The sequence below is a fragment of the Shewanella sp. MF05960 genome, assembly GCF_050849305.1.
Lineage (GTDB): Bacteria > Pseudomonadota > Gammaproteobacteria > Enterobacterales > Shewanellaceae > Shewanella.
In genome coordinates this window covers 57,672-158,108 of sequence record NZ_JBOZPS010000011.1, presented here as the reverse complement: position 1 = coordinate 158,108, position 100,437 = coordinate 57,672, and the positions used below count along the sequence as shown (strand labels likewise).

86 protein-coding genes, 1 pseudogene and 1 riboswitch (1 of these 88 cut by a window edge) are annotated in these 100,437 nt (G+C 42.0%); of the genes and pseudogenes, 39 read left to right on the top strand and 48 right to left on the bottom strand.

Annotated features, from left to right (window positions below; all coding sequences use genetic code 11):
- Nucleotides 1–167: 167 nt before the first annotated feature.
- The 8 genes from cas6f to ACROAE_RS13030 form a co-directional block, all read right to left on the bottom strand.
- Nucleotides 168–788 carry a type I-F CRISPR-associated endoribonuclease Cas6/Csy4 gene (gene cas6f / locus ACROAE_RS13065; protein ID WP_432402409.1) on the bottom strand — a complete coding sequence of 207 codons (621 nt, stop codon included), beginning with the start codon at nt 786–788 and terminating at the stop codon, nt 168–170.
- Complete coding sequence (csy3, locus tag ACROAE_RS13060; protein ID WP_432402407.1) at nt 781–1,830, bottom strand: type I-F CRISPR-associated protein Csy3; 1,050 nt, start codon at nt 1,828–1,830, stop codon at nt 781–783. Before csy3 ends, cas6f begins: the two co-directional genes overlap by 8 nt.
- A gap of 10 nt (nt 1,831–1,840) precedes the next feature.
- Entirely contained in the window at nt 1,841–3,937 is a 2,097-nt protein-coding gene (locus ACROAE_RS13055) for a type I-F CRISPR-associated protein Csy2 (protein WP_432402405.1), read from the bottom strand.
- Nucleotides 3,931–5,157 (bottom strand): TniQ family protein, encoded by a 1,227-nt coding sequence (locus ACROAE_RS13050; protein ID WP_432402403.1) that lies wholly within the window; start codon nt 5,155–5,157, stop codon nt 3,931–3,933. Before ACROAE_RS13050 ends, ACROAE_RS13055 begins: the two co-directional genes overlap by 7 nt.
- A gap of 384 nt (nt 5,158–5,541) precedes the next feature.
- The gene (locus ACROAE_RS13045) at nt 5,542–5,718 is read right to left on the bottom strand and encodes a hypothetical protein (RefSeq protein ID WP_202720841.1); all 177 of its coding nucleotides are present in this window, start codon (nt 5,716–5,718) and stop codon (nt 5,542–5,544) included.
- Between the two features lie 30 nt (nt 5,719–5,748).
- The gene (locus tag ACROAE_RS13040; RefSeq protein ID WP_432402401.1) at nt 5,749–6,795 is read right to left on the bottom strand and encodes a serine/threonine-protein kinase; all 1,047 of its coding nucleotides are present in this window, start codon (nt 6,793–6,795) and stop codon (nt 5,749–5,751) included.
- The gene (locus ACROAE_RS13035) at nt 6,788–7,246 is read right to left on the bottom strand and encodes a hypothetical protein (protein ID WP_432402399.1); all 459 of its coding nucleotides are present in this window, start codon (nt 7,244–7,246) and stop codon (nt 6,788–6,790) included. Before ACROAE_RS13035 ends, ACROAE_RS13040 begins: the two co-directional genes overlap by 8 nt.
- Nucleotides 7,247–7,677: 431 nt before the next feature.
- Entirely contained in the window at nt 7,678–8,487 is an 810-nt protein-coding gene (locus tag ACROAE_RS13030) for a hypothetical protein (protein ID WP_432402397.1), read from the bottom strand.
- Nucleotides 8,488–8,868: 381 nt separating this feature from the next.
- Here ACROAE_RS13030 and ACROAE_RS13025 point away from each other — a divergent pair, with 381 nt between their 5' ends.
- Nucleotides 8,869–9,759, top strand: coding sequence for a hypothetical protein (locus tag ACROAE_RS13025; RefSeq protein ID WP_432402395.1), 891 nt, complete (start codon nt 8,869–8,871; stop codon nt 9,757–9,759).
- Between the two features lie 79 nt (nt 9,760–9,838).
- Here ACROAE_RS13025 and ACROAE_RS13020 read toward each other — a convergent pair whose 3' ends face one another.
- Nucleotides 9,839–10,165, bottom strand: coding sequence for a helix-turn-helix domain-containing protein (locus ACROAE_RS13020; protein WP_432402393.1), 327 nt, complete (start codon nt 10,163–10,165; stop codon nt 9,839–9,841).
- Nucleotides 10,166–10,386: 221 nt separating this feature from the next.
- On the opposite strand from ACROAE_RS13020, the gene ACROAE_RS13015 reads away from it, so the two are divergent.
- Nucleotides 10,387–10,923, top strand: coding sequence for a hypothetical protein (locus ACROAE_RS13015; RefSeq protein WP_432402391.1), 537 nt, complete (start codon nt 10,387–10,389; stop codon nt 10,921–10,923).
- A gap of 13 nt (nt 10,924–10,936) precedes the next feature.
- Here the strand turns inward: ACROAE_RS13015 and ACROAE_RS13010 are convergent, their stop codons facing one another.
- The 4 genes from ACROAE_RS13010 to ACROAE_RS12995 form a co-directional block, all read right to left on the bottom strand.
- On the bottom strand, nt 10,937–11,974 hold the full coding sequence (locus ACROAE_RS13010; RefSeq protein WP_432402389.1) for a TniB family NTP-binding protein: 1,038 nt from the start codon (nt 11,972–11,974) through the stop codon (nt 10,937–10,939).
- Nucleotides 11,971–13,824, bottom strand: coding sequence for a Mu transposase C-terminal domain-containing protein (locus tag ACROAE_RS13005; protein WP_432402387.1), 1,854 nt, complete (start codon nt 13,822–13,824; stop codon nt 11,971–11,973). Before ACROAE_RS13005 ends, ACROAE_RS13010 begins: the two co-directional genes overlap by 4 nt.
- Entirely contained in the window at nt 13,821–14,369 is a 549-nt protein-coding gene (locus tag ACROAE_RS13000; protein ID WP_432402385.1) for a TnsA endonuclease N-terminal domain-containing protein, read from the bottom strand. Before ACROAE_RS13000 ends, ACROAE_RS13005 begins: the two co-directional genes overlap by 4 nt.
- Before the next feature lie 319 nt (nt 14,370–14,688).
- Entirely contained in the window at nt 14,689–15,465 is a 777-nt protein-coding gene (locus tag ACROAE_RS12995; protein WP_432402383.1) for a class I SAM-dependent methyltransferase, read from the bottom strand.
- Between the two features lie 130 nt (nt 15,466–15,595).
- Between ACROAE_RS12995 and ACROAE_RS12990 the strand changes: the two genes are divergently transcribed.
- Entirely contained in the window at nt 15,596–16,441 is an 846-nt protein-coding gene (locus ACROAE_RS12990) for a 23S rRNA (adenine(2030)-N(6))-methyltransferase RlmJ (RefSeq protein ID WP_432402381.1), read from the top strand.
- Nucleotides 16,442–16,564: 123 nt separating this feature from the next.
- On the opposite strand, the gene ACROAE_RS12985 is transcribed toward ACROAE_RS12990, so the two are convergent.
- From ACROAE_RS12985 to ACROAE_RS12960, 6 genes and pseudogenes are all read right to left on the bottom strand, one after another.
- A complete protein-coding gene (locus ACROAE_RS12985; RefSeq protein ID WP_432402417.1) occupies nt 16,565–17,926 on the bottom strand; it encodes a M28 family peptidase in 1,362 nt (453 codons plus the stop codon).
- Nucleotides 17,927–18,016: 90 nt separating this feature from the next.
- A pseudogene (locus ACROAE_RS12980) lies at nt 18,017–18,649 on the bottom strand (lytic transglycosylase domain-containing protein); the annotation flags it as partial.
- A 340-nt stretch (nt 18,650–18,989) separates the two neighbouring features.
- Nucleotides 18,990–19,529 (bottom strand): hypothetical protein, encoded by a 540-nt coding sequence (locus tag ACROAE_RS12975; RefSeq protein WP_432402379.1) that lies wholly within the window; start codon nt 19,527–19,529, stop codon nt 18,990–18,992.
- 437 nt (nt 19,530–19,966) lie between these two features.
- A complete protein-coding gene (locus tag ACROAE_RS12970) occupies nt 19,967–23,122 on the bottom strand; it encodes an efflux RND transporter permease subunit (protein ID WP_432402377.1) in 3,156 nt (1,051 codons plus the stop codon).
- Between the two features lie 9 nt (nt 23,123–23,131).
- Entirely contained in the window at nt 23,132–24,280 is a 1,149-nt protein-coding gene (locus ACROAE_RS12965; RefSeq protein ID WP_432402375.1) for an efflux RND transporter periplasmic adaptor subunit, read from the bottom strand.
- 323 nt (nt 24,281–24,603) lie between these two features.
- Complete coding sequence (locus ACROAE_RS12960; RefSeq protein ID WP_432402373.1) at nt 24,604–25,740, bottom strand: MBL fold metallo-hydrolase; 1,137 nt, start codon at nt 25,738–25,740, stop codon at nt 24,604–24,606.
- A 107-nt stretch (nt 25,741–25,847) separates the two neighbouring features.
- Here ACROAE_RS12960 and ACROAE_RS12955 point away from each other — a divergent pair, with 107 nt between their 5' ends.
- Nucleotides 25,848–26,456, top strand: a complete 609-nt coding sequence (locus tag ACROAE_RS12955; RefSeq protein WP_432402371.1) for a TetR/AcrR family transcriptional regulator — start codon at nt 25,848–25,850, stop codon at nt 26,454–26,456.
- A gap of 16 nt (nt 26,457–26,472) precedes the next feature.
- Here the strand turns inward: ACROAE_RS12955 and ACROAE_RS12950 are convergent, their stop codons facing one another.
- Entirely contained in the window at nt 26,473–27,159 is a 687-nt protein-coding gene (locus ACROAE_RS12950; protein ID WP_432402369.1) for a DNA-3-methyladenine glycosylase I, read from the bottom strand.
- A gap of 89 nt (nt 27,160–27,248) precedes the next feature.
- A complete protein-coding gene (locus ACROAE_RS12945; RefSeq protein ID WP_432402367.1) occupies nt 27,249–27,779 on the bottom strand; it encodes a thioesterase family protein in 531 nt (176 codons plus the stop codon).
- A gap of 280 nt (nt 27,780–28,059) precedes the next feature.
- A riboswitch (FMN riboswitch) is annotated at nt 28,060–28,228 on the top strand.
- A 95-nt stretch (nt 28,229–28,323) separates the two neighbouring features.
- Here ACROAE_RS12945 and ribB point away from each other — a divergent pair.
- Nucleotides 28,324–28,980, top strand: a complete 657-nt coding sequence (ribB, locus tag ACROAE_RS12940) for a 3,4-dihydroxy-2-butanone-4-phosphate synthase (RefSeq protein WP_432402365.1) — start codon at nt 28,324–28,326, stop codon at nt 28,978–28,980.
- Between the two features lie 70 nt (nt 28,981–29,050).
- On the opposite strand, the gene ACROAE_RS12935 is transcribed toward ribB, so the two are convergent.
- The 4 genes from ACROAE_RS12935 to prlC all read right to left on the bottom strand — a co-directional run bounded on the left by ACROAE_RS12935 (nt 29,051) and on the right by prlC (nt 32,934).
- Nucleotides 29,051–29,914 carry an alpha/beta hydrolase family protein gene (locus ACROAE_RS12935; RefSeq protein WP_432402363.1) on the bottom strand — a complete coding sequence of 288 codons (864 nt, stop codon included), beginning with the start codon at nt 29,912–29,914 and terminating at the stop codon, nt 29,051–29,053.
- Nucleotides 29,915–29,928: 14 nt separating this feature from the next.
- Nucleotides 29,929–30,138 carry a helix-turn-helix domain-containing protein gene (locus tag ACROAE_RS12930; protein ID WP_432402361.1) on the bottom strand — a complete coding sequence of 70 codons (210 nt, stop codon included), beginning with the start codon at nt 30,136–30,138 and terminating at the stop codon, nt 29,929–29,931.
- On the bottom strand, nt 30,138–30,713 hold the full coding sequence (locus ACROAE_RS12925) for a DUF2975 domain-containing protein (protein ID WP_432402359.1): 576 nt from the start codon (nt 30,711–30,713) through the stop codon (nt 30,138–30,140). The genes ACROAE_RS12930 and ACROAE_RS12925 overlap by 1 nt, the downstream gene beginning before the upstream one ends.
- 181 nt (nt 30,714–30,894) lie before the next feature.
- Entirely contained in the window at nt 30,895–32,934 is a 2,040-nt protein-coding gene (gene prlC / locus ACROAE_RS12920) for an oligopeptidase A (protein WP_432402357.1), read from the bottom strand.
- A 323-nt stretch (nt 32,935–33,257) separates the two neighbouring features.
- Between prlC and ACROAE_RS12915 the strand changes: the two genes are divergently transcribed.
- The 3 genes from ACROAE_RS12915 (at nt 33,258) to gorA (ending at nt 36,070) form a co-directional block, all read left to right on the top strand.
- Entirely contained in the window at nt 33,258–34,022 is a 765-nt protein-coding gene (locus tag ACROAE_RS12915; protein WP_432402355.1) for a hypothetical protein, read from the top strand.
- 80 nt (nt 34,023–34,102) lie between these two features.
- Nucleotides 34,103–34,627 carry a hypothetical protein gene (locus ACROAE_RS12910; protein WP_432402353.1) on the top strand — a complete coding sequence of 175 codons (525 nt, stop codon included), beginning with the start codon at nt 34,103–34,105 and terminating at the stop codon, nt 34,625–34,627.
- 87 nt (nt 34,628–34,714) lie between these two features.
- Nucleotides 34,715–36,070, top strand: a complete 1,356-nt coding sequence (gene gorA / locus ACROAE_RS12905; RefSeq protein WP_432402351.1) for a glutathione-disulfide reductase — start codon at nt 34,715–34,717, stop codon at nt 36,068–36,070.
- Between the two features lie 100 nt (nt 36,071–36,170).
- Here gorA and ACROAE_RS12900 read toward each other — a convergent pair whose 3' ends face one another.
- The gene (locus ACROAE_RS12900; RefSeq protein ID WP_432402349.1) at nt 36,171–36,803 is read right to left on the bottom strand and encodes a TetR/AcrR family transcriptional regulator; all 633 of its coding nucleotides are present in this window, start codon (nt 36,801–36,803) and stop codon (nt 36,171–36,173) included.
- 109 nt (nt 36,804–36,912) lie between these two features.
- Here ACROAE_RS12900 and ACROAE_RS12895 point away from each other — a divergent pair, with 109 nt between their 5' ends.
- Nucleotides 36,913–37,797 carry a LysR family transcriptional regulator gene (locus tag ACROAE_RS12895; protein ID WP_432402347.1) on the top strand — a complete coding sequence of 295 codons (885 nt, stop codon included), beginning with the start codon at nt 36,913–36,915 and terminating at the stop codon, nt 37,795–37,797.
- A gap of 100 nt (nt 37,798–37,897) precedes the next feature.
- On the opposite strand, the gene ACROAE_RS12890 is transcribed toward ACROAE_RS12895, so the two are convergent.
- The 6 genes from ACROAE_RS12890 to ACROAE_RS12865 form a co-directional block, all read right to left on the bottom strand.
- Complete coding sequence (locus ACROAE_RS12890) at nt 37,898–39,199, bottom strand: anaerobic C4-dicarboxylate transporter (protein ID WP_432402345.1); 1,302 nt, start codon at nt 39,197–39,199, stop codon at nt 37,898–37,900.
- 242 nt (nt 39,200–39,441) lie between these two features.
- Nucleotides 39,442–40,569, bottom strand: a complete 1,128-nt coding sequence (locus ACROAE_RS12885; RefSeq protein ID WP_432402343.1) for a hypothetical protein — start codon at nt 40,567–40,569, stop codon at nt 39,442–39,444.
- Between the two features lie 48 nt (nt 40,570–40,617).
- Complete coding sequence (locus tag ACROAE_RS12880) at nt 40,618–41,862, bottom strand: hypothetical protein (protein ID WP_432402341.1); 1,245 nt, start codon at nt 41,860–41,862, stop codon at nt 40,618–40,620.
- A gap of 262 nt (nt 41,863–42,124) precedes the next feature.
- Nucleotides 42,125–42,478: a cytochrome c3 family protein gene (locus ACROAE_RS12875; RefSeq protein WP_432402339.1), complete on the bottom strand. Its 354-nt coding sequence runs from the start codon at nt 42,476–42,478 to the stop codon at nt 42,125–42,127.
- 28 nt (nt 42,479–42,506) lie between these two features.
- Nucleotides 42,507–44,027 (bottom strand): flavocytochrome c, encoded by a 1,521-nt coding sequence (locus ACROAE_RS12870; RefSeq protein ID WP_432402337.1) that lies wholly within the window; start codon nt 44,025–44,027, stop codon nt 42,507–42,509.
- Nucleotides 44,028–44,375: 348 nt separating this feature from the next.
- Nucleotides 44,376–45,905: a DUF3612 domain-containing protein gene (locus ACROAE_RS12865; RefSeq protein ID WP_432402335.1), complete on the bottom strand. Its 1,530-nt coding sequence runs from the start codon at nt 45,903–45,905 to the stop codon at nt 44,376–44,378.
- Nucleotides 45,906–46,052: 147 nt separating this feature from the next.
- Here ACROAE_RS12865 and ACROAE_RS12860 point away from each other — a divergent pair, with 147 nt between their 5' ends.
- Complete coding sequence (locus ACROAE_RS12860) at nt 46,053–46,571, top strand: malate synthase (protein ID WP_432402333.1); 519 nt, start codon at nt 46,053–46,055, stop codon at nt 46,569–46,571.
- Nucleotides 46,572–46,729: 158 nt separating this feature from the next.
- On the opposite strand, the gene ccoG is transcribed toward ACROAE_RS12860, so the two are convergent.
- Both ccoG and ACROAE_RS12850 read right to left on the bottom strand, forming a co-directional pair.
- On the bottom strand, nt 46,730–48,187 hold the full coding sequence (ccoG, locus tag ACROAE_RS12855; RefSeq protein WP_432402331.1) for a cytochrome c oxidase accessory protein CcoG: 1,458 nt from the start codon (nt 48,185–48,187) through the stop codon (nt 46,730–46,732).
- 231 nt (nt 48,188–48,418) lie between these two features.
- Nucleotides 48,419–49,861 (bottom strand): sigma-54 interaction domain-containing protein, encoded by a 1,443-nt coding sequence (locus tag ACROAE_RS12850; RefSeq protein WP_432402329.1) that lies wholly within the window; start codon nt 49,859–49,861, stop codon nt 48,419–48,421.
- A 353-nt stretch (nt 49,862–50,214) separates the two neighbouring features.
- Between ACROAE_RS12850 and ACROAE_RS12845 the strand changes: the two genes are divergently transcribed.
- The 4 genes from ACROAE_RS12845 to ACROAE_RS12830 are packed head-to-tail and all read left to right on the top strand — an operon-like array spanning nt 50,215 to nt 54,482.
- A complete protein-coding gene (locus tag ACROAE_RS12845; RefSeq protein WP_432402327.1) occupies nt 50,215–50,892 on the top strand; it encodes a methylamine utilization protein in 678 nt (225 codons plus the stop codon).
- Nucleotides 50,882–53,209: an EAL domain-containing protein gene (locus ACROAE_RS12840; RefSeq protein WP_432402325.1), complete on the top strand. Its 2,328-nt coding sequence runs from the start codon at nt 50,882–50,884 to the stop codon at nt 53,207–53,209. Before ACROAE_RS12845 ends, ACROAE_RS12840 begins: the two co-directional genes overlap by 11 nt.
- The gene (locus tag ACROAE_RS12835; protein ID WP_432402323.1) at nt 53,209–54,051 is read left to right on the top strand and encodes a DUF3034 family protein; all 843 of its coding nucleotides are present in this window, start codon (nt 53,209–53,211) and stop codon (nt 54,049–54,051) included. The genes ACROAE_RS12840 and ACROAE_RS12835 overlap by 1 nt, the downstream gene beginning before the upstream one ends.
- Entirely contained in the window at nt 54,051–54,482 is a 432-nt protein-coding gene (locus tag ACROAE_RS12830) for a group I truncated hemoglobin (RefSeq protein WP_432402321.1), read from the top strand. The genes ACROAE_RS12835 and ACROAE_RS12830 overlap by 1 nt, the downstream gene beginning before the upstream one ends.
- A gap of 58 nt (nt 54,483–54,540) precedes the next feature.
- Here the strand turns inward: ACROAE_RS12830 and ACROAE_RS12825 are convergent, their stop codons facing one another.
- Nucleotides 54,541–55,734, bottom strand: coding sequence for an HD-GYP domain-containing protein (locus tag ACROAE_RS12825; protein WP_432402319.1), 1,194 nt, complete (start codon nt 55,732–55,734; stop codon nt 54,541–54,543).
- 408 nt (nt 55,735–56,142) lie between these two features.
- Here ACROAE_RS12825 and ACROAE_RS12820 point away from each other — a divergent pair, with 408 nt between their 5' ends.
- Together ACROAE_RS12820 and ACROAE_RS12815 are read left to right on the top strand one after the other, a co-directional pair.
- Nucleotides 56,143–57,498: an isochorismate synthase gene (locus ACROAE_RS12820; protein ID WP_432402317.1), complete on the top strand. Its 1,356-nt coding sequence runs from the start codon at nt 56,143–56,145 to the stop codon at nt 57,496–57,498.
- 257 nt (nt 57,499–57,755) lie between these two features.
- Nucleotides 57,756–58,436: a 7-cyano-7-deazaguanine/7-aminomethyl-7-deazaguanine transporter gene (locus tag ACROAE_RS12815; protein WP_432402315.1), complete on the top strand. Its 681-nt coding sequence runs from the start codon at nt 57,756–57,758 to the stop codon at nt 58,434–58,436.
- 461 nt (nt 58,437–58,897) lie between these two features.
- Here the strand turns inward: ACROAE_RS12815 and ACROAE_RS12810 are convergent, their stop codons facing one another.
- Together ACROAE_RS12810 and ACROAE_RS12805 are read right to left on the bottom strand one after the other, a co-directional pair.
- Nucleotides 58,898–60,985 carry a sensor histidine kinase gene (locus tag ACROAE_RS12810; RefSeq protein ID WP_432402415.1) on the bottom strand — a complete coding sequence of 696 codons (2,088 nt, stop codon included), beginning with the start codon at nt 60,983–60,985 and terminating at the stop codon, nt 58,898–58,900.
- A 53-nt stretch (nt 60,986–61,038) separates the two neighbouring features.
- Nucleotides 61,039–62,430: a sigma-54-dependent transcriptional regulator gene (locus ACROAE_RS12805; RefSeq protein ID WP_432402313.1), complete on the bottom strand. Its 1,392-nt coding sequence runs from the start codon at nt 62,428–62,430 to the stop codon at nt 61,039–61,041.
- 259 nt (nt 62,431–62,689) lie between these two features.
- Between ACROAE_RS12805 and ACROAE_RS12800 the strand changes: the two genes are divergently transcribed.
- From ACROAE_RS12800 to mutM, 7 genes are all read left to right on the top strand, one after another.
- Nucleotides 62,690–63,514: a substrate-binding domain-containing protein gene (locus ACROAE_RS12800; RefSeq protein WP_432402311.1), complete on the top strand. Its 825-nt coding sequence runs from the start codon at nt 62,690–62,692 to the stop codon at nt 63,512–63,514.
- Complete coding sequence (locus ACROAE_RS12795; RefSeq protein WP_432402309.1) at nt 63,511–64,218, top strand: ABC transporter permease; 708 nt, start codon at nt 63,511–63,513, stop codon at nt 64,216–64,218. The genes ACROAE_RS12800 and ACROAE_RS12795 overlap by 4 nt, the downstream gene beginning before the upstream one ends.
- Before the next feature lies 1 nt (nt 64,219).
- The gene (locus ACROAE_RS12790; RefSeq protein ID WP_432402307.1) at nt 64,220–64,972 is read left to right on the top strand and encodes an energy-coupling factor ABC transporter ATP-binding protein; all 753 of its coding nucleotides are present in this window, start codon (nt 64,220–64,222) and stop codon (nt 64,970–64,972) included.
- Nucleotides 64,956–65,546 (top strand): molybdenum cofactor guanylyltransferase MobA, encoded by a 591-nt coding sequence (gene mobA, locus ACROAE_RS12785; protein ID WP_432402305.1) that lies wholly within the window; start codon nt 64,956–64,958, stop codon nt 65,544–65,546. The genes ACROAE_RS12790 and mobA overlap by 17 nt, the downstream gene beginning before the upstream one ends.
- 18 nt (nt 65,547–65,564) lie before the next feature.
- Nucleotides 65,565–67,379 carry a bifunctional molybdopterin-guanine dinucleotide biosynthesis adaptor protein MobB/molybdopterin molybdotransferase MoeA gene (locus ACROAE_RS12780; protein ID WP_432402303.1) on the top strand — a complete coding sequence of 605 codons (1,815 nt, stop codon included), beginning with the start codon at nt 65,565–65,567 and terminating at the stop codon, nt 67,377–67,379.
- A gap of 311 nt (nt 67,380–67,690) precedes the next feature.
- On the top strand, nt 67,691–68,149 hold the full coding sequence (locus ACROAE_RS12775; RefSeq protein ID WP_432402301.1) for a hypothetical protein: 459 nt from the start codon (nt 67,691–67,693) through the stop codon (nt 68,147–68,149).
- A gap of 9 nt (nt 68,150–68,158) precedes the next feature.
- Nucleotides 68,159–68,974 (top strand): bifunctional DNA-formamidopyrimidine glycosylase/DNA-(apurinic or apyrimidinic site) lyase, encoded by an 816-nt coding sequence (gene mutM / locus ACROAE_RS12770; protein ID WP_432402299.1) that lies wholly within the window; start codon nt 68,159–68,161, stop codon nt 68,972–68,974.
- A 96-nt stretch (nt 68,975–69,070) separates the two neighbouring features.
- Here mutM and ACROAE_RS12765 read toward each other — a convergent pair whose 3' ends face one another.
- Together ACROAE_RS12765 and coaD are read right to left on the bottom strand one after the other, a co-directional pair.
- Nucleotides 69,071–70,549 carry a capsule assembly Wzi family protein gene (locus tag ACROAE_RS12765; RefSeq protein ID WP_432402297.1) on the bottom strand — a complete coding sequence of 493 codons (1,479 nt, stop codon included), beginning with the start codon at nt 70,547–70,549 and terminating at the stop codon, nt 69,071–69,073.
- A gap of 8 nt (nt 70,550–70,557) precedes the next feature.
- Nucleotides 70,558–71,052 (bottom strand): pantetheine-phosphate adenylyltransferase, encoded by a 495-nt coding sequence (coaD, locus tag ACROAE_RS12760; RefSeq protein WP_432402413.1) that lies wholly within the window; start codon nt 71,050–71,052, stop codon nt 70,558–70,560.
- Between the two features lie 246 nt (nt 71,053–71,298).
- On the opposite strand from coaD, the gene ACROAE_RS12755 reads away from it, so the two are divergent.
- From ACROAE_RS12755 to ACROAE_RS12740, 4 genes are all read left to right on the top strand, one after another.
- Nucleotides 71,299–71,607: a hypothetical protein gene (locus tag ACROAE_RS12755; protein WP_432402295.1), complete on the top strand. Its 309-nt coding sequence runs from the start codon at nt 71,299–71,301 to the stop codon at nt 71,605–71,607.
- A gap of 92 nt (nt 71,608–71,699) precedes the next feature.
- Nucleotides 71,700–72,419 carry a YjbF family lipoprotein gene (locus ACROAE_RS12750; protein WP_432402293.1) on the top strand — a complete coding sequence of 240 codons (720 nt, stop codon included), beginning with the start codon at nt 71,700–71,702 and terminating at the stop codon, nt 72,417–72,419.
- Nucleotides 72,416–73,198, top strand: coding sequence for a capsule biosynthesis GfcC family protein (locus tag ACROAE_RS12745; RefSeq protein ID WP_432402291.1), 783 nt, complete (start codon nt 72,416–72,418; stop codon nt 73,196–73,198). Before ACROAE_RS12750 ends, ACROAE_RS12745 begins: the two co-directional genes overlap by 4 nt.
- 2 nt (nt 73,199–73,200) lie before the next feature.
- Nucleotides 73,201–75,390, top strand: coding sequence for a YjbH domain-containing protein (locus ACROAE_RS12740; protein ID WP_432402289.1), 2,190 nt, complete (start codon nt 73,201–73,203; stop codon nt 75,388–75,390).
- A gap of 547 nt (nt 75,391–75,937) precedes the next feature.
- Here the strand turns inward: ACROAE_RS12740 and ACROAE_RS12735 are convergent.
- From ACROAE_RS12735 to ACROAE_RS12725, 3 genes are all read right to left on the bottom strand, one after another.
- A complete protein-coding gene (locus tag ACROAE_RS12735; RefSeq protein ID WP_432402287.1) occupies nt 75,938–77,098 on the bottom strand; it encodes a capsular biosynthesis protein in 1,161 nt (386 codons plus the stop codon).
- A 279-nt stretch (nt 77,099–77,377) separates the two neighbouring features.
- Nucleotides 77,378–78,436 (bottom strand): CDP-glycerol glycerophosphotransferase family protein, encoded by a 1,059-nt coding sequence (locus ACROAE_RS12730; protein ID WP_432402285.1) that lies wholly within the window; start codon nt 78,434–78,436, stop codon nt 77,378–77,380.
- A gap of 127 nt (nt 78,437–78,563) precedes the next feature.
- On the bottom strand, nt 78,564–79,607 hold the full coding sequence (locus tag ACROAE_RS12725) for a glycosyltransferase family 9 protein (protein ID WP_432402283.1): 1,044 nt from the start codon (nt 79,605–79,607) through the stop codon (nt 78,564–78,566).
- A 109-nt stretch (nt 79,608–79,716) separates the two neighbouring features.
- Here ACROAE_RS12725 and ACROAE_RS12720 point away from each other — a divergent pair, with 109 nt between their 5' ends.
- Nucleotides 79,717–80,436 (top strand): 3-deoxy-D-manno-octulosonic acid kinase, encoded by a 720-nt coding sequence (locus tag ACROAE_RS12720; protein WP_432402281.1) that lies wholly within the window; start codon nt 79,717–79,719, stop codon nt 80,434–80,436.
- Here ACROAE_RS12720 and waaA read toward each other — a convergent pair.
- Nucleotides 80,422–81,708: a lipid IV(A) 3-deoxy-D-manno-octulosonic acid transferase gene (gene waaA, locus ACROAE_RS12715; protein ID WP_432402279.1), complete on the bottom strand. Its 1,287-nt coding sequence runs from the start codon at nt 81,706–81,708 to the stop codon at nt 80,422–80,424. The genes ACROAE_RS12720 and waaA overlap by 15 nt on opposite strands.
- 130 nt (nt 81,709–81,838) lie before the next feature.
- On the opposite strand from waaA, the gene ACROAE_RS12710 reads away from it, so the two are divergent.
- The 5 genes from ACROAE_RS12710 (at nt 81,839) to glpG (ending at nt 86,355) form a co-directional block, all read left to right on the top strand.
- The gene (locus ACROAE_RS12710; RefSeq protein WP_432402277.1) at nt 81,839–82,495 is read left to right on the top strand and encodes a TetR/AcrR family transcriptional regulator; all 657 of its coding nucleotides are present in this window, start codon (nt 81,839–81,841) and stop codon (nt 82,493–82,495) included.
- Between the two features lie 335 nt (nt 82,496–82,830).
- Nucleotides 82,831–84,024: a glycine C-acetyltransferase gene (locus tag ACROAE_RS12705; protein ID WP_432402275.1), complete on the top strand. Its 1,194-nt coding sequence runs from the start codon at nt 82,831–82,833 to the stop codon at nt 84,022–84,024.
- 41 nt (nt 84,025–84,065) lie between these two features.
- A complete protein-coding gene (gene tdh, locus ACROAE_RS12700; protein ID WP_188918508.1) occupies nt 84,066–85,091 on the top strand; it encodes an L-threonine 3-dehydrogenase in 1,026 nt (341 codons plus the stop codon).
- Between the two features lie 110 nt (nt 85,092–85,201).
- Entirely contained in the window at nt 85,202–85,510 is a 309-nt protein-coding gene (glpE, locus tag ACROAE_RS12695) for a thiosulfate sulfurtransferase GlpE (RefSeq protein ID WP_432402273.1), read from the top strand.
- On the top strand, nt 85,507–86,355 hold the full coding sequence (glpG, locus tag ACROAE_RS12690; protein ID WP_432402271.1) for a rhomboid family intramembrane serine protease GlpG: 849 nt from the start codon (nt 85,507–85,509) through the stop codon (nt 86,353–86,355). Before glpE ends, glpG begins: the two co-directional genes overlap by 4 nt.
- A gap of 54 nt (nt 86,356–86,409) precedes the next feature.
- On the opposite strand, the gene elbB is transcribed toward glpG, so the two are convergent.
- Complete coding sequence (elbB, locus tag ACROAE_RS12685) at nt 86,410–87,066, bottom strand: isoprenoid biosynthesis glyoxalase ElbB (protein WP_432402269.1); 657 nt, start codon at nt 87,064–87,066, stop codon at nt 86,410–86,412.
- Nucleotides 87,067–87,684: 618 nt separating this feature from the next.
- Between elbB and polA the strand changes: the two genes are divergently transcribed.
- Entirely contained in the window at nt 87,685–90,441 is a 2,757-nt protein-coding gene (polA, locus tag ACROAE_RS12680; RefSeq protein WP_432402267.1) for a DNA polymerase I, read from the top strand.
- A 758-nt stretch (nt 90,442–91,199) separates the two neighbouring features.
- Here polA and yihA read toward each other — a convergent pair.
- The gene (gene yihA, locus ACROAE_RS12675) at nt 91,200–91,865 is read right to left on the bottom strand and encodes a ribosome biogenesis GTP-binding protein YihA/YsxC (RefSeq protein ID WP_432402265.1); all 666 of its coding nucleotides are present in this window, start codon (nt 91,863–91,865) and stop codon (nt 91,200–91,202) included.
- Between the two features lie 265 nt (nt 91,866–92,130).
- On the opposite strand from yihA, the gene ACROAE_RS12670 reads away from it, so the two are divergent.
- The 5 genes from ACROAE_RS12670 to ACROAE_RS12650 all read left to right on the top strand — a co-directional run bounded on the left by ACROAE_RS12670 (nt 92,131) and on the right by ACROAE_RS12650 (nt 96,449).
- Complete coding sequence (locus ACROAE_RS12670; RefSeq protein ID WP_432402263.1) at nt 92,131–92,754, top strand: c-type cytochrome; 624 nt, start codon at nt 92,131–92,133, stop codon at nt 92,752–92,754.
- A 1,108-nt stretch (nt 92,755–93,862) separates the two neighbouring features.
- Nucleotides 93,863–94,525, top strand: a complete 663-nt coding sequence (locus ACROAE_RS12665) for a class I SAM-dependent methyltransferase (protein WP_432402261.1) — start codon at nt 93,863–93,865, stop codon at nt 94,523–94,525.
- A gap of 55 nt (nt 94,526–94,580) precedes the next feature.
- The gene (gene yihI, locus ACROAE_RS12660; RefSeq protein WP_432402259.1) at nt 94,581–95,129 is read left to right on the top strand and encodes a Der GTPase-activating protein YihI; all 549 of its coding nucleotides are present in this window, start codon (nt 94,581–94,583) and stop codon (nt 95,127–95,129) included.
- A 112-nt stretch (nt 95,130–95,241) separates the two neighbouring features.
- Nucleotides 95,242–95,709 (top strand): DUF2489 domain-containing protein, encoded by a 468-nt coding sequence (locus ACROAE_RS12655; RefSeq protein ID WP_432402257.1) that lies wholly within the window; start codon nt 95,242–95,244, stop codon nt 95,707–95,709.
- Between the two features lie 167 nt (nt 95,710–95,876).
- Complete coding sequence (locus tag ACROAE_RS12650) at nt 95,877–96,449, top strand: lysophospholipid acyltransferase family protein (RefSeq protein WP_432402255.1); 573 nt, start codon at nt 95,877–95,879, stop codon at nt 96,447–96,449.
- 5 nt (nt 96,450–96,454) lie between these two features.
- On the opposite strand, the gene ACROAE_RS12645 is transcribed toward ACROAE_RS12650, so the two are convergent.
- The 3 genes from ACROAE_RS12645 to hutH all read right to left on the bottom strand — a co-directional run.
- Nucleotides 96,455–97,900, bottom strand: coding sequence for an alpha/beta fold hydrolase (locus ACROAE_RS12645; RefSeq protein WP_432402253.1), 1,446 nt, complete (start codon nt 97,898–97,900; stop codon nt 96,455–96,457).
- Nucleotides 97,901–97,927: 27 nt separating this feature from the next.
- Entirely contained in the window at nt 97,928–99,196 is a 1,269-nt protein-coding gene (locus ACROAE_RS12640) for a mechanosensitive ion channel family protein (RefSeq protein WP_432402251.1), read from the bottom strand.
- Between the two features lie 523 nt (nt 99,197–99,719).
- On the bottom strand, nt 99,720–100,437 hold the final stretch of the coding sequence (gene hutH, locus ACROAE_RS12635) for a histidine ammonia-lyase (RefSeq protein ID WP_432402249.1). 821 nt of this gene lie beyond the right edge of the window; 718 of the gene's 1,539 nt are visible here — the last part of the coding sequence; the start codon falls outside the window, past its right edge — the gene reads right to left on this strand; the stop codon is at nt 99,720–99,722.

Genomic DNA, 100,437 nt, shown 5'->3' with positions numbered 1-100,437 from the left:
TGACCTGCTGATCAGTGATTCGTGTTCCCGGCACAGTGAACTCCTCCGTTCTGCTGTACCGAACCTTATCAGATCAACCGGCCAAGATAATTGTCGCTAGACCGGCCACCGTAATTGTCGCTTAATACATAAAAATCATATAGTAAAAATAATTTAAAAATAAAGGGTTAAACGTTATCTGTTAAAAATGATAAATCAGGTACGGTCCCATTAAGTAACTTATTGGTGGCAAAACCATAACTATTAAATAATGGCGCATATTGTTTTTCACCCGCAACCTTCTGAATGTGTAGAATATAATCTTGTTTTGTACTTTGACTATTCATTGCAATTCGATGAAAAACATCAATATCTCTTGGCTCAGTATTTTTACTAGGTTCAAAAGCCTCACCTCTCGCTATTGCCCGTTTTTCCAAACGTTTTAATCGTCGCCTTGCTTCGCCAACAAACATCTTAGCGATTGCTTGGTTTCGCTTAAATCTAACTTCAGGACAGTCAACAGGAACAGTTTCAACCTCACTCACTTTAAAATAACCACAATCTTGCATGTCTTGAAAGTAGGACTGTTGTTTAAGCTCATTTAATATTGATGTATCACTGTGAACAAACGCAACGGCATTACCAATTGATGTTTCAGACCAAGCCGGAAAACTCACGCCTAAACTTGCTATGTCATGCCTACTTACATAACCATGTAGAACAGAAATACACCGGCCAGTAAGTAACTCAAGATTGGCTTCTTTAGGTAAAAAACGAATCGTGAAAAAATATCGCTGTGCGTTACTCACCTTTTTTTACCTCTGCTTTTTTCTGAAACATACCGCCCTTAATCAACACAGCAAATAGGTAATAAATATCAGGGTTTATGGCCTGATTATCATTTGCATCAAGCTGATTTAATTCTTCTAGATAGCGCTCTGCATTAATAAATATTGAATAAAAATTTAATGTTGTATTGGGCATTCTTCTAGCGATATTATTCTCTTTGTCTGCACCGTACTCATGCACTCTCAATCGTTTAGAATCGCCCCACCAATCGTCAATTAACTGTAACGCTGCTCCAATTTTTACTGAGTTAAAACTAACAGCGTACCGTCCATCCAAACATTTAACTTTTGAGAAGTTTTTTGTCACATCTACTTTGTCTGCTTTCATATTAAATACTTGGCTAGGAAAGATTTCTTGGCAAAAAGACGTACTAATTTTAGCGGTAATATCAGCGCTCCAATATATCATCGGATCAGTCAAAGCATTTGAGAGTTCAATGCTTAATTGCTCCAGAGTATTCAAGTCATCGTCGTTCCAACGACTTTCCCAGGCTAGTTGGCGAGTATTTGCCACTTGATAAGTATTACCAAGACTCGTTTTAATCAAGATATGGGTATCACCAGAATTTTGATTTCGCCATAACCATGTGCCAAGCATCAGATTTTTACAGTATCGTGTAGCAAGCTCTTTATACCCTCCACAAATATTAAACTGTTTAGACAATAACCTTAAAAGCACCATGACATCATTGTTATTACATGCATTTGGGGTTAAAGAGTTCGCCTGGACACGTAATGAAAAGCGACAATAAATATGTTCAACATTTGGGGGAACATAACATTCTTCAATGGTTATGGGATTGCAATGAGCAAGATCTTGCGGGGCCAAATTTTTAGCTTCAAAACTGATATTAAAACCTTCTGTAAAACCGGCTTTTTGGCCACGAATACGGGTAACATCAGCCTCGAGAGGTATAAACTCTGACTCAGGTGTTTTGTAAAAAAATACGGCTTTACCTGGATGTAGTGAACGCTCATATTTTAAAAAATTACTCAACTCCATCAAAATGTCCTCAGATTCTTTTCATTAACAAGAATTGCTCTTTAGTATCTAGCATCCAAAAAGCTCGCCTGTAAAAATTAGATTTGCCTTGTAACCTTATATCAATAGCAGAGTCGCATGATGCAAGTCCAATTACAGGTTCGCCATAACTATGTAATGGAGCGATTGACCCCGCTCTTGCTTTAGGTTTTTCAAGTAACATGTAGCCAGCCATAACAGAACAAAGTGAAGCATTGTTTTCTAATAGTGCTGTTAATTCTCTAACACTATTAATAGAGTGTTTTGTTGGCATAACCCACTTACCATAGGCAGGAAAGCGACTTAGGATTGAATACAGTAAATCTTCATTTTCATATAACTTACACCATTCATAATCTGCATTAACTGAGGGGCCATGCATTGTTCCTCCGGCAAAGCGAGAAGGAAAACAAGCCTTCAATTTAGTAGTACTGTTATCCAGTTTCGCTAAATCATCTTCATAACCATCAATATGAATGACAAGGTCAAAAACTAAGTCACCATTTCTCTTATCTATAATACCAGGCCGACGAAATTCACTATCTTTGCGCCCTTGCATTGTAAATTCAGGTAATTGGGTGCCTTTTACATAATCAAACTCACGAATGAACCATGCAAAAGAAGTAAGTCGTATCGTGGTGCCTAACATTGCATTTAACTTGCGTTGATAGTTATGCATCATCCCCCAAACAGCGGTAAGTGATGGCAAGCCAAAGCAATAAGGATTTGATAACAACTGAGCGTCATAAACGCTTATATTTTTAAGGTGCAAGTATCGTTGCAATTTTTTAGCATCAACGACTTCAGTAGGACCTCTGGATAATTGCTTTAAAATCCAGAGTAATTGATTTTTTAAGGGCTTCATCAAATCTGGATGATATGCATATTTTCTGGTTTTATTCGAATTTGATAACAGTAAATTCAAATGACTAAACAACAGTGGTAAAAGACTTACCCAATCTGAATATGGGCTATTTAAAAGTTGCCACTCGATACTACCTTGATTCAACAAACCAGCTTTAATATCAACATCGTTTTCTTCTACCGCTTTACGCCCCTCAATTAGCGGTGCAACCCATGTGCTCAGTGACTGTCTAACTTGCTTTAAACTGGCTACTTTTGCTTGCCTTCCCTGTTTGACTGCAAGTTCTGAGTAATTATTAACTAGCTTGTCTAATGCATTGGGAAATTCATTTCTAAGTAAGGCGTATTGATCGAATAAGCTCTGACCATGCTCTAATTTAGTCAGCATAGACTCATGAAGATTTGATTTATTGTCTGATATTTGCGGTGGATAATGTAAACACCTTACCTTGCCACCTAGACCCGCCACTAATTCACTAACAGCTGCCGGTCGAGTAAAGTTTAAATGCGTATAACGCCCTTCTCGCCGAGAGGCCGCTTGTTGAAGCTCTAACTGCAATCCATTACTAACAACAGGTGTGATAGAAGTATAACTATCGTGATATGGCATCAACACTTGAGTTGAATACATATCAACATAAGAAGGTAGCTCACTCTGCGGTAGTCTTTGTTGAACTTGAGCGCTCATCACTTTTAGTGACTTAGCTGAAACACCCAGCACTTTAAATGCCCGTAGCCACTCTTTCGGCATAGCATTACAAAGGATATTAGCAAGACAGGTTAATCGGCCTTGCCAGTAAAAATAACAGACAAGTAATTTAGCGAGATTGATTTTAGCGCTATTGTTAGCCCAGCCCAAGCTAGGTCTACAGTCTGCACTGCTTAGCACTTGTCGTTGGGATTCTATCGGTTTAGCAATTAACCGCTGTTTACTCACACGGATATCGGGATATTTTAAATTATGAGTATGAAACCACTCAACTTGCTTAATGCATTCATTAAGGTGGTATTCATCTTTTAACGTTGCTTTGGCACGCTTTTTATCCAGTACGTCTTTCACTATTTTTTTAGGAAAGGTTAAATTTACTAGAATAATCAGCGCTTCTTTCTCACATCCTGTCACATCGATGCCATCAGTAAATGAGCTAAAGTCACGCCTTATAGCTTCAGTCCGCTCATCAAGCTCTTTAATTTGTAATAACTCACTTAAATGCTTAATTACCATGCTGATACATACATCCTTTGGTCTGTTGAACCAAAGCTATTTTTATATTCAACAACCTGCCTTAAATAAAAAATAGCCGCTTGAGGATCGATTCGATACTTCATTTTATGTCTAAACGAGCTGCTTAATACCCCGTCCTGAAACAAACGATAAATTTGTTCATGGGTTGTTCCCAAAATCACAGCAGCTTCACTAATACTCACCAGCATATCGGCAACATTAGGCTTTTTCGATTTAGGATGCGCAGCAACTAATCGGCTCAAATAATCTAAAATAGCGACTCGAATAAAATGAGTCTCTTGATCTCCACGGTAAATACTGGGTAATGAACTGATTAACTCGCCATAAATAAACCGAACTGGAGTTCGATTAAACAAATCGATCAACTTATTCTCTGCACCATGAGTAAGCTGGTTTAACTCTTCAATGATATTGCCAGGCCATGATTCAAAGTAAGCGACAGATTTAGCTAAATTGAAGTCATCATCTTTATCATAACGAGCCTGATACCACACCAGTGACGCCATACGATGGGATACAGAAACAGATTTAAACAAAGGGTTCGCATCATCTTTGCTACTCATCAGCTTAGTCGCTATATCAAGATCACTTTGGCTACAATCCCCATGCGTAGCCGTCCTAAAATCAAAGCCACAGACACAGTGGCTAATAGACTCATTTTCAATGTAGTTAATGGGAATAGAACATTCGGGACATTCATGCAATAACTGACATTTATGTTTTGCACATGCCTTTATGGGGGTTAGATGCCATATTTGTCGAATGTAAGGTTCATCAGATAAGCAATGGGGGCAAATAGGTATCGCACCAACTCCAATAGTGGAGTTATAACGAATAAAACGAAGTGGAATATCAACACCATTTTTGTGTACAGCAGATAAGCCAATAACAGTTCGGTCTGACTTCAACAAAGCCAACTTCTGAAGTTCAAATTGCGGTAAACCAAGCAAAGACTCAAGTAAACCTAACGCTCGCATCCTAAAGTGGCTATTGTGTTTAGCATGGTAAACATTAAGGCGTTTTAAATCGACAGGGAAAGCACCGTGAGCCTCAAAATCAAGCTCATGAAGCTCTTCACGTATCGCTAGACTGAGTTGCTCATAAGAATCAAAAAAGTTCTCAGCCACTACCCGCAGTAAATAACTTTCAAGCGACTCATCATTAAACGCACGAGATTTAGGTGAAAATAGAAAAGCCATACCACACCAAAACTAAGGAAGTCTTAGTTGTAATCTATATTAATCTAGAACTGTTTTGCAAGGAAAATTAAAGTCTACTTAATAGTTTCTACCCCCAAATGAGCTTGCCATATCTAAGCGAGTAACCATATTTATTGACGTGCTTTATCGATTATATGAAACATCTTGATAAGTTCGAGACTGATACTGAGAAGATAAAGGGAATAGCGCGTTCAATGAAGAACTATGGTGTTCGAAAACTACTAAAAGTTGTCTTTGATTTTGAGTACAAAATGACGCCCTATGAAGCTAAGATCCAGAAGGAAAAGATGACTTAAAGGAGATGCTCAATGATGATTACTGAGTTGCAAGCATTAAAAAGCCGCGATTGCGGCTTTCAAGTTATTAGAGTCGAATATGTCCAGAAGGACTTATTGGCGCGCTAAAATCAACACCTTTATCTTGCTTACTTCTACCAGTTAAAGCTATGCGCTCTTTGTAACTGAGCTTAGAATTAACTGGCTTAGCAAGAGAAGATCGGCTGCAAAAGCTATCTCTAATACTTATTTTATTTTTACTCATGCGACCTCCTATTTAGTCATAAAGTAGTCGTTAGATACTTTGTTTTAAGAACCGCTTTAGCTCCGCGTCAGTTAAGTAATCTTTACTGTAATTAGCAGTTGCAGTTCGCTTATCCGTCGTACCTATTTTGAACGCAGTAGACTTGCGATCCGTATCTATCTGTAGACAGTGTAATACACCTGATGATGATCTTTTAGACCATTTTCGTATATGCTCATCTTGCTCATACTCCCAATCGAGGTAATTCTCGTCCACATCAGATATCGCATTGATAATCTCAAGGGCTGTTTCAAACCTGTTGTCGGGATCAACTTCGAGACACTTTGTTATCGCGTCTTTTACTTTCTTATGGATGTGTGTAGGGATTAGATTTCTGTCAGGGAAAGTCCCATTTCCAAGGTCTTGTACAAACTTACCTTGATCAAAAGCTCCACCTCGTGAGTAAGAATCGAACTGGGAGTTGAAGCAATCACGGCCGACACACATTCGATACATAGTTAGGCCAGCTTGGTATATATCAAAGCTAGTGGAGAATTCCCGTGTGTTGATCGCCTCTGGGGGCACATGCTTACTGTACAATTGTTTTGGTGTTGTAAAACCGTACTCATCCATGTGCATAGCAAGACCAAAATCAGAAAGCATGGCCTCATTACGGTCAGAGAGCAGGATGTTATCTGGCTTTAAATCGAAGTGCAATAGGTTGTTAGAGTGGATATTGTGTAAGCCGCTAATGAATTGGACAGAGTAACGAATTATCTCTCTTAAAGTGAGAAACCTTTGGTTCATCATCCCACTCAAAGATCCATTTTGGTAGTAGGGCATAGTGATGTAAATAAATTCATTATCCTGACAAGCATAGTTGACTTCAACAACATTTGGATGTTTGTTATCGTAGACCTTTCTTGCCTCGTCGAAAAATTGTTCGGCATCGGAAAAGTTAGCTTTATTAATTCTCTTGAGCACCATTTCAGCGTTTAGAGCAGAGTCCAATATCCTATAAACGTCAGAGTTTTTACCTTCTTGTCCGATATCTTCAAGTATCTCAAAGGTAACTTCTGCTACTTGATATCTAGACATTTAAAGCCCCCTTTGCAACTAAAATTGCCTCACGCTCTTTGTCTGAAAATGCCCCCCAGTCATTGACTTCGGCGTACTCTTCCTCATTTTTAATAAGACTTTTAACCTTCGTTTTAGTAATCTGTAACTTTGAGGCAATGGTCGTTATTGCTCCTTGGTAGTGAGCTTTAAGCGTACTTGAAGCGAAAGTTTCTTGAATAACGCCTTCTATTTGTACACGCTCAATGCTAACTTGCCTTGCCGTAGGCTCTGATAACCTAATTCCAGCTTTTTCTACTTTGAATTCTCGTAAAATATCTAAAAGAGTGGCACGAACATATTTTAGTTTCTCAGGGGTCTCTAGGGCATTAGGGATACAGACTTCTTCGACGTTTATAATTCGGTTTTCATCTGAATCAAAAATACAGAATGTAACTTCTGTTGGTGATACTCTTAAGCCTAGTGTTCGCATGATAACTTCCACAGTAGAAAGATAGTTGCCAAGTATAATCATTGGGTTACATTATTCAAGACATACTTATTGCAGACGCTACAACCCTCAGAAAATGTGTCCCCTCGCGTATGTGGCTCCCCTCAGAAACTTTCACAGACGAACGTAGACACATCCAGATAACGGATTCAGGTCTTGTATTTTGCAAGATAAATGTAGTTGCGTATCAAATTAGGGCTTTTGAATAATTTGATTACTTGTACTAATCAAATTATTACTATTTAGAATCATAGATCTAGCTAGTTCTGTCCAAAATGGTTAAATACAAAACAAATATATTCTGTACATCTGTATTTTACAGACTAGTGCAAATGAAAAGACGGTAACAGGGTCAGCCCCAATTTCTTCAACACTGACATCTGTAGTGCTTGTAATCGGTACCAGGCTTCTATTTAGTTCTCGTTGTGACGGTTTCTCACTATTCTTATTGCATCTCCAGTAGCGAGCCTATCTGAAGGGAGATCCAATATCACATTTATAATGTCTGCTAATGCATTATTGCTAAAACGGAAGCCTGATGGTAAATCATTGAAACCATTAAAACTATTATCAAAGGCCAATACGAAGTCCTTAATGTCTGAAGCTCTGCCTTTTAAGACGTTTTCGGGGAGTTCACTGTGATTAGGTGATGGCTGACGACTTTCAAAAGAGGCAATAGACTCTACAACATCAGCTCTTGTTGGCCAATATTTTAGATCAAACTGACCAAGTAAGGACTGTATTTTATCTGAAACATAGTTTTGGTATAAATGATTATCCTCGCTTGCCAGTTCAATCATATCAACAGCTGTTTGATAGTCGCTTTTTTTAAATCCTGATAATTCATAGACTTTATCATGTCTTCTTAGAGCCAAAGCTAGTCGCTCAGAAAGCTCTACTATTTCCTCTTGAAGTGTATTTAACTCTTTTAAATCTAACCTAACTTGTACTACATCTTTTTTACAAAAATTAATACTCATCCAAATACATTCAAGCGTTAACCATATGTATGAATTATTTGGAGGATATCCATCAAATTTATCCGAATATCCAAATTTCCCTATCAGTTCATCAAATACAGGGGTTAGTTCATTAGATCTCTCTATCATTCTCTCCATTACTGGCCAAAAGCTCATCCATATATGTCCTTGTTTATTACTTTTCAGTTCTCGTTCTATAAAAGCTTTACAAAATGCTGTAGGACTACTGGTTGGGAGTACCATTAACTGATTCCTTATTCGTACTTTTCGTTAGTGTGCTTAGAGTACGCTTTATGAGTTTAATCGCCGTATCTAAAGAAAATAAAATGTTAGGGTTTAGATCGCTCATGAAAATCAATATCTAATAGAGCTGTGCATCTCAAAGATGATAACAACATTCACCTTAACCAATGATTATTATGGAAATTAGGTATAACATGGATTTTATACTTGGCAGATTAGAAAAATTGATATGAGAGTCAAAAATTCCGCAATTATTTATACTGGATACGAGTATCAAACCCTACAAGGAGTGAAACTACTTGCCGAGTGGATCCATAGTCCTTGTAGTGGCATAATACTTTTAAATATCTTCCGTCATCAGCGACAACTATTGATTACTTTTTGAGTAGTGATAGACAGAAATCTACTGGTCAATTTTATACGCAAGCAAGTCATCGTGGTCGATCCGCTTATTTGCGAACAATAGAGACTGCAAAACAATTCTTTGGTATGCCTAACTCTTATGCTGCACATTTATCAATACCTGCATTGCCTATCGAGCCAGCATATATAGGGTTAGTACCTAGAAAGCCGACATGGATACCTGAATGGGAAAGTGAAATACTCCCTGACAGAGATAACCTTATTCAATTTGTTAAAGGCATATTATTAAGCTTTGCAGCAGTAAACAAATCCCATGATTTGTTAGCTATTTCAATGCCAATTAAACTTGATAACGATTGTTGGGTTGATTTAACAATGGTTAAAGCAACTACTGGTTCTAAGGAAGTTACAGATACTGTAATCGAAGAACGCTTTGGCTGTTTGACGGTTGGAAATCTCCTGGAATCAAGGCTGTCTTATGAGTTTGATGTTAAAAAACAATCTGAAAATGGGGTTTTAGCTGTAACTCCTGTCCCATTTATGAGATACGGGCATTGGCACTCTGACCTTGAGTCCCGAGGACTTTACGTTCCCAAATGTAATATTTGTGGGATGAAAATAACTGGTTTATCGATTGATGGACTATTTTGTTATTCGGTTGATAACATTGGAATTGGCTTTTCATCATATTGGTATAATGATTGGCAGCCTGCTCATCCTAAAGGTATTCGCTCTTTTTGTGGTTCTTATACTGCTGTACAAAAAGATCGTTATGCCAAATGGTTACAAGTTGATAGTGATAAAAAGAAGAACTTATATTCTTGTAAAGTAAAAATTCTTTCATCTAAAGATACTTTTCGAGAGCACGAGGTTGAAGAGTTAACCTTTACAATTGATTCATCTTCATAGGGAGCTATAAACAATCTAAAATAATATTCATGTTTTAGTGTGAAATTGGACAAAATTTATAATTCACTATCGTCGAAAATTAAAGATCTATAACACTAATTTTCGACAATTGTTTTATTAAAGAATCTTTTTCGTCATCAGTCATTTGATCTAACAGACATAGAAGTTTTGCACTTTTTTCTGACTCACAAAAAAAGTAAGCCACAGGAACACCTAGCTCATCGGCCATCGCCTTTAAGGTGGTGTAGTCAGGGGTATGCTTGCCTTTTTCGTAATGATTCATGCGTGCACTTGCCGTACCTGGTTCCATTCCTAATTGAATGCCAAGTTGCTTTTGGCTGATGCCTTTAGCTGTTCTCGCTTGCTTGAGCCTATGCGGCAGCGGATTAATCTGTTTTTCTGACACGTGTTCATTTTTGTTGATTCCTAGATAACTTAGATTGTCTTAGTTTTTCCCCTTAAGGTATACTAAGTAATCCTTAGTCTTTTAGGTCTTGTTGTCAAGTTATAACCCATGCATTGGCTATAACTTGCGGTTTCCCTGAAGATGAAAGATAAGGTTTTATGACAAGTTAAGTCGTAATTTATTACGTTAACTATTGAAATAACTAACAATTGGTAAGTATTGTGTCTAAATTAATGATCTGTATTAATGAAGTATTGTTTAACATTTTAACCGATGTGAATTTTGAACAAACTACAGTTAATGACCTAAAAAAAAGATATCTAATTTTTTGTCCGCAGGTCAGTAATAGAGATGCGGGACAGTTAATTCATAGAACATTACGTAAACTATGTAAGCAAAATTTTTTACATAGAAATAATCAAGATAAAATAGTGACTTATCATAAAACCTGCTTATTCGATAACTCGCGCCTACAAGCTACAAGTAATAATATTAAATCAATAGGTCGCCCACGGATTGATAGGGTATCAACTCAATCCAATCTGCTGAGCACCGCTCTTAATCAATATCAATTCGATTTAATCAGCTCCACCAGTGAAGCCGAAGAGCTAAAGAAGCTGCTTAACAAACTACCGAGTATGGAACAAGAGATTTACCCCCGATTTGTCGAGGCTCGAAATCAAAGTTATATGTTCATGGGGAAAATTAAGGCAGTAGAAACATGCTTGAATGTACTAAGAAATGGTGCACAGCCTTAATTTATTGAAAGATCTACTTGCTCAGTAACTTAGTGAAGGCCGTTGGGGTTGAAAATATCCTTGTAGACAGCATCTCGTTACTCGCTAATGCGTTTTGATTATAATTGGAATATCGTGTTATTTCAGATATTTTGATTTGCTCTATCGGTAGAGTGAACGGATTTTCTTTCAACTTTATTTGCTCATCAGCTCCGCCATCAAATAAGCATAATTTATTAAATGCTGATACCAAATGTTGATTATCAAGATTGATAGCTTTCTCCATTAAAGCTATTTTTAATGATTCAGTTAATAGGTGCTTTAACGCTCTATTTTCACCTCTGCATGCGGCAAATAATGCTACTGCTGTATGCATAACTTCAAGTTTTGGCGGTTCATTAAATGGCATATATTTCGCCAATCCCATAAGGTATTGGCGGAAATACCTACTGTCTTTTTCAAGACTAAAATATTCAAGTTTTCTGCGTCGTATCAAACGCGATGACCATTGCGGCTCTTCTGCAATTTGTTCGGCCCAAGGCATACCAACTAACACTATAGGAACCTTGGCTTCTTCGCTTATATACTTCAATGCATTCGCAATTAATTGTCGTTCTTGAACGGTTTTAAACTCTATTAACTCTTGAAATTCGTTGATGATAAGCAGTTCAACATCAGCCTTAATCAGGCTATCGACTAGTTTTTTGGTCAAGTCAGTCTTATAACCACGCTTTTTTCTTTGGTGACTACCAAACAACTCAAGATCCATTAATATTTGAGTTAAGGTTGCATCTAACCCTTTTCCGCTGGATATACGGCTCACTAATACAGGAATGGATTGACGACTGTAATTCTGGCTAGCGAATACACGTTTTTTGTAGTGATTTATCAGATGGCTTTTGCCTACACCGGTGTCACCCGTCAATAGCATGCATTGTTGATCAGATTGAAAATGACGATTTAATCTTAACTCATCAAAATCGTTAAAAATGGTTTTAACTTGTGGATGAAGCACAATGCAGTCACTAAATATTTGTAATTGCTCAATCTGAGCAGAACTCAAGGTCCTCATTCAAAAGCCTCTAAATCATCATCCCAATTATCGAAAACATTGATTTGTTTAGTTTCTGATTTATCTGGTAAATATAAGTCTAGTCCTTCTTTCTTTAAACTAATTGTACTTTGGCCCGTATTACTAATATCGGCTAATTGAGCCTGTTTTTTTACTGCTGTAATTTTAGCTTTTGTTTTGAATGCAATAAATGCTTCTTGCTCTTGCTTAACTCGCGCATGAATTGCCATTCGAGCTTTAGCTAGCCCCAAATTATCTTTACCTTCCCTAATCATCTCGCGATTAATTTGCTTAATCACTTTATGCTCATGAAGGCTCAATCCGATGGTATAACCACTATTATCTGTGCAGGGTACTTTGAGGTAACCGCCTAACTCTTCAAGATACACGTGAATATATGATAGATCATCAGGGTCTACTTTTATGATTTTTTTGATAGTATCTTTGCTTTGTGGGTAATGTTTTCTGTAATCAGCCAAGGCAGTAGAGTCATACATTAGATCTTCGTATTTAAAGCCATTTCTGGTTAAAGTACGCTCATATGAAATACCCATCAACACAGTAAATCGTTGTTCGTCCTCTTTACTCATCTTTAATGGGGGGTAAATATCAAAACCACGCTGCCACTGCTTTACAGGAATACGAGTTTCACGTGAATTTGAATCTTGGTGATAAACATCCATAATCCAGCGATGAAATTCTTCAACAAAAACAGAGAAGCGCATAATGGCGTCTTTTTCAGGTTTATAGTCTTCTTTTGCTAGGATATTAGAGAAAGTTTTACCTGGTAATTCAGTTAAAAAGCATTCATTTATCATCCCGAAAAAACGCTCTACAAACGGCTTTAACCAAGGTTTACGAACAGGATTATATTGGATGTTTATACCTGTTTCTTTACAAGCATGCTCTAAGCTTTTAGACCAAAATTCTGCGCCATTATCCACAACTAGATTTTCAAATTTACCAAAACAAGGCCAATCATTTTGAAGCTTGATATCAAGCCCTTCAAATGATTTGGGCTTTATTGCATGTACGATTGCCTTGGCAGCTGAAACATATGAAGGCGACCGGTAACTTAAGTGAAACCCCAAAACACAACCACTAAAAACATCGACGATTAAAGTTAAATATGGCCTGCCTAGCGGGATAGATAACTCATCATCAAGCAGGATTAGATCAAGTGGTGTGTGATCTATTTCCACACGTTCTAATATTCGAGTAGGGGGTATATGTGATGAGCAATAAGCAAACCACTGATCAGCTTTGAATTTACCATGCCGCGCTACTGCAACAGGATAAGGAGGCAGTGACTTTATTCTTTGGTTGAAGCTTTTGTAAGAAATGATAGGAATTTGTCCATCAACAATGCTTTCATTCTCAATGGTGATGGCGTCTTTATAATATTGATATGCTGAAGATACTCTGGGTCTTTTTGTATCTAAAAAACGAGTTAGGGCTTGCTCAAAAAAGGCTTCATCTCCCTGAACTCGACTTGTTCTGTTGCCCATTTTATGTCGCTTAGCGACTAATGATGCAAGATCGCCGTTACTGTCAATGTAGCTTTTACGCCAACGAACTAACGTTCGCCAGTTAGGTCGCTTGTCCATGTTTGCAGTAAAAAGTGTATCAAGAATTGGGTCTAAATTTTTTTGAGTCCACCCTCCAGTGATTGTCTCTTCGATGAAAGCAATGAGCTGGTATTTATCAAGTGCTTTGTCTCTTAAAAATTCAGGAAAGGTATCTAAATCTCGTCTCACTAACCCTGCATCGCCTAATTTCACATATTGAATAGGTGTATCGGGCTTCTTAACTAATTCAGACTCACTGAATTCATCCTCGAAGTCCATCATTCAATACACCATACCGAAGGGTTACAAGTAAGATCATCCTGATTTAAGTTGGTTTTGATTAATCCTTTATGTATCAGAGAATAAAGATATGACCTAGCCTCACCTAATGATAATGACTGTTTGATTGCAACATCATTTACACTTATTTTACCTGATCTTTTTATAAGCTTAAGCAATTCAATTTGAATAGTATTTAAGCCATATATACCAGAATACCGGTGCAGTATTTTAAGGTTGTTTAGAATAGGATTTACGCGGATTTGACGCTCTGTTACCAAGATAAGATCTGCTCCCAAGGACTGGGCTGCCGCTTTCTTAGCTACAAATTTAGCTCTAAAGATTGGATCGAATGTTTTACTATAAGGTTTATATTCATGGAACTTTACCGTCTCATCGATAAAGTGAATTATCGCATCAGGTGTATAGGGCAATTTTTTACCCTCAAAATCGTAATAAAACCCTTCAGGCTGACTGCCAAAAACCTTTATACAGTCATTGTATTCATGATGAAAGCACGCATCAAACTCCAATGAACTTTCACACATTATCGTTTCACTAACTTTTACGCTAGCGAATTTAAATACGTTTTTGTTCGGTGATGGTTTACGTAAGCTTCTTATATACATGAGTTAAATTCGCACAAATACAGTATATTTAGTGTACTAACATGCAAAAATTTGTCAATATATGGGTTATTAACTACTCAAGGTATTGATATTAAAGGAAATGGCTTTTGTAATATAATTACAAAAACCATTTTTATGTCATTGAATGGGTTAATTTTGTCAAACTATGGGTGCATTATGTCAATGTATGGGTTCAGCGACATATCTTTGATGCTTAATCACTGCTATTTCAACACCACTATTTCATCGCGGCTTTCACATATACATCAAAGCGATTCTTTTTCGTTGCGATAACCATGCTTGGTTTTACTCCGTCGAGGTCTTCAGCATAATCGGGGCGTTTTACGACTACGCGTTTGGTGGCGAGTGCCATTGCCGGGGCTAACAATCCATCGGCGTCTAAGTCGGCACCAACTAAGGTTTGAAATACGCGCATTTCTTTTTTAACTAAAGCTGACTTTTCACGGTGCGGGTACATGGGGTCAAGGTAAACCACATCGATTTCGGTGGCCGATGATTGAGCGGCGTTAGCTAATGCTGTCAAACTTGAACCGTGAAATAGGCTCATCAGCTCCTGCATCCATTGGCCGATTTCAGCATCTTCATAAGCGCGGCGTAAGCCATCTTCTAATAGCGCGGCTACCACTGGGTTGCGCTCAACCATAATCACTTTGCAACCTAGGCTTGCCAATACAAACGCATCGCGGCCTAGCCCTGCTGTACCATCGACAACCGTTGGCGTTACGCCTTGCTTTAACCCGACAGCTTTGGCAATCGATTGACCGCGCCCACCGCCAAATTTGCGGCGATGTGCCACAGCACCAGATACAAAATCAACGTTAATACCATCTAATTTAGGTTCATCTCGTTTGTACAAACTCAAACAGTTTTGCTCAAAACGCAATTCAAACGCGGCGTCTTTGTCCCACACTAATTGCCAGCGGCTGGCGATATCAACCAATGTTGGGTACTGCTGATTAAAGAAGATCGGTGTCTGCAACAAGATAAATACCATGCCAATATAAGAAACTACCTCATTATGCCAAAAGCCATCTCCAGTGAATACCTATACCTCACGCTTGAGAAAACTTATAATGGTGCTATTACACAGTTTTTGCTGTCTCATTTAGTTAATGGAAATGCCCATGCTCAGTTATCGCCACGGTTATCATGCTGGCAATTATGCCGATGTGCTTAAACACGCCATGCTTATTCAAGCGTTAAAAGCCATGCAGAAAAAAGAAAAACCTTACGTGTATATCGACACCCATGCAGGTGCTGGCGCGTATTCGTTAACAGATGAGTTTTCGCAAAAAACGGGTGAGTATTTAGAAGGTATAGCGAAGCTTTGGGACCACGATAATTTGCCTATCGCTTTAGCCGATTATGTAGAGTCTGTACGCCATTTTAACGCTGAGCATGATGGTGAATTAGCTGTATACCCTGGCTCACCAGCGTTTGTTGATGTGGAATTACGCCCACAAGACCGCATGGTATTACACGAACTGCACACCACTGACCATGAGTTACTTGAAGATTATTTTGTTCAAGACAAACAAGTGAAAGTGATTAATGGTGATGGGCTGGCGGGTTTAATCGCTGCGGTGCCACCGTTAGAACGTCGTGGCGTAATATTAATTGACCCAAGTTACGAAATAAAAACAGACTACGTTGATGTAGCAGAAACGATTATTAAAGCACATAAGCGTTTTGCGACCGGAATGTTTATGCTGTGGTATCCGGTAGTAAAACGTGAACAAACGGAAGCCATGCTGACATTACTTAAAAATAGCGGCATTAAAAAACAACTGCGTATTGAGCAAGGCTTGAGTGCGGACAGTGACGAGTTTGGCATGACAGCGGCCGGTTTATGGATTATTAATCCACCTTGGCAAATGGACGTTATGGCCAAAGAAGCATTAGATTACTTAGCGCCATTATTGGGCCGAGCTGACGGTTACACGACCGTGAAGTGGGAAGTTGGCGAGTAATCGAAATGTCCCAACTTAGATAATAGTTTGGCTAATAGTGATACCAATAAAAAAGCCCGGCGCATGCATATGAGCCGGGCTTTTACTATTCTATTGTTTAGTTATTAAGGTCGCTTAAAAAGCTTACTTAAAAAACGCGCCTGCTGCCCCTGGGAATACCACTGGGCTGACATTGCCATTGGCGGCCACGCTTGCAACGCCAAATAAGTAATTATCAATCACAAGATTATCCAGAGTAAAGGTATTCACCTTGCCCACATAGCGGCTGTGGGTCCACTCTGGCGCGGTAGTTGAGCGCCAATACACTCGATAACCTACCACGGTTTCATCACTGCTTTTTGCCCAATTCAATGTGGTACTGGGAGACACCTGGCCTTCAATCTTCACTTGTGTTGGCGGTGCAGGTGCCCAGGCTTGTGCGGCTAAACTTAAGGCATTTAATGCGGTAAGCTTGGCGGTAAAGCCAAAATCAACCCCTTCAATCACATCACCATAAGCAATGCCATTTTCAACCCGAATATCCTGATGTTGGCGGTCGTAATGTTCGTTAGTTTCCATAATGCGCACCGCAGGCAAACCAGCTTGGTTAAACGGTAAATGATGCCCACCACGGCCAAATCGGTCGAGGCGATACACTAACATTACGTCTAGATTCGTCATGTATTGGTCGGCCAAGGTTTTTATATTACGGGCTAAATTACGCGAAGCAGAATCGTTCTCACCACCACTAAAATAACGCTCTTTTGCCTCGTCGGCCGTTTCTGCAAAACGTACACCTTCCGAAAATACTCGCACACTGCTGTTATTGACTACGCCATTAATGCCAGAAATATTGCCGATCATGTCGTTGTTTAACACCGCTTGCACTTGCCAGCCTTGCGCTTTTGCGTAGTCGGCTAGAATATTGCCGCCGTACAAACCCTGTTCTTCACCCGACAACGCGGCGTACACTATGGTGCCGTTAAACTGATATTTTGATAACACACGAGCGGCTTCTAACGCGCCAGCTACACCGGAGGCATTATCGTTAGCACCTGGCGAAATGGAGGTAGCATCGAGCACGTCAGTCACCCGCGAATCAATATCACCGCTCATCATCACTACACGCTTAGGGTCTGTTTTACCACGTTGAATAGCAATAACGTTGACCACCTCGGTAGGCTGCGCAATTCGCTTACCCTCTACGGTGTTTGCTACCGTTACCACTTCGAGGCAACCACCACATTCTTTTGAAATCCGCTTAAACTCGGCTTCTATCCAGCGTCTTGCGGCGCCAATGCCTTGGGTGTCAGATTGCGTGTCCGACATAGTATGGCGAGTGCCAAAATTCACCAATGTACGAATATCTTGCTCAATGCGCTGCGCTTGAGGTGCATTAGCAATGTCGTACAAGCGCATGTCTTCTTGCGAAGGGGCTACAAATACGGGTTTGTCCGCGGCAAGTGCTGGCAAGGCCACAGCACCAAAAATTAATAAACCCGCCATGCCTGCTAAGCAATAGCCACTATTACGGCTGAGTTTGACGCGCTTTGGCTGCGCTTTATGAATTAAATGCTTCATGAATAATGACCTTAATTAACTGGCTAATGCTTTTTGATAGCGTTTGAATAATATTTTTACGCGCTTCACATAAGCTTGAGTTTCAGGATATGGCGGAATGCCACGATATTGAGTGACGGTACTCGGGCCGGCATTGTACGCGGCGCACGCTAAGTCTAGATCACCATTAAATTGGGCTAACAGTTGCGCTAAATAGCGGCTACCACCACGAATATTTTGCTGGGCATTTAACGGGTTGTCTACGCCCATGTCACTGGCGGTACCGGGCATTAATTGCATTAGCCCTTTTGCACCGGCTTTTGAAACTGCCCCAGGTTTAAACGCCGATTCGGCATGGATCACGGCTCTGATTAATGCCGGATCTAACTGATATTTGTGTGCTGCTAATGCTACATCGGTGGCAAAGTGCGAGGTAAAGAGTGGAATTTTGTACCAGTCGATAGTTGAATCTGGGCGGCAAGCAAAACATTCGTACAACAGCACTTGATAATCGGCATCTAACGGTTGTTGATCGCTAAACACCATAATTCCGTTGGCTTGCTTGTATTGATACACTTTACGTTTTTCGACGCCTAAATCACTGACAATACCGTTTTCAGAATATTGGGCTTTAACCTTGGGTTTACGTGTTGCAGAGGATGATTGGCTCAGCGGATAATCATTGGTTAACGTTCGCGGTTGTGGCTTATCGCCAACATACCCGCCATTAAGCGATAATTGATCGTTAATGGATTTAGGGCTGTTTGGCGTCAACACGTTAAATGCTTCAAGAGTGGGTTTACTGCTATTCCCCTGCGCATTGTTCTGTGTCGGTTTTAGCTGGAGCTGTTTTTTTTCGGTAGGCTCTTCAACACGGTATTTCGCTTTTATTTGTGGTTTTGTGGTTTCTTCTACTTGAGGATAAACCACTTGTTTAGCGTGTACTTGCGCAGCACAAAAGAGTAATACGATAATCAATAGCGCCAGCTCATTACGCCACAACATCGAGTTACTCCTGCACTTGATCAAATATCGGCATTGGCGCGATACGGGCAAATTTAGCAACGGCAGAACCAGGGAAAATCTTAACCCCACTGTTAAGCTCATCGACCGCTTTACGGTAAAAATCTTCGGCATGTATAAAGTCGAGTTCGAGTTGCAAATACTCAGCCAGTTGCTCGGTGCACAGTTTGTCTTTATTTACCGTAGACAATAGCGACTCTAGACCTTGATCGATTTGCTGCCATGCTGCAATCGATACCGACAACGACCCACCTGCAACATTTGATTCTTCAATCGGTTGCTGCCAATCATGTTCGGGTTGTAGCTGTTTTAGCTGCTCCAACTGAGCTTGCTGGTCATCGGTTAACGGGCGTGGGTAAGAGGGTTTTTCCTGACACAGCTCAGTAAAGAGTGTCAGCCTTCTATCAATTTTTGAGTCGATGACTTTTAGCGCTTCAATGGCTGAAGTGCGTTTTTTAAGTAAACTGGCATACCAAAGATAGGCCAGAATCGCGGCTAAAGTGAGGCTAATAAATAGCGCCTGCATGGTGACATCCTTTATTATTGTTATTCACTATCATAATCATTATTTAATCAAAAGTTCATCTTTATCGGCGATATCTTCGCTAAAAAATAACCACAAAAGTGTTTATCTGTACAAATAGATGTTAAAAAACTGTTTTGATTACGATCTTAATCATAACACAATTATCGAATAAAATCTGGATGATATTTACACAGTTAATTTTTTAATCACCATTTTTTTCAATCACCTAAAGCCTAATTTACCAGAGTGTTTTTTAAACACTTTTTAAGTTTACTCTATTTAAACAAGCCCATTAGTGGCTTTTAAGTATCATTTAATCACTGTTAATCCTCTTTTTACTCGCTATGCGATTTTTAGCTAAATCCAAATATAAATGCATATTGCTACAGGCACAAAAAAGCCCAGTAAAACTGGGCTTTTTTACAACGGGTTACCGATTAAATCGATTTTCTATCGTTATCGACTTTTTCGTCGTCCTCTTCGCTGGGTTTTTCACGCTTACTAAAGATGCGCTCAACCACCACAAAGAATAACGGCACAAAGAAAATACCTAAGAATGTCGATGACATCATCCCGCCCAGTACTGCCGTACCAATAGCGTTTTGACTACCAGAACCTACGCCAGAGCTAATGGCTAATGGTACAACACCTAAACCGAAGGCTAATGATGTCATTAAAATTGGGCGTAAACGGACTCTAACTGCATGCAGTGTTGCCTCAATTAAGCCTGAGCCTTTTTCGTAGTATTCTTTGGCAAACTCAACAATCAAAATGGCATTTTTGGTCGCCAGCCCGACTGTAGTTAATAAGCCTACCTGGAAGAATACGTCGTTAGGTAAACCGCGACCATTCATGGCTATCAATGCACCAATAATCCCTAATGGCACCACAAGAATAACCGATAACGGCACCGACCAGCTCTCGTATAGTGCCGCAAGCACTAAGAACACAATTAAGATAGATAATGCATATAACGCTGGTGCCTGGTTGCCCGACAACCGTTCTTCATATGACAAACCATTCCATTCTATGCCGTAACCAGGTGGAAGCTGTTTGGCCATTTCTTCTAGTGCATCCATCGCTGCACCAGTACTGTAACCAGGTACTGTCGCACCTTGAATGTTAACCGCGGGTACACCGTTAAAACGCTGTAACTGAGGTGAACCAAACTCCCACGATCCAGTCGAAAATGCCGAGAACGGTACCATTTCGCCATTGCTATTACGCACATACCAGGTGTCTAAGTCGCTTGGCTGCATACGATATTTCGCCTCACCTTGCACATACACCTTTTTCACGCGGCCGCGGTCAATAAAGTCATTTACGTATGAGCCACCTAATGCAGTCGCCATTACGCTGTTAACGTTATTGATATCAATATCTAATGCACGCAATTTAGCGTGATCGACGTGAATTTGATACATAGGCGCGTCTTCTTGACCGTTAGGTCTGACGCCTACTAGGTTGGGGTTTTGCGCCGCCATGCCGAGCATTTGATTACGCGCTTCAATTAACTTGGTATGGCCTTGACCATTCAAATCTTTTAAGTACATATCAAAACCATTGGCGGTACCCAGCTCAATGACCGACGGCGGTACAAAGGCGAACACTAAGGCTTCTTTGATTTGCATAAAGCGCCCCATTGCCCTGCCAGCAAGTGACTGAACATCTTCACCTGGCGCTTCGCGAGTTGACCAATCTTTTAAGCCTACAAACGCAATACCCATATTTTGACCTGAACCGGCAAAACTAAAGCCTGCGACGGTAAATACAGATCGAACAATGTCTTTTTCGTCATTGAGGTAATAGTCGTTAACCTGTTTAAGCACTTTTACGGTGCTTTCTTGGGTTGAGTTTGTTGGCAAAATTGCTTGGGTAAATAAGATACCTTGGTCTTCATCTGGCAAGAATGCGGTTGGCATACGCAAAAAAATCCAACCCACCGCAATCACTAAACCAATGTAAATCAGCATCACTCTAAATGAGCGCTTTAAAATACTGCCAACACTAGACTCATAACGTGAGGTCATGGCATCAAACTTGCGGTTAAACCAACCAAAAAATCCTGTGTCCGCTTGAGTATGGCCTTTTTTAATCGGTTTTAGCATGGTGGCACATAATGCCGGTGTTAATACGATTGCGACAAACACAGACAACGCCATTGCCGATACAATCGTAATCGAGAACTGACGATAAATAACCCCAGTAGAGCCAGACATAAATGCCATAGGCACAAATACCGCAGACAAAGTCAAACCAATACCAACTAACGCACTGGTGATTTGATCCATTGACTTACGGGTGGCCTCAAGTGGACTTAAGCCCTCTTCTGACATCACACGCTCAACGTTCTCGACCACAACAATTGCATCGTCCACCAGCAGACCAATCGCCAGTACCATGGCAAACATGGTTAAGGTATTAATGGTAAAGCCTGCTGCCGATAGCACGGCAAACGTACCAAGCAATACAACCGGTACGGCAATCGTTGGGATTAACGTGGCTCTAAAGTTTTGCAGGAACAGATACATAATCAAGAATACCAATACAATGGCTTCTATCAATGTATGCACTACGCCTTCAATCGATTGCTCAACAAATGGCGTAGTATCGTAAGGGTAAACAACTTCAAGTCCTTGCGGGAAAAACGCTTTCATCTCATTAATTTTGGCTTTAACACCTTCTGCGGTGTCGAGCGCGTTGGCACCAGTAGCCAATTTAACCGCTAAACCAGACGCTGGCTTGCCATTGAAATAAGAATCAACGGCATAACTTTCTGCCCCCAGTTCAACTCTAGCCACGTCTTCAAGATACACATTTGCGCCAGATGAGTCAGACTTCAGAATAATCCGTCTAAACTCTTCTGGTGTTTGCAGACGGCTTTGGGCTGATATTGTCGCGTTTAACTCTTGCCCAGCTACCGATGGGGCTCCCCCTAATTGGCCTGCAGAAATCTGTGCGTTTTGTTCACTAATCGCAGCAGTAACATCAATACTGGTTAAGTTGTATTGAGTTAATTTTAGTGGGTCGAGCCAAATACGCATCGCATATTGCGCACCAAAAAGCGTCAGTTCACCCACGCCAGGTACACGGCTCATTGGGTCTTGAACATTGGCTGCGACATAGTCTGAAATGTCACTTTTTCCCATTGAGCCATCTTGTGACACAAAACCCATCACCATCAAAAAGCCTGATGTCGACTTATTCACTTTTACACCCTGCTGCTGAACTTCAGAAGGCAGTAAAGGCGTGGCAGCCTGTAATTTATTTTGCACCTGAACCTGTGCAATATCAGGATCGGCTTCAGCATTAAAGGTTAAGGTGATTTTGGTGTTACCAAAACTGTCACTGGTCGATGAGATATAGCGTAAATGATCCAAGCCGGTCATTTGTTGCTCAATAACCTGTGTTACCGTGTCTTCCATGGTTTTGGCAGACGCACCAGGATAAAAAGCACTGATCACCACTGTTGGCGGGGCAATACTCGGATACTGTGCAATCGGTAAGCCTCTAATGGCCAACACACCTGCAAGCATAATTAAAATTGCGATTACCCAAGCAAAAATAGGGCGATCAATAAAAAAGCGAGCCATAATTTATCCCTACTTTTGTGATTCGTCAGCCGTTAATACTTGTGGTGAAACCGGTGCGCCTGGGCGGATTTTTTGCAGACCTTCGACAATTAATTTGTCGCCCACCGCTAAACCTTCAACAATACGCCATTGGTTGCCAATCACTTCAGCTGTTGTCACTACGCGCATTTCTGCGTGGTTATCTTTGTCGACGACCATTGCAACCGCTTGGCCTTTATTGTTACGAGTTATAGCGCGTTGCGGCACTAAAATCGCATTAGGGTCCTGACCAGCATTTAACTGGGCGCGCACATACATACCGGGCAATAACATACCTTCAGGGTTAGGGAACTCTGCACGCAATGTCACCGAACCGGTCGTTTCGTCTACATTCACCTCAGCAAATTGTAGAGTACCTTGATGGTCATAAGTGCTGCCATCTTCAAGCATTAATGTCACTTCAGCGTTGTCGCTTTTCAGTAACTGGCCTGAACGTAGGTTGGCTTTTAAGCGTAATAGTTGAACACTTGATTGAACGATGTCGATATTAATGGGATCAAGTTGCTGAATGGTCGCGAGCGTTGTGGCCTGATTAGCCGTAACCAATGCCCCTGCCGTCACCGATGATTTACCAATTCGGCCAGCTATCGGCGCTTTAACCTCGGTGTACTCAAGGTTAATGTTAGCAGTATTAATTGCCGCTTTTGCCACTGTGACCGCGGCTTGCGCTTCTTTGTATGCAGCTTCGGTTTCATCAAAATCTTGTTGACTCACTGCATTGGTTTTCACCAATTTAGCGTAACGAGCGGCTTTTGCTTTAGCAGAACCGAATGCGGCATTGGCACTGGCTAAGTCTGCTTCGGCACTGATTAATGCCGCTTTATAGGTTGCTGAATCGATTTGATAAAGTGACTGACCTTGAGTCACTTCGCTGCCTTCGGTAAAGGCACGCTTGGTAACAATACCAGAAACCTGTGGACGCACTTCTGCTTCTAAAAATGCACGACTACGACCAGGTAGCTCAACCATAAGGGTTTGAGATACAGCTTCAACTGTCATTACGCCTACGGGAGAAGGAGGTTGCTGCTGTTGCTGTGCCTGGCCATCCTCAGCCTTGCCACAAGCGGTAATCCATAATGCGGCTGATATAACCGCGGCGATTTTCAATGCTTTATGCATGTGTGCTCCTACTCCGATTTACGTTCAATATGGTTCCTCAGTCTTGAGGCATTCCATCTGAAAATAGCTAAAATTAAACTGTTAAATTTTCTGTGTTCTTTATCGCATAGGTACAAAATTCAAACAACTCAACCTAATACAATAAATTGTAAATAAATAATAAGTTTAGGTTATATATAGCTAATTTGTTAATAACTTGTTGCTTGCAAATGAGCAATCAAACAAATTAGATCCAATCACTTATTTTAGCGCACCTTACGGCAACATGTTGACAATATCAACTTAATTGCATTCGGGTTAGATAGCACTACTATCAACATAGATTAATTATGATCCGTGACAACCTCATTTAATTCATCCATCTTGGTTGAATTAACCTGTTGTTCTGTATCATCCATCGCTGGATTTACCATTATCTCGCGCCACCATAATTGGTTAGCCTGTGGATTTGCCAACATCACTGCCTGGCCAAATTTAGGGGTCAACAAGGTGACGTTATGCTGTTTGGCTAATGTGTTAATACGCTCGAAAGGTTCAAACCAGTCATGTAATGCCAAATCGAAAGTGCCATTATGTACTGGCATCATTGCCTTAGCGTTAACATCGATATGCGCCTGTAGACTTTGCTCTGGCAACATATGGATATCACTCCATAAGTCATTATAGGCACCCGTTTCAATCATGCTCAGATCAAACGGCCCCAAACGCTCACCAATTTCTTTAAAACCTTTAAAATAGCCACTGTCGCCGCTAAAAAACACCTTGTGCTGCGACCCCTGGATAACCCAACTGGCCCATAATGTTTGATTACGGTCTAGCAAACCACGGCCAGAAAAATGCTGCGCTGGCGTAGCGGTGATATGTAAACCATTTAACTCAACAGACTGCCACCACTCAAGCTCGGTCACTTGAATAGGGTCGACACCCCATGATGTTAAGTATTTTCCGACGTTAAGCGGCGTCACAAAATGTTGTACTTTGCCGATTAATTGTTCAATCGCGGCTTTATCGAGATGATCATAATGATCGTGGCTAATAATAACCGTTTTGATGGCCGGTAAATCGGCAATACTAATTGGTGATTGATGAAAACGCTTCGGCCCAGCCCATTGTACAGGTGATGCTCGTTCGCTAAAAACCGGGTCGATTAACACGTATTCACCATCAATACGCATCAGTAACGTTGAGTGGCCTAAGCGATAAACAGCATCTTCTGTCGATTGCGCTAGGATAGTTGGCGTTAGCGCCTCTAACGGCACGGCATTTTGAGGGGCTGGCGCCTGGCGCTGGGTATTCCAATAAGCTTTGGCGATAGGCCATAAACTGCTTAACCCCGCTTGATAAGCTTTTTCACTATTAATGAAAGGCTGGCTTTTATTGGCAGCTGACCATGTTTTAGTGAGCCATATAATCGCAGCTAACACCAAAAACCCGACAATAACACCGGTTAATATTTTCATTTCAACACCAATAAAGTACACTACACGGTGTAGTTTAATAATCTCTCATTGAAAAGTAAACTGCTCAGTGTAAAATATCTTCCATAAAATTGAATACAGTGCTGATCATGACTCAAGAAAAACAAACTCGTAGCCAAATTAAACGTGCGGCCATTATTGAAGCCGCCAGAACGACCTTTAAAGCATTAGGGGTTGCGGCGACGAGTATGGACAAATTAGCAGAAGTGGCTGGAGTGTCTAAACGCACGGTTTACAATCACTTTGCCACCAAAGAAGCCTTAGTGATGATCTTAATGACCGAGTTATGGCAACAGGCATTATCGCAACCTTCTGAGCCTTATAACCCAGGCAAGCCGCTAGCACCGCAATTACAACAGTTAGTACGCTGTGATATTGATCATATTCAGTCAGAAGAACACATTGAAGTGTCGAGAATGGTGATTGGCCACTTGTTTTATGCATCTGAAATGCAACAAGAAATCAAAAAAATAATTAAAGAAGAAACCGCGATTTTACGTTGGATTAAAGCGGCCAACAAAGATGGCCGCATCAATGTAGATGATATTGAACAGGCCCAAGACCAAGTCCAAAATTTAATTAAAGGCCAATGTTTTTGGCCGTTAATTTTTCAAATTATCGAGCCGTTAACTGACGAAGAAAAAGACCAGCACGCGGCAGAAATCGTCAACGTGTTTTTGTGCCGCTATCAGGCGTAATACTTATTAAGTCTGTCTAAACACGGTTATCGCCCACACCCAAAGAAATAACACGGCTTATTTCAGCTAAGCTCATGCCAGACTCTTGCTGCCAATGATTAAACGCCGCTTGGGTTTGGCGCAATGCAGTTTGCGAGGTAAAGCCCGCATCCACTACCTTATGGCCGGTTAAATACGCTTGCACATCTTGGCTCATCAAAAAGGTGTCTTTACCTATTGCGCGTAAAAAATAAGGGCCGGTATTACCACCTAAACGAGTGCCACGTTTTTTAAGCACTTGCCATAAACCCGTTATGTCATCACTTGGCCAATGTGCAATAAATTCAGCAAAGCTGCCGTGTTCAGCATTAATCTGCTGGATCATGTAAGCATTATCAACAATCGCTTGGGTTTTCTTTTGATGACGAATAAGCGCAGGATCGCTGGCACGCTGCTGAATTTGATCTGGCGATAACATCAATACTTTCATTGGTTCAAAGTCAAAGAAGGCTTTTTCGTAAGCTGGCCATTTATTGTCGACCACTCGCCATACAAAACCACTTTGAAAAACACGTTTACTCATCACTGAAAGTAACTGCGCATCGGTATATTCACTGATCTCATCAGCGTCGAGTGTATTGGGTAGCAATGACTTAACGACAGCAGGTCCGCCTTTACGCTCACAAGCTCGCGCCCAAATATCACTGAATTTCTCTAATGCCACCGTGCTACTCCTTTCACCTTATCAACCTAAAATTGCTAATACGACAGAGTCAGATTGATTGATCTAAATATACTAAAAATCAATGATAGTTATGTATTACACTCTTTTTTGAGTTGTAAAAACTGTTTCCATTTTACCACTTCGGCAGGTAATTCAGGCGTACCACCGGTATAACCCGCTGCTTCAATTAAGGTTTCGATAGGCACTTGCTTACCACGGCATACAAATACCCCGCGAACATGCGCAATACAATGCAAACCTCGCGCTGTCACGATACGATGCTCAATATAAAAGTATTTTTCATCCCAACCGACTATCTTGGTTTCAATGGTAAACTTTTCAAACGGTTTAATATCGCGAATATAAGTAAACTCTGCAGCATTGACTATGGGTAACCACTTATTCTTTAAAAATTGCTTCATTAAACCAATTTCAGCAATCAAATAAGTACGCGCTAAATCCATAAAAGCAGGATAGCGAGAGTTGGTTAAATGCATATTGATGTCGCAATCTAACGGCAAAACCCGATAGTTAATTTTACTGGTGCCTAAAAAATCAATACGTTTGCAATGGCCAATTCGCCATAAAAACAATAACGCAAAACGAAAATACAGATTCATTTACCACTACTCCTATTGTTAGCGCGACAGGCTAACAAAGGTCATACCAGCGAGCAAGGAGCTTTGCTGTCTTTGACTTATTTAACACTCAATCATCAACACAAACTCAACAGCGTACCGAAATTTGTTACTCTTTTTGCGACTCATCCCCCTTTTCATCTCAGGCTTAACTGATTACCATAGCAATGCGGTGTTAACTTGTTGGTGTTGTTAAAACACTGACAAGATGAACAACAGCATTTATCGTTATCGACAAATGCTCAACGCAAACAACATTGTTTATAATTCTCAGGGCGGGGCGCAATTCCCCACCGGCGGTAAACTTGAAAAAGTAAGCCCGCGAGCGCTCGATTCGTCGAGGTCAGCAGATCTGGTGACTTAGTATTGCTTAAAGGTAATGTCTAACAGTCCAGAGCCGACGGTTATAGTCCGGATGAGAGAGAATAGAGATACATCAATCAGCCCACGGCTTTTTGATGCAATTTGTTTTGGATTTATATCCCTCTTTACAAGCCCTGATTCTGGTCATTTTAGGAGTACAACCATGAATCAGTTATCACTACTTGCCGAATTTGGCGAACCTATTACACGCGTCGAAAATGCACTTGCAGCGCTTAGAGAAGGCCGCGGTGTATTGTTACTCGATGATGAAGATCGCGAAAACGAAGGCGATATTATTTATTCAGTTGAGCATTTAACCACAGCCCAAATGGCATTGATGATCCGCGAATGCAGCGGCATTGTGTGTTTATGCTTAACCGACGAGCATGCTAATAAGCTTGAATTGCCACCGATGGTTGTTAATAACAATAGCGCCAATCAAACCGCTTTTACCATCTCTATTGAAGCGAAAGTGGGTGTGACTACAGGCGTTTCAGCACAAGACCGTGTTACCACCATAAAAACGGCGGCAAACCGTAATGCTAAAGCATCAGACTTAGCCCATCCTGGACACGTATTTCCGCTACGCGCTCGCGCTGGCGGGGTGATGTCTCGTCGCGGTCACACTGAAGGTACGGTTGATTTAATGCAAATGGCCGGCTTAATGCCTGCTGGCGTGTTATGTGAACTCACCAACGAAGATGGCAGCATGGCGAAAACGCCAGAAATCGTCGCCTTTGGTTTAAAGCACAATATGCCTGTTCTCACCATCGAAGACATGGTGATGTACCGCAACCAGTATGATTTAAAGTTAGCGTAAGTTATTACTCAAAGCGTAACCAAACGAAGAGGCGCGTTGCGCCTCTTTTTTATGTCGATTTTCCGCTCAATCAAAGCTCGGTAATAAAGGCCTGATACTGCTGCATTGTAGTTGCCTCTTCTAGCATGCCTTGATGGCCGACATTAGGTACCATAATGAACTGCTTATTAGCAGACTTGCTCGCAGCAAACAGTTTTTCAGCAAGCGCTGGCGGCACTTCATCATCATCCTCTCCGGCAATCACCAATAATGGGCCTTGGTAATCATGGGTAACCACTTTTTGATTATCGATATTACGAAAGTCTTGGGGCATTTCCAGGCTCATAAACGGTGCCATGTACCAGGGCGTTTTCTCATCGACCCAATCGTCGGCATTAGTGGCCGAACCGTGTAAAACCAATGCATCTATTTTATTATTTCTGGCTAATTCTGCGGCAATAAAACTGCCTAACGAGTAACCATGCAATATGATTTTTTCGGGTTGGTATTGTTGCTGTACATAGTCTAATTGTTGCTGGGCATCCAAGATAATATTGTTAATCAGCGGCTTACCTTCACTAGCGCCAATACCACGGCGATCCATGACTAAGATATCTGTGTTAAGCGCTGATAATGCCGTTAAATCGGCCAAACAATGTGGCTGAATTTTCATGCCATTACCCTGATAAAACACTAGGGTTGTGTTGCTTGCAGGATTATTAATAAAAAAACCATTCAGCTTAACGTGATCACTTGCCTCTAGGTTCAATTGAGTGATTAGATGATTCGGCATGGCTTGTTGTAATGCTTGAGTGAACTCAGTGCTAAAGGCCACGGGCTCTTTATCATTGGCAATAAAACTCTCTTCACTTAAGCGCACCGTACAGCCAGAGATAATGAGCATTGTCGTGCTAATCATTGCCACCGAGATCATTTTTTTTACTGTATTTTGCATATCATTGTCCTTAATTATTCATCTTCCTTGTGGATTAAAATGTCACCTGGCGAGCACTGTAAATGCTGGCAAATGGCGTCGAGTGTTGAAAACCGAATCGCTTTAGCGCGGCCGCTACGTAATACCGACAAATTTTGCGGTGTAATACCCACCAATTCAGCTAGTTCAGTTGACTTCATTTTGCGCTTTGCCAGCATCACGTCTAGCTCAATAATAATGGCCATTAAATGGTTAACTCCGCCTCTTCTTGCAGCTCTGTCGCGTGCTTCATCACCCAGGCCACACAATAAAAAATCATTCCAAACAGCGCATACTTTAGCTCCTGGCTTCCCAAGCTAAAATAAACAGGGACCGCACTGGATGTACCGCTAAAGTGCAGTGAAAAAGCGATGATCATCGGATAGAAAAGGCTGAGTAAAATCCACGTTAAAAAGACCAAAGCAATGTTGCTTAAACAGCGAAAATTACCTGGGGTGAACACCTGCCCCTGTTGATACAAAGTGAATAACTGATATAAAAAATAATAAATAAACAGGTAAGGCAGTATTTCAACACCGCCCAGAATTAACCCAGGATGGAAGCCAGCATCATAAAGGCTTTGCGCAAGGGCCTGCCAGGGGCTACCAAAATCAACGGCAAGGTAACTGCTAAACCAGCCCCACCAGTCAATTGTGAGTACATATTCGCCAGCTTGAAACTCGCCGAGCACCATGGTGCCGCCATAGCTACTGACTTGTAATAAGGCTAAAAAAACGATGAGTAATTTAATCCATTTACTGAGTGAAACAATTCTATCCATGATGATTCTAGGTTGGTTAATGTTAATTTAACGTTAACATAGTTATTTTTATTCGACAATAAATTATCGATAAGCGATAACTTTATTTTATTTATCAACCAAAATATCGCCAGTGAATCAAATCGCAGGCATAAAAAAACCGACAATCAATGTCGGTTTTTAAAGTGTTTACATTAATGATTTACGCGGCAATACCACTGTGACGCAGTAATGCATCTGTGTTGGGTTCGCGGCCCATAAAGCGTTTAAACAGCTCCATTGGCTCTTCACTTCCGCCCATTTCAAGAATGTTATTTAAGAAGCTTTTACCGGTTTCTGGGTTAAAGATGCCTTCGTCTTCAAAACGTGAGAACGCATCAGCCGATAACACTTCAGCCCATTTATAGCTGTAATAACCTGCAGCATATCCACCGGCAAAAATGTGGGCAAAACCGTGTTGAAAGCGGTTAAAGCTTGGTGGGGTTAATACCGCTATTTGGCTGCGTACTTCGTCTAAAATACCTTGAATATCGACGCCTTTTGCTGGGTCAAACTCATGGTGCATTCTAAAATCGAACAACGAGAATTCAAGCTGGCGCACCATCATCATGCCTGACTGGAAGTTCTTTGCCGCTAACATTTTGTCGAGCAATGCTTTTGGTAATGGCTCGCCAGTTTCGTAGTGGCCAGAGATTTCCGCTAAGGCTTCTTCTTGCCAGCACCAGTTTTCCATAAATTGACTTGGTAACTCTACGGCATCCCAAGGCACACCGTTAATGCCCGATACGCCGCCAACATCGACTTTGGTTAGCATGTGGTGGATACCGTGGCCAAACTCGTGGAATAACGTAGTAACTTCGTCGTGGGTAAATAACGCCGGCTTGCCGTCTACTGGGCCATTAAAGTTACAGGTTAAGTAAGCCACTGGTTTTTGCAGACCGGTAGAGGTAATACGACGGCCACGGCAATCGTCCATCCATGCGCCGCCACGTTTACCGCTGCGAGCATATAAATCTAAATAAAAGCTGCCACGATGTACGTTATCGGCGTCAAAAATATCAAAGAAGCGCACGTCTTTGTGCCAGGTATCGATACCTTTTTGTTCGTTAATCGTTAAGCCAAATAGCTTGTTAACGGTAAAGAATAAGCCTGATAAGACTTTGTCTTCTGGGAAGTACGGACGTAAAATTTCTTGCGACACTTCATATTTGTGTTGCTGCAGTTTTTCGGCATAAAAACTTAAATCCCATGAAGCCATTTCGCTAACATCATAGTGTTCTTTAGCAAAGGCGCGTAGTTCAGCTAATTCTGTTGCCGCCTGGCCTTTTGAGCGCTGACCTAATTCATTTAAAAAGCCCAACACCTGCTCTGGTGACTCTGCCATTTTGGTGGCAAGTGATTTATCTGCGTAACTGGCAAAACCCAGTAGATTGGCTAACTCATGACGTAATGCCACGATTTCGTTCATGTTATTAGTGTTATCAAACTCACCGGCATTTGGGCCTTGATCAGAGGCGCGGGTGACAAATGCACGGTAGCATTCTTCGCGTAACTCACGGTTTTCACTGTAGGTCATCACCGGTAAATAGGATGGAAAATCAAGGGTAAACAACCAACCTTTTAGCTCTTTGGCTTCAGCCATTGCTTTAGCTGCGGCCACTGCCGACTCAGGTAAACCCGCTAGATCAGCCTCGTCGATAATCAACTTGGTCCAGGCTTCGGTAGCATCTAGTAACTGATTAGAAAAATTGCTAGTTAACTCAGATAGACGCTTAACAATCTCGCCATAACGCGCTTTTTGACCATCATCTAAGCCAATGCCCGACAATTCAAAATCGAGTAAGCTTTGTTCAATAACTTTTTTCTGCGCTTGAGTTAACTCGGCAAAATCAGCTGATTGATGAATTGATTTATACGCCTCATACAACCCTTGATGCTGGCCAACATAGGTACCGTAATCAGACAATAATGGTAAACACGCATCATGGGCATCACGCAATGCATCGCTGCTCACAACCGAATTCATGTGCGATACCGGTGACCACGCTTTACTTAATTCGTCGTCCACTTCTTCAAGGGGGGCAATCAGGTTGTCCCAGGTATATTGGCTATTTTTAGCCAATAAAACATCAATGGTTTCACGACATTTGGCAATGGCTTGCTCAACCGCAGGCTGAATGTGTTCTGGTTTGATTTTAGAAAACTCGGGTAACGCCGCGCTATTTAGCAATGGATTGCTCATAAAGATTCCTCGAAATAATTCGTGTGACGACTTATATAGGGTCAATTGCTACATATATTGGGTCAATTTACTGCGTTTTCAAGATCTATTATCGCGATGAATGAATTAACGATTGATCTGCTGAGTTCGCGCTAGCGTATTATTCATACAATTAAAGTGACGGCTTCCACAGTTTTAATTTACACTTAATTTACACTTTGATTATTGTTTACTAGGTCTCAAACGAGACTGATTATCATTTAATTTATACATTAAACAGATACCATACTCATTACGAACACATCTATGTACCATCACTCTGCACCATAACCTTGGGCCAACACATGACCTTTGCTTTCTGTACTGTTAGTTTTAAACATGGTGTTACTACTGTTTTTTTACCGGTACTTGCGGTAATTAGCTTAGCACTGTCAACACCTGCATTAGCCCTCGCTGATGCTCAGCCAAGCTTTGGCTTAGATGTGGGTTGGGAGAATCATTACATTACAGAGGGTCGCGACAACCTAGATAAAGGCGGCATTGCCTGGGCAGTTGCCAGCGTTGAACATAATGACATGGTGGTTTTTGCCGTGATTGGCCGAGCAGACCAAGTACATTACACCGAATGGAATGCTGGGTTAGAATACAGCGTATCTCTACACGATGACATTGACGCCACTATAGGCTACCAACGCCTAGAATTTTATGGCGATGATCGCGCATCCGACAATGAATTTTTTAGCTCAATCACCTACAGCGGCATTGATTGGTTGGTCCCCGCCGTCAACTATACTTATGCCACTGAAGCGTCTGGTTACTTTGTTACCCTGAGCGTACACAGTCCTTGGGAAATCAACCCACAACTCACGCTAACACCTTATGTATTGCAAGGGTTTGATTTTGGCTACAGTAGCGAAGACCACGACGGTGCCAACCATGTGCAATTTGGCCTAGAAGCAGAGCATCAATTTAGCGATAATCTTGCGATTGTCGCCCATATTAGCCACAGCATTGCCTTAGAAGACATTAAACAACAAGCCCGGGTTGACGGCCAACAAGGCAGCTTAAACGAAACTTATGCGGGTATATCTGTCAGTTTGGGCTTTTAGCAGACTCATTATAATGGCTCGCGTTTTATCATTGTGCGACTACACTGAATGGTTAATATTTGACCGCGCAAGGAATGCACATGCTAACCCGCCAAGTTCAATACGCTGCTATATGTGGCGTATTGTCGATAACCTCTTTATGGGCTTCCTCGGTAGCCGTTGCCGCTGAGCTCATTCAGTTAAATAAACAACCGTCTAAAAATACCACTGAGCTTAGTAACGACAACGTCAATGATTTACCACCACAATCAGCGATTGATCATCAAGGTAATCGCATCACATTACCCTCAGAAACGAGTTCAGCGTTAGAGTATCGCGCTGACGATATTTACCTCAAACCGAGTTTGCAACAACACATCGATGCCAATCAACCATCTCATTTTTCATCAAGTCAAACGCGGCCAAGCATGGTCGACGACCCTAGCTGTCGTTGGTTAAATAACCGCATAACGCACTTACAAAAAAAGCAGCGCCAAACCCAACACAGTCAATTTAGTCATTATCAAGATGAAATCGATATTAGAGAGGACGAATGGGCTTGCCTTAAGTGTGCAACCAGCGGCCCAGGTAACGTTGACCGTGGTGCATGTCAGCATAAGCGTTAATGCGTTGCGCTAACACAATAAGTAAACGACTAGATTGCAAACACAATCCCCCCTACAATGGGGCAATTAATCGTAGTGGAGATCATCATGGCTCAACATTTTGACTATATCGCGCTTGGCGCAGGCAGTGGCGGTATCGCCTCAGCAAACCGTGCAGCAATGCGTGGCGCAAAAGTTCTTATCATTGAAGCAAAACACGTTGGCGGCACTTGCGTTAACGTGGGTTGTGTTCCTAAAAAAGTCATGTGGTATGGCGCACATGTCGCCGAAGCCTTAAATCTGTACGCTAAAGACTATGGCTTTGATGTCACTGTCAATAAATTTGATTGGAACACTCTGGTTAACAATCGTGAAGCTTATATTAGCCGCATCCATGATTCTTACGGTCGTGGTTTTGCGAATAATAAAGTGACCTTATTAAATGGCTATGGTCGCTTTGTTAATAACAACACCATTGAAGTCAATGGCGAGCACTACACGGCTGACCATATTACTGTTGCCACTGGCGGCGCACCGACTATTCCTGACATCCCGGGTGCAGAATACGGTATTGATTCTGACGGTTTCTTCGCCCTGCGTGAGCAACCAAAACGCGTTGCTGTGGTTGGCGCGGGTTATATTGCTGTTGAAGTTGCTGGCGTATTGCATGCCTTAGGCAGCGAAACCCATTTATTGGTACGTAAGCATGCGCCACTGCGTAACTTTGACCCTATTTTAATGGACGCATTAGTTGACGCGATGGCCACCGATGGCCCAACATTGCACACTCACAGCGTGCCAAAGTCGGTTAATAAAAATGCTGATGGCAGCTTAACCCTAGCGCTTGAAAACGGTGAAAGCTTAACAATTGATTGCCTAATTTGGGCCATTGGCCGTTCACCGTCAACGGGTAATATCGGCTTAGAAAATACCGATGTTAAGTTAGATGCTAAAGGCTATGTGATTACTGACGATCAACAAAATACCACCGCTAAAGGTATTTATTGTGTCGGTGACATTATGGCGGGTGGTGTTGAATTAACCCCAGTTGCCGTTAAAGCGGGTCGCTTGTTGTCAGAGCGCTTATTTGGCAACATGCCAGATGCCAAAATGGATTACAGCTTAATTCCAACCGTAGTATTTAGTCATCCACCTATCGGTACCATGGGTCTAACTGAGCCTGAAGCCGCTGAGCAGTATGGCCAAGACAATATCAAGGTTTACACCTCTACTTTTACCTCAATGTATTCCGCTGTTACTGCGCATCGCCAGGCTTGTAAAATGAAGCTGGTGTGTGCTGGTGATAATGAAGTGGTTGTCGGTATTCACGGTATCGGTTTTGGTATGGACGAAATACTCCAGGGCTTTGGTGTGGCAATGAAAATGGGCGCAACTAAAGCAGACTTTGACTCAGTAGTGGCAATTCACCCTACTGGCGCTGAAGAATTCGTCACCATGAGATAAGCTTTTGATAGTTAGTAGTTAAATATTAATTACAGTCTTCCGACATCAATACAGTCTCAATAATAAAAACCATGGATAGCTGAGCGCTTTCATGGTTTTTTTATGCTTCTTTGTCCGCTAACCATTGCAAAAACACTTTAATCCCGGGAGGGCGTTTCTGTGAGTGGCCCATTAATTGGGTCATGGCAAAACTAAATTGATAGTACATTTCGGCGTCGTTAGGATGCTTTTGCGCATCATCACTGTTAATCATCGCGCCGCGTAAATAATCGCACAGTAACTCACCACGATTAAATCCGCCAATTTCACCAATTTCAGTTAACGTTTGCGCGTTCCATTGCTTATATTGCGAGCTCACACGTTCAAAACGCTCACGATAATAATCGCTGGCATGAGATATAACGGCTTCATTAGGGATGACTCTGGCGATAACAAACGATTGCTCAGACAAGATGTGATACAAGCGCTGACAATGATGGAATATATAGCGTAAATAAGGGTCACTATATTGCAAAGTGTCTTGCTCTGCTTGCGCTAACCAATGACGATAATCGGCACAGGCCACCGCCACAATGAGATCAGCTTCTGAGGTAAAATGATTATAGATGGTGCCTTTCGATATCTGGCTGGCCTCAACTAAATGTGAACGGCACAAATCAAAGGTCTTGTGACCTTTTAAACAACGTTGTGACACCTCTATTAAGTAGTTTCCGCGCTTTTCCCAGCTCGTCATATCCTGCTCCAATATAAATCTTTATCACTTCACATTTACATCATAACAAGCTTTGTTGGTACTCAATATTGAGTAATACTGATACCACTATGAACTTATTCAATGGCCTATGTTAAAGATTGAATTATTAGAGAGTTTTATCGCGGTTGCTGAGTGTGGCAACTTATCAAAAGCTGCAGATAAAATTTGCCGAACCCAATCTACACTGAGCTTACAAGTTAAAAAGCTTGAAGAAAGTGTCGGCCAAACATTGCTGATTAGAGACAACAAAGGTGTCACCTTGACCGAGTCTGGTGACACCTTACTTAGCTATGCCTATAAAATGATCCAGCTAAACTCACAAGCACTCGATGAATTAAAAGAGTGTAACAACCGTGAAGTTATCCGCCTTGGCGTACCAACCGACTTTATAAAGTGCTATTTAAACAGCTGTTTATTAGAGTTTATTCGTGAATTCACCTGTATTGAATTAGTCATCGACACCGATGTCAGCGGTAATTTATACAAGCGGCTACATCAAGGTGAGTTTGACGTGATTGTTGCCACGCATTGGCAATTACCCGTTAATGGCGAACTATTATTTACCCGCCGTTTTAAATGGGTTGCTGCGGCTAACGGTAATGCCCATAAAAACAAAACGATTCCCGTTGGCTTATACCCAGAAAACTGTCCTATTCGAGCACAAGTATTCGCTAATCACCAATTATCTATGCGACCTATTAGAGTGCTACTGTCTACCCCATCACCACAAGCATTGTGCATGGCGGTCGAGAATGATTTAGTGATTGCACCGGTAGCCGAATTTAGAATTAACGATAGAATGCAGGTGTTAGACCCACTAAAACATGGCTTACCACCACTGCCGCTGTTTAATGAGTCGATCTATCTCAATCCTAATACTCAAACCCACGCGACAAAACAGTTAATAGATTTAATTAAGGCCAACGTTGAACACAAAGGCTATCAACTCGACGAGCCTATCGCGGCTATCTAGGTCATGACTCACGGTAGGTCATCTGGCTTACCGATAGGGTTCAATCACATACTCACCATGATTCGCTCTTTGAGATTGCTAGAAAGCACCTTAATATTGCCTATAAAATCATGCTACCAAACAAAAATGCCAGCAACACACTCATGGCAATGGTGACGACTCCAGGAATAAGAAACGGGTGGTTAAACAACGCCTTACCAATCCGCGTTGAACCCGTGTCGTCCATTTCAACTGCCGCTAATAATGTTGGGTAAGTGGGTAATACAAACAAGGCGCTCACCGCAGCAAACGATGCAATAGCCGTTAACGGACTCACGCCAATCGCCAGCGCTGCGGGCATTAATGCTTTTGTTGTCGCCCCTTGTGAATACAACAACATAGAGGCAAAAAATAACGCTACCGACAACAACCAGGGTTGGTTTTGAAGTAAAGTGCCTGCAATGTCTTTAATTTCATCAATATGATTAGATACAAAAGTATCACCCAACCATGCTACTCCAAGTACACAAATACACGCTGACATGCCAGACTTAAACGTCGACGCATTAGAAATTTTGCTGGCATCTAAGCGGCAAAACCACGTAATTGCAGCCGCAGCAGATAGCATAAACAACATAATCGCCACATCGCGCGACAGCACCGGATGCGTAATTAAACCGACTTTGTCAGATATTGCGGTGGCATAAGACATCACCGCAACAATCGCCACTAAAAAAATGGCCACAGACCGCTTAGCACCAGGTAATAATGTGACTTGAGTTTCGCCACGAACCTTCACTAATCCGTCGGCTAAACGTTGTTGATAAATAGCATCTTCTTGCAGTGGTTTACCCAATAACGACGCGACTGCGGCGCCCACTAAACAGGCAATGAAGGTAGAGGGAATACACACGGCTAACAGCACTAAATAATCCACACCAAAAGGCTCTAAAATCCCCGAGAAAAATACCACGGCAGCAGAAATAGGCGATGCCGTAATGGCCACTTGTGAGGCAACAACGGCAATTGATAATGGTCGGGAAGGACGAATCCCCTGCTCTTTAGCCACCTCAGCGATAACCGGTAAGGTCGAAAAAGCCGTATGGCCAGTCCCAGCAAATAATGTCATCAAATAGGTCACTATTGGCGCTAAAAAGGTAATATGCTTTGGGTGTTTTCGCAGTAATTTTTCAGCTATCGACACCAAATAATCCATTCCACCCGCTTCTTGCATTGCAGCAATAGCAGTAATGACCGACATAATAATCAACATCACGTCGATAGGGATCGCGCCAGGCGTTAAGCCTAAACCCACAGTGAGAATTAACACGCCTACGCCACCAGCAAAACCTATCCCTATGCTGCCCATTCTCGCACCGAGGTAAATGGCCCCGAGCACAATTATTATTTCTAGTATCATCATAGTGTGAACTTGTTAATTCCTGAGTATTTGACGGTATAGCAGGGATCACTGCTTTAGAGATTGTGATACTACTCTTTTGCTATTTTACGAATATAGACGTGGATCAATTTACTGAGTGGAAATAAAGCAGAGGGAGTTATCAGCAGAATTATTAAGCAGTATATCGGTAAAAATGGCCTCGAAATTACAATAAAAATGCCAATCAAATGATTGGCATTTAATGGAAGACAAATAGTTAACGCTTAAAAATAGTACCCAAAGTTAACATTGATACGATAATCCCAGCTGTCACCAATCTCAGGAAGACCAACATGACCATTGTCTAATGTCGAAGCATACATATTTTTGCCCGTGATAAAATCTATCATGGTATATGTCGGCCCTGACGATAACGCCACACCGGTGACATTTTGATAGCTATTGTCGTAATCGTCATTGTCTACGTCTGGCGTCACAAGTCCAAAGTCGTTATATACTTTTACACTGCCCCAGCTAGTGGTAAACGTTTTTGCTACGTTGACACTGTAGGCCTGAGCTTTTGAGGCAATCTCGTACTGCCAGGCGTAAGCCGATACGGCAATTTTGTTCTCATCAAGAGAGTCAGCTGCATCATACTCATACTGCATTGCCTGAAGCTGTAAGTTCCAACCGTTATAACTACTGTCTACATGCAGAGCGATTGCATAGCGATCGCCATTATTACCAGTGTTGCTATTGTAAATTTGCCCCACTTCAATCGAGCCACCGAGTACGGTTTTTCCGCCTTCGTATTCCATTGTGTAGGTTTGACGAGCATTTAATTGATTAGTTTCTTCGTTATAATATTCAGTACCGTTAACCGTTCCAGTATACAAATCGGTTGAATAACGTTCATTGCGACTGGCACCATATTCAGCATTTTTATAAAACGCTAATTCAGTCCCCCATCCATTACTCGAATAAACGGTTTTAATACCCGCATCGTAATCGTCTTCAAAACCTAAATAATACGGTACGCCAAACCAAAAACTATTTGAGATGAACCCAGGATTACCAAAAGGGACCTGATTGATACCAAATTGAATTTGCCATTCTGGCGAGTAGTCATAAAAAGCATAACCATATCGTAATGTTTCCCAGCCATCATAAAAACGATATTCAGATGCTAAACCCCAATCATCTAATTTACCGTTAAATTTAATTGATGCCATTTCAAATGCTAAGTCTCCCGACTTATCTTTAGCGCTTTCACTGTATTCTTTATATGAATAATTAGCTCTTAATGTGCCTGATACATTTATGCCATCATCAGTATCTTGTGCGACTGAATAGTTTGCAACAAAACACAGTGACACCAAAGTTGATAATAAAGAAAGTTTAAATAATTTCATTATATATATTCCAATTTAATTGTTAGTATTAATGTATATAAACGATCGTTACCATTTCATTTTGGTTAAATCACATTGAATAACTTCATCTTTATGTGCAGGAGTACCAGGATTTTTAGCTGACTCACACAGTAATGTTGTACCGTAGTCATTTCGTTTGTCGTCGGCATTACTTCTGGCCCAAACGGATACAATTGCACGCTCTTCAGGTTTTGCTTCACAGCTACCATCTACCTCAAATGCGTGAATGGTGTTTTGATGAAAATACATCAGTGGATCCATATCTGCACTGCCAGAAAGCCACATAGTGTGGCCATTATGTTGACCAGCATCAAACTGTACTTGTCGCATTGTGTCGTCTTGCTTTACGGTGGTGAGTAATGGTGAGTCTTCACGAACAGCAAAGCTTTTAAATTCATTAGCACATGCAGGTACTCGCATATTGTAATAAATTTCAGATATTGCATGGTTATGATAAGGGTAAAGCGTATCTACCGACTGAACTGTCATGCCAATTTCGGCACCCACTTTTTGATTATTAATTTCGTCAATGCGCAGTAATCCCCAATGGCCAAAGATTTCGGCGTAAGCATAACCACCACGTATATTGTTGTAGTTTTTGTCATTACGTTTACTTTCTTCGGCATACATTGGGAACCAACCCGCTGCAGCCCATAAGTTAGGTAAAGTATTGGCACTGATGTCGGTTGGAAATGCTGAAGGCATTTTAATTTCGTTACCTGTCACCATTTTGGTAAAGTTTTTTGTAAATTCTTTACCGAGTTTACGGACATCTTTATTGGTGACTTTGGTGTCAAAGAAGGTATCGAATGTGGTGCGTTTAAGCCATTTGGCAACGGGGGACTTTTGCGCTAGCTCTCCACCTGGACTGTAAATCCAATCAACATCTTCGCGAGCACCAAAACACTTTTTCGCTTTGTTTGGATTATTAATCACCTGGTAAATGTTTTTAACAAGAAGCTTCATGTCGCGCCGATCCATGATGCACATATTCTTACCACCTTCGGTAGAATCATACATCGCTTGATCTGAATTTAAGCATGGACCATTTTCGCTATTGGTTAATGCTACAGCGTAAGACTGTAAATATTGCAGTGTTTCATTCCACAGAATATCGACATATTGTTGATCAGTTTTAGAATAAGTTTGCTCGGCGCCTAAACAAGTAAACTCTGCATCATTAATATCGTTAGCATCTAAAAATGCAGGTAACTCATTTGCCATACTAGAACTAGACAACAACATCGCCACTAGTAATATATTATACTTCATACCATCCACCTCATTTTATTATTAGTAATTGAAATGGATTTTACTCGTGGAATTAATTCCAAAAACCAACTTAGTACATATTAATAACAAGTAACTCACATACCTCTAAGATCAATTAAATCTAGTTAGTTATTTAGTTATTTAGTTATTTAGTTATTTAGCAAGATAAAGACTACCGTTAAAATAATAAATATAAATTAGCATTAAAAATAAAGCCGCATATTAATATGCGGCTTTAAATGCTAATAAAGATTAAATTAACTTACCCTTTATGCTTATCAAACTTAAACGTATGACAGCTACTGCATAATGGCTGCTTGGTTTTATGTTCGCTATGACACTCTTGGCAAGGAACATCTTTACCATAGTGAAGGTTGTTATGTGGATTTTGCCACTTGTCTTCTTCACTTCTGGCGGTTTTCTTAGCTAACTCATCAACATCATGACACTGCAAACAGGCTTGATCAGATGGAAACTGCTTAATGCCATTGTCATGACAGGCTTTACAGTCTTTACCGATAACCTCTTTATGGTAGTCACGGATCTCTGCTGACTGTACTGATAAACTGGTTAATCCAAGTAGTACCAGCCCAAGTATAATATTAAAGTTTTTCATTAATGATTCCTCTTGTTCACTGGTCTAATTAAACTTTCATGATGCTGCGAGCGGCTGTCATACCCATCACCATACATTCTGGGATAGAACAACTGCCTAAACGGCTAACGCCATGAATACCACCACACACTTCGCCAGCGGCATAAAGTCCTGGAATAGACTGATCAGTCAAGCTATCTGTGACTTCGGCTTTAGTATTCACTTTTACGCCACCCTGGCAGTAATGTACTTTTGGCCATAAACGCACAACCGTAAATGGTGCTTCAATAATCTTGTTTTTAGCCAAGGTCATATCTTTACCAAATTGCTTATCTACACCGCTATTAACATAGCCGTTATATTCTGCGATCTGCTCTTTTAACGCTTTGAGTGGCACGTTGAAGTGTTTAGCCAACTCTTCTACAGATTCAAATTTCCAACCGACATTGTACTTAATGACTTTTTCGGTATTTGGATGGGCTTTAGAATCTTTAAAGCTGGAGATCAAAATCGGCGGTACAGGATTACCTTTCTCATCACGGTTACTTAATTCAGCATCAGCACGGATTTTACGGTCGGCAATTTCATTCATAAAACGCTTACCGGTGGTACGGCTAACCGCAATTGAATGAGGCATGTTGAAAATGGAATAGTTAGACACATAACCAAAGCCACCTTCATCAGGTGAAGCCCAAGGACCTGATTGAATATGAGCTAAATGCACAGGAATAGCACCTAAACGGAACATTTCGAACATGCCCTCGCCTGTTGCACCTGGGGCGTTGGTACAACCAACATCTGCCGTTAGGGTTGGGTCTTGCGCCATACGTAGATTAACGTTTTGCGCAAAACCACCAGTCGCCATAATCACACCTTTTTTGGCGCGAATATTTAAGACTTTACCTGGCTGGTCTTCACCGAAATGATAATTTTGACGCATTTTAACGCCGACAACTTCACCTTTTTCGCCGACTAAAAAGCCTTCAAATTTTGAACGATTGTGAGTGTTTACACCAATACGTTTACACTCTTTGTACAATGGTTGAGTGATACCTGCGCCACAGCTTACTGACGTTTGGTAAGTACGTGCAACCGAGTGACCACCTAGCTGTTGTAAGTAAGGATGGTATTCAGAACCCGCATCTAAGGTCATTTGTAACGCTTCAACTGCATGCGATGCAACGTGGCGCAACAAAGCTTCATCGGCAATACCACGGCCTGAAGCCAATTGGTCATTAACCATTCGGTCTACCGAATCTTCTACACCTTCTTTCTTTTGCATTGGCGTACCAGGTGCTGCAAATAAGCCACCGTTAATCGCCGAGTTACCACCAAAGTAAGACATCTTTTCAAATATATGGACGTCTTTTGCACCATGTTTAGTCGCTTCAATTGCCGCTGCTAAACCTGCAAAGCCAGAACCAATAATAACGATTTCGACTTCTTTATCCCATTTAACACCGTCAGCCTTTTCAGACACTGCCATTGCTGGTGCTACCATCGCTGCACCAGCAGCAATACCTAGACCTGCAATAAACTTACGGCGCCCTAATAGATCTATATTGCTCATAGGTTATCACCCCTTTTTATATTATTGACGCTTCATCATATCGATGGAATCAATTCCAAAATGGGAACTAATAATAATGTTTGATGAAAATATCGGCGGATATCAACTAATCAATTGTAGGTAGGACTTTTAGGGGGATTTGTTACGGAACATCGATTTTGGAACACAGTCCAACTCATGAAGTATTGGGTGATAATATTTTATGCTGCTTAGTCGTTATCTCAATAAACGCTTTGAAAAAAGACTCTGTGCCATTATCGGTTAATCGTAACAACACTTGGCACAACAGGTCATTAACATGCCATAAGCCGCCTTTGCGCTAGACGGCTTATGCATATTGGTTAACCGCTAATTATCTTCACACAAATTACGCCCTGCGGCATAACAGCTTGGTTGGCGAGGACATACTGCGCCACGAGAGCAAATTAAGCGCGCTTCACTTTTAATCCCGCGTTCAATCCAATTAATATTGAGGATTTTCGCCACGCTGGTGAGGTCTTTTTTAATGTGTTTAGGAATAACAATTGAGCCACCGTTACCAGCGCAAGCTTGTTTTAAATCGTTGGCAATAGATTGCGCGTCTTTGCCTTGCGCCTCAATTGCTGGATTTAAATCGATACCGGCACATAACACATGCGGGTTACCCGCTGAGTCATCGACCTTGACCGACTCACAACAGTAAATTCGCGGTTCATTGCCAACATTTAAAATCGATATTTGCGCCGATGTGCCTTCAACCGGTTCGCTGATCATTCTAAATACAGCCCAGTGCTGACACGGATCTTCCACTAGGCGCATATTGCCCCAAGGCAGTGGAATACCATTGCCTCGATATACCGCTTTAAGCTTACCTGGTGCATAAGCATCAAAGTAATGCCAGTGCGGGTAAGGCGATACCACAGTCATGCGGCGCATGGCCACTGAGGCAGAAACCTGCAATTGTTTATGCACGCTAATTTCATAGCCGTGACGATCAAGCAACTGTCGATACGGCACTTTAGGGCACAGTAACGCGCCGGCAAAAAAGCTTGATTCAAAATCACGCCACGCGTGCAAAATATCTTGCGCGTTTAAGGTATTTGACTGAGGCACAAGTGCATCATCAAAGTCATCACGGCGGCCCGACATCATTACACTCTTTAAGCCGTCTTTATTGTGCAACACGCAGTGGCCGATGTGCACCGCCAAATCATACCTCAATCTACTGGGTCTATTTTTCAACACGTTACTGATATAAATAGTGCCTGGCGGTTCAAAGAACGAGGTGACTAATTGCTTAGAACTCAACCCCATTTCATTGATAACTTCTTTCGGAGCCCGGTCAATCCACTTGATTTTTAACCCCATACCTTTGGCGATATCGATAATATCTTCGGTGGCCAACGGCATGCGTTTTAAGCCCACTTCTTCGGCGGCACGTTCTAAATCTGGAAAATGATTTTGATGATGCTCCTGATGTGCGCGGATCAGCAAATGGGCAAATTGACGACCACTGGTGCCGGTTTGCGACAGCATTTCAGGAATGGCAATTTGCAGAATATCATTAGAAAATAAAAAACTTGGCTCCAGAGGCATGCCACTGATGCCACCTTTGTTGCCTTTTTCGGGCGTAATAGCTTCATCTTCGGGCACGTCATCGAGAAACCAACCCACTTCTTTTTGGAAAACAACCGCAATCACCGCCAACATATCTGCACTAGGAACCCGTTTTCCGCGTTCAATCATCGACAAATATGACACAGATGGCGAATTGCTCGAGTCAACACGTACACAACGTGCCGACAAGTCTTCCATTGTTAAGTTGTTGCGTTTACGCAAGTTTCTTATCTTTGTGCCCAAAAAATGGGTCTTTCGCATTAAGCTTTTTTCATTTCTCATTTTGTATAATTCACACTGTAAAATTTTTATTGTGAAATTGTTTGTAAAAATAGCATAGACTAAAAATCAAGCTGCGAACAAGGCTTAATGATAAACAATAATTAAAATGGTTCTGTGACCTACAACAATACGAAGAGGAATAAGGCGATGAATATGTCTACTCAAGCAAGCTCTACAGCCACCCAAAACCTTAACCGCTTCATTGGTGAGCAATTTGTGGCGACCACTAACCAAAATGACCGCAGCACAAATGCAAAAGAATTTTTGGATGCGCAATTCCCATTAGCCGATGGCTCACATCAAGATGTGTCTAGTTATGTGGTTTACTACAATCACTTACTGGCTTTCTTAAAAGATGGCACCCAGTGTGGCTTACAAAATCCATGTCAATTTGTGGCGTTAACGGGTCACAAAAATGAACCGACTTCTGTGGTATTAAAAAACAACGATACCCATGTTGAAATTTGTTTTGACCGCCTTGGTAAACTAGGTGCTAGTGACGACGCTAATATTGAAGATATTCAGGTGTCTATGCCAATTAAAAACTTACCAACACCTTACAAGCAGTGGATCAGCTTATTACACACTAGCTGCCAGCCTACTGAAGGCAACTGCAAGGTATTTACTGCTAAAGACGGTAGCGATTACGCACTACATCAGCGTTAATACATACTCGAAGTGATGCATTGTGGTAGCAATAGATATTCAACACTGTAAATAGTGACAATAAAACTTCGGCCATTAAACAAAAAAGGCTTCTCCCATTTTATCAATGTGAGAAGCCTTTTTGTTATGGTGTTAGTTGTACATTGATGACTTGGTGATTACGGCCAAAAAAAGCGTGATTGCTGCGCCACGTGATTTTCAGGCTCTACTGGTGTTGGATTTACCGCACTGTAAACTTGGCTCACACTAAATTGCAGTGTTTGCTGACTCGCATCATCGATTCGCTCATTGCGACGAGCGCTAACCGTAATGGGGTAATCTAATTGCTCACCGGGTTTTATCTGCACCACGGTATCGGTCACTATGGTAAACGTTGGCGCTTTTTCACTGAGCACCGTAATCTTATAAACCGCAGCTTGCTGGGTTTTATTGCGAATTTTAAGTTGATAACTGTTTTCGACAGTATCGATACCCACTTCACGGTACAAGGTTTGACGGTCGCGAATCACATTAAGCTGAATATCGCTCAATTGACTTAAATCGATAATAATTAACCCAATCATAATCAGTAAAGCACTGGCATACCCTAAAGCTTTTAACGAAAACAAACTGGCTTTGGGTTGGCCTTTCAACACGTTTTCGCTGGTAAAGCTGATTAAATTGGGTGCATAACCAAATTTGTCCATGGTTTGATTGCACGCATCAACACAGGCCCCACAGTTAATGCATTCGTATTGTAAGCCGTTACGAATATCAATGCCTGTTGGACAAACATCAACGCATAAATTGCAGTCAACACAGTCACCTAAATCTGTTTTTTGTGAGCGTTTACGCGGCCCTCTAGACTCGCCACGCGCAGCATCGTAACTTACCGTTTTGGTATTTGCATCAAACATCACCGCCTGAAAACGTGAATACGGACAACAATGCAAGCACATCATTTCACGCATCCAACCGGCGTTTAAATAAGTACAAATAGCAAAAAACCACACCCAGACACCGGTCCAAAAACCACTACTTGCACTAAATATATCAATATACAGTTCACGCGCAGGCATAAAATAACTGATAAATCCGCATCCCGTAAGCAACGCAAACACTATCCACAGCGCATGCTTAGTGACACGTTTACGCAATTTACTTAACGACCACGGCGCTTTGTCTAACGCTGCCCGGTGATGATGGTTACCCTCAACTTTTGCTTCAACCCACATGTAAATAAATGTCCAAGCGGTTTGCGGACACAAAAACCCGCACCATACTCGGCCCCAATACACGGTCACAAAAAACAGCGCAAAGGCGGCTGCCATAAAAAACCATGCTAATACGGTAAAGTCTTGTGGCCATAAGGTGAGATTAAAGAAAAAGAATTGTTGCTCAGTAACATCAAACAGAATCGCTTGGCGCCCCTGGTAATTAATAAATGGCAGCAGAAAAAATACCGCGATTAATAGGGTATTACTGTACTGACGTAATCGTTGAAATATTCCCTTTTGCTCACGCACATGAATTTTAGTCGACGGCGTGGCAATTTGAACCACCGGAATACGTTGCGACGTGCGGATGTTGGCACTCGGCTCGGCCACTGGCGCGGTGTGATTTGATGAGTTGGGCATAACTGGTTTCCTATAACACGATACTGCCTTGCTATAGCAAAGACTGCGCCAACTACAAATTAAACATAACCATATGATTTAAATTGTTTTTAAATAAACCTCGCTCGCAATGAGTCACGATATAACGCGTAAATGGCGATATATCGTGACTCATTGTAAAACTTAAAGAACGCGTTATTGAGATAATGAGTGAGATAGATGTAAATCGTTGCTGGATAATAAGTGAATAACTTAGCGTGTGATGGCGAGTTTTTTCATGCGCGAACGTAATGTGCTAGCAGGCATATCGAGCATGGCTGCAGCGCCTTGAGGCCCTGAAATACGCCAATGGGTAGCATTTAACACCGCAACAATGTGAGCCGCTTCTGCTTGGGCCATCGTTAAAGTGCTGGTCGCTAGCGGTGACGCCACAACTGCGGGTAAGGTATTAAATGACAATTGGCCATTAGGCGATAAAATAATTTCTCGCTCAATCAAGTTTTGCAGTTCTCGTACATTACCGGGCCAGCTGTACTGTTGTAAGTTTTTTAATCCTTTGGTACTGACTTTAGTGATTTTTTTGCCTAATTTTTTACCCAATGACGCAGCTAAATCGCTCACCAATTGTGGAATATCTTCACGGCGATCTCGTAGCGGCGGTACGGTGATAGGAAATACATTTAAGCGATAATATAAATCCATTCGAAACAAACCCTGCTCAACTCGGGCGGCTAAATCATGGTGAGTCGCGGCAATTAAACGGATGTTTACGCTAATGGTGTCGCTGCTGCCTACCCGCTCAAAACTGTGCTCTTGAATAACGCGTAATAGCTTTGATTGGGCAGACAAACTCAGCTCAGCAATCTCATCTAAAAATAATGTGCCATTATGCGCTAACTCAAACCGACCTTTACGTCTTGCTGTTGCACCGGTAAATGCGCCTTTTTCATGGCCAAACAGCTCGCTTTCTAATAATGCACTGGAAAAAGCCGCACAGTTAACGCTCACCATAGGTTGATCTTTACGATGACTCAAGCGATGTAAACTACGGGCAACTAATTCTTTACCTGTGCCATTTTCACCGCAAATCAAAACGGTACTGTCAGTATTGGCCACGAGGTTAATCTGTTGCACTAACTGTTTAATCGGTTGGCTGTTGCCTGACAACCCAAGCGCACCTTGCTGGCCTTGCAGTTCAGTCAGTAAATATTGGTTTTCTGATGCGAGGCGTTCAGACAATGCCTGCACTTGCGCTAACGCTTGCCTAAGGGAATGTTCTGTATGTTTTTGCATACTAACGTCACGAAATATCGCGATAACGCCCACGAGTTTGTGTTGATGATAAACTGGCGTTGAGCTGTAATACACCGGAAAGCTGCTGCCGTCTTTACGCCAAAAAACATCATCAGAAACTTGCCGCGGTATCGCGTCATGCAAGGTGCGATAAATGGGGCAATCGTGCTGTGGATAATGAGTCCCATCAGCATGGCTGTGATGATGACAATCGTGGATATTTTTGCCGATCAACTCTTCATTTTTCCAGCCAGTCATTTGCTCAGCGGCGGGGTTAATAAATACCGCATTTCCGTCTAAGTCAAAACCGTATACGCCTTCAGTCATGGCATTCAACAATAAGGTGTTTTCAGGTAAAAAATGGTTAGCTGTTACGATTAAATCGGTATCTGAATGAGCCATTTTCGCCACATCTGTTGCAAATCATGGTACCAGTATAACCAAGTCACGAAATATCGCGACTTAATAATCATTTCTGCATGAGATTTATGCCTTTAGCACTCAATTTACTTAACCCTTACGCACGACCTTTTCGATATATAAGCTAAACTGATAGAAACACGGGCTTTATTGTTATAGTGTTGCTTATAATCAATCGGTTACAAACATTTATGTGATTAATGAGTATCGTCCGAAATAAGCGTCCCTAACCCTGATAGGGATGACGTATTTATCAATGTTGTGGGTTATGATGGACAATGCTTACCGGGTTAACTTTTATGTTACATGCATACCAAGAAGGCGAATAAAGACCAATGACTCGACTCACTTACTGTTTATTGTGTTTATCTTATTTAGTGTGTTCCTCGCTGAATGCTGCCTCTTTAACGGTAACCATCACCGATACTCAGGGCGTCGCGTTAGGTGATGCCGTTGTAGAATTAACCCCCATCACGGCAACAGAGTTACCACCCACAACGCCGCAGCATTATGAAATGCGCCAACAAGATCGTATTTTTTCACCGTTTGTACTTGCTGTACCTCAAGGTGCTCAAGTCGATTTCCCTAACTTAGACCGCACTCGCCATCATGTTTATTCTTTTTCTGAAGCCAAGCAATTTGAATTAAAGCTGTATGTTGGCAAAACTGAGTCGCCAATTTTATTTGATCAGCCAGGTTTAGTGGCCATTGGATGTAATATTCACGACTATATGCAAGCCTTTATTTATGTAGCAAAAAGCCCTTATTTTGCGTCAAGCGATGAGAAGGGATTGGCCAACATTACCGATTTATCGGCTGGCGAATATAGCGTGACGCTTTGGCACCCTTGGCAACGAGCAGAAACGGCCCCGACGACAATGATGATTAATAAAGAGATTGATGCTGTCACATTAACATTGGATGTTGATAGACAAGATAAGCCTTCTTCACCGCCTGGCGGATTTGGTGTTAACCTCAATGCAAGTTCACACGTAGGACAACATGCCAAATAGTTTCCGTAGCCGGCTGATTATTGCTTTTTTACTCATATTAACGCTAATGCAGTTAACCACAGCGCTGTTTGTGCTGACCGCAACACAACGAGACTACCGCCAACAGCAAGCTCAAAACCTCAATATTGGATCTAATATTTTTGTTGAAATGTTGTCAAATCGAAGCGACCAGCTCAGTCAGAGTTTGTCATTATTGAGCGCTGACTTTGGCTTTAAACGCGCGGTGGCTACGGGTGAGCAAGACACCATATCATCGGTGTTAGCTAATCACGGTCGACGGATTAACGCCAATGCAGTCATATTATTGTCGCCAAAAGGCACATTACTGTCATCAAGTTTGCCAGGGCTTACGCCAGAAAATATCGATGACCTATTTGCCTTAACCCAAAATCGTTCAAACAGTGTCGATATCTTTAATGTTGACCACAGTAGTTACCAATTTGTGTTACAACCCGTAAAAGCACCCACATTAATTGCTTGGGTGGGCATGGGGTTTACCATGGATAAAGCGGTAGCTGACCAAGCCAAGACCATTACGGGTATTGATATTAGCTTTATTAACCAGTCAGGTAGAGTCGACATAGTGTCAACGTTGCCCGAAGGTTTACAGCAACAAGTGTTGGCAAACATCTCTCAAATAGCACAAAACGTGGATAACTTTAGCGACACGGTTGTCAGCGAGTATTTATCCACTACGATTGCCCTTGATAAAAACAGTGGCCACCAGTGGGCGGTGTTACACCAGTCAAATGAAAAATGGCAACAAAGTTACGATGCGCTGCGTAACAATATGCTGGTGATATTTGGGATCACCTGTTTATTGGCATTCTTAATAGCCGCCTGGTTTGCAGGCGGGCTCACCCAGCCTATTTACGCCCTGGTTAACTTTGCCCGTAAAGTCGGTCAAGGTGAAAATCCGCAACCCATTATGGGTGCGCCAGCAGAACTACAAGTGTTAGCCAATACCTTGTCGGTAATGCGGGAGAATATTGAGTCGCGCGAACACGATTTAGTCTACCAATCACAACATGACAACTTAACCGGTTTGTATAACCGTGTTGCGGCGAAACAACAACTCGGCCAGCTTTTAATGCAAATGCATGGCTGCATCGCGATGATAGACATTAAAAACTTTCGACATTTAAATAATATTATTGGCTTTGCGAATGCCGACAATTTACTCATGCTGTTTGCCAGTCGCTTAGAAAGCTTATCGCCAACGGCTGTATTAATATCACGTTTAGATGGCGACTCATTTTTATTGTTATTTCAACCCGGTATTAGCCGTGAACAACTCGACATTTATTTACAGCAACTGACTAAGCCTTATGATATTGAAGGCTCTAAAATCAGTGTGAATGTGCGTGTTGGGTTAGTTGAGTTAAGTGATGACTATGACCACACTGATATCGACAAGTTAATTCGCCACGCAGAAATAGCATTAAATCAAGCCCGTATTGAATCGTTAGCCATTGCCACTTATTTGCAAGGCGAGGATGAGCGTTATCTGCGCGAGTTAATGATTATTCGCGATTTACCGATTGCCATTAGTCAGGGGCAGCTGCATTTGGTGTTTCAACCTAAAGTGGATATTCACAACAATCGCTGCAATAGCGCCGAGACATTAATTCGTTGGCAGCATCCGCAACTCGGGTTTATTCCGCCAGATGAATTTATTCGTTTAGCTGAAAACTCGGGCAATATTTCGATGATCAGTGACTGGGTGCTTAACGCCACAGTGAAACAATTAGCCCAATGGAAAGCTCAGGGAATTGAGCTAAAAGTTGCGATTAACTTATCGGCTCACGATCTCACTAATGCCCAACTGCCTCATGATATTAAACAGCTGTTAGCTGATCATGATTTACCGATTGAAGCACTGTCGATAGAGGTTACCGAAGGCGCGGTGATGAAGGACGCTCAAACGGTTATCGCGGTATTGCAGCAATTTAAAGGTATTGGCATCGCCATCGCCATTGATGACTTTGGTACCGGGCATTCGTCACTGGCCTACTTAAAGCTGTTACCCGTAAATGAAGTAAAAATTGATCGCAGCTTTATTAAAGATATTCATACAGATGCTACGGATTTAATGATTGTCGACACCAGTATTCGGCTCATTAAAGGGCTTAATTTGTCTGTGGTTGCTGAAGGGGTTGAGTCAACAGAAGGTATCGACATTTTACGTCGACTCGATTGCGATATCGTGCAAGGTTATGTGTATTCAAAACCGCTTAAAGCTGATGATTTTGCAATATGGTTTAGCCAATTTAATCAGGCCGATCTGGCCGCTAAACTCAAAGATACGGTGAGTTAATGTTTCGAAATATATTCATCATCAGCCTATTTATTGTGGCGGGTATAAGCCTGCCAGCACATGCCGATACGAGCAAAGTGATTGCCACTGGTGGTGCCACTACCATTGAAGGTACGGCGGGCGGCGGAATTGTGCCATGGGCAGTCATAAATGGTTATGCCAGCTCAGACCAATGGTCAGTAACCGCAATGAATACCCAGGTTTCAGTTGATGATTTTACTTTACATGCCGTTGGGGCATCGCTGAGTATCAATAATCGATTCGAGTTAAGTTTAGCTAAACAGACTTTCGATCTCGACACTATGGGCGGCAAGCTTGGCCAAGATATTGTTGGTGTTAAATACAAACTTGCAGGCGAATTACTTTACAGTAATCTGCCGCAAATAAGCGTAGGCATGCAATACAAACGCGTTGATGACTTTGCCATTCCACAAGCGGTGGGAGCGCGTAATGATTGGGGGCTAGATGTGTATCTTGCGGCCAGTAAAGTGTATTTTGATGCCATTGCCGGTCGCAACCTAGTAACTAATTTAACCCTCAGAGCCACCAAGGCTAATCAAACCGGATTACTGGGTTTTGGCACCGCTACAGACAACAATTATCACCTGCAAGCAGAAGCTTCTATTGCGTTACTGTTAACCGACAGCTTCGCTGTGGGTTATGAATACAAACAAAAACCCGATCAACTCGGCTTTGCCAAGGAAGATGACTGGCAGGATATCTTTGCTGCCTGGTTTATCAATAAACATGTGTCTCTTGTAGGGGCATATGTCGACTTGGGTAGTATTGCGGGTTTTGAGCAACAAAAAGGCTGGTATTTATCGATTGAGGGGACATTGTAATGCTCACTGCTAAGCACTATTTCATCAGCTTATTCGTTGGCTTACTGCTAGTCGGTTCAGGCTGCGCTAATCAACCGACAACCTTGTATCAACAGTTGGGCGGTAATGCTGGCATTAGCCTAATTACTGATGATTTTTTGGTAAACCTGTCAAAAGATAAACGCATAGTGCATCACTTTGCTCAAACTGACATTGAGATATTTCGCCAACGTTTAATTGAGCATTTATGTGTTGTCAGTGGTGGAGGCTGTGAGTATCAAGGGGCATCTATGTTTGATGCGCATATTGGTTTGCATATTAGTCAGGCAGATTTTGATGCCGTGGTCGGTCATTTGATTAACGCATTAAAACAACAAAATGTGTCTATTGGTACACGTAATGCGTTACTGGCTAAGCTCGCCCCCATGTATCAAGACATTACCTATCATTAAATAGGCCGTCAAAGAAGTTATCCATCGCAGCACTCACTGACTGCGATGTCATTTTGTCTTAATAAAATGGCGTTGGGTCGACTTCTAGCGTCCCTGGCGATACACCACGTTCGATATTCAGCTCTGCTTTAAGTAAATCAACCATAGTCACTTCGGTATAGCGTTTATGCTTTAACGAATAAAAGCATTTTACAATAGGATGTAAAGCATCACGTCCTTTTGAATCCCATACAATACCCACACGTTCATCAGACAGTTGCACAAGCGAACCCACTGGGTAAATACCCACACAGCGGATAAACTCATAAACCAGTTTTTGGTCTAAATGAAACGGCGTCAAACTGAGCAAAATTTTAAATGCTGCCGCCGGACTCATGGCTTCTTTGTAACAGCGAGTTGCGGTTAGCGCATCGAAAATATCAACAATACAGCTCATGCGACCATGTTGAGGAATTTGGTCTTCGGTGAGTCCATGAGGATAGCCTTTACCGTCAAGCTTTTCATGATGCATTAAGCACACATCTTTACTCACTTGCGACAATCCTTCGGTCTCGCGCATAATTTCAGCGGCATACACTTGATGCAACTTCATGTGCTCAAACTCTTCCGGAGTTAGCCTTCCAGGTTTATGTAACACTTCGTTATCGACTTTGATTTTGCCGATATCATGTAAAATACCGCCCACGGCCATTTGCTTAAGCAATTCACGTTCAAGGCCTAGGTGCTTGCCAAAAGTAACCAGTAAGAATGCGACGTTAATTGAGTGCTCAAGAAGGTAGGCATCTTTTGTGCGCAATGCTGAGATACATTTAAACGCGTCGGCATCATCCATCACCGACTCAATCATTTTGTCGGCAACGTCTTCAAATTGACCCACTTCGATAGGTTTACCCTCGAAAGTTTCAGACATCACTTTTTTGATCAAACCTTTGGCTTCGGCAAGTAACTTTTTAGCTTGTGCCTGCTGGCCATCGCGAGTCACCGTTGCTTTACGTGCCAATGGATTAGCGGGTGCGTTAGCGCGGTCACCTTTTTTTAATCCGCAGGTATCTGACGAGCGCTCAACATCGACCCACACCACTGCAATATTGTTCTTTTTGAGCTTAACAATTGCGTCACGATGTTTTATTTGACCAGGATTGCGAATATCGACTTTGCTTTGTTGACGATCGATAGCGGTAACAAACATGCCAAGGGCAAGTCTATCAACAGGGATCTTAATGACATTGCTTGATTCAACTGAATCACCCATGTACATGTACTCCGGGAAGAAAAACTTAATAATGAGACTTAGCTCATAGATTGAACGCTACTATTTTGAACTACTTTACATCATTATTCTATCGATTTTAGTCAGTGTAGCCTTTTGGTCACGGTATTATTGTGAGTTATGTTTATACATTACACATCGAAATAAACAATTCTTATGTTAGTTGTTAGCTGTCGAGTTTAGCAAACAAGTGATAAGCCTCAGTGCAATAGTAAGCGCTTACAAAAATAGTACACGTTTTTTTAAGCATCATGCCACAAAATGCCCCTTTTGAACCCTCACGGTGATTATATTAGTAATTCAGATCACACGATTTAACCTTGCTAATTGACAGTGTTTAATCGCTTTATTACCTTAGCTCTGTAGTGTTTATACGTGAGGTATTTCTTTTTGGGCCACTCCTTTTCATCACAATTTAATGAACTGATTACTAAGCTTAACCAGCTAAGTAAAGTGCCTGCGCGTGAATCTATTATCCAATTGTCGGTAGATGCTCCTGCATTACCCTTACTTTCCTGGTTAGCTGCTCAAAATCAATTCCCGAAAATTTATTGGCACGGTAGAGATCGAGATGAAGATGTCGCCGCGATTGGTGCCTGTAAAAGCTTCTTTTTTGAAGACCAAGTCGACGACAATGCCTTGGCACAGATTTATCAGCAACAACGTAATAAAACCAATCAGCAAGACATTCGCTATTATGGTGGCCTTGCCTTTGACCGCACAGTAGAAAGTTGGCCTGAGTTTGGCCGCGCACATTTTGTATTGCCTAGAATTGAATTACGCCGAACCGGCAATACACTCAGAATACTGGTCAACCTCAATTTTGAGGGCACCGACACTCAACAAGAAATACAAGCTGCATTGACTGCCATTGCGCAAGTGAATAAACCGCAGCCTTTGCCGCCGCCGCACAAAATGACTTTAATGGGGCGCAGTGATTTACCCCGTTATGAACGCTGGAAAGAGCTCGTTGAGCAAGTCACTCAAGAAAAGTTTAATCGCACCACACCTAAAGTGGTGTTGTCACGGCATACTCAAATTGATGTCAGTGATGATATCGATCCGTGGACGGTATTAGCATGTTGGCAAGGCAGAAACCCCAACAGTTTTCAGTTTGGTTTTCAATTTAGTCCGCAACGTGCCTTTATTTCATGTTCGCCTGAGCGTTTATATTTGCGCCGCCAACAAGAGCTATTTACCGAAGCGTTGGCAGGTACGACGGTACGTGGGCTTAACCCAGATGAAGACAATCTGCTGGCGCAAGCTTTATTAGATGATATTAAAAACAGCCATGAAAATCAGCTAGTAAGACAACATATTGTCGATGTGCTAACACCACTAAGCCAATACCTTGGGGCTGATGAACACCCTAAAATTTTTAAGTTAAATCATATTCAGCACTTACATCGCTCAATTAGGGCTCAATTACAACCCGGCGTTAGTGACTTTGAATTATTGCGCGCATTACACCCTACGCCTGCGGTGGGAGGATTACCGCGTGAAGCCGCATTGAGCTTTATTCGTCAACGTGAAGGATATGTTAGAGGCTGGTACGCTGGAGCTTGTGGCTATTTTAATCGCAATGAATCTGAGTTTTCGGTGGCAATCCGTAGCGCATTAATTGAACCACGCAGAATCAATTTATTTGCAGGAGCTGGGATTGTCGCAGGCTCAGACCCGTTGGCAGAATGGCAAGAATTAGAAAATAAATTAGCCACTGTGCTGTCTATTTTAATCGACTTTTAACCGCGCTTAAATCTTTCGCTTGAATATTACCCATGCTATTATCCCGCCCCCGTGTTTGCAGCCCTTTTTCCGCTTAAGTTAACCAGGCTAAAAAGCGCTAAGTAGCAACACAACCATAATGATAATATTCTCTGTAGTAGTCATTTATGAAACCGCTTTATAGCGATATGTCGCTAAACTGACATACATAAATACTGTTAACCGTATCAATAGCGGGTTCCCTCACCCCGCGCTAACCCAATTAAAAAGGCCACAATATGTTGCAGTTATCCCAGGCGAAATATCGCCGAGCACTGATGCTATTAGTCAGTTTTCATATCTTAATTATTTGCGCAAGTAACTACCTTGTTCAATTACCTTTTCAGCTGTTTAGCTACCACACTACGTGGGGCGCATTTAGTTTTCCCTTTGTGTATTTAGCCACTGACTTAACCGTGAGAATTTTTGGTCAGCAAGCTGCCAGAAATATTATTCTCAAAGCCATGATCCCTGCATTATTGGTGTCATATTTGGTGGGCGTGTTATTTCATCAAGGTCAGCTACAAGCATTTTCAGCGTTAGCAGAATGGAACAGCTTTGTATTCAGAATTGCCTTTGCCAGCTTTGTAGCGTATCTGATTGGCCAGTTGATGGATATCACGGTATTTGCTAAGTTACGCCGAGCAAAAGCATGGTGGGTTGCTCCTGCGGCATCGACCTTAATCGGTAATCTAGTCGATACGTTAGTCTTCTTTAGTGTGGCTTTCTACGCATCTAGCGACACGTTTATGGCTACCCATTGGCCCGAAATCGCTACGGTAGATTATGGCTTTAAATTAATCGTCAGTTTAGGCTTATTCTTACCAGCTTATGGCGTGTTACTCAAAGTGCTTCAAGACAAGATTTTGTTCGACAGCCCTATCAATAACGAAAACGTCATTATTGAAGCGAATAAATAATCTGAACTCGAAATAGTCACACATCAAGCTTAGTAGTTGGGATTGCTAAGCTTGATGATTAAATCCCACCCCATCAATTCACATCAAAGCTCAAAGTTCAAAGTTCAAATTAGTCGACTTAAATAAGATGCAAACTAGACATTGAACATGAGTAAACAGCCCTCTGCTACTAAAATCACCCAAACATCGATTCGATTAACGAGATGTCCCCATAATTAAGGCTATTGATTCTGTTAATGATGACAATGTAAAGATGATCATTTTATCGTTTAATGACTTGCAAACACAAATGAGAATGATTACTATTAATGTGCGTTCCAAAACTCAGTTTACTCAATAGAGACTTCATCACCTTTAAACAGTCTACTGAGCTCGCAAGCACGACATTGCTCACACACTCTTTGTGGCCGGGAATTATTCCCGGCTTTTTTTTGCCTGATTTTTAGCATTTATCATTTATATTATATTTTATCGCCAAATTGTAAACCATCGTATGGTCCAAGTTGTTGATCATCTTTTGCTTTATGATACAAACCAATCGTAAAGACGGTACCGACATTAAGCGTTGATTTAACTTCAATGGTACCGCCAAGACGTTTAATAATGCCATAACTTAATGATAAACCTAAGCCTGTACCGTCTTTACGGGTGGTATAAAATGGATCGAATATGCGGCTTAAATCCTCTTTCGAAATACCAACGCCCTCATCTTCAACTTCAATTTTCACCCCAATACTCTGGTCATCTTCAATCCAATCATACGCTCTCACCCAAATGCGACCATTAACCTTAATAGCGTGGGCCGCATTAACCATTAAATTGATCAACACTTGCAATAGTTGTGGTCGATTAACCTCTACCAGTGTGCTGGCGGTTAACTCTTTCACCAATTCCACTTTTTGTTGCTCAATGGAGTGACGCGCCAATAACAGCACTTCTTCTACAATAGGCGTAATCGCTTGAGACTCGATTGGCGCATTAAATTCCCCTGGGCGACTGTATTGTAATAAGCTGCGGATAATCGTGGTGATGCGTCCTACCTGCTGAATAACTAACTCAATTTCTTCTTCGACGACCTTTGCACCATCGCCAAGCTCATATTTTAATAGCTCCATATTGCCCAAAATCACCGCGGTGGGATTATTGATTTCATGAGCTATACCGGCAATCAACTCACCTAATGCGCTGAGTTTTTCATTGGTAACCAATTGCTGGCGAGTGGCATGTAATAAGGCGACGTTTCGTTCAAGCTCTTCTGTTTTATCCTGTAAGCTGCGAGTTCGTTGTTCAACTTTGATTTCGAGTTGCTCTGCTGCAGCTTGAATTTGTGTATTGCGTCGCTGTAATTGGTCGAGCATACGATCAAACTGCTCTGCTAATTGTGCTAATTCGTTATCGCTGGTTAAGTCCAGTTTACCAATGCGGATATTGCGCCCCGATTGCACAGCGGTCACAACCTGGTGAATATATTCAATGGGCTGCAATAAACTATTTGCGCCGCGATACACCAAAAAGCCAGACAGAAATAACACGATCACCAAAATGGTGCCGAGCTCAATAATGTTTAATAAGTAGTTATGTAAAAATGGCGCTTCAGAAAATCCGGCGTAAACCATGCCAACACGTTTACCGCGAATATCATACAAGGGTGAATAGCCCGATATATACCATTCGTTCAATACAAAGGCTCGGTTAATCCAGTTTTCGCCTTCGATTAACACTTGCTGATACACTTCGTCTGATACTAAAGTGCCAATGGCTCTATTTTGTTTGCTCAGATCACTTGGAAACTGTTCGAAAGGCACATTGGTACTAATACGGATATTATCTAAAAATAGTGTCACGGTGCCAATTGAGCGCTCAGGTAACGTCCCCTCACCATAAACCAAGTCCCGAATATGGTCGACAATCAACGTGTTACGATTAAGCAGTACACCACCGTCAATATACCAAAACACATTACCAGACCGGTCGGCTACAGGCATTAGTGTGCGACTTAATAACCCGCGACTTTCCGATTTTTTAGGCGGTTCTGCCGCATGCCTAGTGGCAACAAGCTCAATTTCAGCTTGCTCTGCAAGGGCCAAATTGATCCGCGCGAGTCGAGTGCCGGGCAAAACCATTAGTCCTGATATTGCATGCTGTTGTGTTTGGTGCAGCATTATCCGTAAATCAGGATCGGCGGCGGCATCTGCAAGACTAATGAGACGTAAAAAGTCTAAGCCTAGCGTTTGTTGTTGTTGGGCCAATAAGATATTGAGTGCATTAATCGCGGCGGCATTAGGTTGAGAGTCACTGTGATTAAGCAACTGAAAAGCATGTTGAAAATCCCACGATCCGCTAATGGTACTAAGCTGATGTTGTTGTCGTTGCTGCACCTGTTCCAAGGTACTTTCGGCTACAACAAGATCGGCTTTAACCTTCATAAACAATTGGTTGCCTGTATATATCACGTTCCAATAAATCGTGATAAAAACTAAGCTCACCAGGGTTAATAAGATCGGCAATAAGGTTAGAAATAAAATGCGATAGCGCACCTTTGACTGCATCTGTAGCCAACTAATGCCAAATACTCGAGTGAATAAACCCGATTTTTTAGCCACTACGGCGTTACTCCATCACAGTCATCGTCGTGATGAGCCCACTCTTTGTATTTACGGTCGAGTGTTTTACGCGATACCCCTAAATCTCGTGCTGCTGCTGACTTATTACCATTATGAGCATCAACGACCTGAGTAACATGCTGCTTTTCGACTTCTTTTAGAGGCCATTCAAGCGGGTAACCCATAGCTTCAGGTATCACGGTCACAACAGGCTTTTTCCAATATTCTGCAGGGGGTTTTCCCAATAAAATACAACGTTCAATCATATTGCGTAACTCACGGATATTACCTGGCCAATCATATTGCTGAAGAACCTGCAGGTCTTCATGGCTCCAAATAATATCTTTTATGCCCAGTTCTTGTGATAGCTGCAAGGTAAAGAAATGAGTTAATTCAACGACATCTTCAGGGCGAGAGCGCAAAGAAGGGATCACAATATTGAGTACATTTAGACGGTAAAATAAGTCTCGACGAAAACGCCCCGCTTCGACTTCATCAATCAATAAACGATTGGTTGCGGCAACCACTCGCACATCAATATCGATTTCTTTTTCACTGCCCACGGGTCTAATCGATCGCTCTTCGAGCACACGCAATAATGCAGTTTGCATGTTCATTGGCATTTCGCCAATTTCATCTAAAAAAATGGTCCCACCAGAGGCATAACTAAACAGGCCTTCACGATTGCCTTTAGCACCCGTAAATGCTCCTGCTGTATGGCCAAATAACTCACTGGCCAATAATTCTGGGGCGATAGCACCACAGTTAACAGGCACAAAAGCACCACTGCGGCCACTGAGTTGATGTAATTGCCTTGCAACGAGCTCTTTACCCGTGCCAGATTCTCCTTCAATCAATACCACAGCATTGGTGGGAGCAATACGTTCAATGACTTGTTTAACATCACGGATAGCTTCGCTGTTACCGATAATAGTTGATGACTGCCCATGGGCCAATTCGCGCCTTAGCATAAAGTTTTCGCGTTTTAACAAGCGCTTTTCAATGCAGCGATCAACTGCGGTCATCATTTGTTCAAGGTGAAATGGCTTCATAATAAAGTCAGAAGCACCTGCCCGTAACGCTTTAATCGCCACATCCATATCGGCATAACCCGTCATAAAAATAATGTCGGATTGTCTTTCGCGATCGTTTAATGCTTCATGCCACTCAATGCCAGAACGATCAGGGAGTCTAATGTCGACAATGAGTAAATCAAAATGACCTTGGCTACGGAGCGTTTCTGCTTGAGCGATGGTGGATGCGGTTTCAACTAGGGCGAATTTTTTGGCTAAGGCTTTCATCAAAAAACTGCGCATGCCTGGCTCGTCATCTACGATTAATACCGACATTGTGGTTTGGGCTGCAGGGGTAATCTGTTCGTCTGGACTCATAAATGGACTCTTATTAGGACATTTTGACACGCTTTGAACTTACTCTACCATTGAATCGAAATGACAGGGTCACTATGAACCACAGAAAAGTGATCGTGGGACAATTTGTCTATCATAATTACTTCAAGCTTGGGATCAAGTTCACAATTTCGATTTCAGGCGTGAACTGTATTTGCATTAAAATCATTTGGCATTTAACTTGCTTATGGCTTTGGTAATTAAGAAAAAAATCTGGTCATTAATACTACAAGGAATGGAAATGTTAAAACTTAAAGCAAGTGTCAGCATGTTATTAGCCGCAGCGGTTTTTAGTGGCGCAATGTTCAGCCCAATCGCGTTAGCAGGTGAAGTGATTAAACTCGCCACAACAACCAGTACTGAAAACTCTGGCTTATTAGGGGCTATTTTACCTAAGTTTGAAGCTGAATCTGGCTACAGCGTACAAGTTATTGCGACAGGGACAGGTCAGGCATTAAAGCTAGGCAGCCAGGGTGATGTTGATGTAGTAATGACCCACGCGCCAGAAGCTGAAGCTAAATTTGTTGCCGATGGTTATGGTGTTGAGCCCCGCGGTATTATGGAAAACGATTTTATTATTCTTGGGCCTAAAGATGATCCCGCAGCGGCAAAATCAAGCAAAGATGCAACGGAAGCATTTAGTAAAATTGCGGCTAAACCAAGTCAGTTTATCTCTCGTGGGGATAACTCAGGCACCCACATGAAGGAGCTTGAAATTTGGCAAGCTGCTGGCGTAACACCTGACTTTGCCGGTTATACTTCAGTAGGCCAAGGCATGGGTAAAACCTTGTTAATGGCAAATGAATTACAAGCTTATACGTTAGCAGACCGTGGTACTTTTATTGCTTATAAAGCTAAACTTGATTTAACCATTAGTTTTGAAGGCGGCGCAGCATTAGCCAACCCTTACCAAGTCATATTAATTAACGCAGAAAAGTATCCAGATCTTAATCATAAAGGTGCAAAAGCGTTCAGTGATTGGCTAATTAGCCCAGCGACACAAACTATGATTAATGAATTCACAGTGCAAGGAGAGCAATTGTTCAAGGCAACATATAAAAAATGAGTGACGGCTGGTTAGCCCTATTGCAGCAAGCATTTAGCTTGCTGCTCTCTTTTGACCCAGATGTTTGGGCGATTATTAATATCTCTTTCTCGGTGTCCTTTGCGGCGCTGCTGATCACGATTATTCCCTCGATTATCTTAGGGTTTATTCTGGCATTCAGCCATTTCCGTGGCCGCTGGGTGGTAACCAACCTCATTCAAACTTTGCAATCGATTCCAACGGTTGTCATTGGGCTATTGGTTTATTTATTGCTGACTCGCCAAGGGGTGCTCGGTGATTTAAAGTGGTTGTTTACCCAACAAGGTATGATTTTAGGACAAATGTTAATTTGCGCACCGGTGATGGTTGCACTTTCACAAGCGGCGTTTTCGAGCGTAGATCGTCGCGCCTGGGAAACATCACGTACGCTAGGTGCATCATGGTTACGCGCGGTATGGACATTGTGTCGAGAACTGCGAGTACCACTGCTTTTGGCCATTATTGCCGCCTTTAGTCGCATTCTTACTGAGGTTGGCTGTTCAATGATGGTGGGAGGGAACATTATGAATGTCACACGCAATATTCCTACCGCTATCGCACTGGAAACCAGTAAGGGTGATTTTGCTCAAGCCATTGCATTAGGATTAGTATTATTAATTTTAGCCTTGGTACTAAACTTCATCTTAGGTTCATTGCGAGGTAAAGCCCTCCCAAGGAGTCATTAAGATGGCCTTATTAAATAGCTTATCCACCAGCAACCCGGTACAGATCCATGCTCAGAATGTGCTGATGAAGTTTCAAAAAAACACCTTGTTTAGCGTGGATGAACTGAATTTTAAACAAGGCGATGTGATCTATTTGCAGGGCGATAATGGCTCTGGAAAATCAACCCTAATGAAAATTCTTGCGGGCTTGATTAAGCCAACCGAGGGTGTGGTTTTGGGCCATGGCTTTACGCCTAAACCCTGGTGGCAGGCAGACAGCTTATTAGGCAAAGCGGTGTATTTACATCAACACCCTTATTTGTTTGACGGGTCAGTAAAATACAATTTAACTTATGCACTAAATCAGTTGAAATTAACGCCAAGCGAGCGTAGCAGCAGAATTAAGCAAGCCATTAATATGGCTCAACTGAACGACTTATTAACTCACCATGCGAGTGATTTATCTGGCGGTGAACGCCAACGACTTGCGATTGCCAGAGCGTGGATTACCCAACCCAAACTACTCATGCTCGATGAACCTATTTCGAATATGGATAAACATTCGCAACGTTTAGTGCTGGCGATGATAAATCAATTAAAACAAGACGGCACAGGCCTGTTAATCAGTAGCCACCAAACTTGCGGCCTCACAGCCCTATGCCAACAGCATTGGCATATTAAGCAACGTACCATTCATACCAGCATGCATGTTCCTACAGCAGAGACAGTGCATCAGACTAATACAACGGAATTACATTATGGCACCACAAATTGACGCAGTAATTTTAGCGGGCGGCATGGCAAGACGAATGGGCGGTAACGATAAAGGCTTAGTCGATCTTAACGGCCAAGCAATGATTTGCCATACCATTGACAAGCTCAGCAATCAGGTTGATCGCATTATGATTAATGCCAACCGCAACCAAACTCAATATGAACAATGGGGTTATCGCGTTTTTAGTGATCAAGACAGCGGCTACCTAGGTCCATTAGCTGGCATGGTCACGGCGTTAAAACAAACTCAAGCAGAGTATTTGTTGGTGGTGCCTTGTGATTGCCCGATGTTACCAGACGATTTAGCATCGCGATTATTAGCCGCTCTTATCAAGCAAAATGCCGATATTGCTGTTGCGAGCGATGGTGAACGTGAACAGCCGGTCGTGCTCTTGCTTAAACCCTATTTAGCCGAGTCTATGCAGGCGTTTTTGGATGCCGGTGAGCGTAAAATTGATTTTTGGTATCGCCAACATCAAGTGGCAGTAGAGAGCTTTGCCGATCAGCCCAATGCTTTTGTTAACGTCAATACACCAGAACAAAAACAGCAACTCGCCCAGCAAATTGCCAAGTAATTTATTAAGAGGTCCACGATGACAGTAGTCTTTAGTAACCCATTACCTATTCCCGTTTTAGGGTTTTGTGCATACAGCGGCACCGGTAAAACAACCCTGTTAACCCAGCTTATTCCTGAACTCAATCAACGCGGTATTCGTTTAGCCGTTATCAAACATGCACATCATAATTTTGATGTTGATATTCCTGGTAAAGACAGCTTTGAGATGCGAAAAGCGGGTGCCAAACAAGTATTGGTCGCTTCTCATGTGCGCTGGGCATTAATGACTGAAGATCCTGTCGAGGACGATCCTCAACTACAACATTTGCTGCGCCAAATTGAAGCTGACAAAGTCGATATTGTATTAGTCGAAGGCTTTAAAAAATTAGCATTACCCAAAATTGAATTACACCGTGCTGCTCACAATAAACCATTTATTCATGTGCATGACGAAAATATTGTCGCTATCGCTTGTTGCGAAGACACCCAGGTGCCAGACACCTTGACGCGATTAGATTTAAACAATGTGCAGCAAATTGCTGATTTTGTTCAGCACTACCAACAACATTGGCAGGCTCCTCCCGTTAAATTACCCATTTGTTTTGACGCCGAAGCGTTACGAGACCAACCAGAGTCTGAATATGGTATTAGCGTCTCGCAAGGTATTAGTAAAGTATTAAGCCAAGTGAAAGCGACTAGCCAAACAGAACTGGTTGAACTTATTGATATTGATAACCGCATTCTTGCTCACGACATTATTTCAGAAATTAATGTGCCGCAACAAACCAACTCAGCCATGGACGGTTATGCTTTTGCATTTGACAGTGTGTCGACTGCGCCACTTAAGATTGTGGCAGAAGTGCTTGCTGGGCATAACTACCCAAATTTCCTCCATTCTGGTGAAGCAGTACGCATTATGACTGGGGCAACCGTGCCACAAGGTGCCGACACCATTCAAGCACGCGAGTTAGCTGAAGAAAACGGCCAAAAGGTCACCCTACTTGAGACTGAATACATCGTCAAAGGCCAGCATGTAAGACTTGCCGGTGAAGACATAGCCCAAGGTGAAGTGGCACTATCTGCAGGTTGCAGATTAGGCGCTGCAGAACTGGGCTTAATGGCATCATTGGGTTTTAATCGTTTGCCTCTTTTTAAGCGGCCCGTGATTGCGGTGTTCTCAACAGGTGATGAAGTGAGTCAACCCGGTGATGAGCTAAAGCCCAACTGTATTTTTGATGCTAATCGCTACACCATTTTGTCGATGGCGAAGAAACTCGGTTGTCAGGTGATTGACCTTGGGATTATCGACGATAACGAACAAACCCTAACCAACACATTACGCGACGCCGCGACAAAAGCGGATATTGTCATTAGCTCAGGCGGTGTGTCAGTAGGCAATGCTGATTACATCAAAATGGCACTTGCCAATGTTGGCAACACCCATTTTTGGCGTATCAATATGCGCCCAGGTCGCCCGCTCGCGGTAGGTAAAATCAATCAAAGTCTATTTTTTGGTTTACCAGGCAACCCCGTTGCTGTGATGGTGTCTTTTATGCAATTTGTCCAACCCGCTATTCGTAAATTAGCCGGTGAAAATAATTGGCAACCTCAGTTTATTCCTGCCATTGCAGACCACGCTTTACGCAGTAAAACAGGCAGAACGGAGTTTTTACGTGGCGTTTATAGTATCGGCAGTGACGGACAAATACATGTCAGTACCACTGGTGCACAGGGCTCAGGAATGTTGAATTCGATGGTGAATGCTAACTGCCTTATTGTCATCGCTGACGACACTGCAACTATTCCTGCCGGTGATAGGGTATTTATTCAGCCTTTTGCCGACTTGCTTTAAATATGATTCATTTTAAATAATTTGAATTAAGAAAACAGCATCTCGACATTCACGATCCGCGCAATGATTGTCGAGGCGCTTAATTGTTTAACGTTCATATTATTGCCTCGATGACCTAATCTGCCATCTCTCGGCCCACGCTATTGCTATCTTCATTCTCGGGTAATCTACATCCCAACCTCTTTCGTATAGTTATACCAACCATGTTGGTTAATCCGCTTAAGTCTTGCATCGCTAGATTCGTTTTTTATCGCGTGGGTGATAAACTAAAAAATCAGCATACCGCTGCATCTAATGAAAAGGACTCTTTTATGGCGCTTTCTCGAAAAAATTGGAATTACATTATTATCGGTGCCAGTGTCTTTATGATCGCGGTGTTATCATTTATTGATGACAAAACCGCTAATCTTCCCGATGACGCTGTGGCGCTGTTCGACCCGCAACTGCCGTTAGTGCAACTGCATCTCGATGACATATGGCTAAGTAAAAAAGAAGATAAGTGGTGGTGTCATGAGCAGGTCCTTAACTGTCAACAATGGGCCCAAGCGTGGCAAAATATTAGTGTGTCGCCATTAACAGCTCAACCAGAGCATGGCACCAATGAACAAACGCTGACTATCGCGATAAGCAATATTCACACCGCACAGCAATGGCGTTATTTCCCCGACGATGGCTTATTGCAGTCATCAAATAAAAATTGGTACAAAATACCACCAAGCTTACGCGCTGATTTACAGCCAGTGCTTGCTGAAATGCTTCAATCAAAATAATGAGTTTTTATGCCTGAATTACCAGAAGTTGAAGTCACCCGCCAAGGGATCAGCCCGTTCCTTATTGAACAAACTGTCAGTGAGTTGATTATACGTAATGGTTCACTACGCTGGCCGGTGCCGGATGTTGCGCAAAACATTGTCGGCCAACGTATTAACAACGTTCGTCGTCGTGCTAAATATTTATTAATCGATACCAATGCAGGCATGACCATCGTCCACTTAGGCATGTCAGGGAGTTTGCGTATTTTACCGCGTAACACGCCTGCTGAAAAACATGACCATATTGACCTAGTGTTAGATAATGGCCGCATGCTACGTTTTAATGACCCTAGGCGTTTTGGCGCCTGGTTATGGTACGAATTACCCGAAGAAGCCCACCCATTATTGTCAAAACTGGGCCCAGAACCATTAAGTACAGACTTTACCCCGCAGCAGTTACAAGCCGCATTAAAAGGCAAAAAGAAAGCCATTAAACAGTGCTTAATGGATAATCACATTGTGGTGGGCGCTGGGAATATCTATGCCAACGAAGCCTTGTTTGCCGCGGGTATTCACCCTCAAGCCGAAGCGGGCAGCATTGATATCGAACGATTAACGGTGCTAGTCAGTGAAGTGAAACAAATTTTAGCCCATGCCATAAAGCAAGGTGGCACCACCCTAAAAGACTTTACTAACGCTGATGGAAAACCAGGTTACTTTGCGCAAAAGCTACATGTCTATGGCCGCGGCGGCGAAACCTGCACCCATTGCGGTAATTTATTGAGTGAAATCAAACTAGGCCAACGTACCACGGTATTTTGCGGTATATGCCAGCAGCGATAACGCGACAATTAAAAATAATTTATTTAACTATATAAAGGGAGCCAATTTGGCTCCCTGATGTATTCTGCTATTTAACCTGATTTGATGAGGTTCAATTTAAAATCGATACTCAAAAGTAGAAAACACTGTCGCCTGCGTATCGTCATCTTGTACTTCAAACTCAGAGTTAGCTACGCTGCCACCCAAGGTCAACATGCCATTAAACATAGGCATACGATAAGACAACTCAAGCATCAATAAATCTTCTTTTAATGGCTGTAGAGCCCATTCACTAACACGATTAGTGCCATCTTTATTTAGCTGGGCATATCGCAATATAGAGGTAAAACCATGACTGTTTTCAAACTGCCCAATTAAACCAAGAACATAGGTTTGTGCATCACTATCATAGGTGCTGCCATAGGTACGGCCATAATAACGTGAACCACTTTGGTACGTTGAGTGTTCATAAAAACAGTTATATTCAGATCTCGCATCACAATTGACCATAGTGTCGGAATATTCAAAAAACACTTTATATTGCTGTTTTGAAAAATTAAATCGCGAGTCGACACCAAACATCTGTCCGCAATCAGACATACTCGAAGCGTTTGAAGCATTTTCGCAGGTTTGCTCTACATATAAACCGACAGGAATACCAAACCAGTCATCGCTATAACGCACATCAAAACCTGTCATTTGATTGGTATTACTGCTGCAATCAGTGGAATTACATTCTTGTGGGTCAGTAATAGCATCAAAAGCACTGTCCACATCGCACTCTTGCCCTTCACCGCAAAACATCGCGGTCCACGATACGCCGACTTCAAGCTGCTTTAATGGCTTTATCGCACTGCGAAATGACCATAGTAACGCATTGGGTGCATCGCGTTCTTGTTCTGTGAGACTGACCCCAGCGGTCAATGTCCAGGTACCTAACCAAGAAAGCAAAGGTGTTTCAAATGCTTGAGGATTATTACGACTTATCATCAACGAAGACATTGGCCTTGCATTTGTCGACATGTGCAAAGAAGAGTCAAACCCCGGGCCCCACCACTGCGCAACAGTACCAAATGTGGTCACCCAATTACCTAAAATTACCGCGATATAGTTATCGTCAAAACGAAAGTCTTTATCGTCATTCGGATGGTAATTTGCTGACGCTGATAGTTTATAAGCAAGATTTTGGCCCAAATACTCATGCGAGCCTTGTATTTGGCCTTTTTCTCGATAATCAGAACCAAAATGCTGAAAACGAGCCGCATCAGTTGCCGCAGCTACTTTGACACGCGTATTGCCTCGATTATTCACTGCTGCTTGATAGTAAAAATTAACCCGAGCGTAAGCATCAATTAATGCTTTACTCAATAACGATGGCTCAGCTCGCGCTAAATCAACCCCAATACCAGACCACATTAATGGGTATGTATTAATAGGAGACGTTATTACCCCGGCATCTGCAAGCGCTTGTATATCTGCACGTAAGTAAATATCACTGGTATCGACCCAGGGTGCCGCTTGCGCTACAGAGCATAATAAAGCCGAGCTTAACCCCAATGAAATCGCTAACTTACTCAAGTAAAATCCCTTTAACATCAATCGAGTTATCCTTTCTTTGTTGCATTGATTTTTTGCTTCAATGCTGCGGCAACGTGTGGGTGAACAAATTGGCTCACATCGCCGCCATGAAGAGCAACCTCTTTAACCAAAGTAGACGATATAAACGAATTCTCTTCTGCTGGGGTTAAAAAAACACTTTCGAGATCGGGGCTTAAACGGCGATTCATATTGGCTAACTGAAATTCGTATTCAAAATCAGATACTGCACGTAATCCACGCACTAATACACTTGCATGCTGCTCTTTAGCAAAATCAACCAGAAGCCCAGTAAACCCAACGACTTCAACATTATCTAAATGAGCAGTGACAAGGTTGACCTGAGCAACGCGTTCCTCAAGCGTAAAACGCGGTTGTTTAGACGGGTTTGAGGCAATACCAATAATAACGTGCTTAAATAAACGCGCTGCACGCTCAATTAAATCTGCATGACCATTAGTCACGGGATCAAACGTACCTGGGTAAATTGCTCTTCTATGCATCATTCAACGCCATAATGTGGGTGTTAGGGTTGCTGATATTTTAACAGCTCATGCCAGCCCAACACACGTGTAATTGATAATTAATTAAACTGTTTTTGTAAAAAAACTGAAAATCGTGTAAATTAGCAACTCGATCAAGCTGAATATTTATTAAGCATTTGTGTCGAATTATATATGGAAGTGAATCGATTATATGCTAATCTTCCATTTAGGTGTGTTTGAATAATTTACGGGAATACTTTGAATATGAAAAAATCAGCTATCGCGTTAACTACTGCTTTATTAATGATCGGTTCAGCTTATGCAGCAGAACCTACTGATACAACTACAACGTCTACAACTGGTAGTGCTACTGGCGGTGCTACTGGTGGTGCAATTGGTGGTGTTACTGCTGGTGTTGCAGCTGTAGCTGGATCAGTTATTGTGGCAGTTGCTACAACAGCTGCAAACGACAGCAACTCTGAAGACGGTTCAGGTACTGGTACTGGTACTGGTACAACTACAACTAGTACAGGTACTGGCACAGGCACGACTACGACTTCAGTAACAAACTAATTCGTAAGCCTGTTAAAAAAGCACATTTTTTAATGTGCTTTTTTATTTTCTTTTTTTTGTCATAAAGCCAAAGCTTAAGGAACTGAGCTCGTATGCATTCCATTTTTCAAAAAAAAAGTCTACTCCCTTTGCTTTTCTTCTTCATCTTAACAGGCTGTAGCAACACCTTCGTACAGATTGGTGGCATGCTTAAAGAAAGCGTCGTAGGTTTCCCTGATGATAATGTCACTGTTGCCGAAATAGAACAAAGTCCTTATGCCAGCATCCACGTCAGAATCAATAACACAAATAGATCATATATCGTACTTGCATATGCTGAAGCCCCACAAACACTGCCATTAACCCGCATTGATTCTAAAAATATTGAGCTTAAATGGCTCTCAGCTGACAAAGGTTTGTTAGTGACTCGTAATGGTCGTTTATTGAAATCAGTAAATTTATTTGTTGGTAATCGCCTTAACATTAACAGCGAACAAACTGATCCTGTCGCTTTAGGCTTGCATCTAAGTAGTACACCAATGCAATGGAAAAGTACGGTAGATTGGCAACCTGGTTATCATATCAATTATCAACAGCACTCCACCTTTAGTTTTGTTAGTGATGAAACGCTCACTATCAATGATAAAACCGTAACGCTTAAAAAATTCAATGAGCATGTTGTCGTCGCTAATCTCGATATCGAATATGACAACCAATTTTGGGTTGATGAATCGACGGGTAACGTGATCAAAAGTTATCAAAAAATTGCCCCGAACTTACCTTATATCGAAATGACCCTTCTTAAGCCTTATGGATTTGAGGACGTGAAATGAAGCCGCTAATTCAACTCTTTTTAGCTTTAATGCTATTAATTTGTAATTTACCACTTAGTTATGCCGAAACTGAAGTCACTGTTACTCAATCGGTATACAGTAACTCAACCGCATCATTAACATATGTTAGCCCACCACGCTTAGTACAAGTCATTCAAGATAGCTTATCAAATGCGCAGCTTTCTTCTGCACAATCGAATCCTTTACCCATTTATTGGCTAGGAGCGGGTTTGTACGATGCCAGTTCAGAAGCGGCGTTGCTAACACAGCGACAACAGATACTTAATGCCCTTAAAACACAATATAGTGATATGGGTAAGCCAGATCATATTCAGGCATTAAAAACACTAGCGACATGGATTGCAAATAACCAATTTCTTCAACGTGAGTTTATTCCACTTGATTATGATGTGATTCGATTAAAAGAAGAACTGAACCCATTGTTACAGGGAAAATACTTACTCACGCTTCCAGGTAAACCTCAATATGTGATGGTCTTAGGCGCCGTGACTCAAAATGGCTCACAACCCTTCGTGGTGAGACAAAATGCTTCTCAATATATTGAGAATGCGATGCCATTAAATGCATCACAAAATAGCTATGCCTGGCTGATTCAGCCAGATGGGCAAGTAGAAAAATATCCTATTGCTTATTGGAACCAACAACATATCGATATTGCACCTGGGGCGATTATCTATCTTGATTTTGACGGTGTTAGGAATAACGAGCCAGAGTTAAACCAACAAATTCTTGAACTTATAAGACATTGGATACGTTAACCATGAATCAAGCAAAACAATCTGTCTTTTCTGTTTTAGCCATTTCATTCATGGTGAGCGGAATAGCTATCAGTACCACAGCGCACAGCGATGAATTATCAACGCCAAAACTGACACCTTCACAATATGATTTCGGTGGCGTGGGCCTCATTCAAATGCCGACGGGTAGAATGGCAGCTGAAGGCGAGTTTAGTGTCAGCGGAACCTTTAACGAAGATTATTATCACGGTGCATTATCACTGCAGTTATTTCCCTGGTTAGAAACCACTATTCGCTATACCCAAGTCCCCGATGTGCTCTACAGCAATGATCCTGAATTTAGCGGTGATACCTATTACACCGACAAAGGCATTGATGTAAAACTGCGCTTATTAGAAGAAAGCTACTGGCTCCCAGAAACCTCTATCGGCGTTCGCGACATCGGCGGTACCGGTTTATTTGATAGCGAATATATTGCTATGACTAAAGGCTTTGGCCCTTTTGATGCGACTGTAGGCTTCGGTTGGGGTTATATCGGCAACCGAGGTAATGTCACTGATACCAACAAACAATCATCGGTAGATTGCAATCGAAATACAGGCTACAAGGGTAAAGGTGGCAATGTTGACTTTGAACGTTGGTTTAAAGGCTGTAGTGCCATTTTTGCCGGTATTGAGTATCAAACACCCTGGGATCCATTGCGTCTAAAAGTGGAATATGATGGTAATGATTACAAGTCTGATTTTGCTGCATTACGCACGGGTAATGAACTAACACAAGACAGTCCTATCAACTATGGGATGCTATACCGTGTCAGTAATTGGGGCGATTTTAAACTCAGTTATGAGCGTGGCAATACCTGGACGCTCGGTTTTAGTCTGGCGACTAACTTTAATACCTTAAAATCAAACTGGCGCGACACCCCAAAGCAACAGATTGAAAAGAAGCCCGATTTAGCCGACCGCAAAGTCAATTTACCGGAGCTTAACAAGCAATTAGCCTTTGATGCAGGCTACAAAGGCGCCAAAATCTACATCAAAAATGATGAGGTTACCGTTGTTGCGACGCAAACGAAATACCGTGATAGAAAATATGCTCACGATCATGCAGGGCGAATTTTAGTTAATTATTTCCCACAAGCAAAAACCTTCAAAATAATTGAAGTTGCGGGGCATTTACCAACCACTGAAACCCACATTGATGCAAAACAGTTTACCAATGCGGTACAACATAACTACATCAATGCAAAAGTAACAGACAGTACAACAGTTGTAGAACCGACATTACCCACTGAAACACCTGATTGGGACACGCCTAACCAGTGGAATTATGGTTTTGCACCAAAGATAGTTCAATCTTTTGGTGGTTCGGAAAACTTTTACTTATTTAATGTTGGCATCAATGGCGGCGCGAGTCGCTGGCTGACTGAGAATATTGAAGTTAGTAGTTCAGTCTACATCAACCTGTTTGATAACTACGATCAGTTTAAATATCAAACACCACCTGATGGTACCGATCTTAAACGAGTTAGAACGCTAGTAAGACAGTATGTTTCTGATACACCGGTACGTGTTGATAACTTGCAGTTAACCTGGCTCGATAAACTCAGTGAAAATATCTACGCGCAAGCTTATGTGGGCTATCTCGAAATGATGTTTGGTGGTGTGGGTGGTGAAGTACTCTATCGCCCAATGAACGGCGAATGGGCTTTTGGTGTTGACGCAAACTACGTCAAACAACGCGACCCTGACAATGTATTTGGTTTTTTTAATAAAGAAATAAACTTTGATGCTGAATCTGGGAGTGAGTATCGAGCTCAAACCGGTACGTTTACCGGCCACGCCAGTGTTTATTATCAACCAAGCTGGTTCGATGATGTGTTGCTTAAAGTCAGTTACGGTCAGTATTTAGCGGAAGATCGTGGTGTGACTGTCGATTTATCTAAACAATTCGATAGCGGCGTAATCGTGGGTGCATTTGCATCTAAAACGAACTTGTCTGCCGATCAATTTGGCGAAGGCAGCTTTACTAAAGGATTCTATATTTCAGTTCCTTTCGATGCGATTTTACCTACACCAGTATCAAATCGTGGCAGCCTAGCGTGGCAACCATTAACCCGAGATGGCGGTCAAAAACTGGGTCGCAAATTTGAGCTTTATGGTGGCACAGATGCTAGAACGCCTTGGTTGAATAAACCAAGTACCGTGAAATAACCTACGTTTACACTTCATAATAAAAAGGCAGAACTTTTACGTTCTGCCTTTTTTATATCTTTTCTGAATCATCGTTTCTTGTCAATAATACCAATCAGGATAAATAAGTGTTCAGAGATTGCGCAGGAAAAGTTGCTTAGAATAAGGCAGAAATTGCAGTGAGTTAGTTGTTCTACCTTCAAAATTTCTAACGACGTTATAAGCGATTTTAACCAGTAAGAATGATCACATTTTTGTGCTGATTGGTATAACTAAGACTTATCGTATTTCTCAATATAATCCACGATTCTCTCCGATGCCAAGCCGTCAGTAGGCGCACTTTATGAGTCACAAAAAATCCGCTGGTAACCTTTGGTAGCAAAATAACCAGATAGAAACGAGGTGACCAAGCATTAAGTGTATAAGGATAAATTATCACAACGACAAAAATTACAAACGCTTAGTATGAGTATTAACGTCTAGACAGTTACACAAAATTAGTTACAGTCTCTAATTACAGGCTCACAAGCTCCCGCACTACGGTGCTCTAGCTAACCAAAACTACTATTCAAAAAATATCTTGATATTTAGCAAATTCATCACTACCAGTAAAACGAGCTTCAATTGCTTTAATATGCTTGTCTTCAGTATGTTTCCAAACCCCAGGAATAGAATATACATGCTCAATAAACTTAAAAAACTTACTACGCAGTTGCAAATTCGGTTCCCAGCCTTGTATTACAGCTTTAATATTTTCACTTAGCTGCTCAGGGTTATTTGCATTCTTAACTAGACCTTCTATGTTGTAACAGGCTTGTCCTAGTGTTAAAACAGACTTACTAAGCAATAGAGCTTCTAAACCTACTGTTGAGTTGATAGTAACCACGGCCTCAGCACATTGAATTAAATCGCAGGTTTTATTTCCATTGGCAAATGTCGCAATTGAATCTTTATTATAAAGATGGGAGTAATGTTTGTGCCATGACGGGTGTTCTTTGAACACCACTTTTAAAGAAGGATCATTCAAGCTTTTAACAGCTTTAAGCACTTCATCATAAAACATTTCCATTGAGTCTATCCAAGGAGAAAAACTTGCTATTTGCGTATCGTGAGGCACCTGAAAAGGCGCAAAAATATAACGTTCTGGTATTTTTGTTGAATCAAACGCACAACGTTTTTTATGGTCTTCTCTTGGGATGATTTCAGGCTCAGAAAACTCTAAAAGATTTTGCGGATCAAAATTAAGATAAAAAGATGGATCACGACTCAACGACGCATTAAAATTAATACCACGAGGGTCTAAGCTACTCGTGCCTGGCAACAATCCATTTTCGTAATAAAACTGCTTTATTCCTAATGATTTTGCAACCATAGCGACAGTGATATTAGGCAGCTTATTACCATTCCAAATTACAATACACTCGGGCTTAACTTCATTTAATAGAGCTAAATACTTGGCATACCTTAGACGTTCAATTAAAACCAGCAAAAAACGATACGCTGCACTAACAGCAGCATTCGCCCAAATAGGACTGCGTGCTCTTTTACGTATTAACTGCGATTTTACAACACCATCAAAATCAACATTAAAGGCATTCTTCAAATAGTTAACTGCGGTAAATTTAGGCAACCCCATTATATGTAATTGGCAATCCATTGACACTTTTTTGATAATTTTTTTATAGTATTTTGCATGAACATTTTTGCGGGATATGAATAAATAAGCCATATAAGTTGTGTTTACCCATTGTTGTTTTTATATAATAATGTTGTTTTTATATAAAAATGTTGTTTTTATATAATAATATTATGTGGACAAAGGTATAAAAGCAAGGTTCAAAAAACGTTCACGACCTCATCCTGATATAATGTCAATCACGCTATGTATCAAAACTAAAACGAAAAATCACATCTAAAACTGATAAATAATAAACTAAAAATTATATTAAGATGATAGAACACCACAAATTATGGCATTCTATCAATTCGATTAAAGTAAACTACTCTATTATAACTTCCAATAACCTAATATTTTTCTCATCTTTAGGTTCCTGATGATATTTAATGGCTTACGCTTTAATCCCGCTAAACCATTGTCGATTAACTTATCTGTTTCAGCCAATACTCGCTCACTAGAGCGACCATCACGATTTGGGTGTATACGATCGCAATATCGTTGAATTTCTTCAAGTAGTTCTGGTGGCTTACTCAAAGCGTTTTCAATAGCGGGCTCTAGTTCATCAACATCACTCACGTTCAGAAGATGTGGCCAATTAGTCTTATTATTAAAAGTAACCACAGGCTTGCCTTGCAGAAGAAACATAATAAGCACTGAAGATGTATCACATAACATAACATCAGCTTCTTTTAACAGAGGCAGCACATTGTCAGTTTCAATAAAGGATAAATTATCACTCTCTAACAGCTTGTACTTGTTAACAATCTCTTGGTTCATTTTAGGATGAAACTGAACGATCCACCTCCAGCGCCCATCTTGAGCCATCTGTTTCACTTTGTCGAAAACAATAGGTGCACATGTAAATCGTGGTGAAAAAGTCGAGCAGAAAAGAATTACCGGTCGCTCATCATTTTTGATCAGCACTGAGGTGTCTGTATCATTTTCAAATAATGGATCGAGCGTTGGCCAACCCGTTTCGACGACATTAAAAGTACCATGTTTATTAGCTAATATTTCAAATGGCAATGTAGAGTCAGGGCCTTGAGTACAATATAGATCAAAACAATTACGAATATTAAAATGATCACTTCGCCCTAAACTATCAACTTTTCCAGAATCAAAACCATGAAACACTCCAACTTTTACCCCTGGAATAAAACTAGGTACCACATTGCCCGGCACAAATACCGCATGCGGCTGCCATTGAATCGTATCTTCTATCGTCAATAATCGATGCTCTGTAGGTTTAAGAAACTTGTCAGCAACTTGATCTCCCATTAGAAACCATCTCACCTCATCCCCACGCGCTAAAATGATCTTTTGCAATGGTCTTAATATCGCGTAAGAATAATTTTGTGAAATGTAGAATAAATAGCGTTTCTTACTCATATAAACTGTTTCCCTTCCACAATACTTAAGCACGATACGCAGAGTATGTTGGTTTTTTAATAAAAATGAATATCACAGCAAAGCAAATGTAACTCTATCAACCGTTACCTTGACTGAGTGTTAATCGCTAACTCATGCCATGATCAGCCATGAGTTTTTTCATGTTTTTTATCACATCATCAGCCTCTATCATCGCCATTAAATGCTCACCCTTTGCGCGAGTTCCCCATTTTACCTCGGCAGAAAACTGCTTTGCGATAACTTGTGGGTAAACACTCACAGTATATTGACGAAAATGATAAGGCCCCGTTCGTCCGGGGTTAGAATGAGCATATAAGCCTATTACAGGAGTACCTTGAGTCACCGCCATATGCAATGGTCCGGTATCTGGCGCTAGTACCAAGCTTGCTTGTTTTAACACGGCTAATAATTGGGTTAAGGTTGTTTTGCCCACTTGATTGTCGAAAGCGTGCTGACTATGCGACTGAATAACATCAGCGAGGTTTTTCTCTAACACAGTGGGACCACCGCATAACATGACTTTGAACCCTTGCGATATGGCATAATCAGCGGCGGCAGCATAACGCTCAGGTAACCAGTTGCGCTCTGCTTTACTGGCGGCAGCGCAAATCACCAATACTTTGTCACCACCAATCAGCTGGGCAGCAAAATCACTATCACTTTGCGGTACAGGAATATTCCAGCTTGGGGTTAAGTCTGTCACACCAATAGCCTTAGCAAAGCCCATAAAACCATCTAATACATGTGGTTCAGCGATAGCTTCAACAGCATGGTTGGTCACTAACCATTGGCCTTCTTTAGCCCGCGCTTTATCAAATCCGACCCGAATACGCGCCTTAATCATCAATGACGCTATTGTCGCCCGCAATGCCACTTGCATATGCAACAACACATCAAATTGTTGACCTTTTAAATCACTGCGTAGCTGTGCATAACTGCGCCAACCTTTGGATTTATCGAAAATAACAAACTCGATACCCGGTAAATGCTTAAGCAATTGATACTCAACTTTGCCGATCACCCATGTGATAGCTAAATCTGGATAATGCTTTTGAATTGCTTGAACCATCGCCACGGCATGACACACATCGCCTATAGCAGACAAACGCAGTAAACATAATGAACGTATCGAACTAAAGTCAGCTTTCATTGAATATCCAATATGCGTCAGTGAAAAAGATGGAAGGAATGCAAGTGAGTGATCTTAAGGTATAATGTTATTTCGATCCACAATCAAGCCCGTGCTATTTGATAATTAGATGCAAATAAAAACTACCCAGCAAGGCCATATCGCCTGGTGCGAACCCAGTGCCGCTACCCTAACGCCGCAAGATTTCTCTGTGGATGTTTGGCAAACCAAAGCCGCAGTTGTAGGCCAGTCTAAAGGTCGCTATACCACTTGGTTTGTCAAAACGGACTCATCACAAACCTGGGTGTTACGCCATTATTGGCGCGGCGGATTGGTAGGTAAATTTAACCGCGACAGTTATCTATACACCGGCCTTAAGCAAACTCGTGCAATGGCGGAATTAGCGATTCTAGAAACGCTTTACCAAGAAGGCTTTGCGGTACCGAGGCCCATCGCCGCCCATGTTGCACGTTCAGGTTTATGCTACAACGCCGACATTATTATTGAGCATGTTGCTGGCGCTAAAGATTTAGTGGCCTATTTAAGTCAACAGCCTATGGATGAGCAACAATGGTATGCACTTGGCCAAACAATTGCTAAGTTTCACTTACGTGGCGTGTATCATGCCGACCTTAATGCCAAAAATATCTTATTAGCACATGAGCAATTTTATTTAATCGATTTTGACCGCGGCGAGTTACGTCAACCCAACGCAAGCTGGCAACAAGCTAACCTAGACAGATTATTACGCTCATTTAATAAAGAGCAAGGTAAGCTACCTAGCCTGGCGTTTTCACAGCAATGTTGGCAACTGCTACTTGATGGTTACCGGAGTCTACACCCTATTTAAATCATTAAATGACTGCCAAAGTGAATCGATAAACGAAAATTGTTTCGCCAACGCACCTCGGTTTTGCGTCACCACCGCTAACGCGGCTGTCGATGCTTGTTGGTATTGATTGTCGTTATTCCACTTAGCCGCTAATACTTGAGCAAGATCGTCAGCTCCGGCAACACACTGCAACCCACCTGCATTGGCAAGTAACTCAGTAATTTCAGCAAAATTCCAATGATTAGGGCCAACGTATACAGGTAAGCCCATCGCTGCGGGTTCTAGCGGATTATGCCCACCGCCCTCAATTAATGTGCCCCCTACAAAAGCTTGATCGGCTGCGCCATAGAGCATTAATAATTCCCCCATGGTATCGCCGAGTAGCACTTGAGTATCAATACTGACGTCATCATTCATACTACGACGGGCCAGCTTAAAACCGGCTTGAGTAATGGTAATGGCCGCTAAATTAAATTGTTCTGGATGACGAGGCGCCATAATCAGTAATGCATCAGGAAAACTGACTAACAGCTGTTTATGCGCAGCTAAAATGGCATCAAACTCACCGGGGTGAATGCTGCCAGCAACCCAAATAGGTTTATCTGTACGCTGCCATTGGTTTCGAGTTTCTATCGCCTGCTGTTTTTTATCGGGGTCAATTGTTAAGTCAAACTTAAGGCTGCCACAAACGTGTATTTTTTGCGCTTGAACGCCCAAGGCAATAAAACGTTCAGACTCAGCCTGCGTTTGCACCAGTATTACATCTAACAGCATTAACATCGGGGCCGATAAACGTGGTTTACTGGCATACTTGGCTGCCGATTTTTGTGACAAACGTGCATTCGCTAATATCAGTGACGCGCCCTGTTTTTTGGCAAAATAGAGTAAGTTAGGCCATAACTCTGTCTCCATAACAATCATATGTTTAGGCTGTATTTGGCGTAAAAAACGCTTAACTGCGTATGCAAAATCAAAAGGTAAATAACAATGTTGCACAGAGTCCCCAAAGGCTTTTACTACTTCTGCAGAGCCTGTTGGGCTGGTTGTGGTCACGGTAAAGGTATATTGCGGATATTGCGCCATGAGCCTTCTTATCAACGGAATGGCCGCTAAGGTTTCCCCCATCGATACGCTATGCACTAACACATCCGTTGGCTTTAATTTGGCAAAACCAAAGCGCTCAGACCATCGACGACGATAATCTGGACTTTTAATCGCTCGAAAAGCCAAATACATGACAACCAGAGGAAATAGAAGATACAAAAAGAAAGAATAAATGGTACGGTTCATAACAGGAGAGTCATCGATTTTTGCTTGTCAGATAAACACAATGTTAACATACTCATATTGAGTCGGCTTAATGAAATGTTATCGCTGTAATAAGCCAATACCCTAAGCTAATAATGAATATGGAAATCATATGAAAACCCGCGACAAGATCGTTTTTGCCAGTCTAGAACTGTTTAACGAACACGGTGAACGTAGTATTACCACCAACCACATCGCCGCTCACTTAGGCATTAGTCCGGGTAACTTGTATTATCACTTTCGCAATAAAGAAGACATTATCAACTCAATCTTCGCCCTATACGAAAGTCACTTAGAGTCGGGCTTTAAAGCCTATGATGATGTGCCCATTACTATCGAATTATTAATGGGTTACTTTGACGCCATGTTTTATACTTTGTGGCAGTTCCGCTTTATGTACGCCAACTTAGCCGATATTTTAAGTCGCGATGATGCGCTCAAAAAACGTTACCTACATGCACAACAACAAGTGCTCAATCGCTCGAGTGATATTTTGCGTAAGCTGAAAAAAGACGGCTTTCTTGATGTTGACGACAACAAAGTGACCGCACTAGCTGACACCATAAAAATGATGGTGAGTTTTTGGATTAGCTATCAGCTAACCCAATCGAGCACATCGAGTATCACTAAAGCAACCTTGTATGACGGCCTATTACGGGTGTTGATGATATTCCAGGCTTATGAAACGCCAGCATCGTCGGCAACGTTTAGCCGATTAGAACAACATTATCTCGACATCGCCAGCCAAGAGCGCCATCAAGCCGCGTAATAAACGTTGACGTGCAAGCAATACATTTTACGCGCATGGCAATGCCTTTCAATCCGCCAATATCCGACTACAATTGTGCTCTGATATGTGCGGATTTTCTTTGCGCTACTCGCAGCAATAAAACCCCACTATTACAGTTGTTAACGATTAGTTTTTTTAATGTGAACAATCACTAGCCCTAATCTAATTCATGTTGGTCTGACGACTAAAAAAAACGCTGTGGAGCGACAAAAATAAAGGTTAGAATGCCAATAACTCCAAAACACCCTTCAATTACAGCGGTGTTTTACTGCGTGATTTGGATAAGCATAATAACCATACTTAGGAGAACACAGGTGGCATCTACCTCTTTTTACGACCGTATCAATCAACAAATTGTCGATGTTAAAGCCGACGGTTTATACAAAAGTGAACGCATCATTGCTTCTGCACAGCAAACAGCCATTGAAGTAAATCACGAAAAAGTGATTAACTTTTGTGCCAACAACTATTTAGGCTTAGCCAATCACCCAGAGCTTATTCAAGCTGCCAAAGCCGGCTTAGACAGCCATGGTTTTGGTATGGCATCTGTGCGTTTTATTTGCGGAACTCAAGACACTCACAAACAATTAGAAGCAAGCCTGAGTGAATTTTTGGGCATGGAAGATACTATCCTTTATTCTTCATGTTTTGACGCTAACGCCGGTTTATTCGAAACCTTATTAGATGCAGAAGACGCGATTGTGTCTGACGCCTTAAACCATGCTTCTATCATTGACGGTGTGCGTTTATGTAAGGCCAAACGTTTCCGTTATGCCAATAACGACATGGCTGACCTTGAAACGCAATTAATTGCCGCTCAAGCTGCTGGCGCGCGTAATATTTTAATTGCCACCGACGGCGTATTTTCAATGGACGGCGTTATCGCCAACCTCAAAGGTGTGTGTGATCTTGCCGATAAATATGGCGCACTGGTGATGGTTGATGACTCACATGCCGTTGGCTTTATTGGCCACAATGGCAGAGGTACTCATGAATACTGCGATGTAATGGACCGTGTAGACATTATTACCGGTACGTTAGGTAAAGCATTAGGCGGTGCTTCAGGCGGATTTACCGCGGCCAAAAAAGAAGTGGTTGAATGGTTACGCCAGCGCTCGCGCCCTTACCTATTTTCAAACTCATTAGCGCCGTCAATCGTTAGTGCCTCAATTCACGTGCTTGAAATGCTTAAAACAGGCCAAGCTTTACGTGAAGCCGTATGGGAAAACAGCCGTTATTTCCGTGAGCAAATGTCAGCTGCTGGCTTTACTTTGGGCGGCGCCGACCATGCGATTATTCCGGTCATGATTGGCGATGCCAAACTGGCCAGTGACTTTTCAAACAAGTTGCTTGCTGAACATATCTACGTAATCGGCTTTTCGTTCCCTGTGGTACCAAAAGGCCAAGCGCGTATTCGCACCCAAATGTCTGCTGCACATACTCGCGAGCAACTAGACCATGCTATCAGCGCCTTTACCCGTATCGGTAAAGAAATGGGTATTATCTAACTCGCTCACGTCAATAAGCTCGGGAATATTAGGTTACTAAGATGAAAGCATTAAGCAAATTAAAGCCTGAAGAAGGCATCTGGATGGTTGATGCACCAAAACCAGAAATGGGTCATAACGATCTATTAATTAAAATCCGTAAAACCGCGATTTGCGGTACCGACGTGCATATCTACAACTGGGACGAATGGTCACAAAAAACCATTCCAGTGCCTATGATTGCTGGCCATGAATACGTGGGCGAAGTGGTCGACATGGGCCAAGAAGTGCGCGGCTTTGCCATTGGCGACCGCGTCTCTGGTGAAGGCCACATTACCTGTGGTTATTGCCGTAATTGTCGTGGTGGTCGTACTCATTTATGCCGTAATACTTCTGGTGTAGGCGTAAACCGTGATGGTGCCTTTGCTGAGTATCTAGTATTACCGGCGTTTAATGCGTTCAAAATCCCAGCAGACATCTCTGATGACTTAGCCGCCATTTTTGATCCATTTGGTAATGCCGTGCATACCGCGTTGTCATTTGATTTAGTTGGCGAAGATGTATTAATCACCGGTGCTGGCCCGATTGGTATTATGGCAGCAGCCGTGTGTAAACATGTAGGTGCTCGTCATGTTGTCATTACTGACGTTAACGAATACCGTTTAGATTTAGCCCGTAAAATGGGCGCGACTCGCGCGGTGAACGTGGCCAAAGAAAGCTTAAAAGATGTGATGAAAGATCTCGGCATGACCGAAGGGTTCGATGTCGGCTTAGAGATGTCTGGTGTACCGTCAGCATTTCACGCCATGTTAGACACCATGAACCATGGTGGCAAAATTGCCATGCTGGGTATTCCTGGTGGCGAGATGGCCATTGATTGGAGCAAAATCATTTTTAAAGGCTTAATCATCAAAGGCATTTACGGCCGAGAGATGTTTGAAACCTGGTATAAAATGGCCAGCTTAATCCAATCAGGCTTAGACTTAACCCCAATCATTACTCACCATTTTAATGTTGATGATTTCCAGCAAGGCTTCGATGCAATGCGCTCTGGTCAATCTGGCAAAGTGATTTTAAGCTGGGATTAATCCCCAAGATTATTATCATCGGCACTCTCAAGGGGTTGTATTTATACAGCCCCTTGTTGCAAACTGGCTTCCATACAAACGCTTTCTGTAAACTTTTTATAGGTAATACCATGTCTGGTTTTAAACACTTGTCTGTTAATGAGCTAATCCATATGTCTGAGGCATCTAACGAGGTGCAGGTTGTTGATATTCGTGACGCAGCTAGCTTTGCAGCAGGCCATATTCAACACTCCGTTAATTTAACCAACGAAAACTTAGCCCACTATATTGCAGCTGCAGATATGGATAAGCCGCTTGTGGTTGTGTGTTATCACGGCATGAGCAGCCAAAGCGCGGCAAGTTATTTAAATGAGCAAGGCTTTGATGACGTCTACAGTCTTGACGGTGGCTTCAGTGCTTGGAGCCTCGCCAACTCATGATAGAAATAGGCCAACTTCCTAACGCCCGCGCTGCGCAAGCATTTATTGATTACCTTAAAGGGTTGAACATTCAATGCCATGCTGTGCAACATGCCCAAGGTGTTGGCCTAATCATTAGCAATCCCGCAGATGAACCACAAGCGCGTGCGGAGCTCGAGCTGTTTGCTAACAATCCCTATGACAGCAAATATTTACAAGCCTCATGGGACAATGGTGACACCTCAGCAAAGTTTAACTATGGCCCAGGCGCTAAAGGATTGCTGCAACAATTTTTAAGCGGTGCAGGCCCACTTACACTCATTACGTTTTTTGCTTGTGTCGCGGTATTTGCAGGGATGAATCTAGGCTTTGCTGACGCAATATACACTCAACTATCGTTTTTCAGCGCCGTACCACAAAGTGACATAAGCCAAATATGGCGTTTGTTTACCCCAAGTTTAATGCACTTTTCTGCCATGCATATCATCTTTAATTTACTGTGGTGGTGGTATTTAGGTGGCAAAATCGAAACCAATATTGGCACAAGGCCATTGCTATTTTTACTACTTGTTGCTGGCACCTTACCGAGCGTAGTGCAGTTTTATATGACGGGGCCAAACTTTGGCGGCTTGTCTGGCGTAGTTTATGCTGTAGTAGGATACACCTGGTTAATGGGTATTCGAAAACCTAGCTGCGGCATTCGTTTACCACAGGCGTATATGGGTTTTATGATGATATGGTTAGTGCTTGGATTCACTGATTTACTCGGTATGCCAATTGCGAATGGCGCCCACATCGGCGGTTTACTCGTCGGCCTGGCTCAAGCACTGTTTGACAGCCGCAAACTACAGCAAAACAGCCAATAGCCTCAAACAAAAAACCACCTTAGTCGGTGGTTTTTGTTTTAACAACAGCAACCATTAATCAATCATTTCAATCACTTTATTAACTAGTTTTTCAATACCTACATGGGCCTCTAAAATCGACGTAGCCAACATATATGCAGGCGTGCTCACCACTTTATGCACTTCATCCACCACAATATCATCCACCTTAACCGCCTGATGTAAGCCTCCCATCTCATTAAATGCCTGCGCGGTATCACTGTCGTTACCAATAGTCCCCGTCACACCTTGACCGTAAATCAGTGGGATCATCACCGGAGAAATACACACAAAACCAACCGGTTTACGGGCGTTGGCAAAATCACGAATAAAGTTTTCCACAATCGGGTTGATATGGCAGCGGCTACCCGTTGTGGCAAAATTTGATAAGTTTTTCGCCGCGCCAAAACCACCAGGGATCACTAACGCATCGAAATCATTGATATCTAAATGGCTGGCATTAAGCACTTCTCCACGCGCAATACGAGCAGACTCGACCAATACATTACGGGTTTCGTCAGTATTGACCTCACCGGTTAAATGATTCACGACATGCATTTGGGCAATGTCTGGGGCAAAACATTGATATTGTGCACCGGCACGGGTAATGGCCAGCAAGCTCAACACGGCTTCATGAATTTCAGTGCCATCAAACACCCCACATCCACTCAGTAACACGGCTATCTTTTTCATGTTATTCACCTTCATTTGTAATATAACGTTGGTTCTTCGGCTTAATGCCTTATGCAGTGACGCATTTGAATTGAGCGTTTAGTTGTACTGTTCATTGTACTTTTAATTGATAATGTAAAATTTACAACATAAATCCAACAAAACGGTTGATCTGATTAAAAATCGTGCTAACTTAGAACGTCAAATTTACCTGATGGGCTTTTTTTAGCCATAAAACATTATTGAAATTCATTGTGGCTTAACTGACATCAATAAAAAAGTCCACAAATTAGTTATATTTATTGAAATTAATAAATAGCTCACAAAAATAAAAATAATAAATAAAATTCAACAAGTTACTGATTTCATTTCAAGCCGTAAGAAAATCTATCCAGCAACGTTGATTATTTCACTCACAGACTTATCCACAGGCTGCGGGTCATTTTTCGTCGATAAAATTCAACATTTTACCCCATAACCACATAAGCAAAACTCACCAACCGTGCGGCTTGTCGGACCATTAATCTCTTCCTCACTTAAAGAGATAAATTGGCGACAATCTCACAAGTACCTTGAGGTGCTGTGGGTATAATGTCATCCTATCAGTCTCGCAAAATACACAATACGAAAAATCAAATTATGCCAACAATTCCGAATAATCCGCTTATCCTCGTCGATGGTTCTTCTTATCTTTATCGCGCTTATTATGCGCCACCTCATTTAACAAATTCAAAAGGTGAAGCGACAGGTGCGGTTTATGGCGTTGTTAACATGCTTCGGAGTTTATTGAGCCGTTATAGCCCTAGCCATATTGCAGTGATTTTTGATGCTAAAGGCAAAACTTTCCGTAACGACATGTATGGCGAATATAAAGCGCAACGCCCACCTATGCCAGATGATCTTCGCAGTCAAATAGAACCGCTGCACCGTATTATTCACGCAATGGGCTTACCATTGATTAGCATTTCAGGTGTTGAAGCAGATGACGTCATTGGCACCATAGCCTTACAAGCGAGCAAAGAAGGCCGTGCTACGTTAATCAGTACTGGCGATAAAGACATGGCGCAGTTGGTCAACGAACACGTCACCTTAATTAATACCATGACCGACACCATCATGGGCCCAGAAGAAGTGAAAACTAAATTTGGCGTTGGCCCAGATCGCATTATCGATTTCTTAGCATTAATGGGCGACAAAGCCGATAATATCCCAGGTTTGCCTGGCGTGGGTGAAAAGACCGCATTAGCCATGTTAACTGGTGTTGGCAGTGTGGCGCAGCTACTTGCCGATCCACAAAGTGTGGTAGAGGTAGGCTTTAGAGGCTCAAAAACCATGCCCGCTAAAATTATCGATAATGCCGATATGCTTAAGCTGTCATACGAACTTGCCACCATCAAAACAGATGTTGAGTTAGGACAAGACTGGCACCAACTTAATGTTAAACCTCAAGACCGCGATGAACTCATTAAATGCTTTGGTGAAATGGAGTTTAAGCGCTGGTTAGCAGAAGTATTAGACAACAAACAACCCGCTGGCACTGTTAGCCAGGACACCAATGAAGAAATCACTGTATCTGCGCCTATAGAAACAGAATATGAAACCATCCTCACCGAAGATGCATTAAATAAGTGGATCGATGAGCTTAGCCAAGCTGAACTGATTGCTGTTGATACTGAAACCACCAGCCTCAATTACATGGAAGCCCAGCTTGTGGGATTATCCTTTGCGACTCAGGCAGGCAAGGCAGCATATCTGCCATTAGCCCATGACTACCTGGATGCCCCACAACAATTAGATAAAGCCGCAACTCTAGAAAAACTGCGTCCTATTTTAGAAGGTAAAATGCCACAAAAAGTGGGCCAAAATCTAAAATATGACATGAGTATTTTAGCCAATGCCGGCATTAAGCTTGGCGGCGTACGCTTTGACACCATGCTTGAGTCATATGTATTTAACTCGGTGGCATCACGTCATGATATGGATGGCTTAGCACTCAAATACTTAGGCCACAAAAATATCAGTTTTGAAGAAGTTGCAGGTAAAGGGGCCAAACAGATCACCTTTAATCAAGTTGACTTAGCGACTGCTGGACCATACGCCGCAGAAGATGCCGATATCACACTCCGTTTACATGAGCACTTATGGCCTCGCTTAGAAAAAGAATCAGAATTAGCCTCCGTATTTAACGAATTAGAATTGCCGTTAATTCAGGTATTGTCCGACGTTGAGCGCCAAGGGGTATTGATCGACTCAATGCTACTGAGTCAGCAAAGTGGTGAACTGGCCAAAAAACTCGATGACCTTGAAAATAAAGCATATGAAATTGCCGGCGAAAAGTTTAATCTCGCATCACCTAAGCAATTGCAAACGCTGTTTTTTGAAAAGCTTAATTACCCTATTAAAAAGAAAACCCCGAAAGGCGCGCCTTCAACTTCTGAAGAAGTATTAGTAGAATTAGCACTAGACTATCCGCTGCCTAAAATTATTCTTGAGCACCGTAGCCTGGCTAAATTAAAAAGCACCTACACAGATAAATTGCCGCTCATGGTTAATGCCACCACCGGCCGCGTTCATACTAGCTACCATCAAGCTAATGCCGCAACCGGGCGTTTGTCGTCTAGCGAGCCTAATTTACAAAACATCCCTATTCGTACAGAAGAAGGCCGCCGCATTCGCCAGGCTTTTATCGCACCAGCTGGGCGAAAAATTTTAGCAGCCGACTATTCGCAAATCGAATTACGCATTATGGCCCACTTATCTCAAGACAACGGGTTATTAACCGCGTTTGCGGCAGGTAAAGACATCCATAGAGCAACCGCTGCTGAAGTCTTTGGCGTTCACTTTGAAGAAGTGACTACCGAACAACGTCGCCGCGCGAAAGCGGTTAACTTTGGCTTAATTTACGGCATGTCTGCGTTTGGGTTAGCCAAGCAATTAGATATTCCGCGTAACGAGGCACAAACTTATATCGACACCTATTTTGCTCGCTATCCGGGTGTGTTGAAATATATGGAAGAAACGCGTGCAGCTGCGGCTGAGCAAGGTTATGTATCGACTCTATTTGGTAGACGCTTGTACCTGCCAGAAATCAACGACCGTAACGCAATGCGCCGCCAAGCCTCTGAACGCGCCGCGATTAACGCACCGATGCAAGGCACCGCTGCCGATATCATCAAAAAAGCCATGATTGCCATTCACCAGTGGATAAACCAAGACACGCAAGGTGAAATCACCCTAATTATGCAAGTACACGATGAATTAGTATTTGAAGTTGATGAAGCCAAAGCTGACGCACTTAAAACCAAAGTGTGCGACCTAATGGCCCAAGCGGCATCACTTGATGTGATGTTACTGGCAGAAGCCGGTGTGGGCGATAACTGGGATGAAGCACACTAATCCACATTAAGCTTATCACTGACATTTTGTAATGTATTAACTCACCCATCCACAATGCCGTATTTGATAATACGGCATTGTTGTTTATTGTTCTGACCGGTAAGGACATAAATGAAGTGATACCTTCGTCGTTGCAAACCGCGAATTGCCTTCAATAAGCCGGACTCTACAAACCTGCACACGATTTTTACAAAAATCTCTTTCGTTAAAAATAAGCGCCATGCGGATGGGTATAAATCTTAACGACTTTGTAAAACACTCAACAACCCAGATGACATGGTTAACAATTAAGCAAACTTTTGCAGTAACAATCACAGTTATTGTATCTTTTTATGAAAAACAGTTTTTCATTTTAAGGCGAATGCGCTATTATCTCAGCTGTAGGGTACAGAGGTTAAGATGTTCAATCTTTCAAACCTTTATTTCACTAGCAATAGTGACTAGCCAAATTCGGCGCCCCAGCAACTTAGGTTGCTGGGGCTTTTTTTTGGTTTTTTTTCGTACCTAAAAATATTTAGAGTAAATACTTTAACTTTAATAAAAAAGCAGTTATTCTATGGTCATTGAGGGCCATCAAATTGAGTTGGTGGCACTTGAGTCTTGTTGAATTTAGCTTCTCCCCAAAAGAGCTAATTTTTGTACCGATAGCCTCTTGGTTGTCGGTTTTTTTTTGCCTCAATTTCTTCATCCGAATTTTTACATAAAAAAACCGACATAAAGTCGGTTAATTCAAAAACATGCCCGCATTACATCAGAGGCTATTCTTGTTCGGTTTGCTCACGTAACGCTTTTTGCTCAGCCAACCATGTAGGATGACACCATTCATTCAAAATACTCAGCACTTTAGGCTTACCTGTGCCTTTCAGTGACGAAAACGGCTCAATTTGTACCTTGTCACTAAACTCACCTAACGCTTTACGTACATCATTAACGGTTTTCATCTTGACGCTTTGGGTCAACTTATCTGACTTAGTCAACAGCGCTAACACCGGAATATGGCTTAATACCGCCCATTCAATCATCTGCATATCGAGATCTTTCAGTGGATGACGAATATCCATTAACACCACAACACCACTTAAACAGGCGCGTTTTTGCAAATATTCGCCTAATGCTTGCTGCCATTTATTTTTTAATGCCAATGGTACTTGGGCAAAACCGTAACCCGGCAAATCGACTAAACGACGGTCGGCATCTAATTCAAATACGTTAATCAGCTGAGTACGACCAGGCGTTTTACTGGTTCTGGCTAAGCTTTTTTGCTCTGTTAGTGCGTTTAACGCACTCGACTTACCCGCATTTGAACGGCCAGCAAACGCAATCTCAACCCCGATATCCCCAGGTAGATACTGATCTAAATGTGCAATATCTGGCGCACTGATTAAAAATTTTGCCTTACGGAAATCGATACGAGATTCGGTCACTAGTCACTCCAATTTAATTACTTTCAGTAAACGCATTACCATAAATGTTTAACAATTGCTTACTTTTGCACGTTTTCGTGTAAAATATTAGCTGGATCACATTATATACCCAAGTAACGCTGATATGTGTGATGTAGTAATATTTGATCTCGTTCTACTCGAACGACGTAAACTACATCATTAGCGCTTGGAAAAACTATTTTACCACGCTTGCGGGTCTTCCTAGTAAGCTCAGGACAATAAATTAACAAGAAGTTGGAACGCCATGAAAAAGTTAGCTCTTGCGCTGTCTGTAGTAGCCACTATGTCATCACCTGCTATGGCTGAAGGTAATGCTGAAGTCGGCAAAACTAAAGTAATCGTATGTTCTGCCTGTCACGGTGTTGACGGCAACAGCATGATCGATATGTACCCAAAAATTGCAGGCCAACACCCTGCATATCTTGAAAAGCAATTAACAGAATTCCGCGCTGCCATGCAAACGGGTGGTAAAGAAGGCCGTATGGACCCTATTATGGGCGGTATGGCAATGGGATTAAGCGATACAGACATTGCTGACATCTCTGCATTCTTTGCGAGTCAAACTCAATCAGCTAATCCAGCGGTTGAAGGGACTGAAGCAGGCGAAAAACTATACCAAGGTGGCGACGCAGCTCGTGGCATCACCTCTTGTATCGCATGTCATGGCCCAGATGGCAGTGGCGCTGGCGCAGCTGGCTTCCCTATGATTAGCGGTCAACATGCTAACTACATCAAAATCCAGTTAACTAAGTTCCGTGACGGTACTCGTAACAACGATTTGAATGGCATGATGCAAGATGTTGCTAAAAAATTATCTGATGCAGATATCGAAGCATTATCTAAATATATTTCAACCATTAAGAAATAATTAGCTTAATATTGAATAATAAAAAGGGCATTTAAATGCCCTTTTTTTACCGCTAAAAGCTTACGTTTACGTCAACTTCACGGATTATTACTTGACACAGTTCACGGTTTTAGAGTTAAATACACCCCGTACCGAGGTAAACCCAACTGTTTGAACCATAAATCTAATAACATCAAGCAGATTTCGGACTGATACATTTAAGATATAAGAATAAAGAAAACACATAACAATAATAATTTAAGGCCACTCAACAATAATAATATGAGTCGCGGTTTCAATTTGAAATCCAGGTCGTAAAATTTGTAAGGAACAGACCGACTGGTCAATTTGCTATTTAGCACTACCTTACACAACAGAGTAACCCTTTTGGTGTTATTTGAATGATTCAAATAACCGCAAATCCAACATATTGTTGAAGATGCGCCCACAAGAAGCTTACTCGAAGGTACATTAAAACAAGGATGGTTGACTGTTAGTCACAGAAGACAATTAGGATAATGATGCGTCATTGAAGACCATCTACGGAAGCTGTAGTCAGGACGGCGACAGAATATAAAAAAGCGTCAGCGATGACCAATAACAACTAAAAAAGCACGGAAAGCACAATAAAAGTTACGATCTGACCGGGATAGTCACATAGCAAGTACGGATACTTGGAATCAGAATAAGGTGCGTATAAGCACTGTTTTACGAGGTGGCAGTTTACTGCCACCTTTTTTTATGCGTTTTTTAGGGTTCTATCGTCTGCAAGTCTATTTCTACTAATACCATTGCTCGTTAGTAAATGATCTCTCAGCGAGAATTTAAAAGGGCTTAAACAAGGCGAATGACTGAATGAATAGTTGTTCTCTTTCGAAGTCATGCAACGCAGTGTAAGCCCTTTTAAACTCGCCTGAAAGGAATGCACCAGCCGCTTTTGCTCTGCGTTCTCGCTATTTGAAAGGGAACAAACATGACTACATAGCAACGCCTTAATCAAAAACCGCTGAACGCATTCTGAGTGGTCACTTATTAATGTGGAATGGTATAATCTGAATTAGAATTTGGACATTGATATAATTTACTGTTATCACTATATATATTGTTTACTAAGGTGCTGCTGTCGTTAATGAGCCCATGCCCACTTTGTCATCATTCAGCTGCGTTTTTTGTGCAAGACAAAAAAAGAGCTTTCTACGCCTGCTCACAGTGCGGCTTAATTTTCGCTAATCCAAAATCACACCTTATGCCTAACCTAGAACGACAACGCTATGGTCGAGCGCAACGTTCCTCAAAACAAAAGCAATTATCACAATTTGTATTACCGTTATTACAACAAATCTCGCAGCAACAAACAGGCAGTTTAACAGGGTTAAACTTTGGCAGAGTATTAGATGGAAAAAGCCAACAAACCATTACCGAGGCTGGTCATCGAGTTAATCAATACGACCCGTTCTTCGCAGCAGATCAATCTGTATTAAATCAAAGCTACGATTTTGTTTGCTGTTATCGTGTTTTTGAGCACTTTAGGCATCCATACCGAGAATGGAAATTACTCAATCAATTGATTAAACCTAATGGTTGGTTAGCCATTAGTACGCCATTGATGACCGACAAAGCCTTATTTGCGAAGTGGCACTATAAAAACAATCCCACTCATGTCAGCTTTTATCAGCAAGCAACATTCGAATATTTAGCCTCCAATAGCGATTTTGAGCTATTATTTGCATCGAAAGATCTGGTTTTGATGCAAAAATCGTCAAAACCTGATATAAAGCGCATCCATATTTAGTGCCTTATAGAAATTGCTCTGTAAGGACGTGTTTAGAAAACCTAACGAGAACATCATGGCTCGCAGTAAAAAAACTCGCAAAGGCGGCGAAAACGGCCCTAAGTTTGCCCCAAGAGTAAAAAAAGCCGATCGCAACACGGTCGATGGTAAGAAATCAGAAACGGGCCGTAAATCTGGCAGCCGCCACAATGAAGCTTTACTCAGTAAAGCATCAGGTAGTGGCGCAGCGGTAAAAAAAGATGCACGCCATGGCAGTAAAAAGCCTGTTGCATTAACATTGCCTAAATCAATTACTGAGCCATTAGTGGTTAAGCCTAAACAGCCTAACTTAACTGACGAGCAAAAGTTATTAAAGTTAGAAGACGATCCAAGACTGAATCAATTACTTGATCAACTTGAAGAAGGTCGTGCTCTTCCTGATGCAGATCAAAAGTGGCTAGACGTTCAATTAGATAAAATTGAACAGTTAATGCAACGCTTAGGCTTAACTGAAGGTGATGAGTCGCCAGCGCCAAGCCCTAAAAAGCAACTGACTGACGATGAGTTAATGAATCGTTTTGAATCGGGTGCCGATCTGCTAAAAGATTATCAAAAAGAAGACTAAACCACTCAATGAATTTCATTTGAATGGGATAAACTGGCGCACACCGAGTTGATTGGGTAAATACCAAATCAACTAGGTACGCGCCAGTTTTGTATTCAAAAAAGGATAAATTGTGCCAACAATCACCATAGTTATTGCATTACTCATTATCATCGCCCTTGCCGCGTACGCTACTCACCTATTATTAACGCTTAAGCGTCGTACTGAGGCTAACCAACAAGCGCAAGCTGAACGTCAAGCCAAGGCAGAAGAGCGAAGACAACAAATCCTAACCGATATCCGCTATATTGCGGCGGCCATGCTAGAGGACCGTTGCGAGCTCTCTGAAGGTGTCGTACGCATCGGTAAATTGTTTGATGCATTATCAATGTCGGAACAAGTCGCCACTGATTTCCCTAATTTGTTCGCTCACTATGACATTATCAGAGACCATCCGATTATGGACGCACGCCAAGCACTGCCTAAACAGCAACGGATGAAATTTGATTTTGAACGAATGAAATCAGAATCAGAGCGAGAACAAGTCATATTAGACGAAGCCAAACGTATTGCTGAATTTAATAAACCGACCACTCATTAACACTCCCTTATCACATCAATGCGGGTGCTACTCACTTAGTCAGCCCGCAACGTTCATCCTCATACACAATTGGCTAATAATGGGTTATATGCTTTAATCACTAAACGCCCCGATTGGGTGCGAAAAACTAATAACAAGAAGCATAAATGCTCTGATTAGGACTCAATATGTTAACTACACTTTGCTCAGGATTGCTGCGTCTACTGGGGTGGACGTTTGAAGGACAACTCGATAAAACTCAACCGTGCGTGATGATAGTCGGCCCTCATACCAGTAACTGGGATTTTATCATCGGTATTATGGCCCGCAGCGCATTAGGCACTAAAATCCACTTTTTGGGCAAACACCAATTGTTTATCGCCCCCTGGGGATGGTTATTTCGTGCAATGGGAGGCAGCCCAGTAGATAGACGCAAACATAACAATTTAGTGGATGCCGCTGCCCAACTGTTTCAACAAAACCCCAACTATAAATTAGCTCTGGCACCAGAAGGTACGCGCAGCCCAGTTACCCGCTGGAAAAGTGGCTTTTATCATATTGCCGTTAAAGCTGAGGTTAAGATTGTGCCTGTGGGATTAGATTTTGGCCGTAAAAAAATTGTGCTCTCGGCGCCAATGGTGCCTACCGGTAATATTGAAGCTGAAATGAATCAATTAATGGATTTTTACCGCTCAATTACAGGTTATCGCCCCAAAAACATCCCAGTTTACCAATTACAAGCGCCCACAGAGCGACGGTAAACGATTTATAAGGCGCTTTCTAAACTTTGTTCGGCCAATACGTAACTGCCACCCAGTCGTGTTGAGTGGGTGGCAGTGATAATTCTTGTCAGCGACAACACCAGCCGAGTCGATGCTTGCGATACAAACACTGGCGACTCGCCGTAAAAAGTCACGCCTGCAAAATCAAAACGACTGCGATCACTTATCATTCTGCCCACTATGTCAGTATCTGTTGCAGTAATAACACTGCGAGTGACAGCTATTGTTTGGCCTACTGCACCAATCCGGCTCTTTGCCATGTTGAGTATCGAATCAGTCATGATGAGTTGTTGCGTATCCACATTATCAAAACGCACGAGCTTACAATCATTCAATATAATCTGTTGGTATTGACCACTAAATTGGGTTTGATCATCTTGAAAACAACGTCCAACACGCTGGCTAAGATTAGCCGTTCGTAATGGGCGCACGGTAGCAGAGGCTTGCAAGCTAGCCAGTAATAATGAATTAAATACCTGAGGGTGAGATTTCATCGGCACATGGCCAGCATCGTTAATCACATGCAATTGAGACAAAGGCAACACATGTTGCAAAGCATAGGCTGTGCGAAGTGGTGCTACGGTATCTTGTGCCCCCCAAATGATCTGGGTGGCAGGCAATTGTTGGTAACTGAGCACCGAAAAGTTTTGCTCCATGAGCGCCAATGCGGCATTCATATTCGTTTGCTCGCCAATGGTCATATTACGCACTGACGAATCAGCGCTAAATAACCGTGTTGGGTCAAATCCGGTGCCGGTTTTTTCAAGCATTTTATCGGCAAAGTTATCGACTCGCGCTAATACTCGCCTCATGCCTTGTGGTAAATCAGCCTGATCATTATCACGGGTGGAAAGATGTTTAATATATGCAGTGCGATCTAAAATGCCTGCGGCATCGACCAATACTAGCTGTTCAATACGCCCAGGATATTGGCTGGCATAATACAAACTAATCGCTGCCCCCATTGAATGACCAACCAAGCGCAGTTGCCCAGCATGACGATACTGCCCAATAACCCAATCAATCACTTTGGCATATTCTTTTGGAGAGTAAGTAAATACCACACCTTGCGACAAACCAAAACCAGGTAAATCAATCGCCACCACATGGTATTTTTCGGCTAATGCAGGGATAACGCTAAGCCAATCTTTAGAGGCTAAATCACCTAGGCCATGTATGAGTACCACGGTATCTTGATGCTCAAGCCCTGCTTGCAGTACAAATAAAGGCGTGTCATGGCTCGGCACCATCACACGTTGATATTGATATTGAGATGGGTAGTCTGCCAACTCTAACGCTGAAAGTGGTGTAGCGAACTGTGCTTCTTCTGCACCCAAAGAACGGACTTTCCGATTGATGTCGTTTAACCAATTAGCCTCTGCAGGCACCATTAGCAAAGCCAAGCACATCAGCGCAAATAACTTGCCCACTTCAGATTCCTTTATATTGCACGATGATCAATGTTGTTCAGCACCTTGTTTAATGCTGCGGATATCATTTCCGGTCGGTATTTGAAATGCACGTAAGCCAAACTCGGGTAATACCGCAAAAATATGATCAAAAATATCCGCTTGAATCGCTTCGTAATAAGTCCAACGGATATCATTGGTAAAAATATACAGCTCTATCGGCAAGCCTTCGGTAGTCGGAGCCAACTGCCTTACCATTAACGTCATGTCTTTATGAATTTTGTCATGACGACGCAAATACTCTTGTAAATACGCTCTAAAAGTACCGATATTAGTGAGTCTTCTGCCATTCACTTTCATCTCAATGTCACTAATACTGGCATTAGCGGCACTGATTTCACTGAATGCTTGCGGCAAATATTCTTTTAAATAATTAACTTTGCCTAAGCGAATACGTTCTTCATCGGTTAAAAACTGAATACTGTTAACGTCGATATTCACTGAACGTTTAATACGGCGACCGCCAGACTCAGACATGCCACGCCAGTTTTTAAAGGCGTCAGACACTAACGCGTAGGCAGGGATCATGGTAATGGTATTGTCCCAATTGCGCACTTTGACCGTGGTTAGCGTCACATCTTCTACCGCACCGTCTGCAGCGTACTTATCCATTTGGATCCAGTCGCCTTTACTCACCATACGATTCGCCGCTAACTGAATACCTGCGACAAAACCTAAAATAGTGTCGCGAAATACCAACATCACTAAACCGGTGGCAACACCTAAACCACTAAAGAAATAGATAGGCGACCGGTCGGCTAAGATTGCGAAGACAACAATTAAACCAATAAAAAACAGGAATAATTTGGTTAGCTGGACAAAGCTCTTTACGGGTAAGCGGCGGTTAATATGATTAACGTCGGCAATTTCATCAGCGGCATTCAATGCACTGTAAATAGCGCGTAAGATGAAAAACACTAATAACGAGCTCAGCAAGCGATCAATAATCATGCTGGCAAGGTCATGTGACGTCAGCACTATCGGTATGAGCAAGTCGAGAATCGCTATTGGCACCAATAGCGCAAGGCGTTCGAGTACATTGAAACGCATAAAGATATCGTCCCACGTCACCGACGAACGACGAATAATCACATTTAACCCATGCACCACAAAACGATGTGCAATGTAATAACCGACCCCAGCAATCAATAAACAGGAAAAAATTAATATCGAGGTCGCTAACCCATCTGTAGGTTGGCTGTTAATACCTAGGCTCGTTAACCAGGCCGCAATTTCAATACGTACTTCTGTATTCACACACAATCCTTAGCAACATTGTCCTTTACACAAAAGAACGTTTAATATCCAAAAAGACAAACCAAAGTGTAAAGGTTTACAGCCAACATTATGCACTTAAATGACGATTCAATTCAGCACATTCATTCAATAAAATTAACTCAACATACCACCAGCAATATTTCAGAAATTTTACCGAATAAAAAGGACCTTGCGGCCCTTTTATTATATATACCCAAACAACCTGAAGATGCTCGATTTCAGCAAGAATTTACACGCGTTTAAGCAAGGCATTGATTGCGGGTAATGGTCGTTCCCTTTCCAAAATCAATAACACAGCATAAACGCGTGTAAAACTTGCCCCTTGGGAGTTTCACCGTGTTTCCACTACGTTGTTGCGCTAATTTATAAGGTGCCTACATTACCGCATTAACGCGCCTAGTATTGAAAACACGGTGAAGCTCTGAAACACGTATCTTCAAGTTGATTGGGTATTAATTTAACGCTAAAAGTGTGGACTAAAAGTGTTGTCTAAAAATCTGACCTAAAAGCTTGGCATTAACCCTTGCGGTAATAGTCGATTGAAACTGGCACTAAGCAATAAATCGACCGAGTTTTCGATATCTGGAGCAAAGTAGCGGTCCTGATCATAAAACGACACAACCTCCCTTAACTCTGCTTTAGCCAAAGCCACTGATGCACTGGGTTGCAATGGGACTCTAAAATCTAGCCCTTGCGCCGCAGCCAATAATTCAATGGCGAGAACGCCGCGGGTGTTTTCGCTCATGTCACGCAAGCGTCGCGCGGCAAAAGTGGCCATCGAAACATGATCCTCTTGGTTTGCCGATGTTGGTAAGCTGTCTACCGAAGCAGGATGCGCATAGGTTTTGTTTTCAGACGCCAGTGCGGCTGCCGTGACCTGGGCAATCATAAAGCCTGAATTTACCCCACCATTATTAACTAAAAAGGGTGGTAACTTTGACAAGCTAGAGTCAATTAATAGTGCCATACGTCGCTCAGCAATCGAGCCCATTTCAGCAATCGCGATCGCCAAATTATCTGCCGCCATTGCCACTGGTTCGGCGTGGAAATTGCCGCCCGAAATAATATCGCCAGTATCTTGGAACACGAGCGGATTGTCGGTGACACCATTGGCTTCAGAGCCTAACACCTCTGCTGCTTGGCGAATTTGAGTTAAACACGCACCCAATACTTGTGGCTGACAACGCAGTGAGTATGGATCTTGCACCTTTTCGCAATTG

Bases quoted from the DNA above. Each gene is read 5' to 3' on its own strand.
- ACROAE_RS12955 (WP_432402371.1), top strand. From the start codon at position 25,848: ATGACTCAAGAAAAACAAACTCGTAGCCAAATTAAACGTGCGGCCATT.
- ACROAE_RS12670 (WP_432402263.1), top strand. From the start codon at position 92,131: ATGAAAAAGTTAGCTCTTGCGCTGTCTGTAGTAGCCACTATGTCATCA.
- ACROAE_RS12725 (WP_432402283.1), bottom strand. From the start codon at position 79,607: ATGAAAGCTGACTTTAGTTCGATACGTTCATTATGTTTACTGCGTTTG.
- ccoG (WP_432402331.1), bottom strand. From the start codon at position 48,187: ATGCCCAACTCATCAAATCACACCGCGCCAGTGGCCGAGCCGAGTGCC.
- ACROAE_RS12720 (WP_432402281.1), top strand. From the start codon at position 79,717: ATGCAAATAAAAACTACCCAGCAAGGCCATATCGCCTGGTGCGAACCC.
- ACROAE_RS12990 (WP_432402381.1), top strand. From the start codon at position 15,596: ATGCTCAGTTATCGCCACGGTTATCATGCTGGCAATTATGCCGATGTG.
- polA (WP_432402267.1), top strand. From the start codon at position 87,685: ATGCCAACAATTCCGAATAATCCGCTTATCCTCGTCGATGGTTCTTCT.
- ACROAE_RS12870 (WP_432402337.1), bottom strand. From the start codon at position 44,027: ATGAGCAATATAGATCTATTAGGGCGCCGTAAGTTTATTGCAGGTCTA.
- ACROAE_RS12885 (WP_432402343.1), bottom strand. From the start codon at position 40,569: ATGAAATTATTTAAACTTTCTTTATTATCAACTTTGGTGTCACTGTGT.
- ACROAE_RS12850 (WP_432402329.1), bottom strand. From the start codon at position 49,861: ATGGCTCATTCAGATACCGATTTAATCGTAACAGCTAACCATTTTTTA.
- glpG (WP_432402271.1), top strand. From the start codon at position 85,507: ATGATAGAAATAGGCCAACTTCCTAACGCCCGCGCTGCGCAAGCATTT.
- ACROAE_RS12665 (WP_432402261.1), top strand. From the start codon at position 93,863: ATGAGCCCATGCCCACTTTGTCATCATTCAGCTGCGTTTTTTGTGCAA.
- ACROAE_RS13000 (WP_432402385.1), bottom strand. From the start codon at position 14,369: ATGTGTGAAAGTTCATTGGAGTTTGATGCGTGCTTTCATCATGAATAC.
- ACROAE_RS12830 (WP_432402321.1), top strand. From the start codon at position 54,051: ATGCTCACTGCTAAGCACTATTTCATCAGCTTATTCGTTGGCTTACTG.
- ACROAE_RS12975 (WP_432402379.1), bottom strand. From the start codon at position 19,529: ATGCAGGCGCTATTTATTAGCCTCACTTTAGCCGCGATTCTGGCCTAT.
- mutM (WP_432402299.1), top strand. From the start codon at position 68,159: ATGCCTGAATTACCAGAAGTTGAAGTCACCCGCCAAGGGATCAGCCCG.
- ACROAE_RS12790 (WP_432402307.1), top strand. From the start codon at position 64,220: ATGGCCTTATTAAATAGCTTATCCACCAGCAACCCGGTACAGATCCAT.
- ACROAE_RS12750 (WP_432402293.1), top strand. From the start codon at position 71,700: ATGCATTCCATTTTTCAAAAAAAAAGTCTACTCCCTTTGCTTTTCTTC.
- ACROAE_RS12755 (WP_432402295.1), top strand. From the start codon at position 71,299: ATGAAAAAATCAGCTATCGCGTTAACTACTGCTTTATTAATGATCGGT.
- coaD (WP_432402413.1), bottom strand. From the start codon at position 71,052: ATGCATAGAAGAGCAATTTACCCAGGTACGTTTGATCCCGTGACTAAT.
- ACROAE_RS12915 (WP_432402355.1), top strand. From the start codon at position 33,258: ATGACCTTTGCTTTCTGTACTGTTAGTTTTAAACATGGTGTTACTACT.
- ACROAE_RS12895 (WP_432402347.1), top strand. From the start codon at position 36,913: ATGTTAAAGATTGAATTATTAGAGAGTTTTATCGCGGTTGCTGAGTGT.
- tdh (WP_188918508.1), top strand. From the start codon at position 84,066: ATGAAAGCATTAAGCAAATTAAAGCCTGAAGAAGGCATCTGGATGGTT.
- ACROAE_RS12860 (WP_432402333.1), top strand. From the start codon at position 46,053: ATGAATATGTCTACTCAAGCAAGCTCTACAGCCACCCAAAACCTTAAC.
- ACROAE_RS13045 (WP_202720841.1), bottom strand. From the start codon at position 5,718: ATGAGTAAAAATAAAATAAGTATTAGAGATAGCTTTTGCAGCCGATCT.
- ACROAE_RS12835 (WP_432402323.1), top strand. From the start codon at position 53,209: ATGTTTCGAAATATATTCATCATCAGCCTATTTATTGTGGCGGGTATA.
- ACROAE_RS12900 (WP_432402349.1), bottom strand. From the start codon at position 36,803: ATGACGAGCTGGGAAAAGCGCGGAAACTACTTAATAGAGGTGTCACAA.
- ACROAE_RS12865 (WP_432402335.1), bottom strand. From the start codon at position 45,905: ATGAGAAATGAAAAAAGCTTAATGCGAAAGACCCATTTTTTGGGCACA.
- ACROAE_RS12735 (WP_432402287.1), bottom strand. From the start codon at position 77,098: ATGGCTTATTTATTCATATCCCGCAAAAATGTTCATGCAAAATACTAT.
- ACROAE_RS13005 (WP_432402387.1), bottom strand. From the start codon at position 13,824: ATGATGGACTTCGAGGATGAATTCAGTGAGTCTGAATTAGTTAAGAAG.
- ACROAE_RS12740 (WP_432402289.1), top strand. From the start codon at position 73,201: ATGAATCAAGCAAAACAATCTGTCTTTTCTGTTTTAGCCATTTCATTC.
- elbB (WP_432402269.1), bottom strand. From the start codon at position 87,066: ATGAAAAAGATAGCCGTGTTACTGAGTGGATGTGGGGTGTTTGATGGC.
- ACROAE_RS12970 (WP_432402377.1), bottom strand. From the start codon at position 23,122: ATGGCTCGCTTTTTTATTGATCGCCCTATTTTTGCTTGGGTAATCGCA.
- ACROAE_RS12925 (WP_432402359.1), bottom strand. From the start codon at position 30,713: ATGGATAGAATTGTTTCACTCAGTAAATGGATTAAATTACTCATCGTT.
- ACROAE_RS12800 (WP_432402311.1), top strand. From the start codon at position 62,690: ATGTTAAAACTTAAAGCAAGTGTCAGCATGTTATTAGCCGCAGCGGTT.
- mobA (WP_432402305.1), top strand. From the start codon at position 64,956: ATGGCACCACAAATTGACGCAGTAATTTTAGCGGGCGGCATGGCAAGA.
- ACROAE_RS12815 (WP_432402315.1), top strand. From the start codon at position 57,756: ATGTTGCAGTTATCCCAGGCGAAATATCGCCGAGCACTGATGCTATTA.
- ACROAE_RS13050 (WP_432402403.1), bottom strand. From the start codon at position 5,157: ATGGCTTTTCTATTTTCACCTAAATCTCGTGCGTTTAATGATGAGTCG.
- ACROAE_RS12825 (WP_432402319.1), bottom strand. From the start codon at position 55,734: ATGGGTGATTCAGTTGAATCAAGCAATGTCATTAAGATCCCTGTTGAT.
- ACROAE_RS12780 (WP_432402303.1), top strand. From the start codon at position 65,565: ATGACAGTAGTCTTTAGTAACCCATTACCTATTCCCGTTTTAGGGTTT.
- ACROAE_RS13040 (WP_432402401.1), bottom strand. From the start codon at position 6,795: ATGTCTAGATATCAAGTAGCAGAAGTTACCTTTGAGATACTTGAAGAT.
- ACROAE_RS12890 (WP_432402345.1), bottom strand. From the start codon at position 39,199: ATGATGATACTAGAAATAATAATTGTGCTCGGGGCCATTTACCTCGGT.
- ACROAE_RS12880 (WP_432402341.1), bottom strand. From the start codon at position 41,862: ATGAAGTATAATATATTACTAGTGGCGATGTTGTTGTCTAGTTCTAGT.
- prlC (WP_432402357.1), bottom strand. From the start codon at position 32,934: ATGAGCAATCCATTGCTAAATAGCGCGGCGTTACCCGAGTTTTCTAAA.
- csy3 (WP_432402407.1), bottom strand. From the start codon at position 1,830: ATGGAGTTGAGTAATTTTTTAAAATATGAGCGTTCACTACATCCAGGT.
- ACROAE_RS12810 (WP_432402415.1), bottom strand. From the start codon at position 60,985: ATGCAGTCAAAGGTGCGCTATCGCATTTTATTTCTAACCTTATTGCCG.
- ACROAE_RS12710 (WP_432402277.1), top strand. From the start codon at position 81,839: ATGAAAACCCGCGACAAGATCGTTTTTGCCAGTCTAGAACTGTTTAAC.
- ACROAE_RS12935 (WP_432402363.1), bottom strand. From the start codon at position 29,914: ATGCAAAATACAGTAAAAAAAATGATCTCGGTGGCAATGATTAGCACG.
- ACROAE_RS12650 (WP_432402255.1), top strand. From the start codon at position 95,877: ATGTTAACTACACTTTGCTCAGGATTGCTGCGTCTACTGGGGTGGACG.
- ribB (WP_432402365.1), top strand. From the start codon at position 28,324: ATGAATCAGTTATCACTACTTGCCGAATTTGGCGAACCTATTACACGC.
- ACROAE_RS12945 (WP_432402367.1), bottom strand. From the start codon at position 27,779: ATGAATCTGTATTTTCGTTTTGCGTTATTGTTTTTATGGCGAATTGGC.
- ACROAE_RS12965 (WP_432402375.1), bottom strand. From the start codon at position 24,280: ATGCATAAAGCATTGAAAATCGCCGCGGTTATATCAGCCGCATTATGG.
- ACROAE_RS12910 (WP_432402353.1), top strand. From the start codon at position 34,103: ATGCTAACCCGCCAAGTTCAATACGCTGCTATATGTGGCGTATTGTCG.
- ACROAE_RS12745 (WP_432402291.1), top strand. From the start codon at position 72,416: ATGAAGCCGCTAATTCAACTCTTTTTAGCTTTAATGCTATTAATTTGT.
- ACROAE_RS12775 (WP_432402301.1), top strand. From the start codon at position 67,691: ATGGCGCTTTCTCGAAAAAATTGGAATTACATTATTATCGGTGCCAGT.
- ACROAE_RS12930 (WP_432402361.1), bottom strand. From the start codon at position 30,138: ATGGCCATTATTATTGAGCTAGACGTGATGCTGGCAAAGCGCAAAATG.
- ACROAE_RS12730 (WP_432402285.1), bottom strand. From the start codon at position 78,436: ATGAGTAAGAAACGCTATTTATTCTACATTTCACAAAATTATTCTTAC.
- ACROAE_RS13030 (WP_432402397.1), bottom strand. From the start codon at position 8,487: ATGGTACTCCCAACCAGTAGTCCTACAGCATTTTGTAAAGCTTTTATA.
- yihI (WP_432402259.1), top strand. From the start codon at position 94,581: ATGGCTCGCAGTAAAAAAACTCGCAAAGGCGGCGAAAACGGCCCTAAG.
- ACROAE_RS13055 (WP_432402405.1), bottom strand. From the start codon at position 3,937: ATGGTAATTAAGCATTTAAGTGAGTTATTACAAATTAAAGAGCTTGAT.
- ACROAE_RS12765 (WP_432402297.1), bottom strand. From the start codon at position 70,549: ATGTTAAAGGGATTTTACTTGAGTAAGTTAGCGATTTCATTGGGGTTA.
- ACROAE_RS12960 (WP_432402373.1), bottom strand. From the start codon at position 25,740: ATGAAAATATTAACCGGTGTTATTGTCGGGTTTTTGGTGTTAGCTGCG.
- waaA (WP_432402279.1), bottom strand. From the start codon at position 81,708: ATGAACCGTACCATTTATTCTTTCTTTTTGTATCTTCTATTTCCTCTG.
- ACROAE_RS12875 (WP_432402339.1), bottom strand. From the start codon at position 42,478: ATGAAAAACTTTAATATTATACTTGGGCTGGTACTACTTGGATTAACC.
- glpE (WP_432402273.1), top strand. From the start codon at position 85,202: ATGTCTGGTTTTAAACACTTGTCTGTTAATGAGCTAATCCATATGTCT.
- ACROAE_RS12805 (WP_432402313.1), bottom strand. From the start codon at position 62,430: ATGAGTCCAGACGAACAGATTACCCCTGCAGCCCAAACCACAATGTCG.
- ACROAE_RS12995 (WP_432402383.1), bottom strand. From the start codon at position 15,465: ATGGTATTTATCTTGTTGCAGACACCGATCTTCTTTAATCAGCAGTAC.
- gorA (WP_432402351.1), top strand. From the start codon at position 34,715: ATGGCTCAACATTTTGACTATATCGCGCTTGGCGCAGGCAGTGGCGGT.
- ACROAE_RS13035 (WP_432402399.1), bottom strand. From the start codon at position 7,246: ATGCGAACACTAGGCTTAAGAGTATCACCAACAGAAGTTACATTCTGT.
- ACROAE_RS12795 (WP_432402309.1), top strand. From the start codon at position 63,511: ATGAGTGACGGCTGGTTAGCCCTATTGCAGCAAGCATTTAGCTTGCTG.
- ACROAE_RS12985 (WP_432402417.1), bottom strand. From the start codon at position 17,926: ATGGCGGGTTTATTAATTTTTGGTGCTGTGGCCTTGCCAGCACTTGCC.
- ACROAE_RS12845 (WP_432402327.1), top strand. From the start codon at position 50,215: ATGACTCGACTCACTTACTGTTTATTGTGTTTATCTTATTTAGTGTGT.
- ACROAE_RS13010 (WP_432402389.1), bottom strand. From the start codon at position 11,974: ATGAGGACCTTGAGTTCTGCTCAGATTGAGCAATTACAAATATTTAGT.
- ACROAE_RS12840 (WP_432402325.1), top strand. From the start codon at position 50,882: ATGCCAAATAGTTTCCGTAGCCGGCTGATTATTGCTTTTTTACTCATA.